General features: G+C 36.4%; 102 protein-coding genes, 1 tRNA gene, 1 rRNA gene and 1 other RNA gene (1 of these 105 running past the window's edge). 48 read left to right on the top strand and 57 right to left on the bottom strand.

From position 1 onward, the window contains the following. Positions 1-102, top strand: a 5S ribosomal RNA gene (gene rrf, locus KO524_RS09230); the annotation flags it as partial. 1,373 nt (positions 103-1,475) lie between these two features. On the opposite strand, the gene KO524_RS09235 is transcribed toward rrf, so the two are convergent. After that, on the bottom strand, positions 1,476-1,826 hold the full coding sequence (locus KO524_RS09235; RefSeq protein WP_219293240.1) for a 4Fe-4S dicluster domain-containing protein: 351 nt from the start codon (positions 1,824-1,826) through the stop codon (positions 1,476-1,478). Between the two features lie 76 nt (positions 1,827-1,902). Between KO524_RS09235 and KO524_RS09240 the strand changes: the two genes are divergently transcribed. The 4 genes from KO524_RS09240 to KO524_RS09255 are packed head-to-tail and all read left to right on the top strand — an operon-like array spanning position 1,903 to position 5,519. Further along, positions 1,903-2,961: an acyl-CoA reductase gene (locus KO524_RS09240; protein ID WP_219293241.1), complete on the top strand. Its 1,059-nt coding sequence runs from the start codon at positions 1,903-1,905 to the stop codon at positions 2,959-2,961. A gap of 3 nt (positions 2,962-2,964) precedes the next feature. Continuing rightward, positions 2,965-4,029: a 3-phosphoserine/phosphohydroxythreonine transaminase gene (serC, locus tag KO524_RS09245; RefSeq protein ID WP_219293243.1), complete on the top strand. Its 1,065-nt coding sequence runs from the start codon at positions 2,965-2,967 to the stop codon at positions 4,027-4,029. Positions 4,030-4,031: 2 nt separating this feature from the next. Further along, entirely contained in the window at positions 4,032-4,979 is a 948-nt protein-coding gene (locus tag KO524_RS09250) for an NAD(P)-dependent oxidoreductase (RefSeq protein ID WP_219293245.1), read from the top strand. Between the two features lie 42 nt (positions 4,980-5,021). Next, the gene (locus tag KO524_RS09255; protein WP_219293247.1) at positions 5,022-5,519 is read left to right on the top strand and encodes a hypothetical protein; all 498 of its coding nucleotides are present in this window, start codon (positions 5,022-5,024) and stop codon (positions 5,517-5,519) included. Between the two features lie 100 nt (positions 5,520-5,619). Here the strand turns inward: KO524_RS09255 and KO524_RS09260 are convergent, their stop codons facing one another. After that, positions 5,620-7,248: an acyl-CoA carboxylase subunit beta gene (locus KO524_RS09260; protein WP_219293249.1), complete on the bottom strand. Its 1,629-nt coding sequence runs from the start codon at positions 7,246-7,248 to the stop codon at positions 5,620-5,622. A gap of 187 nt (positions 7,249-7,435) precedes the next feature. On the opposite strand from KO524_RS09260, the gene KO524_RS09265 reads away from it, so the two are divergent. From KO524_RS09265 to KO524_RS09280, 4 genes are all read left to right on the top strand, one after another. Continuing rightward, on the top strand, positions 7,436-8,080 hold the full coding sequence (locus tag KO524_RS09265) for a DUF47 domain-containing protein (RefSeq protein ID WP_219293251.1): 645 nt from the start codon (positions 7,436-7,438) through the stop codon (positions 8,078-8,080). Between the two features lie 15 nt (positions 8,081-8,095). Next, positions 8,096-9,175 carry an inorganic phosphate transporter gene (locus KO524_RS09270; RefSeq protein WP_219293253.1) on the top strand — a complete coding sequence of 360 codons (1,080 nt, stop codon included), beginning with the start codon at positions 8,096-8,098 and terminating at the stop codon, positions 9,173-9,175. A gap of 118 nt (positions 9,176-9,293) precedes the next feature. Continuing rightward, complete coding sequence (locus tag KO524_RS09275; protein ID WP_219293255.1) at positions 9,294-10,793, top strand: aldehyde dehydrogenase family protein; 1,500 nt, start codon at positions 9,294-9,296, stop codon at positions 10,791-10,793. Positions 10,794-10,850: 57 nt separating this feature from the next. Beyond that, the gene (locus KO524_RS09280; RefSeq protein ID WP_219293257.1) at positions 10,851-11,228 is read left to right on the top strand and encodes a DUF779 domain-containing protein; all 378 of its coding nucleotides are present in this window, start codon (positions 10,851-10,853) and stop codon (positions 11,226-11,228) included. Here the strand turns inward: KO524_RS09280 and KO524_RS09285 are convergent. Both KO524_RS09285 and prfB read right to left on the bottom strand, forming a co-directional pair. Continuing rightward, positions 11,225-12,148, bottom strand: coding sequence for an AraC family transcriptional regulator (locus KO524_RS09285; protein WP_219293259.1), 924 nt, complete (start codon positions 12,146-12,148; stop codon positions 11,225-11,227). The genes KO524_RS09280 and KO524_RS09285 overlap by 4 nt on opposite strands. A 119-nt stretch (positions 12,149-12,267) precedes the next feature. Further along, positions 12,268-13,360, bottom strand: a protein-coding gene (prfB, locus tag KO524_RS09290; protein WP_219293261.1) for a peptide chain release factor 2 whose coding sequence is annotated in 2 segments (ribosomal slippage) — positions 12,268-13,296 and positions 13,298-13,360 — 1,092 coding nt in all. Because the reading frame shifts where the segments join, the coding sequence is not laid out codon by codon here. Between the two features lie 48 nt (positions 13,361-13,408). Here prfB and KO524_RS09295 point away from each other — a divergent pair. Both KO524_RS09295 and KO524_RS09300 read left to right on the top strand, forming a co-directional pair. After that, a complete protein-coding gene (locus KO524_RS09295; protein ID WP_219293263.1) occupies positions 13,409-14,434 on the top strand; it encodes a low specificity L-threonine aldolase in 1,026 nt (341 codons plus the stop codon). A gap of 122 nt (positions 14,435-14,556) precedes the next feature. Continuing rightward, positions 14,557-14,859 carry a DUF6787 family protein gene (locus KO524_RS09300; protein ID WP_219293265.1) on the top strand — a complete coding sequence of 101 codons (303 nt, stop codon included), beginning with the start codon at positions 14,557-14,559 and terminating at the stop codon, positions 14,857-14,859. A 1-nt stretch (position 14,860) separates the two neighbouring features. Here the strand turns inward: KO524_RS09300 and KO524_RS09305 are convergent, their stop codons facing one another. Both KO524_RS09305 and KO524_RS09310 read right to left on the bottom strand, forming a co-directional pair. Then, positions 14,861-15,586, bottom strand: coding sequence for an SAM-dependent methyltransferase (locus KO524_RS09305; RefSeq protein ID WP_219293267.1), 726 nt, complete (start codon positions 15,584-15,586; stop codon positions 14,861-14,863). 291 nt (positions 15,587-15,877) lie between these two features. Further along, a complete protein-coding gene (locus KO524_RS09310) occupies positions 15,878-16,831 on the bottom strand; it encodes an alpha/beta hydrolase (protein WP_219293269.1) in 954 nt (317 codons plus the stop codon). 238 nt (positions 16,832-17,069) lie between these two features. Between KO524_RS09310 and KO524_RS09315 the strand changes: the two genes are divergently transcribed. Beyond that, positions 17,070-17,387 (top strand): hypothetical protein, encoded by a 318-nt coding sequence (locus KO524_RS09315; protein WP_219293271.1) that lies wholly within the window; start codon positions 17,070-17,072, stop codon positions 17,385-17,387. Between the two features lie 21 nt (positions 17,388-17,408). Here KO524_RS09315 and KO524_RS09320 read toward each other — a convergent pair whose 3' ends face one another. Then, entirely contained in the window at positions 17,409-17,870 is a 462-nt protein-coding gene (locus KO524_RS09320) for a low molecular weight protein-tyrosine-phosphatase (RefSeq protein WP_219293273.1), read from the bottom strand. Continuing rightward, complete coding sequence (gene dnaA, locus KO524_RS09325; RefSeq protein ID WP_219293275.1) at positions 17,870-19,309, bottom strand: chromosomal replication initiator protein DnaA; 1,440 nt, start codon at positions 19,307-19,309, stop codon at positions 17,870-17,872. The genes KO524_RS09320 and dnaA overlap by 1 nt, the downstream gene beginning before the upstream one ends. 179 nt (positions 19,310-19,488) lie before the next feature. Here dnaA and KO524_RS09330 point away from each other — a divergent pair, with 179 nt between their 5' ends. Both KO524_RS09330 and KO524_RS09335 read left to right on the top strand, forming a co-directional pair. After that, the gene (locus KO524_RS09330; protein WP_219293277.1) at positions 19,489-19,890 is read left to right on the top strand and encodes a thioesterase family protein; all 402 of its coding nucleotides are present in this window, start codon (positions 19,489-19,491) and stop codon (positions 19,888-19,890) included. Positions 19,891-19,981: 91 nt separating this feature from the next. Further along, a complete protein-coding gene (locus KO524_RS09335; RefSeq protein ID WP_219293279.1) occupies positions 19,982-20,707 on the top strand; it encodes a hypothetical protein in 726 nt (241 codons plus the stop codon). 24 nt (positions 20,708-20,731) lie between these two features. Here the strand turns inward: KO524_RS09335 and KO524_RS09340 are convergent, their stop codons facing one another. Further along, a complete protein-coding gene (locus tag KO524_RS09340) occupies positions 20,732-21,349 on the bottom strand; it encodes a YigZ family protein (protein ID WP_219293281.1) in 618 nt (205 codons plus the stop codon). 11 nt (positions 21,350-21,360) lie between these two features. Next, a complete protein-coding gene (ribD, locus tag KO524_RS09345; protein ID WP_255555218.1) occupies positions 21,361-22,350 on the bottom strand; it encodes a bifunctional diaminohydroxyphosphoribosylaminopyrimidine deaminase/5-amino-6-(5-phosphoribosylamino)uracil reductase RibD in 990 nt (329 codons plus the stop codon). 126 nt (positions 22,351-22,476) lie between these two features. Between ribD and prmC the strand changes: the two genes are divergently transcribed. Next, entirely contained in the window at positions 22,477-23,331 is an 855-nt protein-coding gene (prmC, locus tag KO524_RS09350; RefSeq protein ID WP_219293285.1) for a peptide chain release factor N(5)-glutamine methyltransferase, read from the top strand. A gap of 165 nt (positions 23,332-23,496) precedes the next feature. Here the strand turns inward: prmC and KO524_RS09355 are convergent, their stop codons facing one another. Next, positions 23,497-24,738, bottom strand: a complete 1,242-nt coding sequence (locus KO524_RS09355) for an ABC transporter permease (protein WP_219293287.1) — start codon at positions 24,736-24,738, stop codon at positions 23,497-23,499. A 280-nt stretch (positions 24,739-25,018) separates the two neighbouring features. Here KO524_RS09355 and hisS point away from each other — a divergent pair, with 280 nt between their 5' ends. Next, a complete protein-coding gene (gene hisS, locus KO524_RS09360; protein WP_219293289.1) occupies positions 25,019-26,392 on the top strand; it encodes a histidine--tRNA ligase in 1,374 nt (457 codons plus the stop codon). A 161-nt stretch (positions 26,393-26,553) separates the two neighbouring features. Here hisS and KO524_RS09365 read toward each other — a convergent pair whose 3' ends face one another. The 4 genes from KO524_RS09365 to KO524_RS09380 form a co-directional block, all read right to left on the bottom strand. Then, entirely contained in the window at positions 26,554-27,129 is a 576-nt protein-coding gene (locus tag KO524_RS09365) for an RNA polymerase sigma factor (RefSeq protein WP_370629726.1), read from the bottom strand. Positions 27,130-27,131: 2 nt separating this feature from the next. Further along, on the bottom strand, positions 27,132-28,232 hold the full coding sequence (locus tag KO524_RS09370; RefSeq protein WP_219293293.1) for a glycosyltransferase: 1,101 nt from the start codon (positions 28,230-28,232) through the stop codon (positions 27,132-27,134). Between the two features lie 63 nt (positions 28,233-28,295). After that, positions 28,296-29,309 (bottom strand): UDP-N-acetylmuramate dehydrogenase, encoded by a 1,014-nt coding sequence (gene murB / locus KO524_RS09375; RefSeq protein ID WP_219293295.1) that lies wholly within the window; start codon positions 29,307-29,309, stop codon positions 28,296-28,298. Between the two features lie 60 nt (positions 29,310-29,369). Beyond that, complete coding sequence (locus tag KO524_RS09380; protein ID WP_219293297.1) at positions 29,370-30,455, bottom strand: DNA replication/repair protein RecF; 1,086 nt, start codon at positions 30,453-30,455, stop codon at positions 29,370-29,372. A 133-nt stretch (positions 30,456-30,588) separates the two neighbouring features. Between KO524_RS09380 and KO524_RS09385 the strand changes: the two genes are divergently transcribed. The 6 genes from KO524_RS09385 (at position 30,589) to KO524_RS09410 (ending at position 36,745) form a co-directional block, all read left to right on the top strand. Next, the gene (locus tag KO524_RS09385; protein ID WP_219293299.1) at positions 30,589-31,374 is read left to right on the top strand and encodes a tol-pal system YbgF family protein; all 786 of its coding nucleotides are present in this window, start codon (positions 30,589-30,591) and stop codon (positions 31,372-31,374) included. A 9-nt stretch (positions 31,375-31,383) separates the two neighbouring features. Then, entirely contained in the window at positions 31,384-31,872 is a 489-nt protein-coding gene (gene ribH, locus KO524_RS09390; protein ID WP_219293302.1) for a 6,7-dimethyl-8-ribityllumazine synthase, read from the top strand. Positions 31,873-32,048: 176 nt separating this feature from the next. Further along, entirely contained in the window at positions 32,049-33,986 is a 1,938-nt protein-coding gene (mutL, locus tag KO524_RS09395) for a DNA mismatch repair endonuclease MutL (protein ID WP_219293304.1), read from the top strand. Next, on the top strand, positions 33,983-34,732 hold the full coding sequence (locus KO524_RS09400) for a rhomboid family intramembrane serine protease (RefSeq protein ID WP_255555220.1): 750 nt from the start codon (positions 33,983-33,985) through the stop codon (positions 34,730-34,732). The genes mutL and KO524_RS09400 overlap by 4 nt, the downstream gene beginning before the upstream one ends. A 30-nt stretch (positions 34,733-34,762) precedes the next feature. Next, the gene (locus tag KO524_RS09405) at positions 34,763-35,668 is read left to right on the top strand and encodes a rhomboid family intramembrane serine protease (protein WP_219293306.1); all 906 of its coding nucleotides are present in this window, start codon (positions 34,763-34,765) and stop codon (positions 35,666-35,668) included. Between the two features lie 18 nt (positions 35,669-35,686). Next, a complete protein-coding gene (locus KO524_RS09410) occupies positions 35,687-36,745 on the top strand; it encodes an endonuclease/exonuclease/phosphatase family protein (protein WP_219293308.1) in 1,059 nt (352 codons plus the stop codon). Positions 36,746-36,816: 71 nt separating this feature from the next. Here the strand turns inward: KO524_RS09410 and KO524_RS09415 are convergent, their stop codons facing one another. The 10 genes from KO524_RS09415 to KO524_RS09460 all read right to left on the bottom strand — a co-directional run bounded on the left by KO524_RS09415 (position 36,817) and on the right by KO524_RS09460 (position 49,602). Further along, entirely contained in the window at positions 36,817-37,434 is a 618-nt protein-coding gene (locus tag KO524_RS09415; protein ID WP_219293310.1) for a WbqC family protein, read from the bottom strand. Positions 37,435-37,449: 15 nt separating this feature from the next. After that, positions 37,450-39,000: a signal peptidase I gene (gene lepB / locus KO524_RS09420; RefSeq protein WP_219293312.1), complete on the bottom strand. Its 1,551-nt coding sequence runs from the start codon at positions 38,998-39,000 to the stop codon at positions 37,450-37,452. A 30-nt stretch (positions 39,001-39,030) separates the two neighbouring features. Continuing rightward, entirely contained in the window at positions 39,031-39,738 is a 708-nt protein-coding gene (gene dapB, locus KO524_RS09425) for a 4-hydroxy-tetrahydrodipicolinate reductase (protein ID WP_219293314.1), read from the bottom strand. 11 nt (positions 39,739-39,749) lie between these two features. After that, positions 39,750-40,325, bottom strand: a complete 576-nt coding sequence (locus KO524_RS09430) for a DUF5683 domain-containing protein (protein WP_370629724.1) — start codon at positions 40,323-40,325, stop codon at positions 39,750-39,752. Then, positions 40,325-41,224 (bottom strand): ParB/RepB/Spo0J family partition protein, encoded by a 900-nt coding sequence (locus tag KO524_RS09435; RefSeq protein WP_219293316.1) that lies wholly within the window; start codon positions 41,222-41,224, stop codon positions 40,325-40,327. Before KO524_RS09435 ends, KO524_RS09430 begins: the two co-directional genes overlap by 1 nt. Before the next feature lie 21 nt (positions 41,225-41,245). Then, the gene (locus tag KO524_RS09440; protein WP_219293318.1) at positions 41,246-42,010 is read right to left on the bottom strand and encodes a ParA family protein; all 765 of its coding nucleotides are present in this window, start codon (positions 42,008-42,010) and stop codon (positions 41,246-41,248) included. Between the two features lie 161 nt (positions 42,011-42,171). Next, a complete protein-coding gene (locus KO524_RS09445) occupies positions 42,172-43,047 on the bottom strand; it encodes an SDR family oxidoreductase (protein WP_219293320.1) in 876 nt (291 codons plus the stop codon). Positions 43,048-43,132: 85 nt separating this feature from the next. Beyond that, entirely contained in the window at positions 43,133-44,722 is a 1,590-nt protein-coding gene (bshC, locus tag KO524_RS09450) for a bacillithiol biosynthesis cysteine-adding enzyme BshC (RefSeq protein WP_219293322.1), read from the bottom strand. Positions 44,723-44,804: 82 nt separating this feature from the next. After that, positions 44,805-47,099, bottom strand: coding sequence for a gliding motility-associated C-terminal domain-containing protein (locus KO524_RS09455; protein WP_219293324.1), 2,295 nt, complete (start codon positions 47,097-47,099; stop codon positions 44,805-44,807). Between the two features lie 19 nt (positions 47,100-47,118). Further along, complete coding sequence (locus tag KO524_RS09460; RefSeq protein WP_219293334.1) at positions 47,119-49,602, bottom strand: gliding motility-associated C-terminal domain-containing protein; 2,484 nt, start codon at positions 49,600-49,602, stop codon at positions 47,119-47,121. A 234-nt stretch (positions 49,603-49,836) separates the two neighbouring features. Here KO524_RS09460 and KO524_RS09465 point away from each other — a divergent pair, with 234 nt between their 5' ends. Further along, the gene (locus tag KO524_RS09465) at positions 49,837-52,035 is read left to right on the top strand and encodes a radical SAM protein (protein ID WP_219293336.1); all 2,199 of its coding nucleotides are present in this window, start codon (positions 49,837-49,839) and stop codon (positions 52,033-52,035) included. Between the two features lie 16 nt (positions 52,036-52,051). Here KO524_RS09465 and KO524_RS09470 read toward each other — a convergent pair whose 3' ends face one another. The 7 genes from KO524_RS09470 to htpG form a co-directional block, all read right to left on the bottom strand. Beyond that, positions 52,052-52,972, bottom strand: coding sequence for an alpha/beta hydrolase (locus KO524_RS09470; RefSeq protein WP_219293338.1), 921 nt, complete (start codon positions 52,970-52,972; stop codon positions 52,052-52,054). A gap of 2 nt (positions 52,973-52,974) precedes the next feature. Next, positions 52,975-53,559: a hypothetical protein gene (locus tag KO524_RS09475; RefSeq protein ID WP_219293340.1), complete on the bottom strand. Its 585-nt coding sequence runs from the start codon at positions 53,557-53,559 to the stop codon at positions 52,975-52,977. After that, the gene (locus KO524_RS09480) at positions 53,556-53,837 is read right to left on the bottom strand and encodes a DUF2089 family protein (RefSeq protein ID WP_219293342.1); all 282 of its coding nucleotides are present in this window, start codon (positions 53,835-53,837) and stop codon (positions 53,556-53,558) included. Before KO524_RS09480 ends, KO524_RS09475 begins: the two co-directional genes overlap by 4 nt. Before the next feature lie 149 nt (positions 53,838-53,986). After that, positions 53,987-56,560, bottom strand: a complete 2,574-nt coding sequence (locus KO524_RS09485) for a hypothetical protein (RefSeq protein ID WP_219293344.1) — start codon at positions 56,558-56,560, stop codon at positions 53,987-53,989. A gap of 50 nt (positions 56,561-56,610) precedes the next feature. After that, the gene (locus KO524_RS09490) at positions 56,611-56,883 is read right to left on the bottom strand and encodes a DUF2805 domain-containing protein (protein WP_219293346.1); all 273 of its coding nucleotides are present in this window, start codon (positions 56,881-56,883) and stop codon (positions 56,611-56,613) included. Between the two features lie 155 nt (positions 56,884-57,038). Then, complete coding sequence (locus tag KO524_RS09495; RefSeq protein ID WP_219293348.1) at positions 57,039-58,004, bottom strand: DMT family transporter; 966 nt, start codon at positions 58,002-58,004, stop codon at positions 57,039-57,041. Positions 58,005-58,273: 269 nt separating this feature from the next. Beyond that, positions 58,274-60,127, bottom strand: coding sequence for a molecular chaperone HtpG (gene htpG / locus KO524_RS09500; RefSeq protein ID WP_219293350.1), 1,854 nt, complete (start codon positions 60,125-60,127; stop codon positions 58,274-58,276). A gap of 170 nt (positions 60,128-60,297) precedes the next feature. Between htpG and KO524_RS09505 the strand changes: the two genes are divergently transcribed. Together KO524_RS09505 and KO524_RS09510 are read left to right on the top strand one after the other, a co-directional pair. Continuing rightward, positions 60,298-60,756 carry a lipocalin family protein gene (locus tag KO524_RS09505; protein WP_219293352.1) on the top strand — a complete coding sequence of 153 codons (459 nt, stop codon included), beginning with the start codon at positions 60,298-60,300 and terminating at the stop codon, positions 60,754-60,756. 29 nt (positions 60,757-60,785) lie between these two features. After that, complete coding sequence (locus tag KO524_RS09510) at positions 60,786-61,484, top strand: OmpA family protein (RefSeq protein ID WP_219293354.1); 699 nt, start codon at positions 60,786-60,788, stop codon at positions 61,482-61,484. Between the two features lie 242 nt (positions 61,485-61,726). Here KO524_RS09510 and KO524_RS09515 read toward each other — a convergent pair whose 3' ends face one another. Further along, positions 61,727-63,271 carry a PspC domain-containing protein gene (locus tag KO524_RS09515; protein WP_219293356.1) on the bottom strand — a complete coding sequence of 515 codons (1,545 nt, stop codon included), beginning with the start codon at positions 63,269-63,271 and terminating at the stop codon, positions 61,727-61,729. Beyond that, positions 63,264-63,605: a PadR family transcriptional regulator gene (locus KO524_RS09520; RefSeq protein ID WP_219293358.1), complete on the bottom strand. Its 342-nt coding sequence runs from the start codon at positions 63,603-63,605 to the stop codon at positions 63,264-63,266. Before KO524_RS09520 ends, KO524_RS09515 begins: the two co-directional genes overlap by 8 nt. A gap of 239 nt (positions 63,606-63,844) precedes the next feature. On the opposite strand from KO524_RS09520, the gene KO524_RS09525 reads away from it, so the two are divergent. Further along, on the top strand, positions 63,845-64,309 hold the full coding sequence (locus KO524_RS09525; protein ID WP_219293359.1) for a DUF4442 domain-containing protein: 465 nt from the start codon (positions 63,845-63,847) through the stop codon (positions 64,307-64,309). A 6-nt stretch (positions 64,310-64,315) separates the two neighbouring features. Continuing rightward, positions 64,316-65,221, top strand: coding sequence for a TIGR01777 family oxidoreductase (locus KO524_RS09530; RefSeq protein ID WP_219293361.1), 906 nt, complete (start codon positions 64,316-64,318; stop codon positions 65,219-65,221). 131 nt (positions 65,222-65,352) lie between these two features. Here the strand turns inward: KO524_RS09530 and KO524_RS09535 are convergent, their stop codons facing one another. Continuing rightward, a complete protein-coding gene (locus KO524_RS09535) occupies positions 65,353-66,024 on the bottom strand; it encodes a YceI family protein (protein WP_219293363.1) in 672 nt (223 codons plus the stop codon). Between the two features lie 203 nt (positions 66,025-66,227). Between KO524_RS09535 and KO524_RS09540 the strand changes: the two genes are divergently transcribed. The 6 genes from KO524_RS09540 (at position 66,228) to KO524_RS09565 (ending at position 72,168) form a co-directional block, all read left to right on the top strand. Continuing rightward, positions 66,228-66,770 carry a nucleotide exchange factor GrpE gene (locus KO524_RS09540; RefSeq protein WP_219293365.1) on the top strand — a complete coding sequence of 181 codons (543 nt, stop codon included), beginning with the start codon at positions 66,228-66,230 and terminating at the stop codon, positions 66,768-66,770. 34 nt (positions 66,771-66,804) lie between these two features. Further along, positions 66,805-67,920: a molecular chaperone DnaJ gene (dnaJ, locus tag KO524_RS09545; protein WP_219293367.1), complete on the top strand. Its 1,116-nt coding sequence runs from the start codon at positions 66,805-66,807 to the stop codon at positions 67,918-67,920. A 192-nt stretch (positions 67,921-68,112) separates the two neighbouring features. Continuing rightward, positions 68,113-69,030, top strand: coding sequence for an ABC transporter ATP-binding protein (locus KO524_RS09550; protein WP_219293369.1), 918 nt, complete (start codon positions 68,113-68,115; stop codon positions 69,028-69,030). Positions 69,031-69,034: 4 nt separating this feature from the next. Then, entirely contained in the window at positions 69,035-70,336 is a 1,302-nt protein-coding gene (locus tag KO524_RS09555) for an ABC transporter permease (protein ID WP_219293371.1), read from the top strand. Between the two features lie 48 nt (positions 70,337-70,384). Beyond that, positions 70,385-71,548 (top strand): sigma-54 dependent transcriptional regulator, encoded by a 1,164-nt coding sequence (locus KO524_RS09560; RefSeq protein ID WP_219293486.1) that lies wholly within the window; start codon positions 70,385-70,387, stop codon positions 71,546-71,548. Positions 71,549-71,553: 5 nt separating this feature from the next. Then, the gene (locus KO524_RS09565) at positions 71,554-72,168 is read left to right on the top strand and encodes a DEAD/DEAH box helicase (RefSeq protein ID WP_219293373.1); all 615 of its coding nucleotides are present in this window, start codon (positions 71,554-71,556) and stop codon (positions 72,166-72,168) included. Positions 72,169-72,209: 41 nt separating this feature from the next. Here KO524_RS09565 and KO524_RS09570 read toward each other — a convergent pair whose 3' ends face one another. Together KO524_RS09570 and KO524_RS09575 are read right to left on the bottom strand one after the other, a co-directional pair. Continuing rightward, positions 72,210-72,704: a hypothetical protein gene (locus KO524_RS09570; protein ID WP_219293375.1), complete on the bottom strand. Its 495-nt coding sequence runs from the start codon at positions 72,702-72,704 to the stop codon at positions 72,210-72,212. A gap of 855 nt (positions 72,705-73,559) precedes the next feature. Next, positions 73,560-73,633 (bottom strand) — tRNA-Met (locus KO524_RS09575). Between the two features lie 148 nt (positions 73,634-73,781). On the opposite strand from KO524_RS09575, the gene KO524_RS09580 reads away from it, so the two are divergent. Together KO524_RS09580 and KO524_RS09585 are read left to right on the top strand one after the other, a co-directional pair. Further along, the gene (locus tag KO524_RS09580) at positions 73,782-74,168 is read left to right on the top strand and encodes an START-like domain-containing protein (RefSeq protein WP_219293377.1); all 387 of its coding nucleotides are present in this window, start codon (positions 73,782-73,784) and stop codon (positions 74,166-74,168) included. Positions 74,169-74,213: 45 nt separating this feature from the next. Continuing rightward, complete coding sequence (locus KO524_RS09585) at positions 74,214-75,056, top strand: aminotransferase class IV (RefSeq protein WP_219293488.1); 843 nt, start codon at positions 74,214-74,216, stop codon at positions 75,054-75,056. Here the strand turns inward: KO524_RS09585 and KO524_RS09590 are convergent. The 5 genes from KO524_RS09590 to KO524_RS09610 form a co-directional block, all read right to left on the bottom strand. Next, complete coding sequence (locus tag KO524_RS09590) at positions 75,053-75,616, bottom strand: YqgE/AlgH family protein (protein WP_219293379.1); 564 nt, start codon at positions 75,614-75,616, stop codon at positions 75,053-75,055. The two genes, KO524_RS09585 and KO524_RS09590, sit on opposite strands and share 4 nt — an antisense overlap. Positions 75,617-75,745: 129 nt before the next feature. Beyond that, entirely contained in the window at positions 75,746-76,027 is a 282-nt protein-coding gene (locus KO524_RS09595) for an HU family DNA-binding protein (RefSeq protein WP_219293381.1), read from the bottom strand. A 168-nt stretch (positions 76,028-76,195) separates the two neighbouring features. Beyond that, complete coding sequence (gene fmt, locus KO524_RS09600; protein ID WP_219293383.1) at positions 76,196-77,140, bottom strand: methionyl-tRNA formyltransferase; 945 nt, start codon at positions 77,138-77,140, stop codon at positions 76,196-76,198. Then, positions 77,137-79,041 carry an ATP-dependent DNA helicase RecQ gene (locus KO524_RS09605; RefSeq protein ID WP_219293385.1) on the bottom strand — a complete coding sequence of 635 codons (1,905 nt, stop codon included), beginning with the start codon at positions 79,039-79,041 and terminating at the stop codon, positions 77,137-77,139. Before KO524_RS09605 ends, fmt begins: the two co-directional genes overlap by 4 nt. Positions 79,042-79,140: 99 nt before the next feature. Next, the gene (locus KO524_RS09610) at positions 79,141-79,674 is read right to left on the bottom strand and encodes an AAA family ATPase (RefSeq protein ID WP_219293387.1); all 534 of its coding nucleotides are present in this window, start codon (positions 79,672-79,674) and stop codon (positions 79,141-79,143) included. A 128-nt stretch (positions 79,675-79,802) separates the two neighbouring features. Here KO524_RS09610 and KO524_RS09615 point away from each other — a divergent pair, with 128 nt between their 5' ends. The 3 genes from KO524_RS09615 (at position 79,803) to murA (ending at position 82,215) form a co-directional block, all read left to right on the top strand. Then, complete coding sequence (locus KO524_RS09615; RefSeq protein WP_219293389.1) at positions 79,803-80,087, top strand: DUF493 family protein; 285 nt, start codon at positions 79,803-79,805, stop codon at positions 80,085-80,087. Positions 80,088-80,201: 114 nt separating this feature from the next. Next, positions 80,202-80,897 carry a DUF4290 domain-containing protein gene (locus tag KO524_RS09620; protein WP_219293399.1) on the top strand — a complete coding sequence of 232 codons (696 nt, stop codon included), beginning with the start codon at positions 80,202-80,204 and terminating at the stop codon, positions 80,895-80,897. A gap of 10 nt (positions 80,898-80,907) precedes the next feature. Then, a complete protein-coding gene (gene murA, locus KO524_RS09625; RefSeq protein ID WP_219293401.1) occupies positions 80,908-82,215 on the top strand; it encodes a UDP-N-acetylglucosamine 1-carboxyvinyltransferase in 1,308 nt (435 codons plus the stop codon). Positions 82,216-82,305: 90 nt separating this feature from the next. Here murA and KO524_RS09630 read toward each other — a convergent pair whose 3' ends face one another. From KO524_RS09630 to aroQ, 4 genes are all read right to left on the bottom strand, one after another. Continuing rightward, positions 82,306-82,929: a porin family protein gene (locus tag KO524_RS09630; protein ID WP_219293403.1), complete on the bottom strand. Its 624-nt coding sequence runs from the start codon at positions 82,927-82,929 to the stop codon at positions 82,306-82,308. A 59-nt stretch (positions 82,930-82,988) separates the two neighbouring features. Continuing rightward, on the bottom strand, positions 82,989-83,561 hold the full coding sequence (locus KO524_RS09635) for a porin family protein (RefSeq protein WP_219293405.1): 573 nt from the start codon (positions 83,559-83,561) through the stop codon (positions 82,989-82,991). A 505-nt stretch (positions 83,562-84,066) separates the two neighbouring features. Beyond that, on the bottom strand, positions 84,067-86,556 hold the full coding sequence (locus tag KO524_RS09640) for a DUF5686 and carboxypeptidase regulatory-like domain-containing protein (RefSeq protein ID WP_219293407.1): 2,490 nt from the start codon (positions 86,554-86,556) through the stop codon (positions 84,067-84,069). 8 nt (positions 86,557-86,564) lie between these two features. Beyond that, positions 86,565-86,984, bottom strand: a complete 420-nt coding sequence (gene aroQ, locus KO524_RS09645) for a type II 3-dehydroquinate dehydratase (RefSeq protein ID WP_219293409.1) — start codon at positions 86,982-86,984, stop codon at positions 86,565-86,567. A 506-nt stretch (positions 86,985-87,490) separates the two neighbouring features. Between aroQ and KO524_RS09650 the strand changes: the two genes are divergently transcribed. Together KO524_RS09650 and xerD are read left to right on the top strand one after the other, a co-directional pair. After that, a complete protein-coding gene (locus KO524_RS09650) occupies positions 87,491-88,090 on the top strand; it encodes a porin family protein (RefSeq protein WP_219293411.1) in 600 nt (199 codons plus the stop codon). A gap of 107 nt (positions 88,091-88,197) precedes the next feature. Further along, the gene (gene xerD, locus KO524_RS09655; protein ID WP_219293413.1) at positions 88,198-89,130 is read left to right on the top strand and encodes a site-specific tyrosine recombinase XerD; all 933 of its coding nucleotides are present in this window, start codon (positions 88,198-88,200) and stop codon (positions 89,128-89,130) included. 70 nt (positions 89,131-89,200) lie between these two features. Here the strand turns inward: xerD and rny are convergent, their stop codons facing one another. From rny to KO524_RS09675, 4 genes are all read right to left on the bottom strand, one after another. After that, on the bottom strand, positions 89,201-90,769 hold the full coding sequence (rny, locus tag KO524_RS09660; RefSeq protein ID WP_219293415.1) for a ribonuclease Y: 1,569 nt from the start codon (positions 90,767-90,769) through the stop codon (positions 89,201-89,203). A 50-nt stretch (positions 90,770-90,819) separates the two neighbouring features. Next, positions 90,820-90,927, bottom strand: a non-coding RNA gene (gene ssrS / locus KO524_RS09665) — 6S RNA. Between the two features lie 54 nt (positions 90,928-90,981). Beyond that, positions 90,982-91,275, bottom strand: coding sequence for a cell division protein ZapA (locus tag KO524_RS09670; protein WP_219293416.1), 294 nt, complete (start codon positions 91,273-91,275; stop codon positions 90,982-90,984). Positions 91,276-91,286: 11 nt separating this feature from the next. Further along, positions 91,287-91,592: a hypothetical protein gene (locus tag KO524_RS09675; RefSeq protein WP_370629725.1), complete on the bottom strand. Its 306-nt coding sequence runs from the start codon at positions 91,590-91,592 to the stop codon at positions 91,287-91,289. 167 nt (positions 91,593-91,759) lie between these two features. Here KO524_RS09675 and KO524_RS09680 point away from each other — a divergent pair, with 167 nt between their 5' ends. The 3 genes from KO524_RS09680 to KO524_RS09690 are packed head-to-tail and all read left to right on the top strand — an operon-like array spanning position 91,760 to position 96,703. Next, a complete protein-coding gene (locus tag KO524_RS09680) occupies positions 91,760-93,448 on the top strand; it encodes a M23 family metallopeptidase (RefSeq protein ID WP_305038885.1) in 1,689 nt (562 codons plus the stop codon). 60 nt (positions 93,449-93,508) lie between these two features. Beyond that, positions 93,509-95,920: a carboxypeptidase-like regulatory domain-containing protein gene (locus tag KO524_RS09685; RefSeq protein ID WP_219293492.1), complete on the top strand. Its 2,412-nt coding sequence runs from the start codon at positions 93,509-93,511 to the stop codon at positions 95,918-95,920. Between the two features lie 57 nt (positions 95,921-95,977). Next, positions 95,978-96,703 carry a hypothetical protein gene (locus tag KO524_RS09690; protein WP_219293420.1) on the top strand — a complete coding sequence of 242 codons (726 nt, stop codon included), beginning with the start codon at positions 95,978-95,980 and terminating at the stop codon, positions 96,701-96,703. 341 nt (positions 96,704-97,044) lie between these two features. On the opposite strand, the gene carB is transcribed toward KO524_RS09690, so the two are convergent. Continuing rightward, the gene (gene carB, locus KO524_RS09695; RefSeq protein ID WP_219293422.1) at positions 97,045-99,897 is read right to left on the bottom strand and encodes a carbamoyl-phosphate synthase large subunit; all 2,853 of its coding nucleotides are present in this window, start codon (positions 99,895-99,897) and stop codon (positions 97,045-97,047) included. Between the two features lie 136 nt (positions 99,898-100,033). After that, positions 100,034-100,195 (bottom strand): 50S ribosomal protein L34, encoded by a 162-nt coding sequence (gene rpmH, locus KO524_RS09700; protein WP_007136275.1) that lies wholly within the window; start codon positions 100,193-100,195, stop codon positions 100,034-100,036. A gap of 598 nt (positions 100,196-100,793) precedes the next feature. Between rpmH and KO524_RS09705 the strand changes: the two genes are divergently transcribed. Beyond that, entirely contained in the window at positions 100,794-102,851 is a 2,058-nt protein-coding gene (locus KO524_RS09705) for an LTA synthase family protein (RefSeq protein WP_219293424.1), read from the top strand. Positions 102,852-102,976: 125 nt separating this feature from the next. Next, complete coding sequence (locus KO524_RS09710) at positions 102,977-103,492, top strand: DUF2892 domain-containing protein (protein ID WP_219293426.1); 516 nt, start codon at positions 102,977-102,979, stop codon at positions 103,490-103,492. Between the two features lie 71 nt (positions 103,493-103,563). Here KO524_RS09710 and KO524_RS09715 read toward each other — a convergent pair whose 3' ends face one another. Then, complete coding sequence (locus KO524_RS09715) at positions 103,564-104,463, bottom strand: lytic transglycosylase domain-containing protein (RefSeq protein WP_219293428.1); 900 nt, start codon at positions 104,461-104,463, stop codon at positions 103,564-103,566. Continuing rightward, positions 104,447-105,124, bottom strand: coding sequence for an alpha/beta hydrolase (locus KO524_RS09720; RefSeq protein ID WP_219293430.1), 678 nt, complete (start codon positions 105,122-105,124; stop codon positions 104,447-104,449). Before KO524_RS09720 ends, KO524_RS09715 begins: the two co-directional genes overlap by 17 nt. A gap of 234 nt (positions 105,125-105,358) precedes the next feature. On the opposite strand from KO524_RS09720, the gene KO524_RS09725 reads away from it, so the two are divergent. After that, positions 105,359-105,640 carry a GNAT family N-acetyltransferase gene (locus tag KO524_RS09725; RefSeq protein WP_219293432.1) on the top strand — a complete coding sequence of 94 codons (282 nt, stop codon included), beginning with the start codon at positions 105,359-105,361 and terminating at the stop codon, positions 105,638-105,640. A gap of 103 nt (positions 105,641-105,743) precedes the next feature. Here the strand turns inward: KO524_RS09725 and mtaB are convergent, their stop codons facing one another. Beyond that, on the bottom strand, positions 105,744-107,078 hold the full coding sequence (gene mtaB, locus KO524_RS09730) for a tRNA (N(6)-L-threonylcarbamoyladenosine(37)-C(2))-methylthiotransferase MtaB (RefSeq protein WP_219293434.1): 1,335 nt from the start codon (positions 107,076-107,078) through the stop codon (positions 105,744-105,746). 93 nt (positions 107,079-107,171) lie between these two features. On the opposite strand from mtaB, the gene KO524_RS09735 reads away from it, so the two are divergent. Beyond that, complete coding sequence (locus tag KO524_RS09735; protein ID WP_219293436.1) at positions 107,172-108,776, top strand: ABC transporter substrate-binding protein; 1,605 nt, start codon at positions 107,172-107,174, stop codon at positions 108,774-108,776. Positions 108,777-108,934: 158 nt separating this feature from the next. Continuing rightward, positions 108,935-110,794 (top strand): ABC-F family ATP-binding cassette domain-containing protein, encoded by a 1,860-nt coding sequence (locus KO524_RS09740; protein ID WP_219293438.1) that lies wholly within the window; start codon positions 108,935-108,937, stop codon positions 110,792-110,794. A 127-nt stretch (positions 110,795-110,921) separates the two neighbouring features. Here the strand turns inward: KO524_RS09740 and KO524_RS09745 are convergent, their stop codons facing one another. Both KO524_RS09745 and KO524_RS09750 read right to left on the bottom strand, forming a co-directional pair. Continuing rightward, positions 110,922-112,388, bottom strand: coding sequence for an efflux transporter outer membrane subunit (locus KO524_RS09745; RefSeq protein WP_219293440.1), 1,467 nt, complete (start codon positions 112,386-112,388; stop codon positions 110,922-110,924). Positions 112,389-112,466: 78 nt separating this feature from the next. Then, on the bottom strand, positions 112,467-115,343 hold the 3' portion of the coding sequence (locus KO524_RS09750; protein WP_219293442.1) for an efflux RND transporter permease subunit. 276 nt of this gene lie beyond the right edge of the window; the window shows 2,877 of its 3,153 coding nt (coding positions 277-3,153); the start codon falls outside the window, past its right edge — the gene reads right to left on this strand; it ends in the stop codon at positions 112,467-112,469.

Consider the following 115,343-nt stretch of genomic DNA (forward strand, 5'->3'; position numbering starts at 1 on the left):
TTATTGCAGCGGGGCTCACCTCTTCCCATTTCGAACAGAGAAGTTAAGCCCGTTAGCGCAGATGGTACTGCATTTATGTGGGAGAGTATGTCGTCGCCTTTCTTTTAAAAAGTCCCTAATCTTTATTGATTAGGGACTTTTTTGCTTATACGCAAATACGCTGATATGCGTATACGCTTTAGAATCATGTCACCCCTACGGGGTTTTATTCTAAGGAATTATACATAAAAGCCTAGCGCAGCGCCACGGCACAAAATCCCTATCGTTCTGTCGCAGACGAAACGATAGGGATTTTGCTAATACATAAAAACGGGTTGTTATAATCATGTCACCCCCACGGGGTTTTCCATAACCAACATTTTATTGTCTAGCATTATTTCACCTCTACGGGGTTCTCTGCCTATAAGCGAATAGGCACGTAGGCTTATCCGCTTTTATAATCATTTCACCCCTACGGGGTTTTCCATAACCAACATTTTATTGTCTAGCATTATTTCACCCCTATGGAGTTCTCTGCCCATAAGCGAATAGGCACATCGGCGTATCCGCTTTTATAATCATTTCACCCCTACGGGGTTTTCGATAACCAACATTTTATTGTCTAGCATTATTTCACCTCTACGGGGTTCTCTGCCCATAAGCGAATAGGCACATCGGCGTATCCGCCCTTAGAATCATGTCACCCCTCCGGGGTTTTATTATACGAAATTATACATAAAAGCCTAGCGCAGCGCCACGGCACAAAATCCCTATCGTTTTGTCGCAGACGAAACCATAGGGATTTTGCTAATGCGTAAAACGGGATTGTTATTATAATAATAATATATCATTTTCGTATAACCCCGTAGGGGTGACATGATTATAGATGATGTGTAACACGGGAATGTTGTTTATAATAATAATATATCATTTTCGTATAACCCCGTAGGGGTGACATGATTATAGAAAATGATGCGTCACACGGGAATGTTGTTCATAATAATAATATATCGTTTTCGTAGAACCCCGTAGGGGTGACATGATTATAGAAAATGATGCGTCACACGGGAATGTTGTTTATAATAATAATATATCGTTTTCATAGAACCCCGTAGGGGTGACATGATTATGGAAAATGAGACGTCACACGGGAATGTTGTTTATAATAATAATATATCATTTTCGTATAACCCCGTAGGGGTGACATGATTATAGAAAATGATGCGTCACACGGGATTGTTGTTACAATAATAATATATCATTTTCGTAGAACCCCGCAGGGGTGACATGATTATAGAAAATGATGCGTCACACGGGAATGTTGTTCATAATAATAATATATCATTTTCGTAGAACCCCGTAGGGGTGATATGATTATAGAAAATGATGCGTCACACGGGAATGTTGTTCATAATAATAATATATCATTTTCGTAGAACATCGATTCTCGAATCGCGAATAAAAAAAAACCAGACTCAAAGTCTGGTTTTTGTTATTTATTCGTCGTGTAAGAAAGCTTGTCTTTGGAGTAGCGTTTCTTCGCTTTCGACATGATTATCATCAGGAACACAGCAATCTACAGGGCAAACAGCAGCGCATTGTGGCTCTTCGTGAAACCCTTTACATTCGGTACATTTACCAGGTACTATGTAGTATAAATCATCTGAAATGGGGTCTTGAGCAGCATCTGCATCTACTTCGGTTCCATCGGGTAAAACGATTTTTCCGGAAAGACGCGTACCATCTTTATATCTCCAATCATCTGCTCCTTCGTATATCGCTGTATTTGGACACTCTGGTTCGCATGCACCGCAGTTGATGCATTCGTCAGTTATTATGATTGCCATAGCTTATATCTTTTATATTTATTATATGTAACTTTGCTACAAAAATACACCCAAAACAATTCACAAACAAATCAATATGATTTTAGAAGATAAAAAATTAGCACTTGTTGCCCTAGGGCAGTTTCTTAAGCAGTTTTCACAAGCAACATTTAGTAAAGACCAACAAGTTCTTGGGAACGAAGTGTTTTACAGCCGTTTTGAAGAAGCAGTGGTGTCTGCAGTTCATTATAATGGATGGTTTACTGTGGATCAAGTGGTTTTATCAATCCAATCATGGAGTGCAGCTTTGACTTTAGAAGAATTGAATCAGTGGACTCAAGCCTATGATTTCGATAGAGAGCCGTTGAAGAATGTTGGACTTATCTTGGCCGGAAATATTCCCTTAGTAGGATTTCACGATTTTTTGTCGGTTTTGATTTCCGGTAATATCGTTTCTGTAAAAATGTCGTCTAATGATCAAAGACTATTACCGATATTGGCAGATTATTTAATATTCGTAGAACCTAGATTTAAAGAGCGAATTCGCATAGTGGAAGGACGTCTGGAAAAATTCGATGCGGTTATTGCTACAGGTAGTAATAATACTTCGCGATATTTTGAATATTATTTTGATAAGGTACCCAATATCATTAGAAAAAACAGAAATTCATTAGCAGTATTAGATGGAAACGAAACGAAAAGCGATTTGATAGCTTTGGGTAGTGATATTTTTACTTTTTTTGGATTGGGATGTCGTAATGTTTCTAAATTATTAGTTCCTAAAGGTTATAATTTTGATGCATTTTTTGAAGCGATGTTTGAATTTCAAGATGTCATCCACTACGAAAAATACTCCAACAATTACGATTATAATAAGGCGGTATTTTTAATGAGCAATTTTAAAATTTTAGACAACGGGTTTTTGACGATTAAAGAAGACGAATCATTTGCTTCTCCGATTTCGTCCGTATTCTATGAATATTATGAAGATGTAACGGATTTAAAGAAAGAATTAAAGTTGCAAGAAGAAAAAATTCAATGTATCGTATCTAATAATTTGGTAGACAATTCCATTGCTTTCGGGCAAACACAATTCCCTAAACTATGGGATTATGCCGACGGCGTAGATAGCTTGAGTTTCTTGTTAAAATTGTAAAATATGAAAATGCATAATTTTAGTGCAGGCCCTTGTATATTGCCTGCTTCGGTTTACGCACAGGCAGCTGAGGCTGTTCTAAATTTTGATAATTCCGGACTTTCTATTTTAGAGATTTCACACCGTAGTAAAGCATTTATGTCTATTTTGGACGAAGCACGTGAAAAGGTGTTAAGGATGTTAGGATTGAAGGAAGCTCGATATAGCGTGTTGTTTTTACAAGGTAGTGCCAGTATGGAGTTTTTAAGAGTTCCCTATAATTTGATGAAATCTAAAGCAGGATACATAGATACGGGAACCTGGTCTTCAAAAGCCATAAAAGAAGCTCAAGCTTTTGGCGAGGTAGCTATCGTTGCTTCATCAAAAAGGGCTAATTATACTTATATTCCGGAGGTTGATGTCGTTGATCCGGACTTGGATTATTTGCATTTTACTTCAAACAATACCATATATGGAACACAATTTACGACTATACCGCAGGTAAGTGTACCGTTGGTTTGCGATATGAGTTCGGATATCTTTTCGAGGCAACTGGATTTTAGTCGTTTTGATTTAATTTATGCCGGTGTTCAAAAGAATATAGGTCCTGCTGGATTGAGTTTGGTGGTAGTTAAAAAGGAAGTATTAGGTAAGACTGCTCGTTCAATTCCGAGTATGATGGATTACCAACAACATATTGATCAGGGTAATTTGTATCATACGGCCAATGTTTTTGGCGTATATACCAGTTTACTAAACCTTCGATGGTTAAATGATTTAGGCGGTATCCCTGCTGTAGAATTCCTGAATAACGCTAAGGCAAAATTGCTTTATGAGGCTATTGACAGCCTGGATGTAGTAGAGGGTATAGCAGCAGAGGCATTTCGATCAAAGATGAATGTGACCTTTCGCTTTAAGAATAGCGAATTGGAAAAAGCATTCGATGCCTATTGTGAAAGAGAGAACATTGTAAATATTAAAGGACACCGTAGTGTAGGTGGGTATAGAGCATCTTTATATAATGCTCTACCGATAGAAAGTGTGCAAGTGTTGGTTCAGGTCCTTGAACAAATTAATCAGAAAGCATAAAGATGAAAATATTAGTACATGAAGCCCTTCCGGAGTTTGTTGAAAAAACTTTAGAAGACCAAGGTTTTGAAATTATTCAAGTTAAAGTTGCACAAGAGCAACTAGCCAATTATATCAATACCCATAAAATTGATGTATTGTTACTGCATAAGGCAAGAAAAATAACGCGATTATTGGTTGATAGTTGTAGTGATTTAAAATGTATCGTTATAGCAAGTAGCCATATTGATTTAGAGTATATCGACTATGCCATTAAAAATAATATCAAGGTGTTGTGGGCAGAAAAAACTTTGGCCAATGCTACGGCAGAAATGGTTTTCGCACATTTGTTTACAGGGAGTAGACTGCTACAAGAAGCCAATAGAAATATGCCTTTAGAAGGGGAGGTCAATTTTAAGTCTTTGCAAAGTGCCTATTCAAGTGGAGTAGAGTTGGCGGGAAAAACCTTGGGCATTATGGGAATGAATCTCGCTGGTCAATTGGTTGCTCAAAAAGCCATAGGATTAGGGATGCAAGTGGTTTATTGCGATGGAATGCAACCGCATATATCCAAAGATGTTTCCCTTTTTAACGGAGCCTCAATGCATATACACTTAGAAAGTCAGTCGATGGAAAACGTATTGGAACAGTCACATTTTTTAACGGTTCATACCAAAAATTTTGAGCGATATATACTGGCTAAAGAAGAATTTGAAAGTGCGATACAATTGATTGGGGTGATAAACTGTGCATATCCCGAAGCAATCAATGAAGTTGATTTGGTAGACTTAATCAATGAAGAAAAGATATTATTTGCAGGATTAGATCGTTTTGAAGAAGAACCTAATCCGGCTATTCAAGTATTAATGCAACCGGCTATTTCGTTGTCTCCGAACATTAATGGTACATCTTTAGAGGTTAGTGGTGCTATTTGGCTTGAAATATGTGAATTATTCGCTGAATGTGGTTGATTTTTTAACTAACTTAGATTGGATTTTTAAAACAACAAAGTTATGTTAGAGCAAATACAACAATTAATTGAGCAAGTAAGTTCAAAAGAAGCCGCTGCGCAAGGAATTTCTTCTGAGCTGACAACATCAGTTGCACAAGCAACGGGAACTTCCATTATATCGGGTTTAAAAGAAACGGTTATGAGTGGGAATTTTAGTCAACTGACCGATTTGTTTCAAGGGTCCGGTGATGTGGCATCAAACGGAGCTGTGAGCTCGATAGTTACTAATTTAGTGGGAACTTTGTCTGGGAAATTGGGAATAGACCAACGAGTTGCAAGTAATTTTGCTGGTTCTATTGTTCCTCAGGCCTTATCAATACTAGTTTCTAAATTCAAGGATTCCAATTTTTCTATAACGGATTTGATGGGTGCTTTTTCTGGGGGCGCTGGTTCCGGAGGTGGTATTATGGATGCTTTGGGAGGTTTGGGATTGGATCAAAATAAAGATGGTAAAGTGGGCTTGGATGATGCTATGTCGGCTTTAAAAGGCTTGTTTTAATAATAAAAAGAAGAGGCTATCTCATAAATGAAGACAGCCTCTTAGATTTTTTGAGATTTTCAATCTCTATATATTATTTTTAGTACAGACTTTTTTAAAATCAGACTTGTATTACACCTAAATTAAATTGACGTTCAATTGGAGCGTGATCGGCTGCTTCGATTCCCATGGAAATCCAAGTACGGGTGTCTAGCGGGTCAATGATAGCGTCTGTCCATAATCTGGAAGCTGCGTAATACGGTGAAATTTGTTTGTCGTAACGCGCTTTGATTTTATTAAACATTTCCGTTTCTTTTTCCGGCGTAATTTCTTCGCCTTTGGCTTTTAGAGAAGAAGCTTCAATTTGTAAAAGCACTTTGGCTGCTTGAGAACCGCCCATAACGGCTAATTCGGCACTAGGCCAAGCAAAGATTAATCTTGGGTCATATGCTTTTCCACACATGGCATAATTTCCAGCACCGTAAGAATTTCCTACAATAACCGTAAATTTCGGAACTACAGAGTTGCTTACCGCGTTAACCATTTTAGCGCCGTCTTTGATAATACCACCGTGTTCTGATTTAGAACCGACCATAAAACCAGTTACATCTTGTACGAATACCAGTGGAATTTTCTTTTGGTTGCAATTGGCTATAAAACGCGTAGATTTATCTGCACTATCCGAATAGATAACTCCTCCAAATTGCATTTCACCTTTTGCTGTTTTAACAACTTTTCGTTGGTTAGCTACAATTCCAACCGCCCAACCGTCGATGCGGGCGTATCCGGTAATGATGCTTTGGCCGTAACCGGCTTTGTATTCTTCGAAATCGGAATCATCAACCAAACGTTTGATGATTTCCATCATGTCGTATTGTTCTGTTCTTGCTTTAGGTAATATTCCGTAAATATCGTTAGGGTCTAAAGCCGGTTTTAGTGGCTTAACACGGTTATATCCTGCTTTGGTATAATCGCCTATTTTTCCGATGATATTTCTAATCGTATCTAAAGCATCTTTATCGTCTTTGGATTTGTAATCGGTAACACCTGAAATTTCGCAATGTGTTGTTGCTCCACCTAAGGTTTCGTTGTCGATGTTTTCGCCTATAGCTGCCTTTACAAGGTAGCTTCCTGCTAGAAAAATGCTTCCTGTTTTGTCTACAATTAAGGCTTCATCACTCATAATTGGTAAATAGGCGCCTCCTGCAACACAACTACCCATAACAGCCGCAATTTGGGTGATTCCCATACTACTCATCAGAGCATTATTTCTAAAAATTCTTCCAAAATGTTCTTTGTCAGGGAAAATTTCATCCTGTAAAGGAAGATAAACCCCCGCGCTATCTACTAAATAAATAATAGGTAGGCGGTTTTCCATGGCGATTTCTTGCGCTCTTAAATTCTTTTTCGCAGTAATAGGAAACCAAGCTCCAGCTTTTACCGTAGCGTCATTGGCAACCACTATGCATTGTTTGCCTTGTATGTAACCTATCTTAACCACTACTCCTCCCGAAGGGCATCCACCGTGTTCTTCATACATTCCATCTCCAACAAAAGCACCGATTTCTATGCATTTTGCGTCCTTGTCTAAGAGGTAATCAATTCGTTCTCTAGCGGTTAGTTTTCCAGATTGATGTAGTTTTTCAATTCTCTTTTGACCACCACCTAGTTTTACTTGGGCATATTGACGTTTAAGGTCAGATAAAAGTAGCTTGTTGTGATCTTCATTTTTATTGAAGTTAATGTCCATAATTATAGAGGCCTTATATTTTTGTTAATGTCTAATTCTTGAGTGCTAAAATACAAAAACCTTTATAATTATAGGAGTAACAAGGTTAGTTATAATTGAAGGGATAACGGAAATATTTTGAAAAGTTACTATTTAGGAAACATTAGTTGTGTTTTTTATTGTAATTTTGGTCGCCTAATAAATGAATATGACACTCAATTCAATTTTTCAATTTTTAGTTCCTAAGGATAAAAAGTTTTATCCCTTGTTTGAACAAGCTGTGAATAAGTTAATCCTATTATCAGAAACCCTCCATGAAGCCATTAATTTGCCGAGTAAAGAAAGAGAGGAATACTTTAAAACAGTAGAGACCATAGAAAATGATATTGAAAATATCGTGCAAAATATCCGTATTGAATTAAGTAGAAATTTTATTACGCCATTTGACCGTGAAGATATTCATTCATTGATTACTGCTATTGATGATGTGGCCGATTTTATGAATGATGCAGCTAGTCGTATGCGTTTGTATCAAGTGGACAAGATCACTAAATCCATTCGCAAGTTGACAGAAGTTAACGTAGAAACTTGTAAGCAAATTGGTATTGCTATTTATGAACTAAAGGGCATGAAGAATTTGGATACCATTTCAGAATGCTGTCGTGTAATCAATAAATTAGAGGCTAAGGCTGATAAGATTTTTGATAAAGCCGTGGCAGATCTTTTCGAAAATGAAACGGATGCTAAAAACATTATTAAATACAAAGAAGTATTATCGGCTTTAGAAGCCGCTTCGGATAAATGTAAACAGGTAGCCAAGGTTTTGGAGACCATTACGGTGAAATATTCTTAAACAACCGAAGACTTCATGGATTTTACAATATTGATTATAATTATCGGACTGGCTTTGATATTTGACTATATCAACGGATTTCACGACGCTGCCAATTCCATAGCAACTATTGTTGCAACTAAGGTATTAACCCCTTTTCAAGCCGTATTATGGGCTGCCGCTTTTAATTTTGTAGCTTATTTTATTTCCAAATATCTTATTGGAGAATTTAAAATTGGGAACACCATTGCCAAATCGGTCAACGAGCACTTTATAACTTTAGAAGTGATATTGGCCGGACTTGTCGCAGCCATTATATGGAATTTGTTGACCTGGAAAATGGGAATCCCGTCTTCGTCTTCACATACTTTATTAGGAGGATTTATTGGTGCTGCTTTAGCCCATGCAGGTGCTTTTTCTGCAATTTTTGATGGACAACAAATCGACGTAATCAATTATGTCAAAGTAATTCCGACTTTTTTATTTATTTTCGGTGCGCCATTTATAGGTATGATTGTCGCCTATTTTATTACGGTTTTGATCATGCATATTTGTAAGCGAGCCAATCCGCATCGAGCTGAGAAATGGTTTAAAAAACTTCAATTGGTTTCTTCTGCTTTATTTAGTTTAGGACATGGTGGTAATGATGCTCAGAAAGTAATGGGAATTATCGGTGCTGCTGTGATTTGTTATCACATGAATATGCAAGACGTAGCCTATACGAGTTTAGCGAGTGCCGACAGGTTTGCGCATTTTGTAGACGATTGGTATTGGGTGCCTTTAGCATCCTTTGTAGTAATTGCATTAGGGACGCTGTCTGGAGGTTGGAAAATTGTAAAAACCATGGGAACTAAAATTACCAAAGTGACCCCTTTAGAAGGAGTAGCTGCTGAAACGGCAGGTGCGATTACTTTATATGTTACCGAACATTTGGGAATTCCTGTTTCAACAACACATACGATTACCGGTTCTATAATTGGTGTAGGTATTACTAAAAGGATTTCCGCAGTACGTTGGGGGATTACGATTAGTTTGCTTTGGGCTTGGGTTTTAACCATTCCAGTTTCTGCCTTAATAGCCATGGGCGTTTATTATTTATTGACCGTTTTCTTATAAAAATATACTATCAAAAAAAAACAACTTCTTTCGGAGTTGTTTTTTTTTTGAACGAATAATGCTATTACTTTGTTTTACGATTGAGTAAATTTGGGATAGAACTAAAAAATTATCCCCTATGAGTATCATTCAAAAACCCCATTTTAAAGCGAAATACGACAATTATATTAACGGAGCTTTTGTGCCTCCTGCAAGTGGTAAATATTTTGATGTTATTTCTCCTATTGATGGAAAAGTGTTTTCTCAAGCGGCTCATTCCGGTAAGGAAGATATAGATAAAGCAGTAGCAGCCGCAGATCAAGCGTTTAAGACTTGGAGTAAGGTGTCTTCTAAAGACAGAAGTGCTCTTTTACATCAAATAGCCAAGGTTATGGAAGATAACTTGGAGTATATAGCGGCGGTGGAAACTATTGACAATGGAAAAGCGGTACGCGAAACCTTAGGTGCCGACGTACCTTTAGCTATTGACCATTTAAGATATTTTGCTTCTGTAATTCGTTCCGAAGAAAGTTCGATTACGGAACTAGACGAAAACACGGTATCCATTGCTTTGGAAGAGCCTTTAGGTGTTATAGCACAGATTATTCCATGGAACTTTCCTTTGTTGATGGCCTTTTGGAAGTTGGCTCCAGCCTTAGCTGCGGGTAATACAATCGTATTAAAACCAGCCGAGAGCACGCCAATCTCTATTCTAATCGTTATGGAGTTAATAGGGTCGTTATTGCCTCCAGGAGTATTAAACGTAATCAATGGTTTTGGAGCGGAGATGGGACGTCATTTAGTGGCGCATCCGAAGGTGTCTAAAGCTGCTTTTACCGGATCTACCGCTACGGGAAGAATGATCATGCAATATGCTTCTGAAAATGTGATTCCCGTTACTTTGGAATTGGGAGGGAAATCTCCAAATATCTTTTTCCCATCGATAGCCGATCACGATGATGCATTTTTTGACAAAGCCGTCGAAGGGGCTGTATTATTTGCTTTTAATCAAGGTGAAGTTTGTACCTGCCCTTCACGATTATTGGTACACGAATCGATTTACGATAAATTTATAGCCAAGGTTATTGAACGTACAGAGGCGATTAAATTCGGTAATCCGTTAGATAGCACTACCATGATGGGGGCGCAAGCTTCTAAAGTGCAGTATGAAAAAATATTAGCCTATATCAAATTGGGAAAAGAAGAAGGTGCGGAACTCTTAACCGGAGGAGAAGCCAATTCAATTCCGGGATTGGATGGCGGGTATTATATCAAACCAACCATTTTTAAAGGACATAATAAGATGAGGATTTTCCAAGAGGAAATTTTCGGACCCGTATTGGCTGTAACTACTTTTAAAACAACGGAAGAGGCGATTGAAATTGCCAACGATACGATATATGGACTTGGAGCTGGTGTATGGACGCGTGACGCACATGAAATCTACCAAGTTCCTAGAGCGATACAAGCGGGTAGAGTGTGGATTAATCAATATCACTCCTATCCAGCAGGTGCTCCGTTTGGAGGTTATAAACAATCTGGATTTGGACGTGAGAACCACAAGATGATGTTGAATCACTACCGCCAAGTAAAAAACATGTTGATATCTTACGATAAAAACAAACAGGGGCTTTTTTAATGTTGATTGTTGAGCTGCTTAATTTTTAAGCAGCTCTTTTTTTAATACCATGACACGATGATAAAACGAATTGAAGCGACGGAAGCCGCTATGGAATTGATTAAAGAATTACAGGGTTTGCACGGTGATTTGATGTTTTATCAAGCCGGTGGATGCTGTGAAGGAACCCAACCTTTGTGTTTGCATAAAGATGGAATTCTCAAACGACTTGGTGATGTCTGTGTCGGACATGTTGGCGGTGTTGAATTTTGGATGGATAAAGATCTATTTGAATACTGGAAGCATGCTCATTATACGCTCGATGTCGTAGAAGGCTATGGTACAGGTGGTTTTTCTCTAGAAGTGCCGTTGGGAAAGACTTTTAAGATCGTATATCGCATCTATACTCCTGAAGAAGAAACTCAGTTGGAACCGATCATGGCAGTTGAAAGTTAGCACTCCTTGACAAGTGATTGTTGGTATTGTTTTGGCGTAATGCCTTCGTGTTTTTTAAATAACCGAATAAAGTAATTGCTGTCTTCAAACCCACTGAGGTAACTGACCTCTTTGATGGGAATCAAGGAAGAAGACAAAATGTTTTTTGCTTTTGTTATTTTTTGTTCGATGATAAATTCAATCGGACTGATTCCTAACTCTCTTTTGAAATAACGATATAAGGTAGAAGGGCTCATACATGCTTGGTTACATAATTGATCTAGACTACCTGTTTTTTCTGGATTCTCCTTGATAAAAGCAACTAAAGACTGTATGATTGAGGGCGTTTTTCGCGATTTGAGATTCGGAAGTTCTCTGTTTTGTTGTTGCATGATTGCAATCAAAAGCATATCAAGCTGTGACTCCTCCCAATTTTCTATAAGTGTTTTTCTTTGATTGAGTAAGTCGCGTGTGATGCGATGAAAAATTTGATTGATTTTGGTACTATTTAGCAGAGAGAATTCTTGAATATTGAGATTCCATTCGCTATTTAATTTGGGTGCTTTTTCATTTAACATTTCCGTCTTTTTTATTAGAAAATCAGGGTTAATCGATACACTTGTGCACTGTGTAGGTTGTTTTGAAGTAGCCTGTGGAAAATCGATTTTAAGATGGCTGTTTTTTGGCAGTATTAAAGTTTGATTTTTATTGAAAAGAAACGAGTTTTGCGAATCGATTTCAATTTGCTTTTGTCCGTTTATGATATTGGAAAAGACTGGATTGGAAAAGGCAACGGGTATTTGATACATTTTTTCGTCGATTTCTGTAAAAAAAATCTCACAAGAATCTGTTTTCCAAATGGAGTGACTTTCAACAAATTCAGGATTTATTTTGGAATGTTGAAAAATATTCGATAATAAAGGGAAGTTATTTAAATTCATCTTAAAATCTTTGGAAGATGAATTTACTAAATGTTTTTTGAAATAGCTTTATAATTATGTTAAAACCAGCATAGTAAAAATCAAAAGCTACTTGTCGTTCAACAAGTAGCTTTTTGAATTTAATCTCGTTGCCCCATCATCATCAGATAGGCTTTTAAGAAATTGTCAATTTCGCCATTCATTACAGAGTCAACATCGGTTGATTCGAATTGAGTGCGTACATCTTTAACCAATTTATAAGGATGCATAACGTAGTTTCGAATTTGTGAACCCCATTCGATTTTTTTCTTATTGGCTTCGATTTCGTCCCGTTTGGCTTGACGTTTTTTTAATTCTATTTCATACAATTGTGATTTCAGCAATTGCATAGCTTTATTCTTATTGTCTAATTGAGAACGGGTTTCCGAATTTTCAATGATAATACCCGTAGGGTGGTGACGCAATCGAACAGCGGTTTCAACCTTGTTCACATTTTGTCCTCCAGCTCCACTAGAACGCATGGTTTCCCACGATATGTCCGAGGCACTGATATCGATCTCAATAGTATCATCTGCTAAGGGATATACATAAACGGATGCAAATGAAGTATGTCTTTTGGCATTACTGTCAAAAGGGGAGATACGCACTAAGCGATGTACGCCATTTTCTCCTTTTAAGTAACCGAAAGCATATTCCCCTTCAAACTCTAAAGTTACCGTTTTAACACCAGTAACCTCACCTTCTTGAAAGTTGAGCTCTTTAATCTTATAGCCGCTTTTTTCAGCCCACATCATATACATTCGCATCAACATGGCTGCCCAGTCACAACTTTCAGTGCCACCGGCACCAGCGGTAATTTGAATCACCGCACTAAGGCTATCACCTTCGTCTGAAAGCATGTTTTTAAATTCGAGGTCTTCTATGATCGCTATGGTCTCCTGATAATGTTCCGTAACCTCGGTTTCATCAACATCGCCGGAGGCATAAAAATCCAAAAGTACCTGCAATTCCTCTAAGCTATTTTGAGCTGCCTGATAACCTTCAACCCATTTCTTTTTGGAGCGTAAATTTTTTACCAGTATTTCTGCTTCCTTAGGATGATTCCAGAAATCAGGTGCAAATGTCTTCTCTTCTTCGTTGGCAATTTCAATTAATTTCTGATCGACGTCAAAGATATCGTCTTAAGGCACCAAGCCGGTCAATAATATTCTTTACATGTTCGGTGTTTATCATAATTTCAGTACTTTTATAGCCACAAAAATAGTTATTCCTTTTTGAAATATGGAAATTAATTTAGTTAGCGATACCATCACCAAACCAAGTCCTGAAATGGTAGATTTTATGATGAAGGCAAGAGTAGGTGATGATGTTTATAAATTGGACGAAAGTACCAATGAATTAGAAAAAACAATAGCCGATTTATTTGGTATGGAGGCAGCCTTGTTTTTTCCTTCGGGTACTATGGCCAACCAAGTTGCCATCAAACTGCATACAAATTCTGGTGAGCGATTGATTTGCGATAAAGATTCACATGTTTATGCTTTTGAATCGGGAGGACCGGCTTTTCACAGTGGTGTGGCCTGTACTTTGTTGCCGGGAAATAGAGGACGAATTACCGCAGAACAAGTTCAAGAAGCTTACACTGACGATTCCAATGTACACTATGCTGCAACTACTTTAGTTTGTGTTGAAAACACAACCAACAAAGGCGGCGGCGCGTGTTACGATATCAATGAGTTGTTTAAAATTAAACAAGTTTGCCTAGCGACAGGAATGAAGTTTCATTTAGATGGTGCTCGACTGTGGAATGCGTTAGTGGCAAAGCAACTGCATCCCAAACAGTTTGGAGAATTGTTCGATACTATTTCGGTTTGTTTGTCTAAAGGACTCGGTGCTCCAATGGGCTCTGTACTTTTGGGCTCTAAGGTCGATATTCAAAAAGCCATGCGTTTAAGAAAGCTTTTTGGCGGAGGTATGCGTCAAACCGGTTTTATGGCAGCAGCAGGATTGTTTGCTTTAAAAAATAATGTAAGCCGTTTGCAACGCGATCATTATAGAGCAAAACAGTTGGAGTTATTATTGCTTAAAAAGAGTTGGGTGAAACACGTTGAACCTGTTCAAACCAATATAGTCGTCTTTAATTTAAAAGAAGGATATAGCCCAACGGTTTTAATGGAGCGGTTAAAAAATAAAAACATTTTGATCAGTACTATGGGCAACGGCTTGTTGCGAATGGTTACCCATATGGATTATAGAGAAGTCATGCATGAATATGTCATGGAAACGCTCACCAACTTAGATATTTAGAATCAAAAATGCCACTCCTTAGAGTGGCATTTTTATTTAGATTGTATAAAAACACAGAATTAACAATTCTGATTTTTTTGGAATCGGAAATATTTGTAGTTTTGTTTAGAATTAATATAAATATGGAAAAGTTAAAACAACGCTGGGGAATAGATTCCAATTTTCAAATCGCTGTGATTTTTATAGTTTTTGCTATAACTGGCTCTACGGCTTCATGGGTCACCAAACCCATTCTAGATTTTCTCGGTATCTCTAGAGAAGCGATGAATCCCTTTTTATATTGGTTTTTGCGTATCGTTTTAATCTTACCCGTTTATAAGTTGCTATTATTGTTCTTTGGAACCGTTTTTGGTCAGCGTTTATTCTTTTGGAATTTCGTAAAAAAAATGCTTCAAAGAATGGGCTTTAGTTTTTTATACCGCTAACTTATTTTTTGTGAATGATAAAGATGCAAGGACGTTTGTGTAAATCCACTTTGCTCTTTTTCCATTCGGCTATAGATTTGGTTTTGATGTACTCTGTTGGTAACGTTATATCGCAGGCAATGCACAGTTGTGTCTGTGGATGTAGTGCAGTGGTCATTTCTTCTACAATCTGATTGTTTCTATAAGGTGTTTCAATAAACAGTTGCGATTGATCTCTTTCAGAAGAGATGCGCTCTAAAGTTTTTAATGTGGCTTTTTTCTCCGATTTGTCAATAGGTAGGTATCCGTTAAAGGCAAAACTTTGACCATTCATTCCCGAGGCCATCAGTGATAATAATATGGATGATGGGCCGACTAACGGGATTACCTGAATGTTTTTTTCGTGTGCAATTTTGACTATGACCGCACCCGGGTCGGCAACTCCTGGACATCCAGCGTCACTCATCAGGCCTACGTTTTTCCCCTCTAAAAGCGGTTGTATATATTGATAATGACTACTTGCCTCAGTGTGTTTGTTTAATGGAAATAAGATCAAATCCGCTTGAACTTTTGTCGGACAAATCGCCTTTATAAATCTACGAGCCACTTTTTCGTTTTCAACAACGAAAATATCGATCAACTCTATGGCGCGTTTAACGGTTTGAGGCAATACCTCGTCTGGTGGAGTATCGTCTCCTAAGGTGATTGGTATTAAATATAGTTTACCTGTTGATGAACTAAAATCCATAGAAAATATTTTTTTTCAAATTTACTAATTATTTATCAAAACGGTAGAGCCAGTAGGAGTGTAAAATATAAAAGCGATTACTCGAAACGATCGATTTGGAATCCCTATCAAATGCCGTTGAGAGCTCTTTGTATGTGCTTTGTATGTGCTTTGTATATATTTCGTACCAATGGCTGCTGTGCCTTTTGTTTTGTTGTACTCTGATTAAGTAGGTTTTAGCGGTGTTTTGTATACAGTTTGTAAGTATTCCTTTTTATTTGCTTTATGTGGTCTTGTTGACTTTAGTATCCCTTATTTAAAGATACTTGATAGTATTCTCAATTGTGTCTGGTAATATTGATCGCTTAAGCTCGATGGGAATACGTCGAAAACATGGATGGCACCTGGAATTACCAGTAGTTCAACGGCTACTGCTGCCTGCATTAATTTTTGTGCATAATCGATGGCTTCGTCGCGTAGTGGATCCAATTCGCAGGCCATGATAAAGGCGGGAGGGAGATTGGAAAAATCCTTTGCTGAAAGCGGACTAGCATAAGGTGATACCGGTAGATTGTGATCCTCGAGATACAGTTTCCAAGAGCTTTTTGCGCTGGAATAGTCCCAAATTGGGCTATCGGTAAATTCCAACATAGAAGGGGTGGAGCAACTGTAATCTGTAACGGGGTAACTCAATATTTGAAAATGGATTTGAGGACCTTTATTGTCTCGAGCCATATGTGTTAATGCAGTGGCTAATGCACCACCAGCACTTCTGCCCCCAACAATGATTTTTTGCGGATCAATTCCAATTTCTTCGCCGTGATTGGCCAACCATAATAGTGCTGCATAGCCGTCTTCTATGGCGGCGGGAAATGGAGATTCTGGTGCCAATCGATAGGCTACGGAAACAACCGTATAACCACTGTCCAGTACTAAATGGTAAAAGAGTTCGTCGGATTGTTCGGGATTTCCAAAAATAAAACCCCCTCCGTGAAAGTATAGTAAAACCGGTTTGTTTGTTGAGCCCTTTTCTTTGTAAATACGCAAGCGTACCAAAGGATCTGCTGTTGTCAATCCTGGGATAAATATATTTTCTACCGCAAGCCCTTCTGGTAATTTTGGAGTGGCTTCCTGTTCGGCTAAGCTTGCTTCAAGGTTTCTAATTTGCTGTGGATTATTTTCTAATAATGTAGCATAAGGGATTTCTAACCAAGGATTGTTTTTTAAACTTTGCGCTAACTCGGGATTGATTCTATCGTAATTCATACGCTTTAATGTGTTTTTGTTGCTTGAGGAGAAAATTTAGTATAAAAGCATCGTCTGAATTCTCGTAATAACCATGCGTTTTTTTAAGTACTCTATTAGATGTAAATTTAAGGTATTATTACTATATTTGTTAGCAATTGCAGTTGATGTTTGTTGAAAAAACGCCTAGTGTCAGTAAGAAAAGGAAGACCTATTGTAGTAAAATTAATGGGGGTTTTTGATAAAATAATAATTAGATATGGAAATAGAGTTAGATCGCGTAGATCCAATAAAGAGATTTACTTTAAAAAATAGTTTAAGTCTGCTTGTTGCAGTAAATAATCTAGTATTTCTATTTTTTTTGTTGATGGGGAGTTCTAAAGAGTCCGGTGTATATCAGCATGCTGTTGTAGGAGCTCTGTTTGAATTGTTATGGATTCCTGTTTTAGCAGTATTATTTTGTAGTCCAATCTTTTGCTTGTACTTTATGTATAAAGAGCGGTTTAGATTTAGTCGCTTGTGGCTGCTGTTGGGAGTGACTTTGATTTCTATAGTACTGTTGTTTACAGCTTTCTAGCAGTCTATCGAATGAAGTGTACTATTGGCTAAGTAATTTTTTAGCTAGGAGTTCACAGGTTTCGTCTAGCAATTGGAAAACGTGTTCAAAGCCTTCATCACCGCCAAAATAAGGGTCCGGTACTTCGGATAGTTTACTTTTGGGGTGTTCGTTTAGGATGAGTTGAACTTTGTCGATAGCTGCTTGATCAGGTGCCATGGCAATTACGTTTGCGAAATTGGATTGATTCATGACGTAGATGTGATCAAAATTTTCAAAATCGTTTAAATGAAATTGACGCGCTTTCTGTTTGCTTAAATCAATATGGTATTTACGAGCTATGGCGATAGAGCGTGGATCTGGTTTTTGTCCCACATGCCAATCTCCTGTGCCCGCTGAATCTACATGAAATAATTCCTGAGGCAGTTTAGCTTGAAGAATTCCCTCGGCAAGAGGAGATCTGCAAATATTACCCAAACAAACCATAAGAATCTTTGTAGTCATTACATATTGAATTTTTTGTTGATATCGTCGTGGTATTTCTTAAACTGTTTGTCGGTTTCCAATAGGTTGTCGATGGTTTTGCAAGCGTGTAGTACGGTAGCGTGATCGCGATCGCCAATTTGTGAACCAATATTTGCCAAAGATGCTTTGGTGTATTTTTTAGCGAAAAACATCGCTAATTGACGCGCTTGTACGATATGTCTTTTACGTGTTTTGGAACGTAAGGTTTCGATGTCTAAAGAGAAATAGTCCGAAACGACTTTTTGAATATAGTCGATAGAAACTTCTTTTTTGACATTTTTTACGAATTTTTCTACTACCTGTTTAGCCAATTCGATAGTAACCTCCCGTTTGTTAAAAGAGGATTGTGCAATTAAGGATATAATAGCGCCTTCCAATTCTCTAACGTTGGTTTTTACGTTTTTAGCTACATATTCGACAATATCATCTGGCATTTCGACACCATCTCGGTAAAGTATTCCCTTTAGGATAGCTGTACGGGTTTCAAAGTCTGGATGTTGAATTTCTGCCGATAGTCCCCATTTAAAACGGGATAAAAGACGTTGTTCAATGTCTTGCATATCAACAGGAGCCTTGTCTGATGTTAAGATAACCTGTTTGCCGTTTTGGTGTAAGTAGTTGAAAATGTGAAAAAACACATCTTGGGTACCTGCTTTACCTGATAAAAATTGAATATCATCAACTATTAATACATCGATAAGTTGATAGAAATAGATAAAATCATTTCTGGTTTGCTTGCGCACGGAATCGACATATTGCTGTGTAAACACTTCTGCAGATATGTATAAAACGGTTTTTTCTGGGTGTATTTCTTTTATTTCTACCCCAATAGCATGGGCTAAATGGGTTTTTCCTAAACCGACACCACCAAACAACATCAACGGATTAAAGGAAGTGCCTCCAGGTTTATTGGCTACTGCCAAACCTGCTGAACGCGCTAATCGGTTAGAATCTCCTTCAAGGAAATTGTCAAAGCTATAATTGGCATTGAGTTGAGATTCGATTTTTACATTTCGAATACCCGGTATGATAAAAGGATTTTTTAATTCTGGGTTTTTATTTTGAATAGGTACATCAAGTTCTTGAGTCCGAACAGGGGCTCTTTGTGCACTGGGTAATTGTTCTGTATAGGGTTGTTTGTTCCCAATAGTATTCTCCATTTGGATTTTATACAATAACTTTGCACCAGATCCGAGTTCTTTTATTAAAGCAACTTTTAATATTTTGACATAGTGCTCCTCGAGCCATTCGTAAAAGAATTTACTAGGCACTTGAATATACAATGCGCTCTCCGTAAGTTCTATAGCTTTTATCGGTTCAAACCAGGTTTTAAAAGCTTGCTCTTGAATGTTGTCTTTTATAAAAAGAAGACAATTTGTCCATACAGATTGTGCAGTCTTGTTTGTATAATCGAGCATTGTTTAGAATTATTAATAAGTTACTTATAATAGTATTTGGAAAAAACACTTCGTCTTTTGGGGATGACAAATATGTGAACAATTTTCTGTAAAAAAAAATGGTTTGCGTATTGCATTTGCCGAAATAAAAACGTAAGTATAAACGTATTTCCTTCTGAAACAAATATAATAAATAAAATATGAAAAACTTTGAAATTCAACTAAGAGTTCGTTACGCAGAAACCGATCAAATGGGGGTGGTTTACCATGGAAATTATGCGCAGTATTTTGAGATGGGGCGTGTTGAATGGCTTAGAAACCTGGGGCTTTCCTATAAAAAGCTTGAAGATACGGGGGTTATGCTACCTGTGGTCTCGTTGAGTATGAATTATAAAAAACCAGCGCTATACGACGATCTTTTAACGGTGCGTACTATCTTTAAAAGCCAGACTACGGTCAAGATAGAATTTGATTATGAAATTGTAAACGAACAAGGAGAGTTATTAACATTAGGGAATTCTGTTTTGGTTTTTGTAGACATGAAAACTAAAAAACCGGTAGTGCCTCCAGCTTATATTATTGAAAGATTAAGTAGTTTATAAAAGGGGTAAGAGTTAAAAAAAAAGCCTATTTTTATAAAAAAATAAAAGATTTTTATTTTGGGTTAAAGACTACTGTTTTAAAATCAAAAAAATGAAAAATACTTATAAGTATGTAATTTTATTTACACTGTTTTGCAGTGTAATGTTTGCGCAAAAAAGAATCTTAATTGATGGCCGTGCGAAAGTATATAAAAGCGAAGCTCAAGTTATTTATCTTAAAAATTTAACTACAGCTGAGCAAACTCAAACTGATCTAACCGGTTATTTTTCCATTGTGGCACAAGAAGGGGATGAATTGTCTTTTTGGTCTGTAAATATTAAAACGGAAAACATCATAATTACACCGGAAATCATGGACGAAAAGAAAGTGGAGGTGATGTTGCTTAAAAACAATCAGCGCTTAGAAGAAATTGTAATTGATACGAAGGGCAATCAAGTAGATCCTTTGGGGTTAAAGATGAAAAAATATTCACAGGCAGAGCGACAATATAGAGCAGAAAGTTATTTTCCGTTGAGCTTTACCTCATTGGGTTTAGGTCCGTTATTCAATTTGTTTAATGGTAAAAGAAAGATGCAACGCAAAATGCTTGATTACGAAAAAGACGATGTTAATTTTCAATATTTTAAAAGATTCTATACGACAGACTATTTGATGAAGCGCTTAAATATGCCTAAGGAGTATGTCGATGCTTTTGTCTATTTTGTAGTGAGTCAACCCAATTATAATATAATGGATTGGAGTAATAAAGAAGCAAAAGATTTGGATTTGGCTGATATGGCCGTGCAATTTAAAGAAGAAAATAAATTAAAATACTAAGTTGTTTAATTCCGTTGAGGAGGATTAAAGATCCTCTTCAGCAGTAATTAAGCGAACCTCATAGAGCGGTTCAAAAGCTTCTAATGCGTTTTGGTATGCTCCTTTGCGAATCGACAAGACGATTTCACAATTCATTTCCATCTTTTGACTGATCAAGTTTAAGTTTTTTTCTTTGATTACTCGCATCACCTTGTTCATGTCTTTGTATTCAAATTGGATTTTAAAAAAGGTATCGATTGTACGTTCTTCGATATCTGAATTTTCCAAAGCCATCTGTGCTGCGGTTTTATAAGCGCTGATTAAGCCTCCTACGCCTAGTTTTACTCCTCCAAAGTATCGAACTACCACCACAAGGGTATTGGTGACGTCAAACGACTGTATTTGCCCGTAGATGGGCATGCCTGCACTGTTGTTGGGTTCGCCATCGTCATTCGCTCTAAAATACACGCTGTCTGTGCCCAACTGAAAGGCATAGCACCAATGGCGAGCGGCATGATGTCGTTTTTTAAGTTCTTCTAAACGCTGTTTTACATCTTCTTCTGTCGCGATGGGGAAAGCATATCCGAAAAACTTACTATTTTTTTCTTTAAATAAAATTTCTTCTGAAGGCTGGGCTAATGTTTGGTAGGTATCTTTTTCCAATTGCTATTGCTTTACGGTTTAATCAACAAAAGTTGGTCGTCTAAAATATTTGTTATCACTGCTTTATAATCGCTGATTAACGGTCTGCTAATGCCTTGTTCCAAAGTAATTGGGCTTCTAAAAACCCGGGCTTCGTCCCATAGTTTTGCATCTATAAAATCCTGTAAAGTTTTAGCTCCACCTTCCACGACTAAGGAACAGATTTGATGTTTGAATAAGATATGTCCGATTTGTATAGGGAGCGGTTTTGAAAAATCGGCCCATTCGAAAATTAGATTTTCACTTGATATTAGGGTTTTGTTGGCTGTTATACAGATTGTTTTTACCGTTTTGTCTTTGATGGACAAGTTGGAGTCTATGGTTCCTTCCTTGTCGATAAAAATGCGAAGCGGGTTTCTTCCGTACCAGTCTCGAGTTGTCAGTGACGGATTATCGTCAATAACGGTTTGAGCTCCAACCAAAAAAGCCATCTCTTCACTGCGCCATTTGTGTACCAACTGACGCGAGTAGTTGTTTGTTAACCAAACGGGTTGGTTGTGTTCGCGTTTTAAAGGCGCGATAAAGCCATCAACTGATTCGGCCCATTTTAAGATGATATAAGGACGCTTTTTTTGATGGTAGGTAAAAAAGCGTTTGTTGCTTTGTTGGCATTCGGCTTCTAATACGCCTAGAATCACTTCGATACCGGCTTTTTTCATTTTGTCGATACCCTGCCCGCAAACTTGAGCGTAAGGGTCAACGGTACCCACTACAACTTTGGGTATTTTTTTTTGGATAATCAAATCGGAACAGGGCGGGGTTTTTCCAAAATGACTGCAGGGTTCTAAACTGACATATAAAGTGGAATCTTTAAGCCATTCCGGGTTTTTTACAGAAAGGATGGCATTGACCTCGGCATGTGGTCCTCCATAAGCTGAGGTAAACCCCTCCCCGATAATGCGATTTTGATAAACGATTACTGCACCAACGCTAGGGTTGGGCAAGGCTGCAAAGGTTCCCATTTGGGCTAACTCTAGGCATCGTAAAATATAGCGTTTGTGTGTCTCCAAAATTATAAAACTGTATCTTTGAACAAAATTAAGCTTTTTCAATTAAAGAAGCTACTTTGTCTATAATCGCTGTACGTTATGAAGCTAAAAAACCTTAAAAATCAATTTATCGAAACACTTAAGGATTTGTTTGAACCCGAAGAAATTGACGTGTTCTTTTACAGGTGCTTGGAGCGATTGGAGCAGAAAACGAAAATTGATTTGGTTTTAAATCCCGATTTGGAGACCGATGACGTTAAGTTGGTTTTTTGGAAGCGCTATTTGAATGAACTCAAGCAAGAAAGACCGCTACAGTATGTGCTTAGAGAAGCTTTTTTTTACGATTTGACCTTTTATGTTGAAGAGGGCGTTTTGATTCCACGTCCAGAAACCGAAGAATTGGTGGAGTGGATTTTGCAAACCGTACCCAAAGACAAAGAAATCCGCATCTTAGATATTGGAACCGGTAGTGGTTGTATAGCTATTACGTTGGCAAAAAAATTGCCTCTCGCTCGGGTATTTGCCATGGATGTTTCGGATAAGGCTTTGGTTATTGCGGCCAAAAATGCGGTATTAAACGGTGTTGAAATAACATGGATGCTTGAAAATGTCTTGGAGTTGGAAGCTTTAGCTGAAAGTTATGATGTTATTGTATCTAATCCACCCTATGTTCGGGAATTGGAAAAGGTAGAAATACATAATAATGTGAAGCAATACGAACCGGAATTAGCGTTGTTTGTGTCGGATGAAGACCCCTTGGTTTTTTATAGAAAAATTGCACAACTGGCATCCTTGGTTTTGGTTGATCAGGGGTATTTGTTTTTTGAAATCAATCAGTATTTAGGAAAAGATACAGTAGCTCTTGTTGATTTATTGGGTTTTGTCAATATTCAATTAAAGCAAGATTTTAGATCTAATGACAGGATGATTCGCGCTCAAAAGCGGCTGTTATAAGTAGCATGATTTTCGGTGAATCATCGCCTTAAGACAGCCGGTTGTAATTGTAGCCCCGATTGAAACGGCATCCTTTTTATGGCGTATAAAGCCATAAAAAGATATAGTGGAAAGCGGGAAAGAATCAGGTGATTAAATGTGATTGTCTTGCTCCAAATTATTTTTTTATTCGTAACGCAAGGCTTCAACCGGGTCTAATCGCGATGCTTTAATGGCGGGGTAAGAACCCGAAATAATGGCCACTACAAATGTGGTTATAAAGGCAGCTATAATGGCTACCCAAGGTATGGTAAAGGCAAAGTTGATAACGGTCGAAATTCCGTAGCCAGTAGCTATTCCTAAAATAGTACCTAGTAAACCTCCCAATTGTCCAATAACCAAGGTTTCCGTGAAAAATTGCCAAGCAATAGTGCTGCGTTTAGCGCCTAATGATTTGCGAATGCCGATTTCGCGGGTGCGTTCGGTTACGGAAACCAACATGATATTCATCAAGGCGATGGACGAGCCTAAAATGGTAATAACGCCGATTAGCCAGGCACTTATACTAAGCATGCTTACTTGTGAGAGTAAGGTTTTTATCAAATCGTCGCTGCGTTCAATTCCGAAGTTGTTCTGATGTATAGGTGGGATTTTCCGAATGTTACGCATTACAACAGTTGCTTGGTCTATTCCTTGATTTAATAGCATTTCTTCGCGAATCGATACCTTAATTTCGTAATTGATGTTCGGTTGAGAGAAAATAGATCGAGCAATGGGTAAGGGGATAAACACTCGTAAATCTTCGTTATTTCCAAACGTACTTCCCTTTTCTTTTAAAATGCCTATCACCGTAAATTTAGTTCCTCGAACCGAAAGTGTTTTGCCAATCGGACTAACGTTTTTAAAGAGTCCTTTGGCAAAATCAGAACCCACTACACACACATAGCTGTTGTTGCTGATATCAAAATCGGTAAAACTTCTGCCTGAGGCCAATTTTAGTCCGCTATTGCTAAAGTAATTCTCATCGGAACCGATAATTCGTATTTCGGGATCTGTTTTTTGAGATTCGTGTTTGACTTCGATATTAGACGCTGCATCAAACGATATAGAAGTGGCAGCAGATGGAAAATCGTAATTATCTTTAAACGCTTTGGCCTCAGCATAAGTTATGATTGGATTGGGCTTGCTGTTGCTCTTGGTTTTTGTCATTTGGGCTGAGTAATCGTATTGCGCTATGGAAAATGTACTGGCACCCATAGAAGCAAAATCTTCTAAGATGGTGTTCTTTAAAGCGGAGACCACCGATAATATACCAACTAAGGCCCAGATGCCAATAGCGATGATAAAAACCGTTATGACGGTTCTTAACAATTGCGAGCGAATAGCGCCTAAGGCTATTTTAGTATTTTCTTTTACAAGTCTAAACATATTCCTATAGGTCGTTTTTTACTGATGTTTGTTACAAGTAACGAAAAAAATATTGACTGTAGCAAATATAGTGATTAAGTTACTTTGGTTTGTTTGAGAGGTTGAAATTCCGAATAGTTAAAATATGAATTGCTCTTTAAAAGGAATGATACACAAGGGTTAGTAAACGAGAATATGAGGTTATTTTAAATCGTAAATTATCATTTCTGTAACGGTAATAATCCTAAAAAAAGGAGTATTTTTGTATAAGTAGTAAACCGATATCAATTAATAAGAAACGATGGCACAGAAACCAAGTATTCCGAAAGGAACCCGAGATTTTTCACCAAGTGAAGTAGCGCGAAGACAATATATTATTCAAACGATTAGACAGGGATTCGAGAAATTTGGATTTCATCCGATCGAGACGCCTTCCTTTGAGAATTATGAAACTTTGATGGGGAAATACGGTGAAGAGGGTGATCGATTGATTTTTAAAATTTTAAACTCAGGAGATTATTTGGCTAAGGCAGACGAGACGGTTTTAGCAAATAAGGACAGTCAGAAATTGACGTCGCATGTTTCTGAGAAAGCATTGCGATATGATTTGACGGTACCTTTTGCACGATATGTAGTGATGCACCAAAATGAAATTGATTTTCCATTTAAGCGGTATCAAATTCAGCCCGTTTGGAGAGCTGATCGACCACAGAAAGGACGTTATAGGGAATTTTTTCAATGCGATGCCGATGTGGTTGGGTCTAATTCTTTATGGCAAGAAGTGGAGTTTATCCAGTTGTACGATCGGGTGTTTCACGCTTTGGGTATAGCGGGTACAACCATCAAAATTAACAATAGAAAAATTTTATCGGGTATAGCTGAGGTTATCGGGGCCAAAGACAAGTTGATTGACTTTACAGTGGCTTTGGATAAACTGGATAAAATAGGTGAGGATGGTGTTAAAAAGGAAATGATTGAAAAAGGCATTTCTGAAGCAGCAATTCAGGCTGTTGCACCCTTGTTTCAGTTAGAGGGAACTTTTACTGAAAAATTAGATCAATTGGCTCAGATGTTGCATACGTCCGAAGAGGGAATGAAGGGGATTAATGAATTGCGATTTGTATGTGAAAAGGCTCTGGCAGCGGGATTGCAATCGGCAAATTTAAATTTAGATGTGACTTTGGCCCGTGGGTTAAATTACTATACTGGAGCTATTTTTGAAGTGGCCGCACCCGAATCAGTTCAATTGGGCTCTATCGGAGGTGGTGGTCGTTACGACGATTTAACCGGGATTTTTGGGCTTAAAAATGTTAGTGGAGTAGGAATTTCTTTTGGACTGGACCGAATTTATTTGGTCATGGAAGAATTGGGATTATTTCCGAGTGCCGTAAATGCGGCATCTAAAGTGTTGTTTTTGAATTTAGGAGAGGCCGAAATGGACTATGCTTTTAAGGCGGTTTTAAAATTACGTGATTTAAGTATTAGAACAGAGTTGTATCCGGATGCTGCAAAAATGGGCAAGCAATTTCAATATGCTGATAAAAAAGGGATTCCCTATGCTGTAATCGTTGGTTCAGACGAAATAAGCCAACAGAAATTTACTTTAAAGCACTTGGGTTCTGGTGATCAACAAACAGTTGGTTTTGAAGAGATGATTGCCATATTAGAAGCTTAAGGCAGTAAAAAAGACAGTTAGTTTAAAACAGTTAAGAGAAATTTCTTTTAGCTGTTTTTTTTTATTTCTAAAATCCTCAGATAGTACGGTTTTAGCTGAGGTAGAAGTCACGATAGAGGAGTTGGGGGAGCTAAAAGTAAAGGATGGGGCGTGTATAAAGACTAATCGACGTTGCTGTTGCGGTAGTTCATGATGATTTCCATTAGTAATTTTCGTGCCCGCAACAATTTAATTTTTACGTTGTTTAAAGGTTCTTCAAGAATTTCCGCAATTTCATTATAACTTAACTCTTGAAAGTAACGCAGTTGAATTACTTCTTGATAATGGGGTTTTAACAGCTTGATGAGGTTTAATAGGGTGTTTAAGTTTTGTTTGCGAATCAGTTCATCTTCTATAGAAGGTGTTTCATCGGCTATGTTGTTGTAATATTGATTTTCATCGTCGTTGATTTCTATAAAACGGCTGTTTTTACGTTTGCGAATTAAATCGATATGTACGTTTTTGGCAATGGCAATTAACCAAGTATTGAAGGCAAAAGTATCGTTATAAGATATCAATTTATCAAAAGCTTTAGCGAAGGTCTCAATGGTGATGTCTTCAGCGTCGGCTTCGTTACCGGTTCTCTTGAGTATAAAATTGAAAACTTCGTTCCAGAAGTGATTTAGAAGAAAGGTAAAAGCGGTCTGATCTCCTTTTATAGCTAGAGAGATGTTGTTTTCTAAAGATTCGACTGGTATTTTCAATTTTTCTTGGGTGAAAATAGTTGGCTAATAAATACGATACTTTGAGTAAATGTATGAATAAACTCTAAAGCAGGAAACCAATATCTAATATCTTTTTCATTAAATTTTTTAAATGCTTTACTCATATAAATCCAAATAATTACATATCGGAATAGTAAAATGGCCAAAACAATCATCCATTCCATTTGAAAAGCAAACAAAATGGAAGCACTGATAAGAAAGGCAATTTGTGTAAAATTAAAAAATCTAATTTTTAGTTGATCTCCAAAACTCAACAATTTTAGTAATTTATTTTGATGTACTACTGCTGCGGTCCACGATTTAAAGCGGTTGTCGACTTCTGTAGATGTGAAACCCATAGGAGCATCGCAAATAGTTGTGTTTTTGGTTTGGGCAATTTGGTTGATAAACAATACATCTTCACCATAGGGAAGACTCATATGATCGATAAAACCATTTACATTAAAAAATTCTTCTTTTTTATAGGCCAGGTTTCGTCCGGTACCCATAAATGGTTTGCCCATTAATGTCCACGAGAAAACATGTAGGGTTTGCAAGGTATTTTGAAATCGAAATAATTTATTGGTCCAGGATTTGGGCTGCTGTATTATTCTCGAATGTCCTATAATTACAGTTTTATGAAGGGTAAACTGTGCGCTGAGGTTCATAATCCACTGTGGAGAGTCCGGAAGGGAATCGGGTTCAATTAAAAGTAGGTATTCGTTTTTTGCAGCTTTAATACCTAGGGTTAGGGCGTATTTTTTATTGCCCCAAAAAGCTTCGTTATTAACTACGTCTACAATTTTTACAAAGGAATGGATTGCTGCATATTCCTTCATCAATTCCAATGAATCATCTGTAGAGGCGTTGTTGATTAATACAAGCTCAAAATCGGGATAGGATTGATTGACTAATAGGGGAAGTAGTTTTTTTAAGGAGTCAACTTGGTCTTTCACACAAATCAGTACCGAAACAGGAATTCTCTTCGGTGTACATTTCTGAGCTTGACGAAAAGTAATAGGGCCAAAAACAGAGATGTAATAAATGATTTGTATTAAAACAATTCCAATAAAAAAATAAAAAAGAATCGTTAGCATAATGGTGATTTACGTTTCGAAATAAGGAAAGCAAATGTACAATTTTACAAGGGATATTGTCAATTAAAAAATGTTTACTTCCGCACTTATTTTAATGTTGAATTTTTCGAAAATAGCCTTCTGAATTGTCGATGCCAATTGCGCTATTTCTAATCCTGTTGCCTTGCCGTAATTGACTAGTACCAAGGCTTGTTTGCTATGAACGCCCGCATCGCCAAAACGTTTTCCCTTAAAGCCAGCTTGCTCAATAAGCCATCCTGCAGGAACCTTTACAAGTTCGTCGTTTATTCTATAGGACGGAATTTCGGGATATGTGGCTTGCAATTTATTGAATTGAGCTGTAGAAATGATTGGGTTTTTAAAGAAACTACCGCTGTTGCCGATTTCTTTTGGATTGGGAAGTTTGCTTTCACGTATCGCAATAACCGCTTTACTTACATCTTGTATGGTAGGATGTGTGATTTTGTTTTTATCTAATTCAGATTGAATAGCTCCGTATTCTATTTTTAGGTTGTGTTTTCCTTTGGTTAATTTAAAGACTACACTAAGTACAATGTATTGGTCTTTTAATTCGTTCTTAAAGACACTTTCTCTATAATCAAAAGCACATTGTTTGTTGGAGAACGTTACTAGTTCTAAATCTTTAATACGCAAGGCTACACATTCTACCATTTGATCTTTAATTTCCACGCCATAAGCGCCGATATTTTGAATTGGAGTGGTGCCTACTTGACCCGGTATTAAGGAAAGGTTTTCCAATCCACCTAAATCGTGCTCTAAAGTCCATAAAACAAATTCGTGCCAGTTTTCGCCTACTTGTGCTTCTACCCAAGCAAAATCATCGTCTTCACGCAGTATTTTCTTGCCCTTAATAGCCAATTGTATTACTAATGCCTCGATATCCTTGGTCAATAACATATTGCTTCCACCCCCTAAGAAAAATAAGGTATCGTCACGATATTCTTTTAATAGGTTAAGGAGTTGTTCTGTTTGAGTGGCAACGATAAAGCGTTTTGCTTTAACATCAATGCCAAAAGTATTCAATTCTTTTAACGAAACGTCGGTGGCTGGAATCATGTTATTAAGGTCAATTTAACAGCTACAAAGATACGATTTCCTTTTTTTGAAGTATTAAAATTATTTTTCAATTTTAAAAATTTCAAATTCTTGGTGAATACTGTTTAATAAGCGTTCTGTACGGTCTTCGTGGGTGTCGGAAATGAAGAGTTGTCCAAAGGTTTCTTCGTGAACAAGTTCGATGATTTGACGTACGCGGTCTTCGTCGAGTTTGTCGAAAATATCGTCAAAAAGTAAGATGGGAGCCACGCCACTTTGTTTTTTTAAGAAATCAAATTGAGCGAGCTTTAACGCGATTAAAAAGGATTTTTGCTGTCCTTGAGAACCGAATTTCTTAATGGGGTGTCCATCGAGTTCAAAGGCCAAGTCGTCTTTGTGAATACCGGTACTGGTGTATTGTAATACACGGTCTTTGCTCAGATTATCTGAAAATAAATCGAGTAACGATTTGTCAAAGAGTTGGCTTTCATAACGCAATTGTACCGATTCTTGTTTTTGAGTGATTTTGTCGTGATAACTGTTGAAAATAGGAGTGAACGCTGCGATGAACTCTTGTCTCTTATCAAAGATTGGTTGCGCCAATAGGGATAGTCGTTCGTTATACACTTCTAAGGTTGCCGATTCAAAAGTGTGATTAAGAGCAAAATATTTTAGTAAAGCATTGCGTTGGACGAGCAATTTTTGATATTGAATCAATTGTTGCAGATAATTGGAATCGAGTTGCGAAATAACACTATCCATAAATTTCCGACGCATTTCACTGCCTTCGGTGATCAAATCACTGTCAGAAGGAGAAATAATAACTAAAGGGATAAAGCCAAAATGATCGGAAAATCGTTCGTAAGCCTTACCGTTTCTCTTAATGGTTTTTTTTTGTCCTTTTCGCAAGCTACAAACCAAGTGTTCTTCGCGGTCTTGCTTTTCAAAAGTTCCGTCGATAACGAAGAAATCTGTTCCGTGCTGTATGTTTTGTAAGGCAATAGGATTAAAATAACTCTTGCCGTAAGCCAAATAATAAATGGCATCGAGGACATTGGTTTTACCCACGCCGTTCTTGCCGATAAAACAGTTGATTTTTTTGTTAAAATCAAAATTTTGGTCGGTTATGTTTTTGTAATTGAGTAGAGTTAACTTTTTTAAATACACGCTAGAAGTGTTCTTTTAGGATTGTAAGTGGTGATTTTTTGAATTTTGGTGCAAATTATCAAAAATATCAATAGAAAGCACTTTTATATTTCAATAAAAATCCTATTTTTGCCACTCATAAAATTTTTAGTACATGGCAACTTATAATAAAAGAGGTTATAAAGCTCCGAAACCAGAAGAAGAAAAAGAGGCGGGTGAATTTGATCAATTCAGTCAAGTAAATGCGCAACATAGCACTACTGCTGATGTATTCAATTCTCTAGACAAAGGGGCTTCTAAGATGGAAGGCTGGGTAGCGAGAAACCAAAAGTATATTTTTGGTGCTGTTGGTGCAATAGCTTTACTTACTGTAGGATATGTTTTGTACGATAAATTCGTAGTTGAACCTAAAAATGACGAAGCTGCAAACGAAATGTTTCAAGCACAAACGTATTTTCAAGAGGCAACAACAAATCCAGTAGCTAGTGACTCCTTGTATAACTTAGCTTTAAAAGGCGGAGAAGGTAAATTGGGATTTATCGGAATTACAGAAACGTATTCAGGTACAGAATCAGCTAATTTAGCTAATTACTATGCGGGAATGGCTTATTTGAATTTGGGTAAAAATAAAGAAGCTATAGCACATTTAGAGAGATTTACTTCTAAAGATATGTTATTGGGATCTTTGGCTTTAGGTGGAATTGGAGATGCATTTTCTGAATTAAATCAAAAAGAAGATGCTTTGGAGTTTTACAAAAAAGCAGCAGAAGTAAATAAAAATGATTTTACTACGCCGCGTTTTTTAAATAAGGCAGGTATGGTAGCTTTGGATTTAGGTAAAAAAGAAGAAGCTTTAAAATTATTTAACGATATTAAAAACAATTATCAAGCATCGAGTGAGGCCAATACGGTTGATATGATGATTGGTATGGCACAATAATAATTTATTATGGCAACGGCAAATAAAAATCTTTCGGAATACAATAAAGCTACTTTGCCCAATGCAAAAGAATTTACAGTTGGAATTGTTGTTTCAGAATGGAATGATAAGGTAACCAACGGTTTGTTTGCAGGAGCGGAAGCAGCCTTGTTGGATTGTGGTCTATTAGCAGAGAATCTAATTCGATGGGATGTGCCAGGAAGTTTTGAGTTGATTTTCGGAGCTAAAAAAATGATTGAAACCCATGAAGTTGATGCCGTAATCGTAATCGGTTGCGTAATTAAAGGGGAAACCATGCATTTTGAATTTGTTTGTGAAGGGGTGACTCATGGGATAAAGGATTTAAATTTAATTTCTGAAGTTCCCGTTATTTTCTGTGTATTAACAGATAATAACGAGCAACAATCCTTAGATAGAAGTGGCGGAATCCATGGTAATAAGGGTACAGAAGCAGCTGTGGCTGCTTTAAAGATGATTGCTTTGAATCAACAAATCTAAATCAAATGATTTCATAGTAAACTTTTAAAAACCTGTAAGAATCTATTTTTACAGGTTTTCTTTTTTTATAGAATATTTAGTAAAAAGCAACTTTATAAAGCCCGTTTTTATTCTTTAACTTTGTGTTTTTAGTGAGTTTTCTAATTTATTAGGTGTAAAATCCAAAAATGTTTTAAATGTCAAATGTAATCCGATTACTGCCCGATCATGTCGCTAATCAAATTGCTGCTGGAGAAGTAGTTCAACGCCCGGCTTCGGTAGTGAAGGAGTTGGTGGAAAATGCTGTTGATGCCGGTGCTACTGAAATCAAATTAGTGGTTAAGGAGGCGGGTAAGACCCTTATTCAAGTTATTGACAATGGTAAAGGTATGGGCGAAACCGATGCTCGTATGGCTTTTGAACGTCATGCGACTTCGAAAATTTCCGTGGCTGAAGATTTGTTTGCATTGAGCACTAAAGGATTTCGCGGCGAAGCATTAGCTTCTATTGCAGCCATTGCTCATGTAGAGTTGAAAACCCGTCAAGTTGAAGAGGAATTAGGTACGCATTTGATTATTGAAGGCAGTAAAATTACTTCTCAAGAAGTAGCAGTAGTGCCTCAGGGAACTTCTTTTGCGGTTAAAAATCTTTTTTTTAATATACCGGCTCGCCGTAATTTCTTAAAATCAAATACCGTCGAGTTCCGTCATATTATTGATGAGTTTGAACGTATTGCTTTGGCCCATAGCACAATTCATTTTACGTTAATTCATAACGGCAGTGAAATGTTTAATCTACCGGCTTCTAATTTTCGTCAACGGATTGTCAATATATTTGGTGCAAAAACCAATGAGAAATTGGTGCCTGTTCAGGAAATTACAGAGATTATAGGAATCAGTGGTTTTGTAGGCAAACCCGAGTTTGCAAAAAGAAGTAGGGGAGAGCAGTTCTTTTTTGTCAATGAGCGGTTTATAAAAAGTGGTTATTTGCATCATGCGGTACTAGCGGCTTTTGAGGGCTTGTTAAAGGAAGGAACACATCCGAGCTATTTTTTATATTTAACCTTACCTCCAAACTCAATCGATATCAATATTCACCCGACTAAAACCGAGGTGAAGTTTGATGATGAACAAGCCTTGTACGCTATTTTACGATCGGCTATCAAACACAGTTTGGGACAATTTAACGTAGCACCAGTATTGGATTTTCAACGGGATGCTACTATGGATACGCCTTATGATTTTAAGGAAAAAAAGGCTCCAACACCAACCATTCAAGTAGACACCAATTTTAATCCTTTTCGCGAGGACGATAGCGATACTAAAAAGAGCAGAACCTCGTTTGAATCTCGTAGCGCTCCTTCGAAATCTTTTGCGAGCAGTAGTGGTGGGTCTGCTTTTTCAAAACCTGTTTTTTCACCTGGTTTTGAAAAATCCGATACCAGTGGTTCTTGGGAAACGCTTTATGAGGGTTTAAAATCCTCTTCGGATGATCTTGATTTGTCGGGATTGAATCTGGAAGAAGACGTTAAAACGAGTTCTTTGTTTGAAGGATTGATGGATGAAAAATCGCACAGTCGTTCGTTTCAACTCAATAAAAAGTATATCATAAGTCCGATTAAATCGGGTTTAGTAGTTATTGATCAACGCAGAGCTCATCAACGTATTTTATACGAGAAGTTTTTGAGTAATATTACGGTACAGCAAGCTACGAGTCAACAATTGTTATTTCCATTGCCGTTGTATTATGCGCCTTTTGAAATTGAATTGTTACGAGAATTGGAGAGCGCATTAAAGCAAACTGGCTTTGTTTTTGAGTCTATAGATTCAGATAAAGTGGTTATTTCTGGACTTCCAGTACATGTTGCAGAAAGCGAGGCCTCTATAGTATTAGAAGATTTGTTAAACGATTTGCAAGGAGAACTGCCTGAGGTTAGCTTTAGTCAAACCGATCGGATCGCGAAATCTTTGGCTTTGAGTTTGGCTGTTAAATCCGGAACTCATTTAAATGACGAAGAACAAGAAAATTTGGTAAATTCGCTCTTTGCTTGTAAAGAGCCCAGTGTATCGCCATTTTTAAAACCAACATTTATAACGATGCGCGTAGAAGACATCGATAAAAAATTCACCTTATGATGAAAATTACTGAAACAGTAAAACAACTGTTGATAATAAACGTTATATTTTTCTTGGGAGCACAATTTGTGCCAGCCATGATTGATTTTTTGGCTCTGTATTATTTTGAGAATCCCAATTTTCAATATTGGCAGCCGTTAACACATATGTTTATGCATGGCGGCTGGATGCATTTGTTTTTTAATATGTTTGCCCTATATTCCTTTGGTTCTGCTTTAGAACACTTTTGGGGTAGTAAAAAGTTTTTATTTTTTTATATCTCATGTGGGTTGGGGGCTGCTTTATTGCATTCAGGTGTAAATTACTTTTTGGTACACGATGGAATCAGCACGTTGGTAGCTAACGGTTTTGATAAGCAGGATATCTTAGCACTATTAGCAGAAGGTAAATACAACCAAGGCTGGGCACAGTTTCTTTCTCCGAATGCTTTGCAAAGTATGCTGTCATCTTATAATACTCCTGCCGTAGGAGCATCGGGGGCAATATATGGGTTGTTAGTAGCCTTTGCCTTTATGTTTCCGAATGCAGAATTAGCCTTGATGTTTATTCCTGTTCCTATTAAGGCCAAGTATTTTGTGCCGGGTATTTTGGTGATGGATTTGTATATGGGTTTAAATGGAGGGTCTATTTTTGGTGGATCTACTGGAATTGCACATTTTGCTCATATCGGTGGAGCGGTGGTAGGTTTCTTGATGATGTGGTACTGGAAGAAAAATCAGTTTGAACAGAATCGTTGGGATCATTAATTTTGAATTTGTAAGTAATACTATTATATCATGGCTCTTTTAGACGATTTTAAAATGCAATATAGGATTGGCGGTGTCGTTCAAAAGTTATTGTTTTGGAATATAGGTGTTTCTGTTGTATTTTTTATTTTAAATGCTTTTGTTCCTTCGTTCCACAACTTGTTGTTGGGATGGTTCGGGTTGTCGTCTAAATGGGGTATTGCCATAGCTAGGCCTTGGAGCTTTTTTACCTATGCTTTTCTACACGCCAATATATTTCATTTGATTTTCAATATGATTGTATTGAATTTTGTGGGTAGGTTGTTTATGACTTATTTTACACAAAAACAATTTTTAGCAGTCTATTGTTTTGGAGCGGTATTTGGCGGTATATTTTATGTCTTATCGAGTTTTGTGTTTAGTACAGGTATTATCTTAGTAGGAGCGTCAGCAGCAATTATGGCTATATTAGTGGCATTAGCAACCTATGCGCCTTATATGGAGGTTCGGTTGTTATTGATTGGAAACGTAAAAATGTGGCATATCGCTTTGGGATTAATTATCATGGATTTGATTCAGATTCCCGCTAATAATACAGGCGGACATCTTGCCCATTTAGGTGGAGCATTATTTGGATTTTTATTTATTAAAGCATTACAGCAGGGTGTTGACGTTAGTAAACCCTTTACATTTGTTATAGATAAAATAACGGATTTATTTAATCCAAAGCCCGCTAAACACCCCTTTAAAAAGGTTCATGTCAATACCGATCGTTCACAGCGTAATTCTCAAATGTCAAATCAAACCAATGCCAGTCCGATGGTTGGGATTGGTGCGGGCAAAGAAAAAGATCCACAACAACAGCGTATTGATTTTATATTAGACAAGATAAGCAAGTCGGGTTACGACAGTTTGAGTAAAGAAGAAAAAGATTTTTTATTTAAAATAGGAAAATAGGTTTATAGAATTTGATGTATGAAAAAACTTTCGTGGTTTAATAAAGTGGTATTTGGTTGTAATATTATCTTGGCAATTTTGACTTTGCTCGGATATTTCCTGCCCTTTTTAGCCCCTAAGTTATTTCCGTTTCTGTCTGTATTAACCCTAATTTTACCGTTGCTGCTAATTGCTAATATTTGCTTTTTGATTTATTGGGGATTGCAGTTTAAACGACAAGTGTTATTACCGGTGGTTATTTTGCTATTGGGTACCACTTTTATAAACAAGTTTTATAAGTTTAGTGGTAAGGAAGAGGAAGTTGTTGAGGAAGATTTTGTTGTCATGAGTTATAATGTGCGTTTGTTCAACCTTTTTAATTGGATTAAGGATAGTGATGTACCCATGAAGATAAAAGAATTTGTCGATCATGAAGATCCCGATATTTTATGTGTGCAGGAGTTTTCTAAAAATGCCAAGTTGCGGTTTCCTCAATACAAGTTTAAATACACAACGACTCACGGACAAAACATTCAAACCGGACAAGCTATTTTTTCTAAATACCGAATTATCGATAAGGGAGAAATTCGTTTTCCCAACTCAAATAACAATGTTATTTATGTTGATATCGTAAAGGGAAAAGATACGGTACGGGTTTATAGTATGCATTTACAGTCGGTGAATATCAGCCCGGATATACACGAAAAGATTGATGAGAAAAAATCCAAATTGATATTCAATAGGTTGAGTGTTGCTTTTAGAGAACAGCAATTACAATCGGAGTTGATACAATCCCATATGGACGATTCCAAACATCCTAAAATTATATGTGGAGATATGAATAACAGTGCTTTCTCTTATGTGTATCGCAACATTAGAGGCGATTTAAAGGACGCTTTTGTCGAAGCGGGCTATGGCTTCGGAAAGAGTTATCACTTTATGTATTACCCCGCTAGAATCGATTATATATTCGTCGATGAACACATTGATGTCAAAGCGTTTAAAACCTACGATGATTTTATAAATTCCGATCATTATCCTATTGTAGCTCGCTTAAAGATGGCCGAAAAAATAACGGAACCTCTTATCTCAAATTAGCAGCATATGAAACAAAAAAAACGCTCTGTAAAGGAGCGTTTTTTGTTTGTTAAATTTATTTTTTGTGTATGCTATTTTAATAGCGTTTGTTTCTTTAGATAATCCACGGCATGTCGTCCTTCGTTAAACAATAAGTCCAGGATGCTTAGGTTGCTTATAAAACCGTGTTTGTCGTCAAAGACTTGAACATATTGGTCAAAATTGGAAGTATCTTTTTTTCCGTTAACCAAATGCCTTAAATCCAAACTTTGTTCGGGTGTTTTAAAGTATTCAGTGGTTTTGGAATAAGATAGTGGTAAAGCTAAACAATCGGTTAAAATCTCTAAAATTTGAAAGTTTAAATCCATCATAAACGGATGTTTTTTTTCGAAAATGGGACGAATATCATCTTCAAAATACTCGAAATAAGGCGAGGTTCTATAAGATGCCTCTAAGGATTTTAAATGTTGTTTTTGCCAGTTAAATGCATATTCTATTTGCACATCTTTAAATTTTTGATGCAAGCCTATGGCGTGTTTTACGGGAATATTTAACATTTGCATTCCATTAGCACTGTAGATATACATTCTATTCCTATTGGTTTGCTTTTGAAAGTTATCTTCCACTTCAAAAGTAACGGTATCGGCCTGAGTCATTGCTACAAACTGACTTATGGAAGGAAAGTAAGTAGGGTGTAATAAAATATCCATTTAATAAAACTTCATTTACGAATTTCTTTTCGCTTTTCTCTTTTTGTAAAAATCATATCCAAACCATCCAATTACGATAATTAAGAAGTATTTGAAATACGATACGGGTTCGCCATTACCACCTACAGTTGTAAACATGCGCTCCCAACGGATTTTGTCTATCGCTTTACCCCAAGGGATATTTTGATCTAAACTCATCCAAACAAAAACGGGTTTACCAACGATATGGTCTTCCGGTACAAATCCCCAATACCTGCTGTCTTCTGAATTATGGCGGTTGTCTCCCATCATAAAATAGTAATCTTGTTTAATGGTATATTCCGTTGCCGGTTGACCGTTAATCAGGATGTTTTCTCCATGGGTTTCCAAACTGTTGTTTTCGTAATCTTTGATGATTTGTTTGTAAAATGGGAGTGTTTCGCTATTTAGTTTTACGACCTCTCCTTTATATGGAATCGGTATAGGTCCTAAATTATCTTGTGTCCAATTTTTGGTATGTGGAAAAATAGCATTTGAAGGTTGTCTGTCAATAATACGCGTAACTTCTTTGACATTCGAAAAGGTTTTTAAACGTTCCGCGCCATCCATTGTTAAGGAAGTGAAGTATAATGTATCTGCAGCTATATAACCGAACTGATCGGTTACTTTTAAATCTTTAAGTATAAAATTTTGGTCAATTGGCGAACCATCGGTAGTCACTTTGTATGCATACTGAAGTTTTGCGCGGTCGTTTAACTGCAGTTCTTTTCCGTTGGTAAATACAACACCATCTCTAACTTCGAAACTCTCTCCGGGTAAACCTACCGTTCTTTTGACATAATTTGATTTTTTATCTACGGGTTTTTCAGCTCTTCTGCCCGATTTGTCTCTAAAGGCATAAACCGTATCAACTGGCCAGTTAAAAACGACAATATCGTTGTGCTGAACCTTTTGAAAACCGGGAATTCTAAAGTAAGGTAAATGCGGTTTTACCAAATAGGATTTGCTTTTAGTAAACGGAATTGAATCGTGTACCATCGGTAAGGCTACTGTGGTCATCGGTGTTCTCGGTCCGTAATTTATTTTACTTACAAAAAGGAAATCGCCCACTAAAAGTGTTTTTTCTAAGGACGAAGTGGGAATGGTAAAAGGTTGAACGATATAGGTATGTATTAACGTGGCTACAACCACCGCAAATAAAATAGAACTAACGGTTTCTCCAGAAGAGGTGGTTGGTTTTAGGCTGCGATTTGGGATGTAGGTAACGTCAACGGCATAGTTGATATAATAGATGTATAAACCCAGTGTAACAACTCCTAGGATGGTGTCTGCAGTTTTATTTTTCCCAAAGCTTCTCAATATTTCTACCCACACTACCGGAAACATAATTAGGTTTACAATAGGAATAAAAAGTAAAATCACCCACCAAGTTGGTCGGTTGATTATTTTCATTAAAACGATGGCGTTGTAAACAGGAATTAATGCTTCCCAAGGTTTTCTACCTGCTTTTTGATATAATTTCCAGGTTCCTGCAAAGTGAATAACCTGTACTATGAGAAAAAATATAAACCATTGAATAAGTGTCATAGCTTGATGATTAAGTTTTTTAAAAAGATGTTATTTTTTCAAATTTAAAACATCTTTCATAGAAAAGATACCTTTTTTATGAAAAATCCATTCTGCCGCAATAACGGCTCCCAATGCAAATCCATTTCGGTTGTGAGCGGTATGTTTGATCTCGATGGCGTCAATGTTGGAGTCGTAAGTTACGGTGTGTGTTCCAGGGACTTGATCAATGCGTTTGGCGATAATAGGTAGGTCGCTAGCGTCCTTTTTTTGATCAAGAGTCCATTGGGTGTATGCAGTATTTTTGATGATGTCTTGAGCTAATGTAATGGCTGTGCCACTTGGAGCGTCCAATTTTTGCGTATGATGTATTTCTTCCATCGAAACCTGGTAGGACTCTAAGTGGCTCATCATTTTTGCGAGATACTCATTGAGTTCAAAGAAGATATTAACGCCAACACTAAAGTTAGAACCGTATAAAAAAGCACCTTGCTTGTCTATACAATACTGACAAACGGCATCGTACTGTTCCAGCCAACCTGTGGTTCCGGATATGATAGGGATTCCTAAGTCTAATGCTGCTTTAATGTTGTTGACCGCGGCAGTAGGTACGCTAAAGTCTATAGCGACATCGGCTTGATTTAATAAGTCGAAAGAATCTGTACTCGTTTTTCGGAGAACGATTTCATGACCGCGATTAAGGGCTGTTTGTTCAATGATTTGACCCATTTTACCATATCCCAAAAGAGCTATTTTCATCGGTGATAGTATTAGAATTTGTATTGTAAACTCAATCCATATTGATATTGATAATCCATTTCATTGAGTTGAAAAGTAGGTTGAAAGGTCAGTTGGTCACTCACATTAAACTGTAGTAAGTGGGCATCAATGTTAGCGTCGATTATACTTATGATATAAATACCGGCTGTAATTACGGCTGATAAATCTCTATTTCGTTGGTAAAAACGTTGACCTTGAATAACACGGTCGTTATCAAGTCGACCGAATTTGGTGTCGTTTGGATCGTTGGTATGATTGAGTCTTTTTTTGTACTCGTTTCGGTATTCCTTATACTTTTTGTGATTGTCTGAATAGAAATAAAGCGAAATTCCCATCCCGATATAGGGGATAGGAACTTTCCAATATTTTTTGTTGTAAAACTGACCTAAGCCCGGAACTACAGCCGAGTAAAAAGCGGCTCGAGCTGGTGATAAGGGATCCATTGGTTTTTCTACCATCGGTTCGGGTGAACTGAATTTTAGCGAATCCGCATTGGATTGACCAAATGTATTGGGGCAGTTTGCAATCCCAAACCCGATTAAAAGGAGGTAAATTATTTTTTTCACTACTCTTCTAGGAGTTTGATTATTCTTTGTAAGTCTTCTTCAGAATGAAAAGGAATTGAAATTTTACCCTTTCCGTTGTTAGCAACTTTAACATCTACTTTGGCTCCAAAAAATGAAGCAAAGGTTTTTTGAAAGTTTTCTGGAACTTGATACGTATTTGCTTTTGAAGGTTTTTCATCGTTACCCAGCAATTTTTGTTGGTAGCTCTTTACTAAGGCCTCGGTTTCTCTTACAGATAGATTTTCACTAATGATTTTGTGGTAGATGTCTGTTTGGGCATCGTGATTTTCAATATTGATGATGGCACGTCCGTGACCCATACTGATAAAACCATCGCGGATTCCCGTTTGTATAATCGGGTCCAGTCTCAACAACCGCAAGTAATTCGCTATGGTTGATCGTTTTTTACCTACACGATCGCTCATTTGCTCTTGAGTCAATTGTATCTCGTCTATTAAACGTTGGTACGACAGTGCAATTTCAATAGGATCCAAATCGTGGCGCTGGATGTTTTCTACTAAAGCCATGACCAAAGAATCGTTGTCGTTGGCAAGGCGTATATAAGCAGGAACCGTGGTTAATCCTACTAATTTAGAAGCACGTAAACGGCGTTCCCCTGAAATCAGCTGGTATTTATTGAATTCGACCTTACGTACCGTGATGGGTTGAATAACTCCGAGTTCTTTGATGCTCGTAGCCAATTCTTTTAGTGAATCTTCGTTGAAATTGGTTCGCGGTTGAAACGGGTTGATTTCGATAGCATCGATTTCCAATTCAATGATATTACCAACTACTTTGTCGGCATTAGTGTCTTCTGCAGATTTAATATCGTTTTCGGGATCTTTGAGCAAAGCGGATAATCCTCTTCCTAAAGCTTGTTTTTTTATTGCCTTTGCCATAATAATCGTTTACGCAGCTTATTATTTATTTTTTTGTATAATTTCCTCTGCTAAACTCAAGTAATTTGTAGCTCCTTTACTAGTAGCATCATAATTAATGATACTTTCTCCAAAACTAGGGGCTTCACTAAGTTTTACATTTCGTTGTATGATGGTTTTGAATACCATATTGTTAAAGTGTTTCTGGACTTCTTCAACCACTTGGTTAGACAACCTTAATCGAGAATCGTACATAGTCAATAAAAGGCCTTCTATATCCAAATCGGGATTGTGAATTTTTTGAACACTTTTTATAGTGTTTAAGAGTTTTCCCAATCCTTCTAATGCAAAGTACTCACATTGAATAGGAATGACTACAGAGTCGGCTGCTGTTAAGGCATTTAACGTTAGTAGTCCCAAAGATGGAGCACAGTCGATAATGATGTAGTCGTATTGATCTTTGATGGACATCAAAGATTGCTTAAGCATATATTCTCTTTTTTCTTTATCTACCAATTCAATCTCAATAGCCACCAAATCGATGTGAGCTGGTATTAAGGACACATTAGGAGCAGAACAAGATATAATTGCTTCTTCTGGGGTATTGCTATGCTCTAAAAGTTGATAAGTACCGATTTCGATAGATTCTACGTCCACTCCTAATCCAGAAGTAGCGTTGGCTTGAGGATCGGCATCAATTAAAAGCACTTTTTTCTCTAAGGCACCTAATGATGCAGCGAGATTAACAGAAGTTGTGGTTTTTCCAACGCCTCCTTTTTGGTTGGCAATTGCAATAATTTTACCCATTTGTATCTTAAATAATTTGAGATGTAAAAATACAATTATTTATGGGTTTAGAAAATCTAATTTATCAACAATTTTTAAGAAGTGCTATTGGTCAGTTGTTTAGCTGTAAAAAGAAGTCAAACTCATCGTTTTGAGTCCGACTTCTTTCCAAATGCAGTGCCTTATTTTTTGTTTTTGATATGCGCTTCTAATAAATCCCACATTTCTGGCGGAATTTGTTCGAGCATATTAAACTCTCCAGCTCCTTGTAGCCATTCTCCTCCATCAATGGTAACGACTTCTCCGTTGACAAAAGCAGAAAAATCAGATACGAGATAAGCGGCTAAATTGGCCAACTCTTGATGTTCTCCAACCCGGCGTAGGGGTATTTTTTTGGTTAAATCAAATTTCTCTTGTAAGTCGCCAGGTAATAAACGGTCCCAAGCGCCTTTAGTAGGAAATGGTCCTGGAGCTATCGCATTGGTACGGATACCGTATTTAGCCCATTCTACAGCCAAACTTCTGGTCATGGCCAATACGCCTGCTTTTGCAGTAGCCGATGGGACTACATAACCCGATCCTGTCCAGGCATAAGTAGTGGTTATATTGAGTACAACTTTGTTCTTTTCTTTTTTGTCAATCCAATGTTTTCCGAAAGCCAAAGTGCAGTTTTTAGATCCTTTTAGTACAATGTCGATAATGGTGTCGAAGGCATTGGAGGATAATCGCTCCGTTGGAGAAATAAAATTACCAGCCGCATTGTTGAGTAATACATCAACTTTTCCGAAAGTTTCAAGCACTGTCTTTAGCATATTCTCCACTTGATCATAGTGGCGAACATCACAAGCAATCGGCAAGCAACGGCCTCCGGTTTGCGCTTCTAATTCAGTTGCTGTAGTTTTTAATTTTTCGATATCTCTAGACGTTATAGCTACTTTGGCACCCAGTTCTAAAAAATATGTAGACATGGCCTTTCCCAAGCCGCTTCCACCTCCAGTTACAACAATTACCTTGTCATTCAGGGCTCCATCTCGAAGCATTTTAGCACTAAAATTCATAATTTACATTTTATAGGTTATGTAAATATAGCAAAAAAGATATATGCATGCATATATCTTTAAGGTTTTAATGGTCGTTTTGGTTTTATAATTGAACAATGTTGAACTGTTGTTCTAGAGGGTTTAGCTCTTCAAATAGTCTCTGTATCAATTGAGGACCGTATTCTTTATAAAATTCAGAAAAGTTTACCACACGCTCCTGCAGACTGTTGTTTGGAAATAAATTCAACTGCAATTGACTAATGCGTTCTAAGGCTTCAGCGTGTAATTTCTTTTCAGCCTTATGCAATCGTTTTTCAAGTTGGTCCAATCCCTTGAGTTGCTTTTGAGTTTGTGCTTTAACCGCTCCATTAAATGAGGCATCTGTTCGAAGCGCTATTTTTTCCAAATCCTGGAATTGCGCAATTAGAAATTGGCGTTGTTGCTCAAAATCAAAAGAGTTTTGTGATAATTCAGAAGTTTTTTTATCGATTAATAACTCGTGCTTTAAAAACAAATCACTCCAAGACAATTGTAGTCGCTCTCTTTTCTTGGCTTGTTTTTCCGTAACCAATAAGACAGAATTACGCAGTAATAGCATAGGGAAAACCAACTGATGAACTTCAAAAACCTTTTTTAGTTCGAGCCAATAAGCCAGTTCACCACCCCCTCCAATATAACATAGGTTTGGAAGTATAGCCTCTTGATAGAGTGGTCTAAGAATTACATTGGGACTAAATCTTTCGGGATGAAGTTCTAATTCGCTTAGGATTTCTTCTTTTGAGAAAGAAATAGTGGTATTGTTTATTTGATAAGCATTATTTTCAAATATAATACGCTCTCGTAAATGATCGGAAATATAGAATAAGTTAATATTTCTAGGATTTACTTGAATAAAATAATCATTTAAAATGGGATAACTTTCTTTGACCTTTTCAATAGAAGATTGTTCTAAGAGTTCTTTTTTTGCAATTGAAGCAAATATTTTTTTTAATTCAACATCATCTCCATCTAGGATAACCAAGCCGTATTGTCCAAAAAGGGCATTGGCTAAAAAACGTGTTGCATCGGCTAAATTATCGTGTTTTAAGTATGCTTGACTAAACCATTCTCTGATTTGGTTGGCATGATTCCCCAGGCCTAAATGAGCTGAAAAAACCTCAAATACATTTTCTAAGTCCTTAGTGTCTAACCTTCCTACTGGTCCTGAGGCTGCTTTATTCCATTGGATTTTTTTTTCTTCAAATTGAAAGTGATTGATTTCGTCAAAATCATGATCTTCTGTAGCCATCCAATATACAGGTACAAAATGCTGATTGGGGTATTCTTTTTTGAGTTGTCTGCAGAGATTGATGGTTGAAATGATTTTATATAAAAAATACAAAGGGCCAGTGAATAAATTTAACTGATGACCTGTAGTAACGGTAAATGTATTGCTTCTGCGTAATAATTCGATGTTTTGACGCGATCCATCGCTAAGTGTATCGTTTCTATATTGACGAATTAAAGCAGAGTGTAAAACTGTTCGATGCGCATCGGAAAACGCCAATTGTTTTTCTTCAATTTGTTTTTCGAAGTTTTCTAATAGCGGAAAACGGTGGTAAAGTTCTTTTATTTTTGGATCTTGATTGAGATAATCGATTATTAATTTGGAAAAATATCCGGAATTTTGATACGTAATACGGTCCGACGGCATAGTTTGTTTTTTTGCTAATTTAAAGAAAAAAAAATTCCCTCCATAATTTAAATAATTAGGAGGGAAAATCTTATTAGTACTTTTATTTGGAGGTGTTTAAATAAATCCACCCTGTTTTACTAGCAGTTTCATTGGCAAAATCTATTTGATAAAAATAGGTTCCGCTTGGTAATAGGTGGCCATTATTGTTTTGTCCACCCCATTCGTTTTTGTAATTGTATTTTTCATACACTACACGGCCATAACGATTAAAAATAGAAAGTTTTCTCACTTTAAAATTTTTAAGATCTAGTACGTCGTTGATGTTGTCCGAACCAGGAGAGATTCCCTTTGGAATGGCACAATCAATCTGGTTGATTTGTATGTCATTAAAAAATTCACAACCGTTGTCTTGTGTTACTTTGAGGTTAATTGTAATCGGTAAATCACCTTCGCGAACGTTTAAATCCGTGAGGTTGAGTTTGTCCTGTTCCGATACAAGTTTGCCGTTGTAATAAAATTCATAATTAGCGATTTTTACAATTTGGCCGGCATCGTTTAGATAGGCTTTTAAATAGAGTTTATCATTAATGCATTGCAGTTCGAAATTTAATTTTAGTTCACTGGCATCTGTTATTTCCATAGTTGCTCTCGTGGCGCATTGTTTATCATTGGGAGTAAAAGTATAGGTCAACAACTTTCCATTCTCATTTGATAATTTCCAATTGCCAGTGATGCCGTTTTTCGACGTAGTTGGTAGTTGGTCTTCGTCAAACTTACAATTTACTGTGATTTGGTCGAATATAGGAATGTCTTTTGTTTGAATATTTACAATAGCTGTATATGTTTCCACACAGTAATCAATAGGAGTAAAGAGGTATTCAATAGATGTTGCGGATTGATTCACTAGTGACCAACTGCCTTCAAAGCCATTATTGGATGTTGTAGGTAGTATTATTTCCGATATATTACAAACGGTTTTAATGATTTCAAATTCAGGCGTTTTTAGATTAAGTATTTCAAGGTTGATAGTAGTATAGCAGACTAGATTGTCCGGTGTAAATAAATAGATGTTCTTTGTGCTATCAGATGTTAAGAGACTCCACTGCCCTGTTATAGAATTATTTGAGGTAGTAGGAAAATCAAAATTTTCAGCACTACATGCTGGGGTTAAAATTGAAAAAAACGGTGTTATTTTCTGTTTTATCGGAATTTGAATATTGGCTACTAAAGCACATTGGTTGGCATCGGGGGTAAATCTATATGTTAATAGGACTCCGTTATCGGTAATTAGTGCCCATTGTCCGCTGATGTTGTTTGTAGATATATTGGGAAGCAGCACTTCAGATTTATCGCATACGTCTGGGTGCAAATCAAAATAGGGAGTTATACCTACAATCGGAACTGTATGCGTAACCGTATCCCCACACAAACCTGGATCTGGCGTAAAGGTATAGGTGACATCAGTAGCGGTTACTCTAGTTTGCGCCCATCGACCCGGAATGTTTTGTCGCGATACTGTTGGAAACGGTCTATCTAAGGTTATTTTATCCGGACAAATAGAAGTGGGTAAGTTCAGGAAACTTGTAATTAAAGGTCGTTTGTGTGATACAGACCAAGATTCAATTTGTAGAGGTAAACCCGTATCAACATCAGTTGCTAATACGGTGTAATATCCTGTTGTTGATGTACTTATTGTTTGTGTGTTTCCAGGGTTTGGAACGTTACTTGGAGTTTCCCATTGAAAGTTGTAATTCGATCCGGGATTCGTGCTTGCGGTTAGTTGAACGGTTTCTTCGGGACATATTTCTATTCGGTTACTACTACCACCACCACCAGGAGGACCAGGTAGTAATAATTCAATAGCGTAGGTTAAAAAAGAATGCGTTTTAAAATTAGTTGTGGCATATTCTATAGTAAATGTAGTAATGGGAGTAGTACTCATATGCCATATAGCATTTCCTGCACCGTTGCGAATAGGAAATGCGGAATTAAGCGTAGTAGTAACACTAGTCGAGGTTACACTCGTAAAGGTTACCCCACGAATATAAAAACCATCGTTGTGGAAATTCGACATGTTGATATCGCCAATATTTAACTTAGATATAATAACAGGCGTTGAAAAGTTAAATGTTATTTTCTTTGATGGAGGTGCCTCTGCATTTGAATTAAAAGTCGTAAAATGGTGGATGTCTCCTCCTATCAGTGAGGGACTTGGATAGGGGCAAGTAAAGGTTAAATCGCTACCAATACCTGTTTGAATAACTTCTACAGTTCCAATCATAAAGGTGCCGTGTAGATTTGGACTATTTTGAGTGTCCAACCATCGAACAAGTACTTGTGCCTGAGTCGTTAACGACACAAGTAGTAAAAGTGTTAAAATTGCTTTTTTAAACATTTGCTTTTTTTTAAAAAAATTACCTAATTATTTGAATCCAACCTTCTAGTTCGCCATTTAAAGCTTCCATACTATACCAATAGGTACCGTGTGGAAGGGCTTCTCCTTTAGTTGATTGGCCATGCCATTGATTGGTGTAGTTGCCTGTGTATTTATAAACTTCTTTTCCATAACGGTTGTGGATAGTTAGTCTCGTCACACCAAAAGGAGTTAAGTTCCAAAAATCATTTTTGCCGTCACCATTAGGAGAAATTCCTTTAGGGACTTTACAATCGTTGTTGTACACGGTAAAGCTAGTTTCATAAATACATTCATCTGTATCGGGTTTACTTGGGTCAACTAGGGTTTCCTTGGTTTTGGAACTGGCATAAATATAAATTGTTCTCTTTCCAAAGACCTCAGAACTTGATGCATCGAGCTCTATTCCTTTTCCTCTTGGCCCGTTAGGATGGGTATAATACGAATATCCTATAGGTAATTTCGGTAGTATGTATGGTTCACAATCTTTCATGTATTGGTCGTCACTAGTGACTCTTTTCTGGGAATCCAAAATTATACTTGAGACGGCGTAACAACCCTTTGCATTTTCAAAGCGTACATAAATAATTCTAGTCTGATTGTAATTAACATTATAATTACTGAAATCTTTAAAATCATTTCTAGAATTGCGAGCGTCTTCTTGTTGATGATAGTAAGTAATTTGGTAATCTTCTGCTTTCTCTCCTTGCAATAGAACTGGTAAGGCTCGGGTTAGGTCGTATCGTAAACCGTCGTTGGTTACTTCACCGCAAATTTCAGAAATACGGGTTTCACTTGGAGACATTTTTGTTTTTCCTGGAATAAGGTTTAAATGTACAATCACAGGACAATTACCATCAATAGTTACGGTGATATATACGGTTTTCTTTTTTGATGTATAAGATTGCGGATTGTCAATTTCGGTGGTATTACCCAGTTGCGCATCTTCTAGCGTTGCGTAATATCTAAATTCCAAATCGGTTTGGCCTTGAGCTAAAATAGATTCATAGCTTTTTAAATCAAATATTTCAATACCGTCTAGATTATCGTCACAGATTTCATAGTCGATTTTCGTGTTAGAAATTTTGGGCTTCTTATTAACTATAAGATTTAATGTTACTGTTATCGGACATTTTCCGTTCAACCTTACGCGGACATAAATACTTTTTTGGTCTGATGTATAGGCTGTTGGTGTAGTGATTGTGTTGTTACTATCATTTGTCGCCTCGATTAAGTTTTCATAGTATTTAAAACTCAGTCCCGTTTGTCCTGCGCCAATAACCTCCTCTTGACTACTTAAATTAAATAGCGCGGTTCCTTGATGGTTTGTTTCACATAGTTTATAGTCAAAAGTTGTTATTGGCAGCTGAGCAACAGGAACGACTACCAGATCTAAATTGATTATAATAGGACATTTGTCGTTTATACTAACGCGAATATAAATGGTTTTGGTAATGGAATTGTAGTTTTGTGTATTTGTAATTTGGTTGGCCTTATTTTCATTGGCATCTATTAAGTTTTCATAGTATTTAAATTGCAAGTCGGTTTGTCCATTAGCTATACCATTCTCTAAGCTCTTTAAGTTAAAGTCTGCTTTGCCATCATTATCGTAATCGCATAGTTCATACGTCAAATTTTGTTGTTCAATTACGGGCACTTTGTTGGCAAATAACTTTATGGTCATGACCTTTTTCATAACACCATTTGCGCGCTTCACGCGGGCGTATATCGTATTGGGGTTGTTGGCGGTAAAAGCGATATAAGATACAGGTAGCACATTGGTTGCTAATGGATTTTTAGCGTCGGTTTCATTCGCGAAAAAATCAACAATATCTGAGGCGGTCCCATTTCTAATTTCCGTGGCTATTTCATTTAGATTAAAGGTTTCTTGGCCATTGTGGTCGGTATCACATTTTTCAAAGTCTTTGTCAAATAAAGTACAGTTTAAAGAAGCATTTCCTCCGAAAGAAATTACAAAGCCCGAATCGGTTGTGGACCATCGATTCACGGCTATTAATATAGCATCTCCAGGTTGAACATCGTAATAACGCACCATTCCGGGAATCAATCCACTAACGCCTGCTCCAGGTAATTCACAAGTCTCAGTTGGTTCATTTAAAGAAAGTCCTATGGTATAAATACCCGTTTGGTTTGGGTCGTTTTGAGAACCACGATCAGCAGGGCCTAAATTATTTAGATTGGGGTTTAACCAACTGGCAAAATCATAATCGACATTAGATAGAGGAGATACGGTGAAAGTGAAAGTCGTCCCGGAGGTAATTTCGATGTAGTAAAGTACTAAAGTATTGGTAAGTGGGGACGTACTACAATGTGTTCTGAGGTTATTATAGTTGGTACCGGTCGGTACTGGGCTAATGATGTTTTGGTCGGAACAGACCCCAACTATGTCTGCTGGATTTATAACTTGACTTAAAGCTATATTACTGTAGAAAAGCAGAAAAATAAAGAGTAGTTTTTTTTTCATATTTGTCGTTTTTAACTTTTTTAATATAGTTTGATGAATATTTCTGGTTATTTGTCGTTTCTTTCTTAGTGAGTGTGTTCCAAATATATAAAAAAAAACCAATGTTTTGTTAAAGCAGTGGTTGTTTTGTTAAATTATTTTGACGAATTGTGTTTTCAATAGTCGTTTTCCTCTTTCCTCACAATTCACAAACTAAATAATAATTGATTACTTTTGTTCTTTATTTCATAGACTTTGCAAACTACAGTTACTTTAATTACGCCGCCTTTTACACAGTTAAATACGCCATATCCTGCTACGGCATATATTAAGGGTTTTTTCAATACCAAATCTATAGACTGTTTTCAGTCGGATTTAGGTATCGAAGTTATTTTGGCGCTTTTTTCAAAAAGCGGATTAGATGATTTGTTTGATTTTATAGCATTAAACAACAATATTTGGTCTGTAAACGTGGAGCGTATATTGGCACTGCAATATGAATATAAAGCGACTATTGATTCTGTAATTGCCTTCTTGCAAGGTAGAAATCCGACCTTAGCTCATGCGATTACACAGGATGCTTTTTTGCCTCAAGCTTCAAGGTTTGAGCAGCTGGAAGAGTTAGAATGGGCATTCGGCGCTATGGGTATTCAAGATAAAGCCAAACATTTGGCCACCTTGTATTTAGAAGATTTATCGGATTTGATAGTCGAAACAGTTGACGCTAATTTTGGATTTAGCCGTTATGCTGAAAGGTTAGGTCGTTCTGCTAATAGTTTTGATGAACTGTACGACGCATTGAACGCTGAGCCCACTTATATCGATATAGTCACTCTAAAGTTATTAGAGAAAATTATGTTGCGTTCGCAACCTTTGATTGTTGGGTTTTCTGTTCCTTTTCCAGGTAATCTTTATAGTTCCTTTCGATGTGCCCAATGGATTAAGTCCAACTATCCACATGTCAAAATAACTATGGGTGGTGGCTTTCCCAATACGGAGCTCCGTTCGATATCGGATACCCGCGTGTTCGAATTTTTTGATTTTATAACTTTAGACGATGGTGAAGCTCCTTTGGAGAATGTCGTTTTGTATGTACAGGGAAAAATAGCTCAAGAGGAATTGAAGCGAACGTTTTTGCTAAAAGATAATCAAGTTGTCTATGTCAATAATCCTTTAAAACGCGATTACAAACAGTCCGAGGTGGGGACGCCTGATTATTCGGGTTTGTTGCTTACTCAATACATCTCCGTTATCGAAATAGTCAACCCCATGCATAGAATGTGGAGCGATGGGAGATGGAATAAATTGACTATGGCTCACGGTTGTTATTGGGGTAAATGTACTTTTTGTGATATATCTTTAGATTATATTAAGGTTTATGAACCTGTGGCTGCGAAGCAGATTGTGGACCGTATGGAAACGTTGATTGAGCAGACGGGTGAAACCGGCTTTCATTTTGTTGATGAAGCAGCGCCACCTGCATTGATGCGTGAAGTAGCTTTGGAAATAATTCGTAGGAAAATAACGGTTTCCTGGTGGACTAATATTCGTTTTGAAAAGAGTTTTACTAAGGATTTATGCCTCATATTAAAAGCTTCAGGATGTATAGCTGTTTCTGGCGGATTGGAAGTAGCTTCGGATCGACTGTTGAAATTAATTGATAAAGGAGTAACGGTAGAACAAGTAGCTCGTGTTAATAAAAATTTTACGGAAGCAGGGATTTTGGTTCATGCATATTTGATGTATGGTTTTCCGACACAAACCGCGCAAGAAACCATAGATAGTTTGGAAATGGTTCGACAAATGTTTGAACTCGGCGTTATGCAGTCGGGTTTTTGGCATCAATTTGCCATGACGGCTCACAGTCCTGTAGGGATGAATCCAGAATTGTTTGACGTAGTCAAGATCAACACCGAATTGGGCAGTTTTGCTAATAATGATTTGATTCATAAAGAAAAGTCTGGAGCACAGCACGATAAATTTTCCTATGGTTTAAAGAAGTCCTTATTTAATTTTATGCATGGTGTTTGCTTTGATTGGGCCTTACAAGATTGGTTCGACTTTAAAGTACCGCGAACTTCTATGCCCCCGGATTATATATTTAAGGTGTTGAATCAGGATGTGCTCCCGATTTATAAACCTAATAATAAAGTTGTTTGGTTGGGAACCTTGCCGAAATTAGAGTTTTATACCAAATCTAAGAAGGGAAGAACTTTTGAAAAAGCAACTTTACGCTTTTATACCAAAAAAGACAATTTAACTTTGGATACAGATAAAATCATAGGCGAATGGTTTGTGCAACTCGTTGTGAAATTAAACGAAAAAGCTTCAAAAACCATTACTTATCAAGAGATGAAAGCTGATTTTGAAGCTTTTTGCCAGGAAGATTTTGAGCCTTTTTGGTATTCCAAAATTGCTAGAGATCTGCGCTCAAACGGCTTGTTGATTTTGTAATATGATTACTACAAATTTATGGAATGCTATTCAAGAAGTCTGTAATTGTCGGTATTAATTCGGAATGTAAAGGCAACTTAGGATCATTATAGGACTTGATGTTATCTTCGTCTTTTTCAATATTTTTAAAAATATGATTCATTCCTTCTAGCTGCACGAGTTTGCTATTGGGTTGTACCTGGTGTAATAATTTCGCTTCGTTTTCTTCTATTTGTATGTCTTTGGTGCCGTTGATGATTAATATGGGCATCTCTAATTTAGCTATTTCCAATGTGGGTTCATATTTCATCCACGATATTATAAAGGGTTGGTTTATCGGTAAAAATAAATTTTGTAACATCGGAATCACGTCTGTTACTATTTGTCCTTTTCTCAATTGGACAAAAATCTCATCCATCTTTACTTTTAAAAAGGGTGCCTTTTCCGTTACTTGTTTGGTGAGTATCTTGTCAATGCTTTGTGCCGGACCAGCTAGAGAAATAAAAGCTTTTGCAGAAGTTTTTTGTGCTGCCAGTGTGCCTACTAGAGCTCCTTCGCTATGTCCTGCAATAATAATGTTCGTAAACTGCTCACGCAAACGGTTTACAATTAGGACAACATCATCTACGGAATTTTCGAAGGTAATGCCTTCGGGAAGATGTTTGTTTTTGATTTGAGCGATTACGCGTTTGTCAAAAGTAAAGACGTTGTGTCCCTTGGAGGCCAATCCTACTGCTAGTAATTTCAGGGAATTATTCATCAACATTGGCGGTTGATTGCCATTTCTATCGGTAGGGCCTGAACCTGCAATGATAACGATAACCGTTTTGCTGTTGGAAGATCCTATATATAAGTCACCTTGAATTTCCGAGTCTATTTGAAGTACTTTTTTATCAAGCGATTGTGCTAAAAGGGACATTGAAAATAGAATTAGAAAAGGGAGTAGTATAGCTTTCATTTTTAATAGAGATAAACTAAGAATTTACTGAGTACTTCAGCGAGTAAGACCGTAACAACCAAAAGGATAATATGACCGGTTTTTTTTAGATTAGTAGCCGTTTTAAAGCCCTTAAAAAGCAGGTAAGCAAAGAGTATTAGAGCAAGTATACTGACAATGGCAAAGCTTCCGATTAATAGTACAGCAGTTGGAGTTGCGAAACTTTGTAGTAATAGCTCTGGCTCAGCGATATTGGCAAGTAAATCATCTGTAATAGTAGTTATTGCATGGTTGATATTGAATAAAGGGAGTAGGTAAAATGGGATTCTACAAATAAAAGCGGTATTTAAAATATCGATGAATCGCGTTTTTGAATTGATGAATTTGCCAAGCGCAAACAAGAAAATAGCTAGGAGTATAGTATTGATAATATTATCCAAAAACGGCTGTATGGGTTGAACTTCTTTAACTAAATGCATATCCAAGACACCGTCAAAGCGTGCATTGGTATTAATGGCAATTATGGATCCAATTAATAAGGATACCAATCCGATACTAAGCAGTTTTTTGTCTGCTACTTTTTCAAAAAGCTGGGTAAAACGAATCATGTGTTGTGAGTTTTTAAGTGGTTGATATGCGTGATGATATCGTCTAGTTTATTTCGTACAGTTGGGTAACTGATATTCATATTGGCAGCCATTTCTTTTAAGCTTCCACTGTATAGAAAGAACTGTAAAATAAAATCTTGTTCCTCTTGGGAAAGCTGAAGTAACAAGGGAAGCTCAAATTTCCCACTGACCTTGGTTTTACAGTAATCACAGGTCAATTCCGACACTTTTAATGAATCGTCACAACTGGGGCAACTTATGGGTAGTCTGTTTTTCATATACTCATGCTGTATAATCAAAGTTAATATAAAATTTAATAATATTTAATATTTTTTAAATAAAGTTTATTTTAACCTTGTTTAAGTCAAAACAGAAGTTATAAAAAAAGCTCCTCAAAAGGAGCTTTTTTAAAATGGTTATAGTTTTTTTAGAAGTAATATTGACCAAAATCAACCAGAGTAGGGTATAGGCTTTCTATGGTGATTGGGATGCTGATCGGTAGCGGGTTGTGTTGCTCTCCTTTATCAATCATCTTGATTGTAGACTCATATAATAAGGTCTCATTTTCGTCACTGTATACCTTTGTAGTATATTTAGTTCCTTTGTTAGTCACTAAAATATGATTGGAGGTTTCGTAATTGCTGTCTTGAACTTTTAGTGAAATAGTTCCTGATATCAATTTCCCATCGCTAAGTTGTGCTTTATTCTGAACTTTTCCTTTTTCATTATAAAAAACGATTTCACCATCGATGTTATCGTCTCGCATTTTAAAATCATATCGCAATACGCCGTTAGCTGTGAAGTTTTGGACGTGGTAAAGCAGTTCTTCTTCGTTTAATAAAGTTCTGGTCATCCTAACTTGACCTTCCGAAATGGTTTTGCTTTCCACTAAAACGCCTTCTTTATATGTTGAGATTTCACTGGAATCGGACCCTAAATTAGCAATTAAGACACCGTCATAATAGACTCCTTCTTTATAAGTTAGACGGGATACCTCTTGTCCCTCACTGTCGAAATAAATGGCCTCTCCATGATAGTAGCCATTTTCCATCGGAATTCTCGCTACAACGACATTGTTTTCGTATAGCTCCGTAAATATTTGCTCGCCTAAATGATAGAAGTCTCTAGTAGTAATGTCATCAAGATATACCGAATAGGTCACTTCTTCACCCTCTTTTAGACCATTTTCATAATTAGTGATGACTTTTGAGGAATAATCATCTCGAATAATCGTTTTCCCTTGAAATGGCTTGCCGTCTTTGTATACGGTTTTAGAAACTAAAACACCTTTTTCATAAAAAAGACCCTCTTTGTAATAGTCAATTTCTGATTCCAGATAGGTTTTTGAATGCTCAGCAAAGATAGTATCAGCTTTATAAAATGTTTTCTTATACAGTAAGTTAGCATTTTTGTATTTCGATATACTTTGTATTTCGTTGGTGGAATCAAAAAAGGTATAAAGCGTTCCGTCCAATTTGACATGATCAAATTTACCGAGCAGTTTTCCTTTATCATCGTAAAAAGTACTGTGTATTACTTCGTAATTTGCATATCGACTTTCACTTAAAATCTGACCGTTTGAATGATACTTGATATCCGAAATTTTGTATTCGTTTTCATCGTAATTAACCTCTTGAACCTTCGCTGCTTTGCCTTTGTAGTTTTCATAGGTTATGGAGCTGATTAGTTTTGCGTTTTTATAAGTGTTGGATTCGTTTATTAAATCCTTGTCATCGATGCTAATTAAAACGCCGTCAGTTGGAGTAGAATAGTAGTTGTAGTTTTCCTTACTATTAAAAGTTGCCTGACCTATCTGCTTGCCTTTTTTGTCGAAATAAGTCGCTTTGAATGAAGCATACTTTTTAAAGGGTGCACCGTTGCTGTAAAAAAGGGTTTCTGAAACCAAATTGCCATTGCTGTAAACGCGATGAGTGTTTTCCAGTTTTTCAACCCCGTCTTGCGGAGAGCCCGATTCGTTATAAATCAGTTCGGATTCTTTTTGACCGTTTTTATCAAAGTACGTAACTTTAGTAGGATAGTAATCGTTGTATTCCGTCAATTGTTTTAAAGTACCGTCGCTGGAATACTCGTATAATTCGGATAAACTGCTGTCTTTGTAGACGTATTTGAATTCCATCAAATCCTCTTTACCAATCTCGCTGTTATATAAGATTTGAGTACCGTCGTTGATAGTGGTATAACTGTCTGCTTCCGTTTGTTCTTGATATACGGCAATTACTTCTCCATTTCGGCTGTATTGAGTAAAAGAATTGACTTGGTCTTTTAAAACTTGTACTTCTTTAATTTCGCCAGTTCTATAATATTGGGTCTTTTTAACTAAAGAACCGTCCTTGTGTTCGGAATTAGATTTTAGTTGTAATGGATTGTAGTAAAGGTCTACGTGGTTTCCATTAGATATTTCGTAACCGGAATAGGTACAGCTAGCTATTAATTGTCCTGTGGCATCGAATGTTTCTTCCTTGATAGGCAAGTTATTTTCGAAATAGACTACTTGTCTGTAATTGTTTGGTGTTTTGGCAAAAAGTTCCGCTTTAAGCAGCATACCGTCTTGGGCTTCCATAGCAGTATATACATCTTGGAATTCGTATACAACTGTACCGCTATAGAGTTCATTTTCATTAAAGACCGCTTGATAAGTTGTGCCGTCATTTAAAGTGCTGACAACAGCGCCGTTGATAACACCATCTTTGTATTCAAAGGTGTTAAGTAAACGACCTTGTTGATCAAAAACACGGAGATTACCTTGATAAATAGACGGAGTTTCATCCGTTGCAGTTATTCCTTTGGAATAAAGAACGTGAGCTTTGGTGTATTTACTGACTTCAAAAGTTTTATCTTTTAAGGGGCGAATGGTCTTGTAGTAAATCGCATCTGTTTTTCCTACAACTTGATCGCTGTAATTGGTCCAGATAGTATCGTTTTGTGCATGTACTGTGGCTCCGGCAAGGAGTAATAGAGAAATATAAAGATTTTTTTTCATTGGAAAAAAATTAAAAAAAATCTTCAGTTATCAGCTGAAGATTTTTAGAATTAATCAAATTTATTTTTGATGTAGTATTTACTGTCTAGGTCGTCGAGATCATCATCTTGCACTTTGGGTTTTGGCTTTTTAGCCGCGACCTTTTTTTTCCACAATTCATATTCATGGGGTGGAAATTTTTTTTTCATGATTTCGGTGACTTCTCGTTCACCGATTCCAAACTCATTTTTAATTGCTTCGAAGGGTTTTCTTTCTTCCTTTGCCATTGCAATTATCCGTTCCATTGATTCGCGATCAAACTCCAAGTTCTTATCTTTTTTCATTAGATGAAAAGTTAATCCAGTTTTAATGTTAATATTCTCATGTCAATATTAATAAAAAAAAATAGATAAGCAAAAAATAAATTTAGAATTTAATAAATAAATTTATTTTTAATAAAAACAAATATTAATGCGTGCTTTTAAGTGGTTTTATTGCTTTAATTCTTTGTTTTTTTAAATATTAACTGACTATTCATAAGTACGATAGCCGATAATATCAGTAAAATCCCAATCCATTGGATGGCGATAACCGGTTCATTGAGAAGTAAATAGGCTACTGTAACTGAAACCGGTAGCTCTATAGATGAAATGATACTTCCGAGTCCAACGCCAGCATGTGGAAATCCCATGTTTAAAAAGATTGGTGGGATGATGGTACCAAATAAAGCTAATAGCAAACCCCAATTTAGTAATATCGTAAAATCGAAATCGCGAATACCCGAAGTATTGTCAGTCATAGAAGCTAAGAAGCTGCGCATAAACTCAAAATTATTAGGTCCGACCTGAGTAATAAAGGTAAAAATGCTGACAATTATTGTTGCTCCAATCAGCATAAAAAAACTTCTTTTTGGCGCGGCTAAGTGATTGGCAACAAAATTTGTTGTAAACATCGTCATTGAAAAAGAACAGGCCGCTAGGAATCCAAGGAAGACACCTCGGTAGTCCAATTCAATTTTATCTCCCAGTATATTTGTCGCTAATACTGTCCCAAACAGTATAATAGCTACGGCAACTAGTTTGATTTTGGAAGGGAAAGTTTTGGTCATTATACTTTCAATAACCACTCCAATCCACACCGATTGCATTAATAACACGACAGCGATAGAAGCATCGATATAACTCACAGCCATATAATATAAAACGGACGTGAACCCCATTGAAGTGCCCGCTAAAATAAGTTGACGAATATCTTTAGTACTGGCGGCGCTTTCTCCAAGTTGTTTTTTGCGAAATAAGTTGATAAAAAACATACCGACTAAGCCTAATATCACTTGTGAAAAGGTTACTTCTGCTGTGGTAAAACCAGCTCTGTAAGCCAGTTTGACAAAGGATGCCAACATACCAAAACTCGATGCTCCACAAGCTATTAATAATACTCCTTTTGTAATGTTTTTTTCTTTCATACCCAAATAATGTTTAGATGTAAGCTCCCTTATTGTTGTCTTTTCTTTATGGATTTCTGTTTGACAGAACAACACCATAAGCGAGATTTTTGTGATTTTTTTACAGCCTGTAAAGGTACCGTTTTTAAATGATTGAAGTTCTTAGAGAAAAGCCAATATTTACGTATTTATAAATCGCTTCGTAGGCATGGCATAGGAGTAATTACGACTTAAAAAAAAGTCCGATAAACACTAAGGCTTATCGGACTTTTAATAAATACTTATCAGTATTACATTTGACTAAAGTTTCTTTTTACAAACGCAGTCAGTTCTTCTCCTTTGAGAAGTCCTTGAGACAATTTTGCTAAATCCAACGCTTGTTTGATATTACTATCGCGTTTTGCTGTATCCGTATTGCTTAACAAAGAAGTAGCAAATTCAGAATTGGTATTAACGATCAAGTTATACATTTCTGGGAAATTACCCATTCCAAACATTCCTCCTCCACCAGAAGCGCTCATTTCTTTCATACGGCGCATAAATTCTGGTTGTGTAATAACGAATGGTTCATCGGTGCTGTCTAAAGCCTCCATTTGTACGGTATACTTTTCTTTTGGTACTACAGTCTCTAAAACTTCTTTTAGGCTGGTAGTCTCCTCTTCACTTAATTTAGAAATCGGGTTGTCGTCTTTCTTGATTAGGTTATTGACGTGATCAGCATCCACACGAGCAAAAGTCAGTTTTTCATTTTCTGATTCCAACTTTTGAATTAAGTGTGAAACAATTGGAGAATCCATTAAAATTACTTCATATCCTTTATCTTTTGCAGCAGCGATATAACTGTGTTGTGCATCTTTGTTAGAAGCGTAAAGTACTACTAAGTTGCCATTTTTGTCAGTTTGCTTATCTTTAGTAGCTTCTTTCAATTCCTCTAAAGTAAAGTATTTGCCGTCAACAGTAGGGTATAATACAAAAGCTCCTGCTTTTTCAAAGAATTTAGGTTCAGACAACATTCCGTATTCCAATACGATTTTTATATCGTTCCATTTCGCTTCAAAATCTGCTCTGTTTTCTGTGAACAAAGATTTGAGTTTATCAGCTACTTTTCTGGTAATATAGTTCGCGATTTTCTTTACGTTACCATCGGATTGTAAATACGATCTCGATACGTTTAGTGGAATATCTGGCGAATCAATAACTCCTTTTAACATCGTTAAAAATTCAGGTACTATCCCTTCGACGTTATCCGTTACAAAAACTTGATTTTGATACAATTGAATCTTGTCTTTCTGCATCTGAAGATCAGCACTTAACTTAGGGAAGTATAAGATACCCGTCAAATTAAATGGATAGTCAACATTTAAGTGAATATTAAACAAAGGCTCTTCAAATTGCATTGGATACAATTCGTGGTAGAAGTTTTTATAGTCTTCGTCTGTTAATTCAGAAGGTTGTTTGGTCCATGCTGGGTTTGGGTTATTGATGATGTTGTCTACTTCAACTTGATCATCGCCTTCTCCTTCGGTACGCGTACCAAATTTGATGGCTACAGGCATGAATTTATTGTATTTTACCAATAATTCATTGATTTTACTTTCTTCCAAGAATTCTAGAGAATCCTCAGCAATATGCAAGATGATTTCTGTTCCTCTGTCTTGTTTGTCGGACGCTTCTAAAGTATATTCAGGGCTACCATCACAAGTCCAATGTGCAGCTGGTTCATCTTTATAAGATTTAGTGATAATTTCTACTTTGCTAGCTACCATAAAGGCAGAGTAGAAACCCAATCCAAAATGACCAATAATTCCAGAATCTTTTGCAGAATCCTTATATTTCTCTAAAAATTCTTCTGCTCCTGAAAAAGCAACCTGATTGATGTATTTCTCAACCTCTTCGCGGGTCATTCCCAGACCTTGGTCAATGATATGAAGTTTTTTTCCTTCTTTGTCAATTTTTACTTCAATAATTGGTGATCCATATTCTACGGCTGTTTCTCCAATGGTGGTTAAGTGTTTGAGCTTTAAAGTAGCATCGGTTGCATTGGAAATCAGCTCTCTTAAGAATATCTCATGATCACTATATAAAAACTTTTTAATTAGTGGGAAAATGTTTTCAACGGTCACATTAATTTTTCCTGATGTCATAATTATTCGTATTTTTATAATTAATTATACTTTTATAATTGAAATATTACAAATTGAATACCAAATTGTAATTAGCGCCATATTGGCAGTATAGAAAATAGTTTAAAAAAAAGTGCTATTTTATATTTGGGCATGTTTATTGTTAACGTAATTTTGTAAAAAATGTAACTATGAGAAAATTAATTGTTTTGAGCGTTATGGCTTTATTCGCGGTTTCCTGTAAACCAACAATGGATAGCAAATCTCAAGTAGGTATCAAAGGGAACTGGACCCTGACAAATGTGAAGAACATTGGTGGAGAATTTGTTAAGATAAATTCTTTCAATATTGCAGATTCAAAATGTTTTGTTGGAAGTCAATGGAATTTTGTTTCGAACAATAATTCGGGAAATTTAAGCTTAAATGCTGGAGGTAACTGTCCGGAATTTAGCAGTAATTTTAAATGGACGATTTCTCCAGCGGGAGAATTCAGTTTTAAATTTGTTGATCAAGGAGAAAAAGCGAAGCATGTAACCACTGGCTATGCACTGCGTATAGCGAATCAGAGCGAATCTTCTTTTCAATTGGTGGACAAGATTAACGTAGGAGGGCAATCTTCGGATGTTATATATCAATTTCAACGCAACTAAAAATATTATAAACTAAATTAAACTTACAAATGAAAAAATTGAATATTTATTTAATGGCAGGAACTATGTTGGCCACTTCTGTGGGATTTACAAGTTGTAATGCCGTACAAAATTCTAATAAAACTCAGAGAGGAGCTGCAATTGGTGCTGCTGGTGGAGCTCTTATTGGAGGGATACTTGGTAACAATGTGGGTAATAAAAAGAATAGTGCTCTTGGAGCAGTATTAGGAGGTGTTATCGGTGGTGCAGCTGGTGGTGTTATTGGAAATAAAATGGACAAACAGGCTCGTGAGATTCAGGAAACCGTTCCCGGAGCTGAAGTAGAACGTATTGGAGAGGGAATTAAATTGATTTTAGGAGAAAACTCTGTAAATTTCAATTTAAACCAAGCTACATTAACGACTACTGCACAAGCAAACTTGGATAAATTGGTAAAAGTATTTAAAGATAATCCAGATACGGATATCGAGATTTACGGATACACTGATATTACAGGTAAAGAAGAGTACAACTTGAAATTGTCTGGACAAAGAGCTAATTCAGTTAAGCAATATTTGACTAAACAAGGAATTTCTCCAAAAAGAATGAAAACAAAAGGAATGGGAATTGCTGATCCTATTGCATCTAATGATACTGAAGCGGGAAGAATTAAAAACCGTAGAGTAGAATTTGGTATTACTGCTAACGAGAAAATGGTTCAAGACGCACAACAAGAGGCTGGAAGATAGTTTTTATGTGTTAACTTATCAAGGGAAGCGACATATTTTGTCGCTTCCCTTTTTTTATGCCATAAAAAAAACAAGAACCAACTACCGGGTAGCTCATTCTTGTTTTGTAAAGTAACTGCTTTTGTAAAAGTAAGTTGTTCTAAAAGAGCAATCCGATTATCCACGAAAGCACTAAATCAATTAATTTTAAGGCTAAAGCTATCATAATTTATTGGTTATTGGTAGTGTTATTTAATAGGCAATTATTTACAATCCACACAAGTAAAATCTTGATTGATTATTTTATATACATGAACTCCAGGTTGTAAAACAAAATCATCATCCATTAAGGCTTGAAAATCACTGTTTAATCGGACTGATGTATTTTCTGATAAATATAGATATAATTTTATTTTTTTAACTATATATTGGTCATTATCTTTTGGTATAAAATTATCGGAAAGAATTAGCGTGTTTTCTTTGATTTCAAAGTTATAGGCAGGTGTTGCTTGTTCTGCACTTTCGGTGTGTAAAAGGTCCTTTTTTCGGGCTTCTAATTGAACTGTCAGGTAGGGTTTTTCTTGGTAGGTTTCTAAAAGTTCTAATTCGATTGTTTTTTGCCCACTGTTTAAAGTCGTTTTAAATTCATCAACATTTTTTGTTGCTGACTGAAAGTATTTATCATCTACAAACAAAATTTCTAACGGTTGATTATTGATGATTAAATCCGTTGACGACGAAAAGAATTCGTCTCCAATATTTAACTCTTTATTGATAGCAGTAGATAAGAATTTAGAATTGTTTCCCGCTTCTTGCATGGTGATGAAAATTAATCCGATGATGGCAAAAAACCATAAACCTGCTAGGATAATAGAAGTTAAACCCACGTATTTAAGATTTTTGTAGAGCAGTTTTAATCCAAGTAAAAACAAAATGATAAATGGAATAGCGCTGATCAGGAAAATGATTAAACCCATTACCCAAAGTGGGGTGCTTAACGCGAAATCTCCCGGTGTAAATTCAAATGCTCCGCCTTGAGGAAAATGCCATTTATTGTTTGATACGACAATACCCGCTACAGCACTACCTAAAAAACCGAAAAAAGCAAAAATCAAAAAGCCAATTCCAAATATTCTTCGGAGAATTTGAGCGGCGGAATCTCCAAATGCTAGTGTGTTTTTTCCAATGTTCTGTCCTACTTTTTGGTAATCGATATTGTTTACTTTATCTGAAACATAGTCAATGTTTTCTCTAACTTTTTTTTCGATGGATGAGATATTGATCGGTTCTCCTTTCATCTCTAACTTTTCGCTCGTAGAACTCGCTTTAGGTATCACGATCCATAGGATAATATACACCAATACGCCTGTTCCATAGAAGAACACTAAAATCAACAGTAAAATACGCAACCAAACAGGGTCTATTCTAAAATAATGTCCCAATCCTGCTAATACACCACCGAGCACTCTCTTATCTGTGTCACGATATAATTTTCGTGAAAAAGTATTTGAAGTATGAGGTTGGCTGTAAGTATGGGGTTCCTCATCATCTATTCTGTAAGCTTCAGGCTCTCCCATAATTTGAATTATAGAATCGACATCCGTCAAAATAATCACTTGGTTGTTTGCATCAATACGCTCACTAAATAATTCGGCAATTCGACTCTCAATATCATGGATGATTTCTTCACGACCTTCCATATTAATCGAATTTCTAATCGCTTGTAAGTAATGATTTAATTTGTTGTATGCATTTTCATCGATGTGAAAAATGATTCCAGCTATATTTACAGTTACGGTCTTATTCATGAGATTGAGTGTTAGTGGTTATTTTTTCTACTGCTACGGATAATTCGGTCCATGTTTTACCTAATTCTACTAAAAATTCTTGTCCGAGGTCGGTTAAACGATAATATTTTCTCGGTGGACCTGCGTTGGATTCTTCCCAGCGATAACTGAGTAAATCATCGTTTTTTAGTCGTGTAAGCAAGGGATATATCGTTCCCTCAACAACTAGCAACTTCGCTTGTTTAAGCTCGTCTAATATTTCAGAAGTATAACAGTCCCTTCCTTGCATTATGGAAAGGATGCAGAACTCTAAAATACCCTTGCGCATCTGCGCTTTAGTGTTTTCTATATTCATGGTTTTAGAATGTTTCGATGTTTCTTATGCAAAGATATGTACAAAGGACTGTACTTTGTATTGCAAGGTACTAATAATTAACTTTATTTTAACTTTTTAAATAATTTTACTTCTTGGTTTTTTTTTCGTATTTTTATAAAAAAGTCAAGGTTTTTCAACGGCTTAAGGTCGAATTGCGAATGTTTTTTTCTATATATTGATGTTCTGTATAACGGCCTTAATTATAATATTTTTATACTATGAAACTTACGCCTTCAAAGCTGAATAGCTATTTATTTATGAAATTACCCGCTGCCTATTGGACTGGAGTAAGGGTTAAGGAAATTTCATCGGTTAAGTGTATTTCGACGGTCAAATACCGTTGGGTCAATCAAAATCCCTTTCGTTCCATGTATTTTGCAGTTCAGGCCATGGCAGCAGAATTATCAACAGGTGCTTTAGTCATGGACCACATACAAGCGAGTAAAGCCAATATTTCAATGCTGGTTGCTCAAAATAACAGTCGATTTACCAAAAAGGCAGTAGGGCGAATTTATTTTGAATGCGCCGATGGTGAAAAGGTTCAGTTGGCTATTAAAGAGGCTATTGCCACTGGAGAGGGACAGACTTTTTGGATGCAGTCCATAGGGCGTAATCAAAACAATGAAGTGGTTTCGGAAATGAATTTCGAATGGACAATTAAAGTAAAACCCCCTAAAAAATAAGAATTTATGAAAGTATTGATAACAGGTGCCACGGGCTTTATAGGTAGTGCCTTGAGTTCTTATTTGCTGAGTAAAGGTTATACGGTAAATTACGTAACTACAGACCGGGATAAAATTAAAGATGCCGCACGTTATCATGGATTTTATTGGAATCCCGCGAAATCTGCTTTTGATTTAAAAGCTTTAGAGGGTGTTGAAGTTATAGTGCATTTAGCGGGATCAAGTATTTCTAAGCGCTGGACTTCGAAAAATAAAGAGCTGATGATTTCAAGTAGAGTATTGGCTACGGAGTTTTTATTTCAAACTTTAAAAAATCAAAAAAACGAGGTTAAGCAAATCGTTGGAGCCTCTGCAATAGGGATATATCAAGATAGTATAGACTATGTACATCACGAGGATTCTGTTTTGATTGACCAAGGTTTTCTTGGGGATTTGGTTCAACTTTGGGAAGCAGAGAATAAAAAGTTTGAGCTTTTAGATATTTCGGTTTGTCTTTTTAGGATCGGAATGGTATTGTCAAAAAATGATGGCGCATTGCCTGAGTTGGTGAAGCCAATTCAACGTTATTACGGCGCTGTTTTGGGATCGGGTGTGCAAACGCATTCCTGGATCCATCGCGAAGATTTAATTTATATGATGGAGTTTGCTATCAGCCATCAATTGAAGGGGGTGTTCAATGCCGTTTCACCTATGCCAATACAACAAGGTAAGTTGATACAGGAATTAAAAACCATTTTACATAAACCCATATTAATGCCTAGAATTCCAACGTTTTTATTGCGGTTGATTCTCGGAGAGCAGCAAGTCTTAGTCACCGCAAGCCAAATTGTTAGTTCCGATAAAATACAACAGAGCGGATACGAATTTAAATACCTTAATCTTAAAGATGCTTTACATAATTTGCTGAAATAAGAGAACAATCCGATAAGGTTTAAAGAAATACTAAGTTGGTTTGATGTCCTTTTGTTCAAACCGATATATTACAAAGTCCTAATATCAAAAAAAGCTGTCTATAAGACAGCTTTTTTCTATTGATAAAAAAATTATTTAGTTGCTTTAACGTGTAATTTGATTAGGATTTCGTCGTTGATGGCTTTGTCTCCTAAGTTATCAAAAACAGAGTTTGAATTAAAATTGATTTTCCAATCCGTTCTGTTGATAGCAAATTCGTCAGCATGTATCATTACTTCATTGTCTGCAGTCGTAATCATTGCAGGGAATTTAATCGCTTTAGTAATGTCTTTTAAAGTTAAGTTACCCGCGATAATACTTTTACCATTTTCTTCGGTTACAGAAGTAATTTCGAAAGTTCCTTGTGGGTATTTGTTTACGTTAAAGAAATGATCCGTAGCTTCTTCTTTACCTGTTCCTTTTAAGTGAGCTTCTAAATCTTCTTTTCCGTCACCAGCTTTTAAGTCATCTACTGAAATAGATTTCATATCAAAAACGATTTTACCATTTTCGATTTTACCGTCTTTTACATGGATTTCACCGTTGGCAATAGTTATAGTTCCGTTATGTTTCCCTCCAGTAAGTTTCCCACCAGTCCATTCTACTTTAGAATCAGCAGCAGCAACCGCATAAGTTAGCGCATCTTTAGATGTTTCTGTACCTTCAGTAATTTCAGTTGCATCTCCCGTATTTTTCGGCTCATTTTTACATGCTGTCAAACTTAAAGCAGCAAAGGCAAATAAAGTAATTACATTTTTTTTCATAGTTAAATTTGATTTTATTTATAGCAAACATATCAAATTTATATGAATATTTGACTAAAAAAACATTAAAAAAAAGGCCAATTAACGTTTTATTTTCCGCTTTTAAGGCAGTTATAGTGTCAAATTGGCACGCTCCGCTAAATTGGCAATACTTTTGTATAGTAAAGATGTAGTATAATAGAAAAAAAATAAAAGTTGATAATATGAGCACTGAAAACAAAGACATTAACAAAGATCAAGAAGAGGTGGTTCAAGAAGTAAATACCGTTGATAACCTTGATAATAATCAAGAGGTTGAAGTTCCGGAGTTAAGCATTGAAGATGAGTTAACGAAGGAAAAAGACAGATTTTTGCGGTTATTTGCTGAGTTTGAAAACTATAAAAAACGTACTTCAAGAGAGCGTATGGAGCTTTTTAAAACTGCCAATGAAGAAGTCTTAGTGGCTTTATTGCCAGTTTTAGATGATTTTGACAGAGCCTTGATTGAAATGGCAAAGATAGAAAGTGAAGAAAATTTGGTTGGAGTTTCTTTAATTTCAAATAAATTCCGTGACATATTGTCTTCTAAAGGACTTGTTGAGGTTGGGGTTGGAAAAGGTGATGCTTTTAGTGCTGATCGTGCAGAAGCCATAACCCAGATTCCTGCAGGAGATAAAATGAAAGGAAAAATAGTAGATGTAATTGAAAAAGGTTATCAATTGGGTGATAAAATCATCAGATTTCCAAAAGTTGTTATAGGACAATAAAATTTAAGATTACATAAAAAATAATAGATTTCAAATGAAACAAGATTATTACGAAATATTAGGTATTGATAGAAACGCAGATGCTGCTGCGATAAAAAAAGCTTATCGTAAAAAAGCTATTGATCATCATCCTGATAAAAATCAAGGTGATGCAACAGCTGAGGAAAAATTTAAGCTTGCGGCAGAAGCCTATGAAGTATTAAGCGATCCCGATAAGAAAGCACGTTATGATCAATACGGACATGCAGCCTTTGATGGCGGTGGCGGTTTTGGCGGCGGTGGCGGTAATCATATGAATATGGACGATATCTTTAGTCAATTTGGAGATATTTTCGGCGGTGGCGGTTTCGGCGGTTTCGGCGGTGGTGCTCAGCAACGAAGAGTTAAGGGAGCTAGTTTGCGTATCAAGGTTAAATTGACCTTAGAAGATATTGCTAATGGTGTCGAAAAGAAAGTGAAAGTCAAAAGAAAAGTTCAGGCTAAAGGAGTAACTTTTAAAAGTTGCCCTACCTGTAACGGTACGGGACAAGTAACTAAAATTGCCAACACTATTTTAGGAAGAATGCAGACCTCTGCCCCTTGTCACGTTTGTGGTGGTGCTGGACAAATTTTGGACAGTAAACCCGCAGGTGCTGATGCACAAGGAATGGTGATGGAAGAAGAAACTGTGCCAATCAAAATTCCTGCTGGAGTAGTAGACGGTATGCAATTAAAAGTTTCTGGAAAAGGAAACGAAGCACCGGGAAGCAATAGTATTCCAGGAGATTTAATTGTAGTTATCGAAGAAATCGAGCACGAAAAATTAAAAAGAGAAGGTGAGAATATCCATTATGATTTGTATATTAGTTTTGCAGAAGCGGCCTTAGGAGGTTCTAAAGAAATTGAAGCCGTTAATGGACGTGTGCGCATTAAACTCGAAGAAGGTATACAATCGGGAAAAATACTTCGTTTAAAAGGTAAAGGATTGCCGAGCGTTAATCGTTATGGCACAGGTGATTTGTTGGTTCATATTAACGTATGGACTCCAAAAACACTAAATAAAGAACAAAAAGAATTTTTTGAAAGGATGAAAGAGGATGAGAATTTTATCCCGCATCCCGGAAAATCTGACAAATCTTTTTTTGAAAAAGTAAAAGAAATGTTTTCGTAATATGGAAAAAAAGTTTTATATTTGGACAACACTTATAAAACGGTGGATTTTCTTTTTCATAGCAATTTTTCCCATCCTTATTTATTTTTAAATAAGGATGGGTTTTTTTTACCCATTTTGAATTGAAATCCATTCCATATTCTAAATATAGATAAAAAAAACTACTTTTACAAAATAAACCCTACGATCATAATGAATCCGATTTTAGAAGTTCAAAATGTTGTTAAACGCTATGCCGATAAAACGGCCCTTAATCAAGTTTCTCTAAGTATTCCTCAAGGAAGTATTTATGGATTACTAGGTCCAAATGGTGCGGGAAAAACATCCTTAATTCGAATTATTAATCAAATAACCCTTCCTGATGAAGGCAGGATTCTCTTAGATGGAGAACCCTTAGGGCCCCAACACATCAAACATATTGGTTATATGCCGGAAGAACGCGGTTTGTATAAAACGATGAAAGTTGGTGAACAAGCCCTGTATTTGGCTCAACTTAAAGGACTATCTAAAGTAGAGGCAAAACGACAATTGGAATATTGGTTTGAAAAACTTGAAATTCAAGGATGGTGGAACAAAAAAATTCAAGAGCTCTCTAAAGGGATGGCTCAAAAAATACAATTTGTGGTGACGGTTTTGCATCAACCCAAATTGTTGATTTTTGACGAACCTTTTTCCGGATTTGATCCTGTAAATGCCAATATCATAAAAGATGAAATTCTCGAGTTACAACGAAAAGGATCGACGATTATCTTTTCCACCCACCGTATGGAAAGTGTTGAAGAAATGTGTGATCATATTGCTTTAATTCACCAGTCCAATAAATTGATTGAAGGTAAGTTAGTCGATGTGAAAAAACAATTTAGAACCAATACATATCAAGTGGGAATTATTTGTAATCAGATCGAAAAGTTAATGTACGATTTAACACAGAAATTTGAGGTAGCCCACACGAGTTTTAAATCATTAAACAATGAATTGCAATTGGAAGTCGAGTTGGGTAATTCTGTACCAAATGAATTGCTTCAAATCTTAGTACTCAATGGGCAAGTAACTCATTTTGTTGAAAAAATCCCAACTGTTAATGATATTTTTATCCAAACTGTAAGCTAATATAATGAGTATTTTATCTTTAATAATTAAGAGAGAATTTATTGCCAAAGTGCGCAATAAATCTTTTATCGTAATGACTTTTTTAAGTCCAGTTATATTTGTTTTGTTGGCATTTCTTATCACGTATCTCAGTACGATGAAAGCGGATGTCAAGAAAATTGCTATACACGATGAAACCGGCTATTTTGTAAAACACTTTAAAAATACCGATTTATACGAATACCAAGATTTGTCTGCAATCGATATTAAAATTATCAAAGACAGTATTATCACGGAAGCTTATGAAGGTTTGTTATACATACCTAAAGCTGCGGATATCTCTACTTTACAAAACGGTATTCAATACATATCTAATGACAGTCCAAGTTTTGGTTTTATCAGTAATATAGAGGGAATTATAGCCGATGAAATCACCACTTATAACGTGATAAAATCGGGTATGGACGTGGCTTTAATCGAAGCAACCAGAGCCAAAGTCGATTTGACTTTGGAAAAAGCTTCTGGCGAGACTACTGTTAAGGGGCTAAACGAAATAAAGATTGCTATAGGGGGGCTTTTTGGATATATGATCATGATGTTTATCATTATCTATGGAAACTTGGTCATGCGTAGCGTTATTGAGGAAAAAACCAATCGTATTATTGAGATTATTATTTCATCGGTTAAGCCGTTTCAACTGATGATGGGGAAAATTATAGGCACTTCATTGGCAGGTATTTTGCAGTTTTCTATATGGGCTATAGTTGGTGGGATTTTATTAGTAGCGGTTTCAGCAATATTTGGAATCAATGCTTCAACGAATGTAGCCAATGTTCCGCTAGATGGCGTTGTATCTGAAAATGCTATCCTAAATGCTCAAAACTACCTTACAGAGATTATGGAATTGCCGATACTTTCTTTAGTAGGTTACTTTTTTCTATTTTTCTTGGGAGGTTATTTTTTATATAGTTCGCTATATGCGGCAATAGGTGCAGCAGTAGATAGTGAAACCGATACACAACAATTTTTACTACCTATTATGTTGCCGTTGATGTTGGGTGTGTATGTGGGCTTTTTTACTGTGATTCACAATCCACACGGAACGGTTGCCACGGTGTTTTCGATGATTCCTTTTACATCGCCCATAGTCATGTTAATGCGTATTCCGTTTGGAGTGCCATGGTGGCAGATTTTATTGTCGTTACTGATTTTATTCGGGACCTTTATTGTGACCGTATGGTTGGCGGCAAAAATATATAGAATTGGTATTTTGATGTACGGAAAACGCCCATCGTGGAAAGAATTGTATAAGTGGTTAAAATATTAAGTATAAGCATATAATATCTATTTTAATAACAATAAAAAGATGTCGAAAATATCTAAAATATTAATTATAGAAGATGAAGCTTCTATAAGAAGGGTACTGACTCGTATCTTAACCGAGGAAAATGAAAATTATAGGGTAGATGAAGCGGAAGATGGACTTGCTGGATTAGAAAAGATACAGGCGGAAGATTATGACTTGGTTATTTGCGATATCAAGATGCCTAAGATGGATGGTGAAGAGGTGTTGATTGAAGTAAAAAAAATCAAACCTGAAATTTCTATGGTGATGATATCCGGTCACGGTGATTTAGAAACAGCAGTAAATACCATGCGATTGGGGGCTTTTGATTATATTTCAAAACCGCCAGATTTAAATCGTTTATTGAATACGGTGCGCAATGCTTTAGATAATAAACATTTAGTTGTTGAAAATAAGATTTTAAAAAAGAAGGTTAGTAAAAACTATGAAATCATAGGGGAGAGTGCTGCATTGGCAAAAATCAAAGATATGATTGAGAAGGTGGCTCCTACTGAAGCCAGGGTTCTGATTACGGGAGCAAACGGAACGGGGAAGGAGTTGGTCGCGCATCAATTGCATGAAAAAAGTGAAAGAGCAGCATTTCCTCTGATAGAAGTTAATTGTGCGGCTATACCGTCAGAATTGATAGAAAGTGAATTGTTTGGTCACGTTAAAGGTGCATTTACTTCTGCGGTTAAGGACCGTGCTGGTAAGTTTGAAGCAGCCAATAAAGGAACTATTTTTCTCGATGAAATTGGTGATATGAGCTTGTCTGCTCAAGCAAAAGTTTTAAGAGCGTTACAAGAAAATGTGGTTAGTAGAGTAGGGGCGGATAAAGATGTAAAGATTGATGTAAGGGTGATTGCGGCTACGAATAAGGACTTGAAAAAAGAAATAGAAGAAGGTCGATTTAGAGAGGATTTATACCATCGACTGGCTGTTATTTTAATTAAGGTTCCCGCCTTAAATGAGCGTAGGGAAGACATTCCGTTATTGATAGAACACTTTTCTGAGAAAATAGCTGTGGAGTACGGAACGGCTGTTAAGCATTTTCAATCCGATGCGATTGCGCTATTACAGGAATACGATTGGACTGGGAATATTAGAGAGCTGCGCAATGTTGTAGAGCGCTTGATTATTTTAGGGGGTAAAGAGATTTCAAAAGAAGATGTACAGTTATTTGCAAGTAAATAGATAAAATGAAATTAAAAAAAATTAATACAGAGCTAGAAGAGGCCTTGATTGGACTTTCTTTGATAGAGCCTACTGCTTTGCAAAAGGAGAGTTTTAGCGTTATTAAAAGCGGTGTAGATATCATTATAGTGGCGCCAACGCGAGAAGGAAAGTCATTGGCATTAGCGATGAGTGTAATTCAAAAATTGGAGAAAGCGCATTTAATAGCAACAAGAGCTTTAGTTGTAGTTAAGAATAAAGAACAAGTTTTGGAGATGACCGAACTTTTTGAAAAGTTAACTAAACGAATGGATTTGCGAGTTTATGGTGTTCATAACAATACTGATTTGGATAACGATAAAAACATGCTTTCCGAAGGGAATGATATTTTGATAGGTACTATGGAGCGTTTAAACAGTATGTTTAGCTCAGCAGGATTTGATGTCAATCAATTAAAAATGTTTGTGGTTGATGATTTAGATGATCAATTGAAGATGCGTTTGGAGCCAAAATTTCTTAGAGTTTCAGAAAGTATTGGAAAAACGCAACGGGTTTATTTTTCGACTATAGTGGACGAGAGAGTAGAATCTTTTATAGATAAAACCATGACTGAAGATGTAGTGTGGTTACAATATGAATAAAAAAAAACTGGTCTTTTAAAGACCAGTTTTTTTTTGCTTTATTATCGACCAGGTGCCGGTGTTGGTGGAGGCGTTGGTAAAATAGGTGCAGTGTTTTTTAATTCGTATTCCATATCTGGAATTTCGATATTGTTACTCGGTTGAATCCAATAGATATGGTGGTTCCCTAAAGTATCTAAATCAGGACCTCTTCTAAAGTGATATTTGGTTTTTGTGTTATTTAATTCAATAGCAAAATTATAGATGCTATCTGTAATAGATTGTTCTACAACATTTTTTAAGAATGCATTGTTGTGGCTTAAAATAAGTTCTTTATAGCACGATTCTGCATCATTTTTTAAAACTTGACAGAAATCTGATTTTGTAAATTTAAATGCTTTAATGTTTCCAGTACTTAATAACCAAGTTCCTTGAGCCCATTTTGGTGGTGCAATTTCCGCTGCTATAGTCGGGATTGGATCTTGTGAATCATCATCGCTACTACATGAGATAAACAGTAGAGACATAAATAAAGTAAGTGTAAGAATTTTTTTCATACCTAGATATTATTGTTGTTTTATTGGTCTTACCTGTCGAAAATCATCAGTTATTGATGTTTATTTGATGGTAAAATCATAATTTATTTTTATATGGTATGCAAACATATATAAAAATAATGTAAAATATAGGGTTTTTTTAAGGATTTTTTAGGGATCTATTTGGGTTAAAAAAAACAAGACTTAAATTAAAGGAGTATTTCTTTTACTTATTGGTATTAAAGCTTATAATTTCTAACTAATTTGGAATCAATTGCAGTGTTATTGTGCCTGGGGTGCTTTCTTAATTTTTAATCCTTGAAACATTCATTTCTTGGTGAATGAAATTATTATATAAACAGCGGTAGAGTTGAGAAGGTAAAAAGGCAGCTGTGTTGACTTGGTAAGGTGTATATAAACCTAAACGTCGCGTTGGGGAAGACCGATAATCCCATCGGCGAAATGGTGAATACCTATTATTCAATCCGAAAAAAATCTTCGAATTGACATAGTAGTTATTTTGAATAGTGGTTCTATAGGCTGGGGTATACGAACTTTTAGATTTAATGTGCTTTGTTAAACAGTAGTAGAAAGGGAAATGGGGCGATTTTAAGCCTTTTATCTACATTAAGGAATTTCGGTGTCTTGGGAAAGCGTTTCGGTCTTAAAGGGATTTATTTGAGTTTTTTGGTGATTAGAATAATCCCTTTATATAAAGCTTGCCACTCATTTAATCTGTTTTAGAATTTGATTTTTAATTGAAAAGCGAATTGTGTGGGTGTTGGTGTTGAAAAACAAAGGCTATTTGAGAATTAACCTCATAAAAAAAGCGGTTTAAGTTTCCTTAAACCGCTTGATGTCCACATTAGGAGTTTGTAGCGAAGACGGGAGTTGAACCCGTGACCTCAGGGTTATGAATCCTGCGCTCTAACCGACTGAGCTACCTCGCCATTTGTGAAGTAAATTACTTCCTTAATGCGGGTGCAAATATAGAACTTATTTTATAACTTCCAAAAAAAACTTTTAAAATTAAATAAAATTTTAAAGTTTTTTATTTCTCTTAAAATTGTTTATATTTCCAAAAAAAATTGTACGAATATGAAAATTAAATACGAATTAGAGTTTTCTATAACATCTTCTCCTCAATTACTATATCAATATATATCTGATCCATCGGGTCTTTCTGAGTGGTTTGCTGATAATGTGAACTCTAGAGGGGAATATTTCACCTTTATTTGGAACGATTCAGAAGAAAAAGCCAAATTAGTTACTAAAAAAACCGACGAACGCGTTAAGTTTAGATGGTTGGATGAGGATGGAAATGACACAGAGTACTACTTTGAAATAAAGATTATCCGCGATGAGATTACTAAAGATGTTTCTTTGGCTATCACCGATTTTTCCGATGAAGATGATGTGGATCAATCCAAGTTATTATGGGAGAACCAAATTTCCGATTTAAAGCAGGTTTTGGGTTCTGTATAAGTAATATTAAACTTATCTTTGTCGAATATTATAGGAGACAATAACATGATTAATAGTAACGGACAGATTTTATCAGAATCTAATATTACCATAGAAAACAATAGGGCATTCCTTTACGGGGATGCCATTTTTGAAACCATTAAAGTGCTCGATCAAAAAGTACTTTTTTTAGAAGATCATTACTTCCGATTGATGTCTTCGATGCGCGTGGTTCGCATGGAAATTCCCATGAACTTTACCATGGAGTATTTTGAAGAGCAAATCTTACTAACGGTTGCTGCTTTCACTACAGCTACGCCTTCTTTTAGAGTTCGTTTTACGGTATTTAGAGATGCAGGGGGGAAATACATGCCCACTTCAAATAAAACGAGTTTTATCGTACAGGTAGAGTCTCTTGATAAGGCTGTATATACTTTTGATGCTAGGGCTTATGAAATTGAATTATACAAGGATTTTTATGTGACCAAACATTTGTTGTCCACTTTAAAAACCAACAACCGTATGATTCAAATAACCGGCAGTATTTTCGCATCTGAAAATGGCTATGACAATTGTTTGCTTTTAAACGATGAGAAAAATGTAGTCGAAGCTCTTAATGCCAATATTTTTGTAGTAAAAGATAAAGTAGTGAAGACACCTCCAATTTCCGACGGCTGTATTAAAGGTGTTATGCGTAAGCAATTGATCGAATTAATAGCAAAAATGGAGGGATATGAGTTTGTAGAAGCTTCAGTTTCGCCTTTTGAACTTCAAAAAGCCGATGAAATATTTCTGTCCAACTGTATCTTAGGTATTCAGGCAGTATCCAAATACAGAAAAAAAGATTTTACATCTGAATTTAGTCAAGATTTGCTGAAAAAACTCAACGCCAAAATCAGGTTATCTTAATTTAGTTCAGGACTTTCTGCGGCATTTGCCCATATAGCATACTTTTCATCCAGTTCCAACAAATGGGTTCTCCAAAATTCAGGTTGGATTTGGGTGAAGATGTTTATTTTTAATTCCCTATTGTCCACAATCCAATATTCGTCTTCAATTTCATTGTTTAGCTGACTATAATCCCAGCCGCTATATCCCAAGAAAAAAACAACATTGCTGTCGTCTATTTCACGGTCGTTTAACAATTGTGTTAAAACGTCAAAATCCCCTCCCCAAAACAAATCTTCAGCTATGGCAATGCTCCCTTGAATCAATTCTGGCACATTGTGAATAAAGAATATTTTATCCGTTTCTACAGGGCCACCTTTATAAACGGTGATGTTTAGGTCGATAAACGGAATTAAATCACTGATACTGATGTTGAGGGGTTTGTTAAGAATAAAACCAACGGCGCCTTCAGGATTGTATTCCGTAATTAAAATAACCGATCTAGAGAATATAACGTCGCCGCCAATGGTAGAAGGGTATGATGTAAGTACTGTGCCTATTTTGGGTGAATTAGGTGTCATAATGAGTGTTTTATCTCCTAAAATTAATGAATTATTTAATTAAACACTGATAAATATTTGTTATAAAAAAAGAGGCCGCTCCAAAATAATTTTGGGGAGGCCTCTTCAAAATGTTTTTTTAAGTAAAAATTATTTTTTTCCGTTTACAGAATTTTCAAGTTCTGAACCTGCTTTAAATTTTACTACTTTCTTTGCAGCAATTTTGATTGTATTTCCTGTTTGAGGATTTCTTCCGTCTCTTGCAGCTCTATCAGAAATAGACCAAGATCCGAAACCAACTAAAGAAACTTTATCCCCTTTTTTTAATGTGTTTTCAACATTAGATAAGAAAGACTCTAAAGCTTTTTTTGCAGCTGCTTTAGTGATTCCTGCGTCTTCTGCTATTGCATCAATTAATTCTGTTTTGTTCATAATAATTTTTTTTAAAAGGTTAATTTTAACTTATCCTACACAAATTTATACGTATTCAGTTACTACGCAAGTATTTTCAAATAATTTATTGCAAATTGTTGATAACTTTTTCCCAATGTTCATAAAAAGGCTTGCGAGTTCGGGATTTAATGTAAATATACTAAAGTTTTATTTAACTTGTGCCTCGGAGCTCAATTGAATTCCATTTAATAAGTCCGCTGTAAGCATGGGCTTTTTACCGGGAAATTGAAGCTTGTTAATTTTTATATATCCTTTAGTAACAGCAATTCGCATTTCTTTTTTAGTACAGATTATCGTCCCAATTGGAAGCGAATGTTCTTCCGTTTCGATTTGAGTTTCCAATACTTTGACGTTCCACTCCGTTTCTCCATCTACAAAGAAACACCAAGCTGCAGGGTAAGGGCTAAGGCCGCGAACTAGATTGTGTATACTTAATGCGCTTTGATGCCAATCAATTTTGCAATTTTCCTTGTTAAGTTTGTAGGCCGTTTTAATTTCTTCTAGCGGTTGTTCTATGAGTTTGACTTGATTTGTTGCGATTAAGTCTAAGGTTTCCAGTACGGCTTCACTGCCTAAATGCATAAGGCGGTCGTGTAATTGGCCTGCGGTTTCGTCAGCTGATATAGAGAGCTCTTTTTTTAAAATAATGGCTCCGGTATCTATTTTTTCATCTATAAAAAACGTAGTCACACCCGATTTGGTTTCTCCATTGATGATAGCCCAATTGATCGGTGCTGCTCCGCGATAGTCTGGTAGTAGCGAAGCATGTAGGTTAAAAGTTCCTAAACTGGGCATTTGCCAAACTACGGCTGGTAGCATTCGGAAGGCTACAACAACTTGTAAATTCGCCTCAAGTGCCTTGAGTTCTTCTAAAAATGATTCCGATTTGAGATTGGTAGGTTGTAATACGGGAATTCCCTTGGAAAGAGCGTATTCTTTTACGGCTGAAAGTTTAAGTTTTTGTCCGCGTCCAGCCGGTCTGTCCGGTGCAGTTATCACACCTACAATTTCGTGCTTATTACTGTATATAGTATCTAAAATCCCAACGGCAAACTCGGGAGTTCCCATAAAGATTATTCGTAGTTTTTTCATTTTATGTAAGTGTATTTGGTATTGGCAGTGGGTTTTATTTTGTTTTTCTCTAATAAGTGACTGAGCGCCTCCATAAGTAAATCGGTACGCAGTGAAAGTTGTGCTTCCAGTTCTTGTGACGACAAATCGTTGTGAATGAGTAAATCTAGTATTTTTTCTTCAGTTATTAATAGACTTGAGGCCGTTCGTTCTCTATGTGATTTAGCAAGGCACACAGAACAGGAATTGCAGTCATTAACCAATGTTTCATCGAAATAATGAAGCAGTATTTTGTTTTTGCAGACATCTTTGTTCTCTAAATAGAACAACATGGATTTAAACTGTTTTTCCTTGGTGTTGTTTTGCTGTTTTAAATAATAAAAGGTTCGGTTTAAGGTTTTTTCATCTTCTCGCGCTTCGTTAAACGTTAAGGTAATATCGTTGCTCGAATTGTCAAAAATACACAGGTCTTTTTTGGTCCAATCCTGGAGAAGTTGTGTGATTTTTTCGGTATTAAGTTGACTTTTTTTAGACAAATCATCCACATTAATTTTCATTTCTTGTTGGTGAATACCGGGATAGTTTCGCAATATACTTAAGAGTAGGTTTTCCTCTTCTTCATTTACCGATAAAAAATCCAAGAGTTCACTGGTTGAGCCGAGAATTTGTAATTTCGATTGTTGACCGAAATCCTGAGATAGGCTAATGATTCCCTGGCGATCTAAGAATTGAAGCGCGTTGTAAGTTTGTTTTACTTGAAATTGATATGTCTGACAAAAGCGATTAAGATTCAAAGAATGCTGAGTATTGAATCCATCACCATATGCAATTTGAAAGTAATTATTGAGTTTTTTATAAACCAACTTTAAAAAATCCTTGTCGAAAAGGGCCTCTCTAAAAGTTTTTTTTGTTGCTGTAATATCGTTAGGAGCCAATAAGATACTGGCGAAGGCTTTTTGACCATTTCTTCCTGCTCGTCCTGCTTCTTGATAGTAGCTCTCTAGGTTTTCTGGAAAGTGATAATGAATTACGGTCTTTACATTGCTCTTGTCGATTCCCATGCCAAAGGCATTGGTGGCTACCATGACAGTAGCTTTTTCGGTGAGCCAAGATTGCAATCTTTTTTTCTTTTCCGAAGCAGAAATACCTCCATGAAAGAAAGTGGATGAAAAATTATTTTGGTTTAGTTTATTCGATATTTCAAGGCAATCTTTACGATTCCTAACATAAATAATGGATGGGAACGGGTTTTTTTGTAGGATTTTTTCAAGTGTTATAGCTTTGTTTTCTACTTCATAAACCCCGTAAATTAAATTTTCTCTTAGGAAACTCTTTTTGAATATAGCGGGCTCTTTTAATCCTAGGTGGGTACAAATATCTTCTTGTACACTTTGATTCGCTGTAGCGGTCAATGCTATAAAAGGGATATTTGGAAAAAAATCTTTAAGTGCTGCAAGTTTTAGGTAAGCTGGGCGAAAATCATGGCCCCATTGAGATACGCAATGGGCTTCGTCTATAGCAATACTATTAAGGGGTAATTTTTTAATTCTTTCCATAACCCAATCCTGTTGCAAGCGTTCTGGTGAAAGATAGAGTAATTTAGTACCTCCAAATTCGCAATTGTCAAGTGTAGCAATAATTTCGTCGGTATGCATACCTCCTATGAGAGCTGCGGCTTTGATGCCTTTTTTTCGCAAGTTCTTAACCTGGTCATCCATTAAAGCGACCAAAGGAGAAACAACTAAACACAGTCCGGGCTTTAATAGTGCTGGAATTTGAAAACAAACGCTTTTCCCGCCACCAGTAGGTAAAAGGATAAAAGTGTCTTTGTTGTTTAAGATCGATTCAATCGCTAAGTCCTGCGGAGAACGAAAGGTGTCGTGGTTCCAATATTTTTTAAGAACATCAAGAGCTGATTGCATAGAGAGGAAGACTGGTTGGAATTATCGATATAAAAATACTAAAAATAACAAGGGTTGCAAAATTTAAATATGCAACCCTTTAGTAATCTTGTATTTTGTTTAGATTTTATCCATAATAAAATTGATGCGATTGTCAACGGTGGTTCGCGGAACTTCAATCAGTTGATAACCGTAACTTTCGTAAGTGGATACCAAATGATGATGAATAAGCTGGGCTTGTTCAAAATTCTCGTATCGCGCCTCGTCGCTTTCGTATATGCTTTCCCAAGGAGGCAGTAAAAAGATTCGATTATAGGTGTGCTTTTTGCAAGCCAAGTCGAAGTCTATCGGGTAGCTGTCGCCTATATAATGCATATAGGCCAAAACATCGGGTATACCTCGGTCGATAAATACAATTTCATCGGTTTCAAGTGTGGCGTTTTCAAACTGTTTAACCCTTCCGTTGAGCAGCATTTGACTAAACAAAAGCGGGTCGGTTAAAAACAATTGCTCGATTCCTTTTTGTTGTGCCTCTAAGGTAACCTCTCTCGAAATTTCTGGATAACAGATAAATCCCTTCTCAGAGAGTCCATTTAACAAAGTTGTTTTCCCCGATCCAGGACCTCCTATAATTAATACGATTTCTTTACTCACGATTTTGAAAATAAGGTGCAAATTTACAACAAATAGTTTAGCCTTTAAAATTGTTTTTCAATTAGTGATTTTTTATTTCTTTTTATATCTTTGACTTTATATGCGTATATTTGCCTAATATATTAACTATGGATAATAATACAGAAGAGTTCTACAAAAGACTACAAGACGAATTGGACAAAGATACCAGTTGGCCTTCGGAGTACTTGTTTAAATTTATTGTACCATCAAGTTTAGAGAGTGTTGCGATTATTGAAGCCTCTTTTGATGGTCAAGATGCCGTTATACTTACCAAAGAGTCCAGTACAGGTAAATTTACTAGTGTATCTATACGTGTGGTTATGACTAGTCCACAACACGTGGTGGATAAATATGTTGAATTTTCTTCTATAGAAGGAATTCTTTCCTTGTAAAATCTTAACATTAGATAGATTTCTTGAGTAGTTCGTTCGGATGGCTTTATATACTTTCGACACAACTTTTCTTTATATAAAATCTATTAATATTTTCATATAAATAATTTTAGAATGAAATTAAACTCTCAAGCTGCAGTTGCCGAATTGGAATACAATGCAGAAAGAAATCATTTACGGATACCAGAATATGGTCGTCATTTGCAAAAATTAATCGACCATGTTGTCAAAATAGAAAATAAAGAAGAACGCAATAAAGCAGCCCATTATGTGATTGCTATTATGGGGAACTTAAACCCTCATTTGCGCGATGTTCCCGATTTTCAACACAAGCTATGGGACCAACTCTTTATGATGTCAGATTTTCAATTGGATGTCGACTCACCTTATCCTGTGGCGAGTAGAGAAACGGTTACAACCAAGCCAGAACATCTGGATTACCCACAAAATTTTCCCAAATATAGGTTTTATGGTAATAACATAAAATACATGATTGATGAGGCGAATAAATGGGATGATGGCGAGATGAAAGATGCTTTAATTATGGTGATTGCCAATCACATGAAAAAAAGTTATCTCAGTTGGAATAAAGATACGGTTAAGGATGAAGTGATTTTTGAACATTTATACGAATTGTCTAAAGGTAAAATCAATTTACTGAAATCCGAAGAAGAATTATCTACAACTTCCGATTTGATTCGCGTCAATAAAAAACAATCGAATAAAACAGTACATACAAATACAACTGCGAAACCCAAAGCTAAATTTGTAAAAAGTAACAATCCCGTAAATAAAACCAAAAAAGCTTAAAACCCATTGCATGAGTACATTTGAAATTGAAGGAGGAATTTCTCTTCACGGAGAGGTAATACCTCAAGGAGCTAAAAATGAAGCATTACAGATTTTATGTGCTGTATTATTGACCCCAGAGAAAATCACTATATCGAATATACCCGATATTATAGATATCAACAAGCTGATTGGTTTATTGAGAAAATTGGGCGTTAAAATTGAAAAACTAGCTGCAAATAAAATGTCATTTCAGGCCGATGAGTTAAAACTAGAATATTTAGAGTCGGAAGATTTTAAAGAAGAAGGTAAGTCTTTACGCGGATCTATAATGATAGTTGGGCCTTTATTAGCGCGATTTGGTAAGGGTTTTATACCGAAACCGGGTGGTGATAAAATTGGACGAAGACGATTAGATACCCATTTTGAGGGATTTATCAGTTTGGGAGCTAAATTTCGTTACAATAAAGAAGAGCATTTTTACGGGGTAGAGGCTGATGAACTCATTGGCGCTTATATGTTGTTGGATGAGGCTTCTGTAACGGGAACGGCGAATATCTTAATGGCGGCAGTTATGGCCAAAGGTAAAACCACGATTTACAATGCCGCTTGTGAACCCTATATTCAACAGTTGTGTAAAATGTTGATGAGTATGGGAGCTAAAATTTCCGGCGTAGGTTCTAATCTTTTAGAAATTGAGGGTGTTACAGCACTTAAGGGGTGTGAGCATAGAATCTTGCCAGATATGATTGAAATTGGCTCTTGGATTGGATTGGCAGCCATGACAAAAAGTGAAATTACGATTAAGAATGTGGGATGGGACTATTTAGGGGTGATTCCAACTTCTTTTCGCAAGCTGGGGATTACCTTAGAACGTAGAGGAGATGATATTTTTATACCCGCTCATAAAGACGGTTATGAAATTCAAAACTTTATAGACGGATCTATATTGACGGTATCTGATGCGCCTTGGCCAGGATTAACACCGGATTTGTTGAGTGTGATTTTGGTTGTCGCTACACAGGCAAGAGGAGAGATCTTATTGCATCAAAAGATGTTTGAAAGCCGCTTGTTTTTTGTGGATAAGTTGATAGATATGGGTGCTAAAATTATTTTATGTGATCCACACAGAGCGGTTATCATCGGACACGATTTTAAATCGCAATTAAAAGCGACAAAGATGTCGTCTCCGGACATTAGAGCTGGAATATCGCTGTTAATAGCGGCCTTGTCTGCAAAGGGAACAAGTGTAATTCAGAATATCGATCAAATTGACCGAGGTTATGAGCGCATTGATGAACGATTGAGAGCACTCGGAGCGCATATAGAAAGGGTGTGATAAAATATAAATCAAAAAAGGCTATCTTACAGAGATAGCCTTTTTTGATTTATACATACAAGTGTGTTCTAATTAAAACGTAGTACTGTTTTAAAATTTATACCCTGTAGAAAGTTGAAAAACTCTATTGTATACCTTTGAAGAGTAATTATTCTGTTTTTGAATATCGGCTAACCCCAAATTATAACGGGCAGAGAAAAAGACTCCGGAATAAGTATATTCTAAACCAAAATTGATTCCGTAGTCAAATTTGCTTAATTCAGATTTTATAAGTGACTGGTCAACTTCGATATTCGATAAATACTTACTTTCAATGTCATATTTTGAATGGACTAAAAAGCCAATTTGTGGACCTGCTGTTATGCTTAACTCCGTAATGGGGTAGTATTTAAACATAATAGGTAAATTGATATAATTCAACGTAAGGGTGGCTTTTGCTGGAATACCGCTAAATGGAAAGGGCATTTTACCCTCCTCTTTTGATCCTTGACTTGAATACAAAAGCTCCGGCTGTATGGCGAATTTTTCATTTATAAAAGCTTCAATAAACATACCGGCGTGAAAGCTATATTTGTTTTTTGTTTCAGCTGCCTCTTCATGTAAATTAGAAGCATTTAGGCCGATTTTAAAACCGGTTTTTATTTCTTGTGCAATAGTATTTTGGTTTGATAAACCGAGTGCTAATAGTGTAAAAGCAACGCAATATTTTTTCATTAGTTATATAAAAAAAACACTAGACTATTTTGAGAATAGTCTAGTGTTGATTAATTGTATTAGAATTTATATCCTACAGATATTTGAATCACAGAGTTTTTATAATCACCACCTTCTTTAGGTAGTTTTGTCAATCCTAAATTATATCTAGCTTCTGCGAAAACTCCCATAGGTAGCTCATAACCAGCACCGAAATTAACGCCAAAGTCAACTGTGTTTAAAGAGTCTTTGATGTCAAATGTTCCTGTAACTGGAATCCCACCTACGCTAGAGATTTCAGACTCAGCTTTCATTAAGAATGCAACTTGTGGGCCAGCTTGAACACTTAAGCCTTCCATTACATAATATTTTGCCATAATGGGTACGTTGATGTAGTCAAGTTTAAGTTCGCTTATTTTATTATTTGCTTTAGCACCCTGAGTTGAATATAAAAGTTCCGGTTGTACTGAGAATTTTTCATTGATGAAAATTTCAACCAAACCACCTACGTGGAATCCTGTTTTCATATCGCCATCAGTAACATTCGCAAAGTTAACCCCTGCTTTAGCACCGATTTTAATATCTGGAGTTTGTGCGTAAATCGCACTGCTAAAAGCTGTAAAAGCCATTAAAGAAAAAATAGTTTTTTTCATAGTATAAAAATTAAGTTAAAGTTTATGTTGTGTTCCCAAAAATAGCTAATTATTATTTATAAAAAAGCAAATAAAGATAATTTTTTGCATTAAAATTAAAAGAATTGAAAGGTTTTCTTTTCTAAGTAAGCCTGTTGCTTTAGTTGTGTTGCTTTTTTTTTCTAAATGGAAGTTAAAACTAATATCGACCACTTCGCTGTAGTTTTACTAGTCAAGCGATTTTTAAGGCTTTGGCCCTCTACAGTATGGTTTTTGTGATTTAGTTTCGCGTAACTGTTGTTCTTATGTGATACGATATACATTGCGTTTATATAATAATGTTTTCAGTTGTTAAATATAGCTAAAACTTTATATAATTCAATGTTTTTGTACTTATTGATTGGTTTTTTATTGATAAAACACTCTTTTAAATAGATTATTACGTACAGGTTTGTGTTTTAATTAAAACAAGAAGGTATTTATTTTTATTTAGCTATTTTTTTACAAATAATAGCGTCTTGGTCTTTTATTTTTGGATAAGATCAAGGAATTTAATTCCAATAACGAATCCGTGATCTTTGAAACCACCTTGATAGGCTCTAAAATAATCGATTCTAAAAAGCCTGAATTTTCCGAAACCGAAATTGTTTAAGCCAATATTTACCTCATGATATGGTTTTTCTTGGGGTATGTATAAATGGTGGGACCCAATGACTATCGAGTAACGCAATTGATTCACTAAAGGAATCTTATTTAAGATATAGCCTTTAAAGTCGTGTTCAATATGGGCTTGAAAATAGGAAGTATTGGTGCTGTGGCTGTAATAGGGTAATAAATTAAATTGATTGTCGTAAATTGTGTTAGAAGCTACAAAACTTTGGTTGGCATTAAAGTGTTTGTAATCCATAAATGCGAGTTCATTGCCGTCAAAAAATTTTCCAGCATCAAGTCCCAAATAGAGTTTGCCAAAATTAAGTAGCGAACGACTATAGGTGGTAGAAGCAGCTAAGAAATCGAAATTATACTTAGATAAGCTAGAGGAAAATCCTTTTTCATATTTAAGTGATAATACGGGGTAATCAGAACTTGGAATATAAATTCTTTTGTTGGGATAGCTTACTACTTTTTTGTCAAATACGATATCGATACCTACTTTAAACTTTAGAATATTGTTTTCTTCAAATCCGGGGTCGACGTAATTTGTCCCGTCGATTGGATTGTTGGACTGGAATCTCTTTTGTTTTACAAAAGGAGAGTTAGGCACGCTATTAAAAAGCGGCTTTCTTTTGGCGTACTCTAAAGATCCCATAACTTTTAGCCCTGTAAAGGCATATTGTTCATAGTCAAATTTGATGTAATCTTTTTGGTAAAAGCGCGCAAAATTTTCGCCGAACCACGAAGATCCGATAGAGTTAATCAGGTTTTTTATTGGAGCTTGATCTTGCCCAAATTGTTCTACGGTCATTCCACCTGAGAGTAGGAACTTGTTGTAATTTATTTTATTAAATAAATGAGATGAGTAGGCTGAAAAACGGGGCTTGTTTTCTCCGATTCCATAGTTAAGCAAAACGCCCACTTCGGATTTCTCGCTGTCATTCGATTCTTTAGAAAAGGATACTCCGGTTGTTACATTAAAGCCCTGTACGGCATTGAAGGCAAAAGTAGAGAGTAATCCTCTATAAGAGAATTTGGTATTGTTAAACGAGTTTTTGTGTTCATATCCCTTTACAAGCTTAAATAGGGAAAATCGATTGCTAGCCCGATCGATAGAATCCAAATAGGTTTTAGTGCTTTTGGTTTCCAATATACTTTCTTTGTATTCGTAATTGTATTTTTCATCGGCGGTTAGTGGAATCGGACGTACGGCTTCCCAATATTTAGAATCCCGTTTATTCGAGTCTTTGTCGAAGTGTATTAATTCACGATTGAATGTAGTCGATGGGAAATCTTGGATTTCTTGATAATTAGAATAGATATAGCTAAACTTACTTGAGAAATCAAATACCAATATCTTTCCTTTAAAATATAAAGACTGTATGCTTTTGCTCCAGCTGTTTGTTTTTTCATTGTAGATAAAGTTTTGTTGTAATTCAAAGGTTTCTACCATCGGATAATTGATGCTTTTCCCGCTAATTTTGGCATCTACAGCATAAATGGCCCAAGAGTCATTGACTATATAGATATAGCCGTCCAGTACGGGTTCACTTGCTCGCTTTGGAGTGATGGCTATTTTGTAAATCAGCTGGTTGTTAAGGTCTCTGAAGGTGCTTTCTAATTGAAAATTATAATAACTCGGTGCTATAGGGGATAAAGGAGAAATAAGTCTAATTAACGAGTTTGCCTCGCTTTTATAAAAGTCAAAATTGACGGCTATGCCCGAATTGAAGGAAAAACCTTTGTTGTTCCCGCTTACTTTGGAGGCCGTTATTTCTTCTTTCATCTTGTTGGGTCTTTCTATGGAAATCTTGGATATGGTTTCCGAAAGATATATCAGGTTGCGTTTAAGAGAATCTGAAACCAATTCGGGGTCAATATCTTTTATTTTTTGACCTAAAAACTTCTCCTTTTTGGTGTCGAGCTTGATAAAGCCTTTGGAATAAAAGTCCAGGGTATATTTCTGCATCTTATTCGCATTTTCACTCCGGTGCTTGCTCGCTCTCTTCATGATGGCTATCGCGGGGTCTGGAGGAGGAGGTGTTTGTATGATGATTTCCGCTAATTCATTCTTTTCGGGTAAAAGTACTATGTTTAGTTTTTTAGGTGCTGTAGTAATCGTAATGGCTATTGTTTGGGATTGGTATCCCAGGGATTGAAAAACGATATGATAGTCGCCATTGATAGGGGTGTTGAGTTCATAACGGCCTTCTTCATTGGAAGATGTGCCTAGAGTCGAATCTTCAAAAAAAACCGATACTTCAGCTATAGGTAAACCCGCGAGGTCGGTTATTTTTCCTTTGATTTGAGCGTTTGTGTAGAAATATAATAGAAAGAGAAATAAGGGAAGTATTTTTCTCATGGGTGTTTTTAGGGGGTTAATAATGAGGTAATTGCCAATTTGTATCCATCAAGACCAAAACCAACTAAAACACCAGTGCAAACGGGAGAGATATACGAATGATGTCTAAAAGATTCTCGTGCAAATGTATTGGAGATATGTACTTCAATTACGGGACTTGTAATGGCACTGATGGCATCCGCTAAAGCAATCGAGCTATGCGTATATGCTGCTGCATTAAAAACTATACCGTCATACGAGAAACCGCATTCATGTAATTTATCAATCAATTCTCCTTCTATATTACTTTGATAATAAAGCAACTCAACCTGTGGAAAGCTACTTTTTAATTGCTCAAAATAACTTTGAAAATCTTGGCTGCCGTAGATGTTGGGTTCGCGAGTGCCTAGTAAATTCAAATTAGGGCCATTGAGGATCAGTATTCTCATTGTGTTTTATTGTAAAAATAGTAAAAAAACGCAAGCTTCATAATATATAAGTGTTTTTTTGGAGTCTATTAGTTATTGCTGTGATTAGGAACGGCTTGTTAGCTGTTCTTTTTGTTGGTTGTGGGAGACGGATATTCGTTCTATTTCCTTTTCTGTAGTTAAGGTTTTATTGGTTTAGCTCCTGTTATCGGTAATCTCAAGAATCATTTGAATCTAATGTAGGTTAAGGACAAGTTGGTTCAGGTTGACGATGAGATCCAAAATCTAGATTTTGAAAGTTAATTTAGGGTCAAATAAGTGTTGTTTTGATAAATAAAGATTCTTATATGTCTATTTTAACTAAAATTTAAGAATTATACTTATACTTATAAGGTATTGTTTGATAATGTGTTAAAGCAAAAAAAGACGTTTTAGGTTAGGTAAATGTTATTTTTAAGTAAAAAAAACATCGTTACCTGTGCAAGATGGGTAAATTTGTCTTGTTAATAATCTAAAAAGTACTAACAATGAAAAAAATTGTATTATCAGTTGCAGCGGTATTCGCATTTGGATTTGCTGCACAAGCGCAAGAAGTAGAGTCAGGATTTGGATATTCTAAAGGAGATGTATTTTTGTCAGGTTCAATTGGATTTGGTTCAAGCAAATATACTGACGGTGCCTATAAAGATAATTCATTCTCATTTTCACCACAAGCGGGTTATTTTGTAAATGACAACATTGCAGTGGGATTAAAATTGGGAGTATCGAACTCTAAAGTTACTATTACAGAAAATAGTGATGCTGTAAAAGTTAACGAATTGTCTATTGGGGCATTCGGTAGATATTATTTTACACCAGCAAGTAAATTCTCATTATTTGGTCAATTAGGAGTTGATTATACTAATGTTGATATGAAAACCAGAGACGTGAAAGCGGATGGTTTTGGAATTGAATTGGCACCAGGTGTAAGTTATTTCTTAAACAGTAACTTCGCTATAGAAGCTACTTGGGGATTGATTAACTACAGAAGTGTTAAAGAAGATACGGATGGAGCTGAGACTTCTTCTAGTTTTAATGCAGGTGTTGACTTGACAAATATTAAGTTAGGTTTGGTTTACAAATTCTAATAAAAAATTACTTTTTACAAAGGGCTTCTCTATTGAGAAGCCTTTTTTTGTTTTAGTGTTTTTTTTATTGGAAATTTACAAGAGTTTGTAAATCATTAATCGAAGTTATGAAGGTCAATCACGGACAAGAACAAAATTGGAATCAACATATTCGACTGTATAAGAATTATTTGAAATTGGAACGCGGATTAGCTGAGAATACTATCGTTAGTTATGAATTGGATATATTAAAGTTTTATTATTATTTGCGCAATAATGATTTGTTAATAGCAGTGGATCAAGTAGGGGAGGAAGAGGTGCAGCATTTTTTGTATGCGGTTTCATCGGTGATTGCTGCAAATACACAATCTCGGATTATTTCAGGTCTAAAGGGGTTTTTTAATTTTCTTATTTTGGAGAAATACATCGAGAAATCACCTATGGAGTTGATAGAGATTCCAAAGCTGGGTAGGTCTTTACCCGAAGTACTTTCGTTGGAAGAGATCGATTTGCTTGTCCATCAAATTGATCATGGTACTGCCGAGGGATATCGCAATCGCGTGATTATAGAAACGCTTTATGGTTGTGGTCTTCGGGTTACTGAATTGGTTAGTTTGCGCTTGTCCGATTTGTTTTTTGATGAAGGGTTTGTTCGGGTTATTGGCAAGGGAAGTAAACACCGCTTTGTTCCTATTGGAAGGGAAACCATCGGTTTTATAAACCGTTATATAGGTGAAATTAGGGTGCATCAAGTTGTAAAGAAAGAGTCGTCAGATATTGTTTTTCTCAATAGACGAGGAGGACAGTTGAGTCGGGCAATGATTTTTACACTTATCAAAAGATTGGTTCTACAGGCAGCTATCCGCAAAAACGTGAGTCCGCACACCTTTCGTCATTCGTTTGCAACGCATCTGTTGGAGAACGGTGCCGATATAAGGGCTATTCAGTTGATGTTGGGGCACGAATCAATTACCACTACGGAAATCTATACTCATGTTAATAGAGCGCATTTACGCAAGGTTTTGAGCGAATGTCATCCTCGTAATACTCCAGAATTTTAAAGGGAGTATTATGGGCGAATCTGTATCGGTTTAGATCAAAAAAAAAGCCCCATTTGCATGAGGCTTATTTTTATTTAGCGATATTGACAGCTCGAGTTTCTCGAATTACCGTTATTTTTACTTGACCCGGGTAGGTCATTTCTGTTTGTATTTTTTGCGAAATATCAAAAGATAAGGTCGAAGCCATTTCATCGGAAACTTTTTCGCTTTCCACAATCACACGCAATTCGCGTCCTGCTTGAATGGCATAAGCGTTTTTAACCCCGTTAAATTCTTGTGCGATACCTTCTAAATCTTTTAATCGCTGTATGTATGAGTCCAATACTTGGCGTCTAGCTCCAGGTCTAGCTCCAGATATAGCGTCACATACTTGGATGATAGGAGAAATTAAGGAAGTCATCTCGATTTCATCGTGGTGAGCTCCAATAGCATTGCATACCTCTTCTTTTTCTCCGTATTTTTCTGCCCACTGCATACCTAAGATAGCATGTGGTAATTCACTTTCTGTTTCGGGAACCTTACCAATATCGTGCAATAGTCCAGCTCTTTTAGCCAGTTTTACGTTTAGGCCTAATTCCGCAGCCATCAATCCACAAAGCTTAGCCACCTCTCTAGAGTGTTGCAATAAGTTTTGTCCATAAGACGAACGGTATTTCATACGACCGATGATTTTAATCAACTCCGGATGTAATCCGTGAATCCCTAAATCGATGACCGTACGTTTACCAATTTCGATAATTTCTTCGTCAATTTGTTTGGCTGTTTTAGCAACCACTTCTTCAATCCTAGCTGGGTGAATACGACCGTCTGTTACCAAGCGATGTAGTGATAAACGAGCGATTTCTCTTCGAACTGGATCAAAACAAGAAAGGATAATGGCCTCCGGTGTGTCGTCTACAATGATTTCTACTCCAGTAGCGGCTTCAATAGCACGAATATTTCGCCCTTCTCTACCGATAATTCGCCCTTTTACATCGTCTGATTCAATGTTGAATACCGATACACAGTTTTCTACCGCTTCTTCAGTACCCACACGTTGAATAGTGTTGATGATGATTTTTTTAGCTTCTTGTTGTGCGGTCATTTTCGCCTCTTCAATGGTGTCTTGTATAAAAGACATGGCATTGGCTTTGGCTTCTGTTTTTAAGCTTTCGATGATTTGGTTTTTAGCCTCGTCAGCAGAAAGTCCTGATATGATTTCTAATTGTTCAACTTGGCTTTTGTGTAGTTTTTCAACATCTTCTTGTTTCTTTTCTACCAACTCCAATTTAAGCTCGTAATCTTTTATCTTTTTCTCTCCTTCTTCGTTTGATTTTTTAGCCTTAGCCAATTCGCTCGAAATTTGAGATTCTTTATCTCTAGTTCTCTTTTCAGCTTCAGCTATTTTTTTATCTTTAGATAAAATAACTTGTTCGTGTTCTGCTTTAAGCTCTATAAATTTTTCTTTTGCTTGTAGAATTTTTTCTTTTTTCAAGCTTTCTCCTTCTGCTCTAACATCTTTTAAAAGTGTTTTGGCTTCATTCTTCGCATTTTTTAAAATCGAAGAGGCGTTATTTTTTTCCAAGTACTTTGCAACGGCAAAGCCTATTCCTGTTCCCAGTATTAATCCACCGATAATTAATATGATAGTCGTATCCATAGTTGTTTGTGTAATTATATAAAAAAAGCCCACATTAGGGGTGGTTGTATAAACTCGTAATATGACAAGTTTTGAGCTATCTTGCTGTTCAAGGATCTGCGCAAGGCAGCGTGCTTTAGAAGCAATGATTCACTCATTTTAATTTGTTAGCGTTGAGTTTATCAAACAGGTACTAATGTGGGCAGTATCTTAGTTTTATGTTAAAGAACGTGTTATTTTGATAGAATCTGAGTCAATTTTTTATCCATTTCTTGCAATCGGTCGATGGCCTGTGTATAGTTATCGGAGCTGTCAATTTTCTTTTGCTCGGTCTGTGCTGCAAATTGCAAAGCACACATCGCTAAAACATCTTGTTTGTCGCGAACGGCATAGTTCTCTTCAAACTGATGGATCATTGTTTCAATTTTTTTTGATGCCGTACGCAATCCTTCCTCCTGCGAATAATCGACAGTCAAGGGGTAAATTCGGTCGGCTATTGAAACTTTAATCTTTAATTTCTCCTCCATATTCACTCTTGTTATTCAGAGAGCTGCGCTATACAATTATCTATTTCTCGAATTAATGAATTTATCTTGAGTTTCGTATCTCTTTTGTTTTCGTCATTGCCCAGTAATGAATTGGCCGTTTTGAGGGAATCGTATCGCGTTTCTAAGCCGCGCTGCGTATCTTTCAATTGGTTGATTTCGCCCTTGGTTTTATTTAGTTCTTGCAGCAGTGTTGCATTCTCAACTTCTAAAGCCTCAAGCTTTTGCACAAGCCTTGTAAACTTATTTTCCAGAGAATCTATGATTTCATTAAGTTCACTCATTGTGCTATTCTTCATTACATGATTGTACAAAGTTAATATTACTATCTCTAAATAAAAAAAAAATAAGATAAAAAATCGAAAATTCTTTATTGTTAAATAATTTTCAGATATTTAAGCTAACATTAATTTTTAATATGGACTTTTTTAATCGTCTGTTGTTTTATAAATTAGCACAAATTGCAATGATGAAACCATTTTTTATATTTTTACTATCAACTTCTTGGCTTTTTGCCCAAAATTATCCTAAAGAGCAATTTTCAAGTCCTTTAAAAATAGAAATTATTCCTTCGGGTACCTTTGGAGAATTAAGAAATAATCACTTTCATGCCGGTCTGGATATTCGTACTCAACAACGCATTGGATTACCTGTATATGCTCCTGCTGACGGTACGGTTTCTCGGATCAAAGTCTCGACATTTGGTTATGGAAAAGCTTTGTATATCAATCACGCTGGTGGTTATACAACGGTTTACGGACATTTAAATGCTTATAATGAAACAATCGGTGATTACGTTAGGCGGCAACAGTATAAAGTAGAGAAATTTGAAGTCGAAATGTTTTCAAAAGCTGGAGAATTAAAAGTGAAAAAAGGTGAAATTATTGGTTTTACTGGTAATACTGGAGGATCAGGAGGTCCTCATTTACACTTTGAATTTCGAGACACCAAAACGGAAAAAATAATAAACCCCCTACAGTTTGGGACTGCTGTAAAGGTCAAAGATACAGAGGCGCCTACTTTGAATAGTTTGTTGGTTTATCCATTAACTGAAACTGCCTTGGTCAATCAGTCTCAAAAGCCAATAGCGGTAGCTTTGTCCAAACAAAAAGACGGCTCATATTTGGCTGCAAAGGTACGGGCTATGGGAACAATCGGGTTTGCTGTAAATACACATGATAGTTCTGATAACAATCATGCGAAAAACGGTATTTATTCAATCAAGACTTTTTTAAACGGTTCGGTATTTTACAGTTTTCAATTCGATACTTTTGCCTTTGATGAATCGAGGTATGTAAATGCTTTAATTGATTATGAGCGTTATAATAAAACCAAACAACGCTTTCAAAAATTATTTTATAGAAAACCCTATGGGTTATCGCTGATCAATTCGTATAAAAACAATGGGCAGCTAGTAATTGCTCCGGGAACTAGTTTTAATTATAGAATTGAGATTTCGGATTTTAGTGGCAATAAAACCGTGGTTCATGTGCCGATTGATTACGTTGAAGAAAGCATAGTGGTAAAGGCCGACAAGGAAACTTCAAATCTCTTGATTCAAACGGAACGCGATTATATATTTGAAAAGGAAAATGTAACAATAGAATTTCCGGCGAATGTTTTTTATGAGGATTTTTATTTAAGATGGGATGTAGTTAATAATGTTTTGAATTTACATGATGAAAGCGTTCCCTTGCATAAAAATATTAACATCAAATTTGACTTAAGTCAAATTAAGGATATAGATTTAGAAAAAGCTTTTATAGGTAGGGTTTCCAATGGAAAAAATGAGTATTTTTCGACTCGGAAGAACAACAAGGTATTCTCTATAAAAACAAGAGATTTTGGGCAATACAAAATTATGGAAGACAAGGTGGCTCCTCGTATTTACCAACCGAGTTTTGAAGCGGGCGCCCAGTTGGGAAGCAAGAGTAGTATTCGCTTTTTTGTTGAAGATGATTTGTCTGGCTTGGATAAGATTAACGCCTATATCAATGACCGATGGGTGTTGTTGGACTACGATTATAAAACCAATATAGTGGAACATTTTCTCAGTGATGGTGTTGCCGTTGTGGGTAGAAATGACATTAAAATAATAACGACGGATCGAATGGGAAATACCGCCACATTTGAAAGTCACTTTTTTATAAAATAAAAAATCAAACTATTGAAAAAAATTAAAGCGTTTTCGACTGTGATTTGTTTGTTGCTAAGTATGAGTATTTATGCGCAACAAGCTCGAATTAAAGGCCTTGTTTTAAATGAAAATCAACTTCCTCTAGCTGGTGTTACAGTGGTGGTAGGTGAATTTACGGTAGTTACAAATGAAAACGGTTTCTATTTAGTAGCTATTGATGCAGAGAAGGAACAGCAAGTGAGTTTTGCGCATAGTGGATTTCATGGGGCTTTGGTTGCTGTTGAGTTAAAAAACAATGAAGATTACGAATTGAATTTGATTCTCTATCGCGATTCTCAAACCTTAAATGAAATTGTTATTAAGGATGACCGTCATCGCGTGTTAGGAGCTACGGTTGTTTCTCCAGTATTGCTGCGACGAATTCCCGGAGCCAATGCGGGAATCGAAAATATTTTAAAAACCCTACCGGGGGTTTACTCCAATAATGAATTGAGTACCCAATATGCTGTTCGAGGAGGTAATTACGACGAAAACTTGGTGTATGTCAATGAAATTGAAATTTACAAGCCTTTTTTAATTCGTTCGGGGCAACAAGAGGGGTTGAGTTTTACCAATACCGATATGGTGGAAAACGTAAATTTTTCTGCTGGAGGATTTCAAGCAAAATACGGCGATAAATTGTCGTCAGTTTTGGATATTACCTATCGTAACCCAACGATCTTTAAAGCTGCAGTTGAGGCGAGTTTTTTAGGTGGATCGGCTACGGTTGATTGGGTTTCTAAGAATCAAAAGTGGAATACGATTTCAGGCGTTCGCTATCGCGACAACAGGCTTTTGGTTAACAGTCAAGAAACTGAAACCAATTTTAGTCCTACATTTATGGACTTTCAAACCTTGATTAATTTTAATGCTTCTACAAAATGGCAATGGAGTTTTTTGGGGAATATTTCGCAAAATAAGTACCATTACGAACCATTGTCGCGACAAACTAATTTTGGAACGATCGACAATCCAACTGCTTTGTTGGTCGCTTATCAAGGGCAAGAGAAAGATGAGTATTTGACTTTGTTTGGAGCGATAAAAGCGGCTTATCAATGGAATGATCGTACCAAGTTAAAATTTATAGCCTCGGGCTATCATACACAAGAACAAGAGCACTTTGATATTTTGGCTTCTTATCGTTTAGGAGAAATAGATACCAATATAGGTTCTGAAAATTTTGGAGGAGTAACTTATAGCCGGGGTGTAGGTTCTCAGTTAAACCATGCTAGAAACGACTACGATGCACTTATTTTTAATGCCGAGGTCAAAGGATTTCACGATAAGGACGAGCAGCAGTTGGAATGGGGTTTTAAATATACTAGAGAAGATATTATTGACCGTTTATTAGAATGGGAAATGGTGGATTCTGCGGGTTTTTCTTTGCCTAATCCCGTGTTGGATTTGCGTAATGATCAACCGTATAATCCGTATTATGGGCCTTTAGAGCCCTTTCAGAATGTAAAATCGAGAAATGACTTGGTTATCAATCGATTTTCGGGTTATGCGCAATGGAATTACCGAACGGAAATAGGACAGGCAGAAGTATGGATGAATGTTGGAGTTCGAGCACATTGGTGGCAAGCGGATAATGGCGTAGTACAGGCCGATTCTAAAATGATAGTCAGTCCAAGAGCTCAGTTTTCGATTAAACCGAAGTGGGAAGCGGATATGGTGTTTCGAATTTCAGGAGGTTTATATGCGCAACCACCATCTTATAGAGAAATGAGGGCAATGGATGGAACGTTAAATCTTGATTTAGATGCTCAAAAATCGATTCATTTGGTTGCGGGTAACGACTATAGTTTTAAGCTAGGGCAACGTCCGTTTAAATTGACGACTGAGGTGTATTATAAAAAACTTACAGCTGTAAATACCTATACTTTGGAAAACGTGCGAATTCGCTATCAGGCAGATAATAATGCGGAGGCCTATGTCTATGGTGCGGATCTTCGTTTGAATGGAGAAATAGTGCCCGGTACGGAGTCTTGGTTGAGTTTTGGATACCTTAAGACGGAAGAAAATTATAACGACCGAGGGTTTATTGCACGGCCAACCGATCAAAGGCTTAAGTTTGGATTGTTGTTTCAGGATTATATGCCGCAAGTTCCCAACTTAAAAATGTATTTAAACTTGGTTTATAATACCGGATTGCCGGGAGGCTCGCCTTCTTATGCTGATCCTTATGAATATCAAACTCGCTTAAAGGATTATCGAAGAGCCGATGCCGGTTTTTCTTATGTGTTTAAAGATGCTAAAATCGGATTAGATAAAAGTTGGTTGACGGTTTTTGATGAATTAACATTGGGCTTTGAAATTTATAATTTGTTTGACAATCAAAATGCTATAACCAATACATGGGTGCGCGATGTGTATTCCAAAGTACAATATGGTATTCCGAATTATATGACGACGAGAACGTTTAATCTCAAAGTGAATATGCGCCTGTAATTTTTTTGGAAAGCTAGCGTAATTATTTTTATATTTGAATAGGATAAAATTTAACTGATGAAAAATTTAAAAGGTGCAATTGCAGTCTTGGTATTGATGAGTTTGTATTCTTGTAAAAAAGAAGAAGAACAACCCAAAGTGATTTATGAAGCGAAGAAGATAGCGGTACGCGAACCTCAAAAAATAGATAGTACTCAGATTAAAATAGCTGATTTACCTATTGTAATGGAGGGAACCAACTACTTGATTCATCCTATTGGTGATGTAAGGGTTTACGATGTGCCTTCAAAGTATGGTTCAACTAAAGTCAATCAGGTTTCTTATGCTATTTCCAATTACAACCGCTATGAGTTAACGGGCTATTTTCAGAATCTGATGTTTCAACATATAGATTCTACTGCTTTACGTCCCTTAACCGATCAAGTAATGCAGATTCAAACGGTTACTTATCTAAATACCATAGCGGAAAAAACGAAAAAGAAAATATTGGTTTACAGTATTGCTGATTTAGATACGAATCAAGATGGGAAAATCGATTCCAATGATATTAAGTCATTGTACATCAGTATGATTGATGGTACTGGATTTACTAAGCTTTCTGAAGATTTGCATGAGCTTTTGGATTGGAGTGTTATTGAGTCTCAAAACAGATTGTATTTTAGAACGATAGAGGATATCAACAAAAATGGTGCTTTTGATAAAAATGATGCGATTGATTATTTTTATGTTGATTTGAGTAAGGGACAATGGACAATTCAGGCCTACAATCCCATGGGGAATTAAGTTTTTTAAAACCAACACTATGGGGATATCCCTCTAAAATAGTTGGGGGAAGACTAATTAAGATATTTTAAATTGCTGTAAAACAACAAAAGGCTGTCTAAAAAAGACAGCCTTTTGTTGTTTTTGATTATTATTGTAGGTTTAATGGTTTGTCATGGTTTTGTACAAGATTTGTAATTTTCTGTCCTAGCCTGTAGTGGGGTAGTCGCTGTTTTGTATTCATTTTGTAATGGCCTTGTATTGCTGGTTTTTTTATGGGAAATCAATAGGGTGAATTATTGCATTAACTAAAAAAGGTTGCCCGTTTCGGGGCAACCTTTTTTAGAAATTATAACGTTAGTTTATCTACTTAAATACATTTTACGTCTGGAGTAGATCTCGTAAAATTGATCGTCTTTTAAGTCGTCTATAAACAAAATGCTTTCGCCTGTTGATTTCATTTCAGGACCTAGTGCTTTATTGACATTTCTAAACTTGTCAAAAGAGAATACCGGGCTTTTGATGGCGTATCCTTTTAATTGCGGATTAAAGTTGAAATCGGTAACCTTTTTGGCTCCCAGCATAACTTTAGTTGCGTAGTTTACATACGGCTCTCCGTAAGCTTTTGCGATAAAAGGAACGGTTCTAGAGGCTCTAGGGTTGGCTTCAATAATATATACGATATCGTCTTTGATAGCGAACTGAATATTGATTAAACCTACTGTTTTTAAGGCAATAGCGATTTTATGTGTGTGGTCTTTGATTTGTTGTAAAACAAATTCCCCTAAATTAAATGGAGGCAACATAGCATGGCTGTCACCGGAGTGAACACCGCAAGGTTCTATGTGTTCCATAATCCCTATGATATAGACGTTTTCACCGTCGCAAATAGCATCGGCTTCTGCTTCTATAGCTCCATCCAAATAATGGTCTAAAAGGAGTTTATTGCCGGGAATCGAGTTCAGCAAGTCGATGACGTGCTCTTCCAATTCTTTTTTGTTGATAACAATCTTCATTCCTTGGCCTCCCAATACATAGGATGGACGTACTAATAAAGGAAAGTCTAAGCTGTCTGCCAATTCTAAAGCTTGATCAGCTGTTTGAGCGATACCAAATTGAGGAAAAGGAATCTCCAATTCTTCAAGTAAAGCAGAGAATCTTCCGCGATCTTCCGCTAAATCCAAGGCATCATAACTAGTACCGATAATTTTAATACCGTTGCGTTCTAGTTTTTCTGCTAATTTCAAAGCGGTTTGACCTCCGAGTTGTACGATAACACCTTCAGGTTTTTCGTGACGAATGATGTCGTATATATGTTCCCAGAAAACCGGTTCGAAATACAATTTATTTGAAGTGTCAAAGTCGGTTGAAACCGTTTCTGGATTACAGTTGATCATGATGGTTTCGTATCCGCATTCCTCTGCGGCCAATACACCGTGTACACAAGAGTAATCAAATTCGATTCCCTGACCAATTCGGTTTGGACCAGAGCCCAAAACGATGATTTTCTTTTTGTCTGAAACAATACTTTCGTTAGCTACATATCGGGTACCGTCTGGTTTTTCGATTTCCGCTTCAAAAGTAGAGTAGTAGTAAGGTGTTTTTGCAGGAAATTCTGCGGCACAAGTATCTACTAATTTAAAGATACGGTTTACTTTCATCTCGTCGCGTAAGCTGTGTACTTTGCTCTCCAAAGTATTTAGCATATGCGCAATCTGACGGTCGGCAAAACCTTTTTGTTTGGCTTCTAAGAGCAATTCTTTCGGAAGGGTTTCTATAGTGTATTTAGAGACTTCTTTCTCGAGTAAGTAGAGTTCTTCATATTGTTTTAAGAACCACATATCAATTTTCGTGATTTCGTGAATTCTGCTCAACGGTATGCCGTGTTGGATGGCGTCGTAAATAACGAATACTCGATCCCAGCTAGCATGAGTTAATTTGTCGATGATTTGGTCGTAGTTGGTATAACCTTTACCGTCTGCACCCAATCCATTTCTTTTAATTTCTAATGATTGTGTTGCCTTGTGTAGCGCTTCTTGAAACGAACGTCCGATTCCCATAACTTCTCCTACAGATTTCATCTGAAGTCCTAAAGTACGGTCGGCTCCTTCGAATTTGTCGAAATTCCAACGCGGTATTTTTACAATTACATAATCCAAGGTCGGCTCAAATAAAGCTGAAGTGGATTTGGTAATTTGATTTTGCAATTCGTCTAAGGAATATCCCAAGGCTAATTTGGTGGCGATTTTCGCAATTGGATAACCCGTAGCTTTAGAAGCTAAGGCCGATGAACGAGAAACACGAGGGTTGATTTCTATAGCAACGATATCTTCTTTTTCGTCTGGCGATACGGCAAACTGTACATTACATCCTCCGGCAAAATTCCCAATACTACGCATCATCTTGATAGATAGGTCGCGCATTCTTTGAAAAGTTCTGTCTGATAGTGTCATGGCTGGTGCTACGGTAATACTATCTCCCGTGTGGATTCCCATAGGGTCCATGTTTTCAATAGTACAAATAATAACGACGTTATCATTTTTATCGCGTAACAGTTCCAATTCATATTCTTTCCAACCTAATAGTGCCTTGTCTATAAGTACTTCGTGTATAGGTGAAGCCTCTAGTCCGCGTGTCAATAAGTCGTCAAAATCTTCTGCTTTGTGTACAAAAGCAGCTCCAGTACCTCCTAAGGTAAACGACGGGCGTATAACGAGTGGAAATCCGAATTTTTGAGCGATTTCTTTTCCTTCTAAGAATGAAGTAGCCGTTTGTGCAGGGGCAGTAGGTACATCGATTCTTTGAAGTAATTGCTTGAATTGTTCTCTGTCTTCAGTGATGTTAATAGCATTGATGTCAACACCGATTAAACGCACGCCAAAATCTTTCCAAATCCCTTTTTCATCGGCTTCTAAACAAAGGTTTAAAGCAGTTTGTCCCCCCATAGTTGGAAGTACTGCGTCAATTTCCGGATGCTCTTTTAGAATCTCGATTAACGATTTTGTAGTTAGAGGTTTTAGATAAATATGGTCCGCCATGGAGGGGTCGGTCATAATCGTAGCTGGATTCGAATTAATCAAAATAACTTTGATTCCCTCTTCTCTTAACGAGCGAGCTGATTGAGATCCAGAATAGTCAAACTCACAAGCTTGACCAATAACAATTGGTCCTGAACCAATTATTAAGACGGTTTTGATAGTTGTATCTTTTGGCATTTCAATGATGTGTGTTGCGTTGGTTGTTGTAAAAGTACCCTTTAAACCAGTATAAGAACAATGTAGGGCAAAAAAATGTATAAAAAAAGGCGTTACGAATAAATAGTAACACCTTTAGGTATGTTTTAGAAAAACATTATTTTTTATGTCTTGGTTCACAAGAAACAGTCAATTTGTGTCTTCCTTTGGCTCTTCTACGAGCTAACACTTTTCTTCCGTTAGCACTAGCCATTCTGTCCATGAAACCATGTTTGTTTCTTCTTTTTCTTTTCGATGGTTGAAACGTTCTCTTACTCATTGCTTTTATTTTTAAATCTTAGAATTTTACAAATTTTTAGCTTTGAAAGTCAGTCACCTCAAAACCGAGTGCAAATATACAAAGTCTTTTCTCTCTTACAAATCCTTTTGCATAAATATTTAATTTAATTTTAGTTATTCGTGATTTATCGAAGTTGGCAACTGTCGGTTTGGGATTTAAAGCACTTCATTGTTAATAGAATAGCTTCGTTCACTGATTTTTTAGAGGTATTAACTCCAAGAGAAAATAACGTAAATGGTTTGTTGGCAAAGCGGCTCAAGTTTCCTTTTGCAGTGGCTTTGCTGCAGCTACTCGTGTTTCTTTGCTGTTTTTCCGTCAAAAAACACGTGCTATATCGCTATGCTTTTGGATTAAAAATAAAAAACAATTACCGATTATACAACGGTGTTGGGGTAATTGTTATTTTTGCATCAAATAAAATCAGGGCCGCGCCTTGATATCTGAGTGCTGCGGTGTTTTTTTGTATAAAACGCACAATAATTTTATAGTTAAGATTGCGTTTTAAACCGGTTGGGTTGAAGTGTGCGATATCAAGAAAGCGGTGCTTTTTAATCGAAAAAATAAAAATTAACAAATTATGAATATAAATCTGTTTAAGGGTTTAATACAATTGCTGTCGAAAAATTTTGTTTTTTTTGTGGCACTTTTTTTAATAAGCAGAATTCTTTTTATGTTGTCTTATGGTAACTATGGGGAATTGTGGGCGAATTATTCCGATGTGTTAATGGCTTTTTGGATAGGCGAACGCTTTGATGTATCTGTTATATGTTATGGATTTGTGCCTGTTTTACTAATGGCCATTGGCGGTTTGTTTGTGCCTACTTCTAAGAGTGAGGCATACTTGCGTTTTGTAGGTGTTTTTTCTAAATGGTATTTGCTAGTTCCCCTCGTTATATTTACGAGCATATTACTGATAGATTATTTCTTTTATCAATTTTTCCAGTCGCATATTAATGTACTTTTCTTTGGAATTTTTAAAGATGATACGCAGGCGGTTTTGAATTCGGTTTGGAAAGATTATCCAATTTTGGGTATCGTCTTGATTTATCTGGTCGTTATCGTTGTTTACTTTTTTTGTGCTAAACGTATTTACAAAAGCAGTATCGCGCATTTTTCGTTTGTAAATACCGCTAAAACCAATTGGTTGTATTTGTTGGTAATACCGTTGTTTTTTGTTGGAATACGTGGAAGTGTAGGTCTTTTTACCTTAAGACGAGATCATACCAATGTATCACCTGTAGCTTTTATTAACGCCTTGAGTTATAATGGGGTTTTTGCTTTAAAATTTGCTAAATCGGAATTGAGTACCAATAGTTTTGCAGCAGATATCAATGCAGAATTAGCGGTCAATAACTATGTTAACTTAGAAGAAGCGTATAGCGATTATCGTCCTCAGGCAGTGGATAGTTTTGACAATGATTTTATAGCCCGAACTTCAACCAATGCGTTTTTGGAGGAAAATCCGCCCAATGTGGTTTTTATCATGATGGAAAGTATGAGTTTTCATTATTTTCAATTGCATTCCAAAGAGCTTAACTTGCTTGGTGATTTGGAGGCCGAGTTGCCTTATCTGTATCAGTTTAATCGGGCTTTATCGTCGTTTAATGGGACGATTTATTCCTTGGAAAATTTGGCGATAAACACCCCCAAAAATATCATTTCACAATCGGAGTACTTTGATGTAAATTATTCTTCGTCGGTAGCAAAACCTTTTAAAGATAAAGGCTATCAAACATCTTTTCTTTCCGGAGCCAATACATCGTGGAGAAACGTAGATAATTTCTTATTGCATCAATATTTTGATAGCGTACAGGGTAAAGCACATATTTTAAAAAAATATCCCGAAGCAGAGGAGTTTGCTTGGGGGGCTCACGATGAGTATCTGTTTGATTATATCGAAGATAAATTAAAGGAAAATACCAAACAGCCGCAATTTATTTTTGCAATGACAATCAGTAATCACACCCCTTACGAAATTCCAGAACACTATAAAAAATATCCGATTAAGATGAATGATTCTTTGAGAAAAAGCATTCGAGTGGATGAGGGTATGGCGTACGATAATTTTGCTGCCCATCAATATGCAGCTTCGCAGTTAGCTAAATTGATTCGGGATGTGCGCAATTCACCATTGGGAAAAAACACGATTATTGTAGCTACGGGAGATCACAACATTAGACAGGTTTTTGAATATAACGAAGAGACTTCTTTTTTAAAGCGAAGTGTGCCGATTTTAATGTATATACCTGAAGTATACAAGCCTGCAGTCTATGATAAAAATGTATTTGCTGCTCATAAAGACATCTTTCCAACGATATTTAATTTGAGTTTGTCCAATCAGCCTTATGTATATTCTGGTGATAATTTGTTTGCGGCTAAAAAAGGCTACCGTTTTGCTATTAACGAATACGATTATATGGCTGATTCCATTGGTGCTATTTCATACAGCAATAACAAAATGTATTATTATGAATGGAAAGACGCTGGGCGAAATTATTTAAAAATTGCAGCGCCAACGAGTGCACATGCCTTGTATATGGATAAAAAATTTCGGTCGTATAAAATGTTGCAAACGGCAAAAATTTATCAAGACATTGGCAATCATGCAAAAAAGAATGAAACTCTTAAAAATTAAGGATAGTAGTCGGGTCAGAACTATAGGGGTAAAACCCTAGGGATATATTTTGGGATTCTGTTTTTTGTATTTCCTCCGTCCATAGATTTTTATTACCTTTGTATTCTTAAAAATAATTTATAAATATGTTTCATAGAAATATCAAGTTAATTATTGCAGGATTGATCTTTGCAGTAGCTGTTTGGCAATTTACAGAGAGCAATATTGGAAACGGTATTTTCTTAATACTTATCGCTTTAATTTTTATCTTGTTGTACTTTAAAAATGAGTTCATTTTATTGGCTTTTTTAAAGTTGAGAAAACAAGATTTTGAAGGAGCTCAAAAGTGGTTAAGTTATATTAAGAACCCAAATACGGCTCTGATTAGAAAGCAAAATGGGTATTATAATTACTTACAAGGAATCATGATTTCTCAGACCAATTTAAACGCTGCAGAAAAGTATTTAAAGAGAGCTTTAGAGTTGGGGTTAAATATGGATCAAGATGTGGCGATGACCAAATTGCAGTTGGCTGGTATAGCGATGACGAGAAGACGAAAGCTTGAGGCTACAAAACTATTGGGTGAAGCTAAGAAATTGGATAAGCAAAATATGTTAAAAGATCAAATCAAGATGATGAAGGATCAATTGAAAAAGATTTAATAGAACTTAGGACTATATTATAAAAAAAGGGATTCACAAATGTGAATCCCTTTTTTTATAGGTACTATTTATTAGTTGTATCCTTCAGTTGGAATGGCTACAATATAGTCTTTTTGAGGAGTTACTATAAGTTTGGTGTCGCGCATCCATGGGTTGTGTAGTTTTAATATTTTATAATTAATACCTTGTTCTTTAGCAAAAGCAGCCAAGTCTAAAATATCGGTATTAACGGTAATATTACGGGTTTTTATAGGTTGATATAGGGTTGATTCTGGAAGTGCGTATCCATATTTCTCAGCATTTTGCATAATTTCCTTTAAAGCCAAAATTCTAAATACATACCTGGAAGTTTCTTCAGTCAATAGCAAGTCATAATAGTCTGAAACCTGTTGAGCGGTTAGTTGGTTGCTGACACCGGCCATGCCGCGGTTGTAAGAAGCAGCTGCTAATGTCCAAGTGCCAAATCGGTTTTTAGCTCTTTTGAAGTATTCACAAGCGGCTTCTGTGGCTTTGGCTACATCGTAACGTTCGTCAACATAGTCCGTAACTTCCATATTGAATTCTTTTGCGGTAGCTGGCATAAATTGCCAGAAACCCCTAGCGCCTGCAGATGAAACTACATTGGCCAAACCGCTTTCAATAACCGCTAGGTATTTGAAATCTTCGGGTATGCCATTCTTTTTTAATATGGGTTCAATAATTGGGAAATACCTTTTGGCTCTTTTGATAGCGAGTGTAGTGGAGGAGTGTAAGTTGATGTTTACAATCATTTCTCGGTCTAAGCGCTCTTTTACATCGACTATGTTTAAAGGGGCTTTCTCCCCAGCAAAGTTGATGGTATTGGGTAAATAGACGTGATTTGCGACATCTACGCTGTTGGTGTTGGTTCCGGTGGCAGTTCCATAAATAAACGAGCTGCATGCTAGGGCTATAGCTCCTAGAACCAGAGCATTTTTAATCGATTTGTTCATCTGTATCGTTGAGTATAATATGGCTTAAGTTTTTATTAAACCAATGGTGTTTGTAAATAATCATAGCATGCGTACCTCCTTTGACTACTATGGCGCGATGGATGCGTTGTATGGGGAATACTTCATCTTGATCACCGTGGATGTGGATAACTTCTTGGTCGGCTTCGTTACGATTCCATTTTATGATGTTTTCAAAGGCCCAATCCAAATATTTGGGATCGCGTATCGATAGGTATTCCTGATATAAGTTGAGCTTTTTCTTTTGTTTTGCACTGCCAAATTTGGCCAGAGTTCCTTCAATTTCGGACAACCAATTAGTCGGAAACAATTTATAAATTTTTGTTGACCTAGCCAATTTTATTTTTAATGGAAATTCCTTATTGGAACGAACGCTAGAAATAATAATGGTTTTTAAACTAGGGCGTATTTTCATCAGTTCTTGTACGATAATTCCGCCAAAGGATACTCCAATCATTACGGGGTTTTCATGATGAATGTTGGCGGCAATACGCGCCGTGTATTCCGTTAATGTTTCCTGAGCAATGGGATTAAGCCATTCTAAATAGAAAATCTCAAAACGCTCTTCGGGTAGCTGAATTTTTTCAAATATTCTAGAGCTGGCAGCCATTCCCGGCATGAAATAAACAGGTATTTTGTTCATTCTAAATAAATTAACTTTTAAAAGGGGAGGATTGTCAAAAAAAATAGCGAAATTTGTTCTAAATATAGGCTATTAATTTAGCTATTCACACTTCTGAAAGATTAAATTTGTCTTAAATGTCAAGGGTTTTGTTTTGAATATATTATGAAGTATTGTTACTATTAATTCGTTTTTTCTAGTTCAAAACCTAATGAATCCGTGATGAGATTATTGAAAACACAAAAACTATTTATAATGGAAATCAAGAACAATGAGCTCTTACGCCAATTTGAGCTGCAAACTGAAAACGGGATGCTGAGCGTAGAGTATTCACTTCAGGAGAGAAAGATTTTTCTTACCAAATTAAAGGGTTGGGAAAATGACGTTCAAGAACAAAGTGCTTTTTTAATCAAAGGAGTTTTGTCTCTTGCTGAGAAAAACAAGTGGCGCGTAGTACCTACACATCCGAAGATTGTATCCTTTTTTAGAAGTAATCCTGCTTACAAAGAGCTATTACCTCCGGGAATTAGGATTTAATTATTTTTTTAACACACAACAATAAAATTATAAAAACGCGCTTCATCATTGTGAAACGCGTTTTTTTGATATAATAAAACGGTGTTTGCAATTCGTAAACGAATTAAGAAAAGATGGGTTGTTCTATAAAATTCATTCGCACCATACCGTCGTCGTCAATTTTGGTCAATTCAATTTGGTGTAAGGTGTTGACTAATTCCGGATTCCAAGGTGTTTTTACTTTAACGTAGTTTTCAGTAAAACCTTGTATATAACCTTCACGGTTATCACTTTCAAAGAGAACGGTTTTGGTTTTTCCCAGTTGGCTTTCATAAAAAGCACGTCGTTTTTTAACCGATAATCCGCGTAACATTTTACTTCTTTTATGACGGACATTCATGGCAACTGGATTTGCCATTAAAACGGCTTCCGTATTGTCGCGCTCTGAATAGGTGAATACGTGTAGGTAAGATATGTTTAACTCGTTTAAAAAGTTAAAAGTTTCTAAGAATAATTCTTCTGTTTCACCGGGGAAACCAACAATCACATCGACGCCTATACAAGCATCGGGCATCACTTCGCGGATTTTATTTACGCGTTCCGTATAGAGTTCGCGCATATAACGACGCTTCATCTTTTTAAGGATTTCATTGCTTCCCGATTGTAATGGAATATGAAAATGGGGTACAAAGGTTCTGCTCTTTGAAACAAAATCAATGGTTTCGTTTTTTAATAGATTGGGTTCAATCGACGAGATTCTCAAGCGTTCTATACCTGCAACTTGATCCAGTGCCTTTACCAATTCTAAAAAAGTGTGTTCGTGTTTTTTATTGCCAAACTCACCTTTACCATAATCGCCGATATTGACTCCAGTTAAAACGATTTCTTTAATGTTTTGTTCCGAAATTTCTTTGGCGTTTTTTAGTACACTTTCCATGGTGTCGCTACGAGAAATTCCACGAGCCAACGGAATCGTGCAATAGGTACATTTATAATCGCAACCGTCTTGTACTTTTAGAAAGGCTCTCGTTCGGTCACCTATAGAGTAACTACCAACATAAAAATCCGCTTCTTCGATTTCACAAGAGTGAACTTCACCCAAATCGTTTTTGGTCAAATCGTGTAGGTAATCGGTAATTTTAAATTTTTCAGTTGCACCCAATACCAAATCTACTCCATCTACAGCTACGAGTTCTTCGGGTTTCAATTGGGCATAACAACCCACCGCTGCAATAAATGCCTTGTCGTTTTTCTTTAAAGCTTTCTTGACAATTTGTTTAAATTGCTTGTCTGCGTTTTCTGTAACCGAGCAGGTATTGATGACATAGATATCGGCGGCTTCTTCAAAATCGACACGATCGAAACCTTCTGTAGTGAAGTTTCGAGCAATAGTTGATGTTTCGGAGAAGTTGAGTTTGCAACCCAAAGTATAAAAAGCTACTTTTTTTCTGTTTTCCATAGTTGTAAGCTACACGTTAAATGGTAACTTTGAATTATATTTACTCTTTTAAAAATAAAAAGGTCTGCAAATTTACATACAAAATTCCATTTGATGAAATCAATAACATATTATATATCAATAATTTGTATCCTTTTGACGCTGCAATCTTGTCAGAAAAGCGCCATTTCAAATCAAGAAAATTTAGTTTTTAGATATAATGAGAGTGCTAATATTCAGACTTTAGACCCCGCTTTTGCGAGAAATCAAGCTATTTTATGGCCGTGTAATCAACTTTTTAACGGTCTGGTGCAGTTGGATGATTCCCTGCAAATTCAAGCAGATATCGCTAAATCTTGGACTGTCGATTCCACGGGAAAAAAATATACTTTCCAATTGCGAAATAACGTCTATTTCCACCCGCATATCAATTTTGGAAAAGATAGTTTAAGAACTGTTGTTGCTAGCGATTTTGTTTATAGTTTTGATCGATTGCGGGCAGCAAGTACTGCCTCTCCTGGTGCGTGGATTTTACAGAAAGTAGCCGGTTATAAAGCGGTAAACGATAGTGTTTTTGAAATCGAATTAAAAGAGAGCTTTCCGGCCTTTTTAGGCTTGTTAACCATGAAATATGCTTCGGTAGTTCCTCGTGAAGTGCTTGATGACGAAACCCAGGATTTTAGATCTCATCCTATAGGTACAGGTCCTTTTTATTTTAAATTTTGGGAAGAAAACATCAAACTGGTATTGCGCAAAAATCCGCGCTATTTCGAAAAGGATCAACAGGGTAAGGCCCTGCCGTATTTAGAATCGGTGGCCATCACTTTTTTACCGGATAAACAGAGTGCTTTCTTACAATTTATACAGGGGAAGTTGGATTTTATTTCAGGACTTGATCCTTCTTATACCGATGAAATTATTACTGAAGAAGGACAGTTAAGAAGTAAATATGCCGATAGGATCCAAATGGTTACAGGGCCCTATCTCAATACAGAGTATTTGGGATTTAATCTGGATTCAAATGAAAAGGCTCTAAGAGATATTAGGATTAGAAAAGCTTTAAATATTGGTTTTGATCGTAATAAGATGTTGTTGTATTTGCGCAACGGTATGGGAAGTGCCCATGTCAGTGGAATTATTCCAGAGGGATTAGCGGGTTATAATACTAAGAATAAAGTTGTTTTTGATGCGGATCAAGCCAAAAGTTTGGTTGCTGATTTTGTCCGAGAAACAGGTGTAAAACCCGTTTTAACGCTCTCTACTAATGCATCCTATATTGATATTGCCGAATACCTACAACGCGAATGGCAAAAAATAGGAGTGGAAGTTAAAGTTGATGTTTCTCCGCCTGCTACTTTAAGACAGGGAATAGCAACGGGAAAAGTATCGTTTTTTAGAGGCAGTTGGGTTGCTGATTATCCCGATGCAGAAAATTACTTATCGTTGTTTTACTCCAATAACAAAGCGCCTAATGGACCCAATTATACGCGATATTCCAATCAGCAGTACGATCAAATATATGACGCATCTTTTTCGGAGATTGATCCAGCTAAGAGAGCACAACTCTATAGCGAAATGGATCAATGGATATATAGAGAGGTTCCTATAATCGTTTTGTTTTATGACCGCGTCGCTCGTTTTTCTCAAAAAAATATTCAGGGATTGGGAATCAATCCTATGAATTCACTTCAGTTAAAAAAAGTAAAGAAGCAGCTTTAGATAGGTCTTTATGCACAATTTTATCGTTGGTTTCTGCTTTTAAATAAATGTACTACAGTAGCGGTGTGTGTGGTAAAATCAATCGAAATCCCCAAATACGAGCTACAATTCTCTTTATGAGAAATAAAAGCCTATTTTTGTAAAAAAAGAAATTACCCGTGAATTATTTATCAGTAGAAAACTTATCCAAATCTTATGGAGCAAGAACCTTGTTCGAAGATTTGTCTTTTGGAATTAACAAAGATCAAAAAATTGCTTTTGTAGCTAAAAATGGTTCTGGAAAAACCTCCATTTTAAAAATTATTACTGGTGAAGATACTCCCGACACAGGGCAAGTAGTTATCAGAAAGGGAATTCGTATGGCATTTTTGTCTCAGGAGCCCTCATTGCAAGATGATTTAACCATTGAGGAAAGCATCTTTGCATCGGACAATGAAATCCTTACGGTAATTTCGGATTATGAAAAAGCTTTGGAAAATCCGGAAGACGCAGATGCTTATCAAAAAGCGTTTGAACAAATGGACATGCACAATGCTTGGGATTTTGAAACGCAATACAAACAGATACTTTTTAAACTAAAACTGGAAGACTTTAAACTCAAGGTTAAAACACTTTCAGGAGGTCAGAAAAAGCGTCTGGCTTTGGCTATTATATTGATCAACAGACCCGATCTTTTGATATTGGATGAGCCTACCAACCATTTGGATTTAGAAATGATTGAATGGTTAGAGAACTATTTTGCCAAAGAGAACATTACGTTGTTTATGGTTACTCACGACCGTTTTTTCTTAGAACGAGTGTGTAATGAAATCATTGAATTAGAAAACGGAAAATTATACCAATACAAAGGAAACTACTCTTATTATTTAGAGAAGAAAGAAGAGCGTATTGCAGCTGAAAATGCCAGTATAGATAAAGCGCAAAATCTATTTGTAAAAGAATTGGATTGGATGCGTCGTCAGCCTAAAGCGAGAACGACGAAATCCAAATCACGTCAAGACGATTTTTATGTGATTAAAGAGAAGGCTAGCAGTAGAAGAAAGGAACATAAGGTGGAGTTGGAAATCGATATGGGACGTATTGGTAGCAATGTAATTGAGTTGATAAAAGTCTCCAAGAGTTTTGGAGAGAAAAAGGTGTTAGATAATTTTTCATACAACTTTAACAAGGGAGAACGCATCGGTATTATCGGTAAAAACGGTACTGGAAAGTCAACCTTTTTAAATATGATTACCCAAACGATTTTACCAGATACAGGAAAAATCATTGTTGGGGAGACCATCAAAATCGGGTATTATACCCAAAGTGGTATTCAACCGAAAGTAGGTCAAAAAGTAATAGACATCATCAAGGAATTCGGAGAGTATATTCCGTTGTCTAAAGGACGTATGATTTCTGCAGCTCAGTTGTTGGAGCGTTTCTTATTTGATAGAAAAAGACAATATGATTTTGTTGAAAAATTAAGCGGGGGAGAATTAAAGCGTTTGTATTTGTGTACGGTATTGATTCAGAATCCAAATTTCTTGATACTCGATGAGCCTACAAACGATTTAGATATCGTGACATTAAACGTATTGGAGAGTTTTTTATTGGACTATCCGGGTTGTCTATTGGTAGTTTCCCACGACCGTTATTTTATGGATAAAATTGTCGATCACTTGTTTGTCTTTAGAGGAAATGGTGAAGTAGAAGATTTTCCAGGAAACTATTCTGATTTTAGAAGTTATGAAGACAGTGCAGAACCGGTAAAGGAAGAGCCCAAAGAAAAGGTAAATTGGAAAGAAGCTCAGAAAAAAGTGGGACTAAGCTTTCAAGAACAAAAAGAATTTCAGAAAATTGAACGCGAAATCAAAGATTTAGAGCAGAAAAAAATAGAAATTGAAAAAATGTTTTCTGAAGGAAAAGTAACCGACGAATCCTCTATTGAAATGAAAGCGAATGAATTAAAGAGTATTTTAAAGAAAATGGAAGCCAAAGAAGAACGTTGGTTTGAACTTTCAGCTAAAAATGAATTATAGGTTTTGTAGTTTATAAAACCCCTTCACATTCTAAAAATCCGCAAATAAACCAAATGTTTATTTGCGGATTTTTTATTTATTTTAACCTCTAAGGTTCGTATAATACTGTTTTAGCCGTTATAGAAAACTATTTCCAACCTCCTCCAAGGGATTTGTATAATTTTACTCGGGCCAATAGTTTATTTTGCTTGAGTTTGTTGAGGTTGAGTTCGCTATCTAAAGCGACTCTTTGGGCATTGATGATTTCTAAATAGGTGGCAAAGCCACTGTTAAATAATAAATTGGATTGTTTGATACCCAATTTGGAAGTGGCTACTTGCTCTTCGGCAATTTCGAGTTGTTTGTTTAATAAATCCAGGGTAATTAACGCATCGGTAACATCGTTAATTGCGGTATAAACGGTCATTTGAAAGTCGATTTCAGATTTATTTCGCTCTAATTTGGCTACTTCAAAATCTGTTTTTAATTTTCGTTTGTTAAATAAGGGTTGACTTAAGTTACCGATAAGACTCCCAAAAAGGGAACCGGGAATTTGAAACCAATTTTCAGCTAACATACTGTTTAAACCACCGCTTAAATCGATTTTTAAACTCGGGTATCTATTGGCTTGTGAAACTCCTACAACGGCGTTTTTCGCCTTTAATTCCAGTTCTGCAGAACGGACATCGGGTCTTTTTCCAACCATATAAAGCGGAATTCCAGCGCTTAGTGTTTCGTCGTATCTAAGGTCGCTCAGTTTGGCGATTCTTTGTACCCCTTTTGGCAATTGTCCCATCAACAACATCAAAGCATTTTCTTGCAGGGCAATTTGCTGATTTAGAGAAGGTATCAAGGCTTTGGCTACCAACATTTGTGAACGGGTTTGTTGAATGGCTAAAGAGGTTATCTGTCCTGCGTCGCGTTGTAATTGCACAATTTTTAAGGTGTTGTTACTCAGCTCAAAATTGGTTTGTGCCACTTCCAATTGCGCATCTAACAACAATAAGTTATAATAGCCTTCGGCAATTTGAGAAATTACTTGAGTTTGTATCGCTTTTTGTGCTTCAAAAGTCTGTAGGTAGCGGGCTAATGCCTCGGTTTTTTGACTCTTTATTTTTCCCCAAATATCAACCTCCCAACTGACTTGTAACGCAGAAATGTATTGTGCAGCATTGACGTACATATTATCTGGAGCCGTTTCACTCTTGTGAGCATACCAATTGGAAGCGGCAGAACCGTAGTAGTTTTCAGAACGGTATTGATAGGCAACATTGGCTGCATCAAGCGATACTGATGGAAGCCATCCCATCTTAGCTTGCAGGACCTTTTGGTTGGCAATTTCGATGTTTTTGAGTGCTTTCTGCATGTCAAAATTATACTGTAAACCTTGATCAATCCATTGAATGAGTTGTTCGTCTTCAAAAAAAGACTTCCAATCGATATCGGCTATACCAACGGAATCAGTCGAGTTTTGTATCGAATCCAAAGTTCTGTAAGTAGTAGGAATTTCAAACTTAGGAGTAGTATAATTGGATTTAGATACACAGGCACTACTCAGTACGATTCCAATAACTGCAACGATATAGGGTATAAAAGGCGGTGTTAGTTTTTTCATATCTAGATAATATTTTTGTTTTGGGTTTTACGCGCTCATTAAATATGGTTTTCAAAGCTGTTATAAGCCCATGCTCTTTTAATCATTAATAAATTTGGACTTTAATTTTTCGTCTATAGTCTGGAAAACAAAAAATAATAACGGTATAAATAATACCCCCAATCCAACGCCAAACAGCATACCGCCAGCAGCGCTAAAACTGATAGAATGATTGCCTTGAGCCGATGGGCCAACAGTCCACATCAAAGGAATTAATCCAGCGACAAAGGCTAATGAGGTCATTAAAATAGGGCGCAGTCTCATCTTAGCACCGAGCAAGGCGGCTTCGAGTATACTATGACCGTTTTTGCGTTGTTGCAAGGCAAATTCGACTATTAAAATGGCGTTTTTTGCCAAAAGGCCAATCAACATGATTAAACCGACCTGTACATAAATGTTGTTTTGTAAGCCGACTATATTGATCAACAGAAACACACCAAGTAAACCAGTAGGAACCGACAGTAGTATAGCCAGGGGTAATAAATAACTTTCGTATTGCGCTGCCAATAAAAAATAGATAAACAACAAGCTTAGTCCGAAGATAAAAATGGCCTGATAACCCGAAGATTTTTCCTCTAGACTCATACCGGTAAATTCGTAGGAATAATTACCAGGTAAGTTTGCAGCTACCTCTTCAATGGCCTTGATGGCATCGCCAGTACTATATCCTGTTGCTGGGTTTACGTTGATAGAAATGGCATTGTATAAATTGTAACGGCTTACTGTTTCAGGACCCAATACTTTTCGAAGTTTAACCAAGGTATTGGCTGGAAGCATTTCTCCTTTGTTGTTCTTGACATAGATTGATTTAAACGATTGAGGATCATTTCTGTAATCAACATCGGCTTGCATATATACGCGATACTGCCGACCAAATCGACTAAAATCACCTGCTTGCACACGTCCGTAGTACGATCGAATGGTAGTCATCAATTCTTTTACACTAACGCCCAGTGCTTTGGCTTTTACATTGTCAATGTCCAATACGTATTGCGGAAAATTTGACTTAAAAGAGGTAAAAGAAGTAGCGATTTCTGGACGTTGATTAATTTGCTTGATCAAATCATCTGCTGTACTACTAAATTTATCGAAACCGCCTCCTAAACGATCTTGTAAAACGAATTCCACGCCACTGAAATCTCCAAAACCAGCCATCGTAGGTCGTGGGAATACGTTAAATGTAGCTTCGTTTAATACCGATAAGTCACTATGGATGTTTTCAATAATAGTATTGATGTTTTTTACTTTACCTCGTTCTTTATAAGGTTTTAAGTTGATGTAACCCACAGCAAATGACGGACTGCTGCTGCCATCTATGGTATTGTATCCGGAAATATTAGTCATGCCTTCTATTTCTGGTCTTTTTTGTAAAATACTGTCTGCTTTAGCCAGTACTGCTTTGGTTCGGGCCAAAGAAGCCCCAGGAGGCAAGGCAAGGGAATAAGTAATAAAACTATCGTCTTCGGTGGGAATAAAAGCAGACGGAGTTTTAATCATGATTAATACACCCAAACCGATGACTAAGCTTAGTGCTACTAAGGAAGTTTTTTGGTGTTTGATGATATTTCTAATCAAAAGGACGTATTTGTCTGTAAATCGATTAAAAGCCACATTAAAGGCAAAGAAAAAACGGCCTTTTATACGTTCAAATTTATTGCGATTATCGACTACTTCGAGTTTTTCAAAATCCTTTGGAGGTTTTAGAAACAAGGCACATAAAGCGGGACTTAAGGTTAAGGCATTCACAGCAGAAATTAGAATAGCAATCGCTAGGGTATAAGCGAATTGCTTATAAAATAAACCCGTGGGTCCTTCCATAAAACCTACAGGTAGGAATACCGCTGCCATCACCATCGTTATCGAGAGGATCGCTCGGGTAATCTCACTCATTGTTGAGACTGTAGCTGCTTTTGCTTTCATTCCCGTTTGATGCATTTTTTCGTGTATGGCTTCGACTACCACTATGGCATCATCAACCACAATACCTATGGCCAATACGAGGGCAAACATGGTTAATACATTGATAGAAAATCCCAATAAATAGATAAAAAATAAGGTTCCCAGTAAGGACACCGGTATGGAGATGACTGGAATTATAGTGGAACGCATATCTTGTAGGAAGAGAAAAACGATGAGGAATACCAAGAAAAAAGCTTCGAAAAGTGTACTTCTTACTTGGCTGATCGATTCGTCAATCTGGTCTTTTACGGAATAGCTAATATCGTATTTAATGCCTTTAGGAAAAGTTAGTGAAACTTTTTCTAATACTTTTCGGACGCCAATATCAATATCTCGAGCATTAGACCCACTGGTTTGGGTAATGTTCATCGTAAGTCCCGGAAATCCATTTACGCGATTGTCACTACCTACGTTAGAAGCTCCAAATTCTACACGTGCTATATCTTTTAAAAAGAGAATAGAACCGTCGTCATTGGTTTTAATCACTAGATTTTCAAACTCTTCGGGTAAACTAAATCGACCTTTATGTTTTAGAGCAGTTTCAAAAACTTCATCGGAAGTTTCTCCAAATTTTCCCGGAGCAATTTCAAAGTTCTGGTCTTTTATTGCACTAATTACATCTTGGGGGACCAAATTATAAGCCGCTAATTTATCTGGATTTAACCAAGTACGCATCGAATAATCTCTAGAGCCAATGCGTCCAACCGAGGCTACTCCAGGTACGCGGAGTAGTTCTCTATTGAGATTGATTTGCGAGTAGGCTTGTAGAAATGTTTCGTCGTAGATACCCTGTGGGTGATCACTATAGAAATTGATAGTCATGATGTTTCCATTTTGGCGAGGGGTAACGGAAATACCCGCTTCATTGACCTCTGCTGGAATTTGACTGGATGCTTTGGAAACTCGATTTTGTACATTGACAGCAGCTTGGTCCGGATCGGTACCTGCTTCAAAATA

This window comes from Flavobacterium sp. NKUCC04_CG, from assembly GCF_019345525.1.
Lineage (GTDB): Bacteria > Bacteroidota > Bacteroidia > Flavobacteriales > Flavobacteriaceae > Flavobacterium.

What these genes read in the sequence shown, in the direction of transcription:
- KO524_RS09520 (WP_219293358.1), bottom strand. Translation starts at nt 63,605, where the DNA reads ATGAATATAGAAAACACTAAAGCGCAGATGCGCAAGGGTATTTTAGAG.
- KO524_RS09275 (WP_219293255.1), top strand. Translation starts at nt 9,294, where the DNA reads ATGAGTATCATTCAAAAACCCCATTTTAAAGCGAAATACGACAATTAT.
- KO524_RS09715 (WP_219293428.1), bottom strand. Translation starts at nt 104,463, where the DNA reads ATGAACAAATCGATTAAAAATGCTCTGGTTCTAGGAGCTATAGCCCTA.
- KO524_RS09595 (WP_219293381.1), bottom strand. Translation starts at nt 76,027, where the DNA reads ATGAACAAAACAGAATTAATTGATGCAATAGCAGAAGACGCAGGAATC.
- KO524_RS09370 (WP_219293293.1), bottom strand. Translation starts at nt 28,232, where the DNA reads ATGCTAACGATTCTTTTTTATTTTTTTATTGGAATTGTTTTAATACAA.
- fmt (WP_219293383.1), bottom strand. Translation starts at nt 77,140, where the DNA reads ATGAAAAAACTACGAATAATCTTTATGGGAACTCCCGAGTTTGCCGTT.
- serC (WP_219293243.1), top strand. Translation starts at nt 2,965, where the DNA reads ATGAAAATGCATAATTTTAGTGCAGGCCCTTGTATATTGCCTGCTTCG.
- KO524_RS09460 (WP_219293334.1), bottom strand. Translation starts at nt 49,602, where the DNA reads ATGAAAAAAAAACTACTCTTTATTTTTCTGCTTTTCTACAGTAATATA.
- KO524_RS09315 (WP_219293271.1), top strand. Translation starts at nt 17,070, where the DNA reads ATGGAAATAGAGTTAGATCGCGTAGATCCAATAAAGAGATTTACTTTA.
- KO524_RS09310 (WP_219293269.1), bottom strand. Translation starts at nt 16,831, where the DNA reads ATGAATTACGATAGAATCAATCCCGAGTTAGCGCAAAGTTTAAAAAAC.
- prmC (WP_219293285.1), top strand. Translation starts at nt 22,477, where the DNA reads ATGAAGCTAAAAAACCTTAAAAATCAATTTATCGAAACACTTAAGGAT.
- KO524_RS09745 (WP_219293440.1), bottom strand. Translation starts at nt 112,388, where the DNA reads ATGAAAAAACTAACACCGCCTTTTATACCCTATATCGTTGCAGTTATT.
- carB (WP_219293422.1), bottom strand. Translation starts at nt 99,897, where the DNA reads ATGCCAAAAGATACAACTATCAAAACCGTCTTAATAATTGGTTCAGGA.
- KO524_RS09335 (WP_219293279.1), top strand. Translation starts at nt 19,982, where the DNA reads ATGAAAAATACTTATAAGTATGTAATTTTATTTACACTGTTTTGCAGT.
- KO524_RS09330 (WP_219293277.1), top strand. Translation starts at nt 19,489, where the DNA reads ATGAAAAACTTTGAAATTCAACTAAGAGTTCGTTACGCAGAAACCGAT.
- KO524_RS09590 (WP_219293379.1), bottom strand. Translation starts at nt 75,616, where the DNA reads ATGACACCTAATTCACCCAAAATAGGCACAGTACTTACATCATACCCT.
- bshC (WP_219293322.1), bottom strand. Translation starts at nt 44,722, where the DNA reads ATGCCGTCGGACCGTATTACGTATCAAAATTCCGGATATTTTTCCAAA.
- KO524_RS09720 (WP_219293430.1), bottom strand. Translation starts at nt 105,124, where the DNA reads ATGAACAAAATACCTGTTTATTTCATGCCGGGAATGGCTGCCAGCTCT.
- KO524_RS09620 (WP_219293399.1), top strand. Translation starts at nt 80,202, where the DNA reads ATGAAATTAAACTCTCAAGCTGCAGTTGCCGAATTGGAATACAATGCA.
- KO524_RS09235 (WP_219293240.1), bottom strand. Translation starts at nt 1,826, where the DNA reads ATGGCAATCATAATAACTGACGAATGCATCAACTGCGGTGCATGCGAA.
- KO524_RS09540 (WP_219293365.1), top strand. Translation starts at nt 66,228, where the DNA reads ATGAGCACTGAAAACAAAGACATTAACAAAGATCAAGAAGAGGTGGTT.
- KO524_RS09605 (WP_219293385.1), bottom strand. Translation starts at nt 79,041, where the DNA reads ATGCAATCAGCTCTTGATGTTCTTAAAAAATATTGGAACCACGACACC.
- KO524_RS09570 (WP_219293375.1), bottom strand. Translation starts at nt 72,704, where the DNA reads ATGAAAAAAATTCTTACACTTACTTTATTTATGTCTCTACTGTTTATC.
- mtaB (WP_219293434.1), bottom strand. Translation starts at nt 107,078, where the DNA reads ATGGAAAACAGAAAAAAAGTAGCTTTTTATACTTTGGGTTGCAAACTC.
- mutL (WP_219293304.1), top strand. Translation starts at nt 32,049, where the DNA reads ATGTCAAATGTAATCCGATTACTGCCCGATCATGTCGCTAATCAAATT.
- KO524_RS09705 (WP_219293424.1), top strand. Translation starts at nt 100,794, where the DNA reads ATGAATATAAATCTGTTTAAGGGTTTAATACAATTGCTGTCGAAAAAT.
- dnaJ (WP_219293367.1), top strand. Translation starts at nt 66,805, where the DNA reads ATGAAACAAGATTATTACGAAATATTAGGTATTGATAGAAACGCAGAT.
- KO524_RS09680 (WP_305038885.1), top strand. Translation starts at nt 91,760, where the DNA reads ATGATGAAACCATTTTTTATATTTTTACTATCAACTTCTTGGCTTTTT.
- KO524_RS09710 (WP_219293426.1), top strand. Translation starts at nt 102,977, where the DNA reads ATGTTTCATAGAAATATCAAGTTAATTATTGCAGGATTGATCTTTGCA.
- KO524_RS09385 (WP_219293299.1), top strand. Translation starts at nt 30,589, where the DNA reads ATGGCAACTTATAATAAAAGAGGTTATAAAGCTCCGAAACCAGAAGAA.
- KO524_RS09240 (WP_219293241.1), top strand. Translation starts at nt 1,903, where the DNA reads ATGATTTTAGAAGATAAAAAATTAGCACTTGTTGCCCTAGGGCAGTTT.
- KO524_RS09555 (WP_219293371.1), top strand. Translation starts at nt 69,035, where the DNA reads ATGAGTATTTTATCTTTAATAATTAAGAGAGAATTTATTGCCAAAGTG.
- KO524_RS09550 (WP_219293369.1), top strand. Translation starts at nt 68,113, where the DNA reads ATGAATCCGATTTTAGAAGTTCAAAATGTTGTTAAACGCTATGCCGAT.
- KO524_RS09255 (WP_219293247.1), top strand. Translation starts at nt 5,022, where the DNA reads ATGTTAGAGCAAATACAACAATTAATTGAGCAAGTAAGTTCAAAAGAA.
- KO524_RS09580 (WP_219293377.1), top strand. Translation starts at nt 73,782, where the DNA reads ATGAAAATTAAATACGAATTAGAGTTTTCTATAACATCTTCTCCTCAA.
- KO524_RS09410 (WP_219293308.1), top strand. Translation starts at nt 35,687, where the DNA reads ATGAAAAAACTTTCGTGGTTTAATAAAGTGGTATTTGGTTGTAATATT.
- KO524_RS09640 (WP_219293407.1), bottom strand. Translation starts at nt 86,556, where the DNA reads ATGAGAAAAATACTTCCCTTATTTCTCTTTCTATTATATTTCTACACA.
- KO524_RS09405 (WP_219293306.1), top strand. Translation starts at nt 34,763, where the DNA reads ATGGCTCTTTTAGACGATTTTAAAATGCAATATAGGATTGGCGGTGTC.
- KO524_RS09565 (WP_219293373.1), top strand. Translation starts at nt 71,554, where the DNA reads ATGAAATTAAAAAAAATTAATACAGAGCTAGAAGAGGCCTTGATTGGA.
- KO524_RS09285 (WP_219293259.1), bottom strand. Translation starts at nt 12,148, where the DNA reads ATGAATTTAAATAACTTCCCTTTATTATCGAATATTTTTCAACATTCC.
- KO524_RS09535 (WP_219293363.1), bottom strand. Translation starts at nt 66,024, where the DNA reads ATGAAAAAAAATGTAATTACTTTATTTGCCTTTGCTGCTTTAAGTTTG.
- KO524_RS09480 (WP_219293342.1), bottom strand. Translation starts at nt 53,837, where the DNA reads ATGAAAAACAGACTACCCATAAGTTGCCCCAGTTGTGACGATTCATTA.
- KO524_RS09415 (WP_219293310.1), bottom strand. Translation starts at nt 37,434, where the DNA reads ATGGATATTTTATTACACCCTACTTACTTTCCTTCCATAAGTCAGTTT.
- KO524_RS09690 (WP_219293420.1), top strand. Translation starts at nt 95,978, where the DNA reads ATGAAAAATTTAAAAGGTGCAATTGCAGTCTTGGTATTGATGAGTTTG.
- xerD (WP_219293413.1), top strand. Translation starts at nt 88,198, where the DNA reads ATGAAGGTCAATCACGGACAAGAACAAAATTGGAATCAACATATTCGA.
- KO524_RS09510 (WP_219293354.1), top strand. Translation starts at nt 60,786, where the DNA reads ATGAAAAAATTGAATATTTATTTAATGGCAGGAACTATGTTGGCCACT.
- KO524_RS09455 (WP_219293324.1), bottom strand. Translation starts at nt 47,099, where the DNA reads ATGTTTAAAAAAGCAATTTTAACACTTTTACTACTTGTGTCGTTAACG.
- KO524_RS09280 (WP_219293257.1), top strand. Translation starts at nt 10,851, where the DNA reads ATGATAAAACGAATTGAAGCGACGGAAGCCGCTATGGAATTGATTAAA.
- KO524_RS09630 (WP_219293403.1), bottom strand. Translation starts at nt 82,929, where the DNA reads ATGAAAAAATATTGCGTTGCTTTTACACTATTAGCACTCGGTTTATCA.
- ribH (WP_219293302.1), top strand. Translation starts at nt 31,384, where the DNA reads ATGGCAACGGCAAATAAAAATCTTTCGGAATACAATAAAGCTACTTTG.
- KO524_RS09440 (WP_219293318.1), bottom strand. Translation starts at nt 42,010, where the DNA reads ATGGGTAAAATTATTGCAATTGCCAACCAAAAAGGAGGCGTTGGAAAA.
- htpG (WP_219293350.1), bottom strand. Translation starts at nt 60,127, where the DNA reads ATGACATCAGGAAAAATTAATGTGACCGTTGAAAACATTTTCCCACTA.
- KO524_RS09650 (WP_219293411.1), top strand. Translation starts at nt 87,491, where the DNA reads ATGAAAAAAATTGTATTATCAGTTGCAGCGGTATTCGCATTTGGATTT.
- KO524_RS09735 (WP_219293436.1), top strand. Translation starts at nt 107,172, where the DNA reads ATGAAATCAATAACATATTATATATCAATAATTTGTATCCTTTTGACG.
- dapB (WP_219293314.1), bottom strand. Translation starts at nt 39,738, where the DNA reads ATGAAAATAGCTCTTTTGGGATATGGTAAAATGGGTCAAATCATTGAA.
- KO524_RS09485 (WP_219293344.1), bottom strand. Translation starts at nt 56,560, where the DNA reads ATGAAAAAAAATCTTTATATTTCTCTATTACTCCTTGCCGGAGCCACA.
- rny (WP_219293415.1), bottom strand. Translation starts at nt 90,769, where the DNA reads ATGGATACGACTATCATATTAATTATCGGTGGATTAATACTGGGAACA.
- KO524_RS09295 (WP_219293263.1), top strand. Translation starts at nt 13,409, where the DNA reads ATGGAAATTAATTTAGTTAGCGATACCATCACCAAACCAAGTCCTGAA.
- KO524_RS09320 (WP_219293273.1), bottom strand. Translation starts at nt 17,870, where the DNA reads ATGACTACAAAGATTCTTATGGTTTGTTTGGGTAATATTTGCAGATCT.
- KO524_RS09615 (WP_219293389.1), top strand. Translation starts at nt 79,803, where the DNA reads ATGGATAATAATACAGAAGAGTTCTACAAAAGACTACAAGACGAATTG.
- KO524_RS09265 (WP_219293251.1), top strand. Translation starts at nt 7,436, where the DNA reads ATGACACTCAATTCAATTTTTCAATTTTTAGTTCCTAAGGATAAAAAG.
- KO524_RS09585 (WP_219293488.1), top strand. Translation starts at nt 74,214, where the DNA reads ATGATTAATAGTAACGGACAGATTTTATCAGAATCTAATATTACCATA.
- KO524_RS09495 (WP_219293348.1), bottom strand. Translation starts at nt 58,004, where the DNA reads ATGAAAGAAAAAAACATTACAAAAGGAGTATTATTAATAGCTTGTGGA.
- KO524_RS09445 (WP_219293320.1), bottom strand. Translation starts at nt 43,047, where the DNA reads ATGAATTTTAGTGCTAAAATGCTTCGAGATGGAGCCCTGAATGACAAG.
- KO524_RS09470 (WP_219293338.1), bottom strand. Translation starts at nt 52,972, where the DNA reads ATGAAAGCTATACTACTCCCTTTTCTAATTCTATTTTCAATGTCCCTT.
- KO524_RS09530 (WP_219293361.1), top strand. Translation starts at nt 64,316, where the DNA reads ATGAAAGTATTGATAACAGGTGCCACGGGCTTTATAGGTAGTGCCTTG.
- KO524_RS09675 (WP_370629725.1), bottom strand. Translation starts at nt 91,592, where the DNA reads ATGAAGAATAGCACAATGAGTGAACTTAATGAAATCATAGATTCTCTG.
- dnaA (WP_219293275.1), bottom strand. Translation starts at nt 19,309, where the DNA reads ATGCTCGATTATACAAACAAGACTGCACAATCTGTATGGACAAATTGT.
- murB (WP_219293295.1), bottom strand. Translation starts at nt 29,309, where the DNA reads ATGATTCCAGCCACCGACGTTTCGTTAAAAGAATTGAATACTTTTGGC.
- KO524_RS09670 (WP_219293416.1), bottom strand. Translation starts at nt 91,275, where the DNA reads ATGGAGGAGAAATTAAAGATTAAAGTTTCAATAGCCGACCGAATTTAC.
- KO524_RS09505 (WP_219293352.1), top strand. Translation starts at nt 60,298, where the DNA reads ATGAGAAAATTAATTGTTTTGAGCGTTATGGCTTTATTCGCGGTTTCC.
- KO524_RS09525 (WP_219293359.1), top strand. Translation starts at nt 63,845, where the DNA reads ATGAAACTTACGCCTTCAAAGCTGAATAGCTATTTATTTATGAAATTA.
- KO524_RS09685 (WP_219293492.1), top strand. Translation starts at nt 93,509, where the DNA reads ATGAGTATTTATGCGCAACAAGCTCGAATTAAAGGCCTTGTTTTAAAT.
- KO524_RS09725 (WP_219293432.1), top strand. Translation starts at nt 105,359, where the DNA reads ATGGAAATCAAGAACAATGAGCTCTTACGCCAATTTGAGCTGCAAACT.
- KO524_RS09300 (WP_219293265.1), top strand. Translation starts at nt 14,557, where the DNA reads ATGGAAAAGTTAAAACAACGCTGGGGAATAGATTCCAATTTTCAAATC.
- KO524_RS09435 (WP_219293316.1), bottom strand. Translation starts at nt 41,224, where the DNA reads ATGGCAAAGGCAATAAAAAAACAAGCTTTAGGAAGAGGATTATCCGCT.
- KO524_RS09270 (WP_219293253.1), top strand. Translation starts at nt 8,096, where the DNA reads ATGGATTTTACAATATTGATTATAATTATCGGACTGGCTTTGATATTT.
- KO524_RS09475 (WP_219293340.1), bottom strand. Translation starts at nt 53,559, where the DNA reads ATGATTCGTTTTACCCAGCTTTTTGAAAAAGTAGCAGACAAAAAACTG.
- KO524_RS09305 (WP_219293267.1), bottom strand. Translation starts at nt 15,586, where the DNA reads ATGGATTTTAGTTCATCAACAGGTAAACTATATTTAATACCAATCACC.
- aroQ (WP_219293409.1), bottom strand. Translation starts at nt 86,984, where the DNA reads ATGAGAATACTGATCCTCAATGGCCCTAATTTGAATTTACTAGGCACT.
- KO524_RS09355 (WP_219293287.1), bottom strand. Translation starts at nt 24,738, where the DNA reads ATGTTTAGACTTGTAAAAGAAAATACTAAAATAGCCTTAGGCGCTATT.
- ribD (WP_255555218.1), bottom strand. Translation starts at nt 22,350, where the DNA reads ATGGGAACCTTTGCAGCCTTGCCCAACCCTAGCGTTGGTGCAGTAATC.
- rpmH (WP_007136275.1), bottom strand. Translation starts at nt 100,195, where the DNA reads ATGAGTAAGAGAACGTTTCAACCATCGAAAAGAAAAAGAAGAAACAAA.
- hisS (WP_219293289.1), top strand. Translation starts at nt 25,019, where the DNA reads ATGGCACAGAAACCAAGTATTCCGAAAGGAACCCGAGATTTTTCACCA.
- KO524_RS09515 (WP_219293356.1), bottom strand. Translation starts at nt 63,271, where the DNA reads ATGAATAAGACCGTAACTGTAAATATAGCTGGAATCATTTTTCACATC.
- KO524_RS09260 (WP_219293249.1), bottom strand. Translation starts at nt 7,248, where the DNA reads ATGGACATTAACTTCAATAAAAATGAAGATCACAACAAGCTACTTTTA.
- KO524_RS09250 (WP_219293245.1), top strand. Translation starts at nt 4,032, where the DNA reads ATGAAAATATTAGTACATGAAGCCCTTCCGGAGTTTGTTGAAAAAACT.
- KO524_RS09400 (WP_255555220.1), top strand. Translation starts at nt 33,983, where the DNA reads ATGATGAAAATTACTGAAACAGTAAAACAACTGTTGATAATAAACGTT.
- lepB (WP_219293312.1), bottom strand. Translation starts at nt 39,000, where the DNA reads ATGACACTTATTCAATGGTTTATATTTTTTCTCATAGTACAGGTTATT.
- murA (WP_219293401.1), top strand. Translation starts at nt 80,908, where the DNA reads ATGAGTACATTTGAAATTGAAGGAGGAATTTCTCTTCACGGAGAGGTA.
- KO524_RS09490 (WP_219293346.1), bottom strand. Translation starts at nt 56,883, where the DNA reads ATGAAAAAAGATAAGAACTTGGAGTTTGATCGCGAATCAATGGAACGG.
- KO524_RS09635 (WP_219293405.1), bottom strand. Translation starts at nt 83,561, where the DNA reads ATGAAAAAAACTATTTTTTCTTTAATGGCTTTTACAGCTTTTAGCAGT.